This is a genomic window from Rhizobium sp. T1470, from assembly GCF_042140505.1.
GTDB lineage: Bacteria > Pseudomonadota > Alphaproteobacteria > Rhizobiales > Rhizobiaceae > Rhizobium > Rhizobium favelukesii.
Genome location: NZ_CP148093.1, coordinates 403,701 through 519,043 on the forward strand (window position 1 = coordinate 403,701; position 115,343 = coordinate 519,043).

General features: G+C 59.5%; 77 protein-coding genes and 27 pseudogenes (2 of these 104 cut by a window edge). 40 read left to right on the forward strand and 64 right to left on the reverse strand.

Features of this window, described 5'->3' with window-relative positions:
* The 13 genes and pseudogenes from WGT02_RS31775 to WGT02_RS31835 form a co-directional block, all read right to left on the reverse strand.
* Window positions 1-1,045: the 5' portion of an ISNCY family transposase gene (locus WGT02_RS31775; protein ID WP_208246032.1), read on the reverse strand. 290 nt of this gene lie to the left of the window's left edge; 1,045 of the gene's 1,335 nt are visible here — the first part of the coding sequence; its start codon is at window positions 1,043-1,045; its stop codon lies beyond the left edge, outside the window.
* Window positions 1,046-1,382: 337 nt separating this feature from the next.
* The gene (locus WGT02_RS31780) at window positions 1,383-2,717 is read right to left on the reverse strand and encodes an ISNCY family transposase (protein ID WP_208246032.1); all 1,335 of its coding nucleotides are present in this window, start codon (window positions 2,715-2,717) and stop codon (window positions 1,383-1,385) included.
* A 179-nt stretch (window positions 2,718-2,896) separates the two neighbouring features.
* Window positions 2,897-3,946, reverse strand: a pseudogene (gene fni, locus WGT02_RS31785) (type 2 isopentenyl-diphosphate Delta-isomerase).
* Between the two features lie 475 nt (window positions 3,947-4,421).
* Window positions 4,422-5,450: pseudogene (locus WGT02_RS31790) on the reverse strand (IS110 family transposase).
* A gap of 117 nt (window positions 5,451-5,567) precedes the next feature.
* Window positions 5,568-6,425, reverse strand: a pseudogene (locus tag WGT02_RS31795) (hypothetical protein); the annotation flags it as partial.
* Entirely contained in the window at window positions 6,422-7,972 is a 1,551-nt protein-coding gene (locus WGT02_RS31800; protein ID WP_208246034.1) for a hypothetical protein, read from the reverse strand. The pseudogene WGT02_RS31795 and the gene WGT02_RS31800, both read right to left, overlap by 4 nt.
* Window positions 7,973-8,098: 126 nt before the next feature.
* Window positions 8,099-9,053, reverse strand: a pseudogene (locus tag WGT02_RS31805) (polyprenyl synthetase family protein).
* A gap of 154 nt (window positions 9,054-9,207) precedes the next feature.
* Entirely contained in the window at window positions 9,208-10,320 is a 1,113-nt protein-coding gene (locus tag WGT02_RS31810; protein WP_208246036.1) for a cytochrome P450, read from the reverse strand.
* Window positions 10,283-11,069 (reverse strand): annotated as a pseudogene (locus WGT02_RS31815) (SDR family oxidoreductase); the annotation flags it as partial. The pseudogene WGT02_RS31815 and the gene WGT02_RS31810, both read right to left, overlap by 38 nt.
* Entirely contained in the window at window positions 11,056-11,364 is a 309-nt protein-coding gene (locus tag WGT02_RS31820) for a ferredoxin (RefSeq protein ID WP_208246038.1), read from the reverse strand. The pseudogene WGT02_RS31815 and the gene WGT02_RS31820, both read right to left, overlap by 14 nt.
* Window positions 11,310-12,656 (reverse strand): cytochrome P450, encoded by a 1,347-nt coding sequence (locus tag WGT02_RS31825; protein WP_208246040.1) that lies wholly within the window; start codon window positions 12,654-12,656, stop codon window positions 11,310-11,312. Before WGT02_RS31825 ends, WGT02_RS31820 begins: the two co-directional genes overlap by 55 nt.
* Window positions 12,657-12,750: 94 nt before the next feature.
* Window positions 12,751-13,955, reverse strand: a pseudogene (locus tag WGT02_RS31830) (cytochrome P450).
* A 105-nt stretch (window positions 13,956-14,060) separates the two neighbouring features.
* Entirely contained in the window at window positions 14,061-15,176 is a 1,116-nt protein-coding gene (locus tag WGT02_RS31835) for an IS630 family transposase (RefSeq protein ID WP_208245192.1), read from the reverse strand.
* A gap of 28 nt (window positions 15,177-15,204) precedes the next feature.
* Between WGT02_RS31835 and WGT02_RS31840 the strand changes: the two genes are divergently transcribed.
* On the forward strand, window positions 15,205-15,489 hold the full coding sequence (locus tag WGT02_RS31840) for a LexA family transcriptional regulator (RefSeq protein WP_225039569.1): 285 nt from the start codon (window positions 15,205-15,207) through the stop codon (window positions 15,487-15,489).
* A gap of 211 nt (window positions 15,490-15,700) precedes the next feature.
* On the opposite strand, the gene WGT02_RS31845 is transcribed toward WGT02_RS31840, so the two are convergent.
* Entirely contained in the window at window positions 15,701-16,045 is a 345-nt protein-coding gene (locus WGT02_RS31845; RefSeq protein WP_225040247.1) for a hypothetical protein, read from the reverse strand.
* Window positions 16,046-16,673: 628 nt separating this feature from the next.
* Entirely contained in the window at window positions 16,674-16,877 is a 204-nt protein-coding gene (locus WGT02_RS31850; protein ID WP_024318839.1) for a cold-shock protein, read from the reverse strand.
* Window positions 16,878-17,025: 148 nt separating this feature from the next.
* Here WGT02_RS31850 and WGT02_RS31855 point away from each other — a divergent pair.
* From WGT02_RS31855 to WGT02_RS31865, 3 genes and pseudogenes are all read left to right on the forward strand, one after another.
* Window positions 17,026-17,164 (forward strand): annotated as a pseudogene (locus tag WGT02_RS31855) (IS3 family transposase); the annotation flags it as partial.
* Between the two features lie 598 nt (window positions 17,165-17,762).
* Entirely contained in the window at window positions 17,763-17,936 is a 174-nt protein-coding gene (locus WGT02_RS31860) for a hypothetical protein (RefSeq protein ID WP_208246041.1), read from the forward strand.
* Window positions 17,937-18,166: 230 nt separating this feature from the next.
* Window positions 18,167-18,604 (forward strand): annotated as a pseudogene (locus tag WGT02_RS31865) (transposase); the annotation flags it as partial.
* A 447-nt stretch (window positions 18,605-19,051) separates the two neighbouring features.
* On the opposite strand, the gene groL reads toward WGT02_RS31865, so the two are convergent.
* Together groL and WGT02_RS31875 are read right to left on the reverse strand one after the other, a co-directional pair.
* A complete protein-coding gene (gene groL, locus WGT02_RS31870; RefSeq protein WP_208246043.1) occupies window positions 19,052-20,686 on the reverse strand; it encodes a chaperonin GroEL in 1,635 nt (544 codons plus the stop codon).
* 74 nt (window positions 20,687-20,760) lie between these two features.
* The gene (locus WGT02_RS31875; protein WP_208246045.1) at window positions 20,761-21,057 is read right to left on the reverse strand and encodes a co-chaperone GroES; all 297 of its coding nucleotides are present in this window, start codon (window positions 21,055-21,057) and stop codon (window positions 20,761-20,763) included.
* Window positions 21,058-21,847: 790 nt separating this feature from the next.
* Here WGT02_RS31875 and WGT02_RS31880 point away from each other — a divergent pair.
* The 5 genes and pseudogenes from WGT02_RS31880 to WGT02_RS31900 all read left to right on the forward strand — a co-directional run bounded on the left by WGT02_RS31880 (window position 21,848) and on the right by WGT02_RS31900 (window position 28,178).
* Window positions 21,848-22,213, forward strand: coding sequence for a hypothetical protein (locus tag WGT02_RS31880; protein ID WP_208246048.1), 366 nt, complete (start codon window positions 21,848-21,850; stop codon window positions 22,211-22,213).
* Window positions 22,214-22,876: 663 nt separating this feature from the next.
* Window positions 22,877-23,740, forward strand: a complete 864-nt coding sequence (locus WGT02_RS31885) for a site-specific integrase (protein WP_037069958.1) — start codon at window positions 22,877-22,879, stop codon at window positions 23,738-23,740.
* 4 nt (window positions 23,741-23,744) lie between these two features.
* Window positions 23,745-24,929 (forward strand): IS91 family transposase, encoded by a 1,185-nt coding sequence (locus WGT02_RS31890; RefSeq protein ID WP_082321374.1) that lies wholly within the window; start codon window positions 23,745-23,747, stop codon window positions 24,927-24,929.
* Window positions 24,930-25,338: 409 nt separating this feature from the next.
* A pseudogene (locus WGT02_RS31895) lies at window positions 25,339-26,143 on the forward strand (IS630 family transposase); the annotation flags it as partial.
* 277 nt (window positions 26,144-26,420) lie between these two features.
* Entirely contained in the window at window positions 26,421-28,178 is a 1,758-nt protein-coding gene (locus WGT02_RS31900) for a recombinase family protein (protein WP_339151183.1), read from the forward strand.
* 5 nt (window positions 28,179-28,183) lie between these two features.
* Here WGT02_RS31900 and istB (WGT02_RS31905) read toward each other — a convergent pair whose 3' ends face one another.
* Window positions 28,184-29,080 carry an IS21-like element helper ATPase IstB gene (gene istB, locus WGT02_RS31905; RefSeq protein WP_208245168.1) on the reverse strand — a complete coding sequence of 299 codons (897 nt, stop codon included), beginning with the start codon at window positions 29,078-29,080 and terminating at the stop codon, window positions 28,184-28,186.
* Window positions 29,077-30,549 carry an IS21 family transposase gene (istA, locus tag WGT02_RS31910; RefSeq protein WP_208245170.1) on the reverse strand — a complete coding sequence of 491 codons (1,473 nt, stop codon included), beginning with the start codon at window positions 30,547-30,549 and terminating at the stop codon, window positions 29,077-29,079. The genes istB (WGT02_RS31905) and istA (WGT02_RS31910) overlap by 4 nt, the downstream gene beginning before the upstream one ends.
* 192 nt (window positions 30,550-30,741) lie before the next feature.
* On the opposite strand from istA (WGT02_RS31910), the gene WGT02_RS31915 reads away from it, so the two are divergent.
* The gene (locus WGT02_RS31915; RefSeq protein ID WP_339151177.1) at window positions 30,742-31,074 is read left to right on the forward strand and encodes a helix-turn-helix domain-containing protein; all 333 of its coding nucleotides are present in this window, start codon (window positions 30,742-30,744) and stop codon (window positions 31,072-31,074) included.
* Window positions 31,075-31,078: 4 nt separating this feature from the next.
* A pseudogene (locus WGT02_RS31920) lies at window positions 31,079-31,243 on the forward strand (IS630 family transposase); the annotation flags it as partial.
* Window positions 31,244-31,431: 188 nt separating this feature from the next.
* On the opposite strand, the pseudogene WGT02_RS31925 reads toward WGT02_RS31920, so the two are convergent.
* Window positions 31,432-32,609, reverse strand: a pseudogene (locus tag WGT02_RS31925) (IS701 family transposase).
* A gap of 168 nt (window positions 32,610-32,777) precedes the next feature.
* Between WGT02_RS31925 and WGT02_RS31930 the strand changes: the two are divergent.
* The gene (locus tag WGT02_RS31930; protein ID WP_208246050.1) at window positions 32,778-32,948 is read left to right on the forward strand and encodes a S46 family peptidase; all 171 of its coding nucleotides are present in this window, start codon (window positions 32,778-32,780) and stop codon (window positions 32,946-32,948) included.
* Window positions 32,949-33,965: 1,017 nt separating this feature from the next.
* Window positions 33,966-34,628, forward strand: coding sequence for a transcriptional regulator (locus tag WGT02_RS31935; RefSeq protein ID WP_208246413.1), 663 nt, complete (start codon window positions 33,966-33,968; stop codon window positions 34,626-34,628).
* 1,029 nt (window positions 34,629-35,657) lie between these two features.
* Here the strand turns inward: WGT02_RS31935 and WGT02_RS31940 are convergent.
* From WGT02_RS31940 to WGT02_RS31970, 7 genes and pseudogenes are all read right to left on the reverse strand, one after another.
* Window positions 35,658-36,143: a MaoC family dehydratase gene (locus WGT02_RS31940; RefSeq protein WP_208246052.1), complete on the reverse strand. Its 486-nt coding sequence runs from the start codon at window positions 36,141-36,143 to the stop codon at window positions 35,658-35,660.
* Window positions 36,144-36,149: 6 nt separating this feature from the next.
* Window positions 36,150-39,373: pseudogene (locus WGT02_RS31945) on the reverse strand (efflux RND transporter permease subunit).
* Between the two features lie 3 nt (window positions 39,374-39,376).
* Entirely contained in the window at window positions 39,377-40,213 is an 837-nt protein-coding gene (locus WGT02_RS31950) for an efflux RND transporter periplasmic adaptor subunit (protein ID WP_341353303.1), read from the reverse strand.
* A 331-nt stretch (window positions 40,214-40,544) separates the two neighbouring features.
* Window positions 40,545-42,371: a glutamine--fructose-6-phosphate transaminase (isomerizing) gene (gene glmS, locus WGT02_RS31955; RefSeq protein WP_208246054.1), complete on the reverse strand. Its 1,827-nt coding sequence runs from the start codon at window positions 42,369-42,371 to the stop codon at window positions 40,545-40,547.
* A gap of 859 nt (window positions 42,372-43,230) precedes the next feature.
* On the reverse strand, window positions 43,231-45,426 hold the full coding sequence (locus tag WGT02_RS31960) for a peptidase domain-containing ABC transporter (RefSeq protein ID WP_208246056.1): 2,196 nt from the start codon (window positions 45,424-45,426) through the stop codon (window positions 43,231-43,233).
* A 32-nt stretch (window positions 45,427-45,458) separates the two neighbouring features.
* Window positions 45,459-46,565, reverse strand: coding sequence for an HlyD family secretion protein (locus tag WGT02_RS31965; protein WP_374046225.1), 1,107 nt, complete (start codon window positions 46,563-46,565; stop codon window positions 45,459-45,461).
* Between the two features lie 319 nt (window positions 46,566-46,884).
* Complete coding sequence (locus tag WGT02_RS31970; protein WP_208246058.1) at window positions 46,885-47,067, reverse strand: hypothetical protein; 183 nt, start codon at window positions 47,065-47,067, stop codon at window positions 46,885-46,887.
* 915 nt (window positions 47,068-47,982) lie between these two features.
* Between WGT02_RS31970 and WGT02_RS31975 the strand changes: the two are divergent.
* The 9 genes and pseudogenes from WGT02_RS31975 to istB (WGT02_RS32015) all read left to right on the forward strand — a co-directional run.
* Window positions 47,983-48,896 (forward strand): annotated as a pseudogene (locus tag WGT02_RS31975) (reverse transcriptase domain-containing protein); the annotation flags it as partial.
* Between the two features lie 534 nt (window positions 48,897-49,430).
* A complete protein-coding gene (gene ltrA / locus WGT02_RS31980; protein ID WP_208246060.1) occupies window positions 49,431-50,690 on the forward strand; it encodes a group II intron reverse transcriptase/maturase in 1,260 nt (419 codons plus the stop codon).
* A 535-nt stretch (window positions 50,691-51,225) separates the two neighbouring features.
* Window positions 51,226-51,906, forward strand: a complete 681-nt coding sequence (locus WGT02_RS31985) for a reverse transcriptase domain-containing protein (protein WP_375679836.1) — start codon at window positions 51,226-51,228, stop codon at window positions 51,904-51,906.
* Window positions 51,900-52,574 (forward strand): reverse transcriptase domain-containing protein, encoded by a 675-nt coding sequence (locus WGT02_RS31990; RefSeq protein ID WP_263623155.1) that lies wholly within the window; start codon window positions 51,900-51,902, stop codon window positions 52,572-52,574. The genes WGT02_RS31985 and WGT02_RS31990 overlap by 7 nt, the downstream gene beginning before the upstream one ends.
* 116 nt (window positions 52,575-52,690) lie before the next feature.
* On the forward strand, window positions 52,691-53,716 hold the full coding sequence (locus tag WGT02_RS31995) for a Gfo/Idh/MocA family protein (protein ID WP_208246062.1): 1,026 nt from the start codon (window positions 52,691-52,693) through the stop codon (window positions 53,714-53,716).
* 78 nt (window positions 53,717-53,794) lie between these two features.
* A complete protein-coding gene (locus WGT02_RS32000; RefSeq protein WP_208246064.1) occupies window positions 53,795-54,961 on the forward strand; it encodes an ABC transporter ATP-binding protein in 1,167 nt (388 codons plus the stop codon).
* A 179-nt stretch (window positions 54,962-55,140) separates the two neighbouring features.
* The gene (locus WGT02_RS32005) at window positions 55,141-56,166 is read left to right on the forward strand and encodes a HAMP domain-containing protein (protein WP_225040402.1); all 1,026 of its coding nucleotides are present in this window, start codon (window positions 55,141-55,143) and stop codon (window positions 56,164-56,166) included.
* A gap of 128 nt (window positions 56,167-56,294) precedes the next feature.
* Window positions 56,295-57,815 (forward strand): IS21 family transposase, encoded by a 1,521-nt coding sequence (gene istA, locus WGT02_RS32010; protein ID WP_208180357.1) that lies wholly within the window; start codon window positions 56,295-56,297, stop codon window positions 57,813-57,815.
* Window positions 57,805-58,599 (forward strand): IS21-like element helper ATPase IstB, encoded by a 795-nt coding sequence (gene istB, locus WGT02_RS32015; protein WP_208245060.1) that lies wholly within the window; start codon window positions 57,805-57,807, stop codon window positions 58,597-58,599. The genes istA (WGT02_RS32010) and istB (WGT02_RS32015) overlap by 11 nt, the downstream gene beginning before the upstream one ends.
* A gap of 72 nt (window positions 58,600-58,671) precedes the next feature.
* On the opposite strand, the pseudogene WGT02_RS32020 reads toward istB (WGT02_RS32015), so the two are convergent.
* The 4 genes and pseudogenes from WGT02_RS32020 to ltrA (WGT02_RS32035) form a co-directional block, all read right to left on the reverse strand.
* Window positions 58,672-58,908, reverse strand: a pseudogene (locus WGT02_RS32020) (DDE-type integrase/transposase/recombinase); the annotation flags it as partial.
* Window positions 58,909-59,023: 115 nt separating this feature from the next.
* Entirely contained in the window at window positions 59,024-60,373 is a 1,350-nt protein-coding gene (gene ltrA, locus WGT02_RS32025; RefSeq protein ID WP_341353377.1) for a group II intron reverse transcriptase/maturase, read from the reverse strand.
* Between the two features lie 487 nt (window positions 60,374-60,860).
* Window positions 60,861-61,921, reverse strand: a protein-coding gene (locus WGT02_RS32030) for an IS630 family transposase (protein ID WP_208245220.1) whose coding sequence is annotated in 2 segments (ribosomal slippage) — window positions 60,861-61,429 and window positions 61,429-61,921 — 1,062 coding nt in all. Because the reading frame shifts where the segments join, the coding sequence is not laid out codon by codon here.
* Between the two features lie 162 nt (window positions 61,922-62,083).
* A complete protein-coding gene (gene ltrA, locus WGT02_RS32035) occupies window positions 62,084-63,178 on the reverse strand; it encodes a group II intron reverse transcriptase/maturase (RefSeq protein WP_263623046.1) in 1,095 nt (364 codons plus the stop codon).
* A 643-nt stretch (window positions 63,179-63,821) separates the two neighbouring features.
* Between ltrA (WGT02_RS32035) and istA (WGT02_RS32040) the strand changes: the two genes are divergently transcribed.
* Together istA (WGT02_RS32040) and istB (WGT02_RS32045) are read left to right on the forward strand one after the other, a co-directional pair.
* The gene (gene istA / locus WGT02_RS32040) at window positions 63,822-65,294 is read left to right on the forward strand and encodes an IS21 family transposase (protein WP_208245890.1); all 1,473 of its coding nucleotides are present in this window, start codon (window positions 63,822-63,824) and stop codon (window positions 65,292-65,294) included.
* Window positions 65,291-66,187: an IS21-like element helper ATPase IstB gene (istB, locus tag WGT02_RS32045; RefSeq protein ID WP_208245168.1), complete on the forward strand. Its 897-nt coding sequence runs from the start codon at window positions 65,291-65,293 to the stop codon at window positions 66,185-66,187. Before istA (WGT02_RS32040) ends, istB (WGT02_RS32045) begins: the two co-directional genes overlap by 4 nt.
* Before the next feature lie 351 nt (window positions 66,188-66,538).
* Here the strand turns inward: istB (WGT02_RS32045) and WGT02_RS32050 are convergent.
* The 9 genes and pseudogenes from WGT02_RS32050 to WGT02_RS32090 all read right to left on the reverse strand — a co-directional run.
* Window positions 66,539-66,798, reverse strand: a pseudogene (locus WGT02_RS32050) (IS6 family transposase); the annotation flags it as partial.
* A gap of 26 nt (window positions 66,799-66,824) precedes the next feature.
* Window positions 66,825-67,897, reverse strand: a protein-coding gene (locus tag WGT02_RS32055) for an IS630 family transposase (protein WP_208246028.1) whose coding sequence is annotated in 2 segments (ribosomal slippage) — window positions 66,825-67,411 and window positions 67,411-67,897 — 1,074 coding nt in all. Because the reading frame shifts where the segments join, the coding sequence is not laid out codon by codon here.
* 580 nt (window positions 67,898-68,477) lie between these two features.
* The gene (locus WGT02_RS32060; protein WP_208246073.1) at window positions 68,478-70,433 is read right to left on the reverse strand and encodes an alpha/beta hydrolase; all 1,956 of its coding nucleotides are present in this window, start codon (window positions 70,431-70,433) and stop codon (window positions 68,478-68,480) included.
* A gap of 10 nt (window positions 70,434-70,443) precedes the next feature.
* Window positions 70,444-72,153, reverse strand: coding sequence for a chloramphenicol-biosynthetic FADH2-dependent halogenase CmlS (cmlS, locus tag WGT02_RS32065; protein WP_208246075.1), 1,710 nt, complete (start codon window positions 72,151-72,153; stop codon window positions 70,444-70,446).
* Between the two features lies 1 nt (window position 72,154).
* Window positions 72,155-72,802: a hypothetical protein gene (locus tag WGT02_RS32070; protein ID WP_208246077.1), complete on the reverse strand. Its 648-nt coding sequence runs from the start codon at window positions 72,800-72,802 to the stop codon at window positions 72,155-72,157.
* A complete protein-coding gene (locus WGT02_RS32075; protein WP_208246079.1) occupies window positions 72,799-74,148 on the reverse strand; it encodes a class I adenylate-forming enzyme family protein in 1,350 nt (449 codons plus the stop codon). Before WGT02_RS32075 ends, WGT02_RS32070 begins: the two co-directional genes overlap by 4 nt.
* A complete protein-coding gene (locus WGT02_RS32080) occupies window positions 74,148-74,840 on the reverse strand; it encodes an SDR family NAD(P)-dependent oxidoreductase (protein ID WP_029710552.1) in 693 nt (230 codons plus the stop codon). Before WGT02_RS32080 ends, WGT02_RS32075 begins: the two co-directional genes overlap by 1 nt.
* A gap of 2 nt (window positions 74,841-74,842) precedes the next feature.
* Window positions 74,843-75,721, reverse strand: coding sequence for a hypothetical protein (locus WGT02_RS32085; protein WP_208246084.1), 879 nt, complete (start codon window positions 75,719-75,721; stop codon window positions 74,843-74,845).
* A 61-nt stretch (window positions 75,722-75,782) separates the two neighbouring features.
* On the reverse strand, window positions 75,783-76,097 hold the full coding sequence (locus tag WGT02_RS32090) for a hypothetical protein (protein ID WP_208246086.1): 315 nt from the start codon (window positions 76,095-76,097) through the stop codon (window positions 75,783-75,785).
* Between the two features lie 228 nt (window positions 76,098-76,325).
* On the opposite strand from WGT02_RS32090, the pseudogene WGT02_RS32095 reads away from it, so the two are divergent.
* A pseudogene (locus tag WGT02_RS32095) lies at window positions 76,326-76,442 on the forward strand (integrase core domain-containing protein); the annotation flags it as partial.
* A 23-nt stretch (window positions 76,443-76,465) separates the two neighbouring features.
* On the opposite strand, the gene WGT02_RS32100 reads toward WGT02_RS32095, so the two are convergent.
* The 6 genes and pseudogenes from WGT02_RS32100 to WGT02_RS32125 all read right to left on the reverse strand — a co-directional run.
* Complete coding sequence (locus WGT02_RS32100; RefSeq protein WP_208245965.1) at window positions 76,466-78,529, reverse strand: recombinase family protein; 2,064 nt, start codon at window positions 78,527-78,529, stop codon at window positions 76,466-76,468.
* Entirely contained in the window at window positions 78,519-78,713 is a 195-nt protein-coding gene (locus WGT02_RS32105; protein WP_208245966.1) for a hypothetical protein, read from the reverse strand. Before WGT02_RS32105 ends, WGT02_RS32100 begins: the two co-directional genes overlap by 11 nt.
* A gap of 459 nt (window positions 78,714-79,172) precedes the next feature.
* Window positions 79,173-79,340 (reverse strand): hypothetical protein, encoded by a 168-nt coding sequence (locus WGT02_RS32110; RefSeq protein ID WP_375679846.1) that lies wholly within the window; start codon window positions 79,338-79,340, stop codon window positions 79,173-79,175.
* 70 nt (window positions 79,341-79,410) lie between these two features.
* Window positions 79,411-79,596, reverse strand: a pseudogene (locus tag WGT02_RS32115) (integrase); the annotation flags it as partial.
* Between the two features lie 120 nt (window positions 79,597-79,716).
* Window positions 79,717-81,027 carry an HlyD family type I secretion periplasmic adaptor subunit gene (locus tag WGT02_RS32120; protein WP_208245905.1) on the reverse strand — a complete coding sequence of 437 codons (1,311 nt, stop codon included), beginning with the start codon at window positions 81,025-81,027 and terminating at the stop codon, window positions 79,717-79,719.
* Window positions 81,024-82,400, reverse strand: a pseudogene (locus WGT02_RS32125) (type I secretion system permease/ATPase); the annotation flags it as partial. The gene WGT02_RS32120 and the pseudogene WGT02_RS32125, both read right to left, overlap by 4 nt.
* 7 nt (window positions 82,401-82,407) lie before the next feature.
* Between WGT02_RS32125 and WGT02_RS32130 the strand changes: the two are divergent.
* Window positions 82,408-82,791, forward strand: a pseudogene (locus WGT02_RS32130) (DDE-type integrase/transposase/recombinase); the annotation flags it as partial.
* 57 nt (window positions 82,792-82,848) lie between these two features.
* A pseudogene (locus tag WGT02_RS32135) lies at window positions 82,849-83,337 on the forward strand (recombinase family protein); the annotation flags it as partial.
* Here WGT02_RS32135 and WGT02_RS32140 read toward each other — a convergent pair.
* Window positions 83,336-83,974, reverse strand: a pseudogene (locus WGT02_RS32140) (ISNCY family transposase); the annotation flags it as partial. The pseudogenes WGT02_RS32135 and WGT02_RS32140 sit on opposite strands and share 2 nt — an antisense overlap.
* Before the next feature lie 368 nt (window positions 83,975-84,342).
* Here WGT02_RS32140 and WGT02_RS32145 point away from each other — a divergent pair.
* Window positions 84,343-84,849, forward strand: a pseudogene (locus WGT02_RS32145) (hypothetical protein); the annotation flags it as partial.
* Between the two features lie 315 nt (window positions 84,850-85,164).
* Here the strand turns inward: WGT02_RS32145 and WGT02_RS32150 are convergent.
* The 8 genes and pseudogenes from WGT02_RS32150 to WGT02_RS32185 all read right to left on the reverse strand — a co-directional run bounded on the left by WGT02_RS32150 (window position 85,165) and on the right by WGT02_RS32185 (window position 94,867).
* On the reverse strand, window positions 85,165-85,590 hold the full coding sequence (locus WGT02_RS32150; protein WP_208246089.1) for a hypothetical protein: 426 nt from the start codon (window positions 85,588-85,590) through the stop codon (window positions 85,165-85,167).
* Window positions 85,587-86,138, reverse strand: coding sequence for a recombinase family protein (locus WGT02_RS32155; protein ID WP_208245959.1), 552 nt, complete (start codon window positions 86,136-86,138; stop codon window positions 85,587-85,589). Before WGT02_RS32155 ends, WGT02_RS32150 begins: the two co-directional genes overlap by 4 nt.
* A gap of 141 nt (window positions 86,139-86,279) precedes the next feature.
* Window positions 86,280-87,848, reverse strand: a complete 1,569-nt coding sequence (locus tag WGT02_RS32160; protein ID WP_208245957.1) for a hypothetical protein — start codon at window positions 87,846-87,848, stop codon at window positions 86,280-86,282.
* A 15-nt stretch (window positions 87,849-87,863) separates the two neighbouring features.
* Complete coding sequence (locus WGT02_RS32165; protein ID WP_208245955.1) at window positions 87,864-90,773, reverse strand: Tn3 family transposase; 2,910 nt, start codon at window positions 90,771-90,773, stop codon at window positions 87,864-87,866.
* Between the two features lie 54 nt (window positions 90,774-90,827).
* Window positions 90,828-91,706: a glycosyltransferase family 2 protein gene (locus WGT02_RS32170; protein WP_208246092.1), complete on the reverse strand. Its 879-nt coding sequence runs from the start codon at window positions 91,704-91,706 to the stop codon at window positions 90,828-90,830.
* Window positions 91,703-92,902 (reverse strand): annotated as a pseudogene (locus WGT02_RS32175) (glycosyl transferase family 1). The gene WGT02_RS32170 and the pseudogene WGT02_RS32175 overlap by 4 nt, the downstream one beginning before the upstream one ends.
* A 72-nt stretch (window positions 92,903-92,974) precedes the next feature.
* A pseudogene (locus WGT02_RS32180) lies at window positions 92,975-93,752 on the reverse strand (family 16 glycosylhydrolase).
* Window positions 93,749-94,867 (reverse strand): acyltransferase, encoded by a 1,119-nt coding sequence (locus tag WGT02_RS32185; RefSeq protein ID WP_318246592.1) that lies wholly within the window; start codon window positions 94,865-94,867, stop codon window positions 93,749-93,751. Before WGT02_RS32185 ends, WGT02_RS32180 begins: the two are co-directional and overlap by 4 nt.
* On the opposite strand from WGT02_RS32185, the gene WGT02_RS32190 reads away from it, so the two are divergent.
* A complete protein-coding gene (locus WGT02_RS32190) occupies window positions 94,851-95,036 on the forward strand; it encodes a hypothetical protein (RefSeq protein WP_208246473.1) in 186 nt (61 codons plus the stop codon). The two genes, WGT02_RS32185 and WGT02_RS32190, sit on opposite strands and share 17 nt — an antisense overlap.
* A gap of 264 nt (window positions 95,037-95,300) precedes the next feature.
* Here the strand turns inward: WGT02_RS32190 and WGT02_RS32195 are convergent, their stop codons facing one another.
* A complete protein-coding gene (locus WGT02_RS32195; RefSeq protein WP_208246094.1) occupies window positions 95,301-96,782 on the reverse strand; it encodes a lipopolysaccharide biosynthesis protein in 1,482 nt (493 codons plus the stop codon).
* 172 nt (window positions 96,783-96,954) lie between these two features.
* Between WGT02_RS32195 and WGT02_RS32200 the strand changes: the two genes are divergently transcribed.
* Together WGT02_RS32200 and WGT02_RS32205 are read left to right on the forward strand one after the other, a co-directional pair.
* Window positions 96,955-97,914 (forward strand): glycosyltransferase family 2 protein, encoded by a 960-nt coding sequence (locus tag WGT02_RS32200; protein ID WP_024318836.1) that lies wholly within the window; start codon window positions 96,955-96,957, stop codon window positions 97,912-97,914.
* A gap of 101 nt (window positions 97,915-98,015) precedes the next feature.
* Window positions 98,016-98,966 (forward strand): polysaccharide pyruvyl transferase family protein, encoded by a 951-nt coding sequence (locus WGT02_RS32205; protein WP_208246096.1) that lies wholly within the window; start codon window positions 98,016-98,018, stop codon window positions 98,964-98,966.
* A gap of 282 nt (window positions 98,967-99,248) precedes the next feature.
* Here WGT02_RS32205 and WGT02_RS32210 read toward each other — a convergent pair whose 3' ends face one another.
* The 5 genes and pseudogenes from WGT02_RS32210 to WGT02_RS32230 form a co-directional block, all read right to left on the reverse strand.
* Window positions 99,249-99,953, reverse strand: a complete 705-nt coding sequence (locus tag WGT02_RS32210; protein WP_208245969.1) for an IS6 family transposase — start codon at window positions 99,951-99,953, stop codon at window positions 99,249-99,251.
* Window positions 99,954-100,168: 215 nt separating this feature from the next.
* Window positions 100,169-101,560, reverse strand: coding sequence for a family 16 glycosylhydrolase (locus tag WGT02_RS32215; protein ID WP_208246098.1), 1,392 nt, complete (start codon window positions 101,558-101,560; stop codon window positions 100,169-100,171).
* Window positions 101,561-101,775: 215 nt separating this feature from the next.
* Entirely contained in the window at window positions 101,776-102,789 is a 1,014-nt protein-coding gene (locus tag WGT02_RS32220; protein ID WP_208246100.1) for an acyltransferase, read from the reverse strand.
* A gap of 49 nt (window positions 102,790-102,838) precedes the next feature.
* The gene (locus WGT02_RS32225; RefSeq protein ID WP_208246102.1) at window positions 102,839-104,092 is read right to left on the reverse strand and encodes an O-antigen ligase; all 1,254 of its coding nucleotides are present in this window, start codon (window positions 104,090-104,092) and stop codon (window positions 102,839-102,841) included.
* A gap of 447 nt (window positions 104,093-104,539) precedes the next feature.
* A pseudogene (locus WGT02_RS32230) lies at window positions 104,540-104,849 on the reverse strand (helix-turn-helix domain-containing protein); the annotation flags it as partial.
* A 278-nt stretch (window positions 104,850-105,127) separates the two neighbouring features.
* On the opposite strand from WGT02_RS32230, the gene WGT02_RS32235 reads away from it, so the two are divergent.
* From WGT02_RS32235 to WGT02_RS32245, 3 genes are all read left to right on the forward strand, one after another.
* Window positions 105,128-105,991 carry a site-specific integrase gene (locus tag WGT02_RS32235; protein WP_037069958.1) on the forward strand — a complete coding sequence of 288 codons (864 nt, stop codon included), beginning with the start codon at window positions 105,128-105,130 and terminating at the stop codon, window positions 105,989-105,991.
* Between the two features lie 4 nt (window positions 105,992-105,995).
* Window positions 105,996-107,180, forward strand: coding sequence for an IS91 family transposase (locus tag WGT02_RS32240; RefSeq protein ID WP_082321374.1), 1,185 nt, complete (start codon window positions 105,996-105,998; stop codon window positions 107,178-107,180).
* Window positions 107,181-107,577: 397 nt separating this feature from the next.
* On the forward strand, window positions 107,578-108,765 hold the full coding sequence (locus tag WGT02_RS32245; RefSeq protein ID WP_208246104.1) for a transposase: 1,188 nt from the start codon (window positions 107,578-107,580) through the stop codon (window positions 108,763-108,765).
* Here the strand turns inward: WGT02_RS32245 and WGT02_RS32250 are convergent.
* Window positions 108,656-108,961 (reverse strand): AAA domain-containing protein, encoded by a 306-nt coding sequence (locus WGT02_RS32250; protein ID WP_339151186.1) that lies wholly within the window; start codon window positions 108,959-108,961, stop codon window positions 108,656-108,658. The genes WGT02_RS32245 and WGT02_RS32250 overlap by 110 nt on opposite strands.
* 496 nt (window positions 108,962-109,457) lie before the next feature.
* Here WGT02_RS32250 and WGT02_RS32255 point away from each other — a divergent pair, with 496 nt between their 5' ends.
* Together WGT02_RS32255 and WGT02_RS32260 are read left to right on the forward strand one after the other, a co-directional pair.
* Window positions 109,458-109,652, forward strand: a complete 195-nt coding sequence (locus WGT02_RS32255) for a hypothetical protein (protein ID WP_208245966.1) — start codon at window positions 109,458-109,460, stop codon at window positions 109,650-109,652.
* Window positions 109,642-111,705, forward strand: coding sequence for a recombinase family protein (locus WGT02_RS32260; protein WP_208245965.1), 2,064 nt, complete (start codon window positions 109,642-109,644; stop codon window positions 111,703-111,705). Before WGT02_RS32255 ends, WGT02_RS32260 begins: the two co-directional genes overlap by 11 nt.
* Window positions 111,706-111,716: 11 nt before the next feature.
* Here WGT02_RS32260 and WGT02_RS32265 read toward each other — a convergent pair.
* Window positions 111,717-111,845: pseudogene (locus WGT02_RS32265) on the reverse strand (IS3 family transposase); the annotation flags it as partial.
* Between the two features lie 98 nt (window positions 111,846-111,943).
* On the opposite strand from WGT02_RS32265, the gene WGT02_RS32270 reads away from it, so the two are divergent.
* The 4 genes from WGT02_RS32270 to WGT02_RS32285 all read left to right on the forward strand — a co-directional run bounded on the left by WGT02_RS32270 (window position 111,944) and on the right by WGT02_RS32285 (window position 115,151).
* On the forward strand, window positions 111,944-112,153 hold the full coding sequence (locus tag WGT02_RS32270) for a DUF5372 family protein (RefSeq protein ID WP_210363126.1): 210 nt from the start codon (window positions 111,944-111,946) through the stop codon (window positions 112,151-112,153).
* Between the two features lie 182 nt (window positions 112,154-112,335).
* Window positions 112,336-112,785 carry a helix-turn-helix domain-containing protein gene (locus WGT02_RS32275; protein ID WP_225040398.1) on the forward strand — a complete coding sequence of 150 codons (450 nt, stop codon included), beginning with the start codon at window positions 112,336-112,338 and terminating at the stop codon, window positions 112,783-112,785.
* A gap of 22 nt (window positions 112,786-112,807) precedes the next feature.
* Window positions 112,808-113,077, forward strand: coding sequence for a hypothetical protein (locus tag WGT02_RS32280; RefSeq protein ID WP_225040396.1), 270 nt, complete (start codon window positions 112,808-112,810; stop codon window positions 113,075-113,077).
* A complete protein-coding gene (locus WGT02_RS32285) occupies window positions 113,067-115,151 on the forward strand; it encodes a recombinase family protein (protein WP_208245135.1) in 2,085 nt (694 codons plus the stop codon). The genes WGT02_RS32280 and WGT02_RS32285 overlap by 11 nt, the downstream gene beginning before the upstream one ends.
* A gap of 12 nt (window positions 115,152-115,163) precedes the next feature.
* Here the strand turns inward: WGT02_RS32285 and WGT02_RS32290 are convergent.
* Window positions 115,164-115,343 (reverse strand): annotated as a pseudogene (locus WGT02_RS32290) (IS3 family transposase) (its annotated part continues 847 nt past the right edge of the window); the annotation flags it as partial.

Here is a 115,343-nt window from a genome sequence, read left to right on the forward strand (position 1 = left end):
CGTCGGCTGCCGACTGACGCGGCGCCTGGCCATAAAAGGCGATGTGGCGTTCCAGCATCGGCAGCAAGCGCTCGCTGTCGGCCGGGTTGCCGGTTTCGACGACGAGGTCGAGGACCAGTCCGCTTCTGCCGGTCGTCAGATTGAGTTTGTGGCCGTAGTCGACGTCGCGGCTGCCCTTGACGATGATGTCGGCATGCGGCTCGAACAGGCTCACCAGCTTCTCGCCGGCCGGGACCGGCTGCCCGGCCAGGACCCGCCGTTCGGTCTGGGCGAGGATCCGTGCGATCAGTGGCCGGTAGTGGCGGAGCTGGGCCTGCCACAGTTCGCCGGCCGGGCCCGCCGTCTGGGGCAACTGTTCGCTCGCCTGCTGCAGATAACTCAAGGTCGTGCGCGTGATCTTGAGCAGTGCGCGGTAGTGCTTCACCCGTTTGGGACGGCCGCGGGTATATTCGATCGCCCGAGCCCGCTTCTTTGCCGCGCGGCGATGGTCGTGCCATGGAATGGCGCTACCCAGTGCCTCGGCCTGCTGCAACAGTCGCACCATCACCCGCACGGCGTCCCATAACAGGCTGCTGTCGCTCGGCTCATGGATCAGTGCCGCGGTGACGGTGCTGTCCACACGCACGACCTTGCCATTTTCCAGCTTCTCCCGCTTGGCGCTCGCCAGCAGCACCCGGTTGATCTCTTCAAAGGTTTGCGCCCGGATCGCGCTGATCGTCTTGTGCAAGACCGACTTCTTCGGGTTCCATCCCCACGGCAGCCGGGCAAAGGCCCGGAACGAGGCGGAGTCTTCGAGATGGAAGGCCAGTTCCTGATAACTCAGCTGGCGATGCTGCTTGAGCAGCGCGCAGCGCAGCACAGCCTCGGCCGGCAGCCCCTCGCGACCGGTCTCCTTGAGACCATGCCGGCGCAGGTCCCGCGTCACCAGCCCGAGCAGATCGCGATGCTCATCCAGCCATTGCGACATCGCCTTCAATTCACGGCCGATCTCGTGCCCGGCAAAAAGATCGAATATACTGGATTGGACGGTGCGTTCTTGGCGCATTGTCGGCTCCGGCGGTTACGGGTTTGTCTTTAGAATCAGTCGCTTGATCTAAAGTATACCTGAAACCGCCGGGCTTTGCCCGCGGCAATATCGCGATTCATACAATAATTTCAGCGGTTTACCGTTTGTGGATGGGCACTAGTCTAGTGCCCGTCCATAAACGCCTGTTTTTCTGGGGTTTTCAAGGTTGCTTGTCCACTGAAGGATGTTTGTTGGGACGGGTGATGGCACAGAACCCTGCAGGTTATGGCGCGAAGCGCGATCTGGTGGCAATGGGGTCATGAGGTATCGGCCACCGCTCGCCGGGTGTGCTCTGAACGCTGCCGGATGAGGGGTGTCAGGTCGGCCTGAGGCGGGCGAAGAGGGCGAGATTGTAAGCGACCACCGAGGACCAGACATAAGCCTTAAAGTGGTCGAGGCCGCGCCAGGTGCAGCGCCCCAAGCCATAAGCGCGTTTCAGACAAGAGATGCCGGCCTCGATGCCGGCGCGGAAGTTGCGCAGCCTGCGATAGACCCAGCGGCTTGTGACCATGTCTTCGATGCGGAGGCCGGACTTCTTGTGGAAGGCCATGTCGCGGACGCCGCAGGCTTTGGCTCCGCGCAGATTGGCGCGGCTGGCATAGCCGCCGTCGGCTGCCGACTGACGCGGCGCCTGGCCATAAAAGGCGATGTGGCGTTCCAGCATCGGCAGCAAGCGCTCGCTGTCGGCCGGGTTGCCGGTTTCGACGACGAGGTCGAGGACCAGTCCGCTTCTGCCGGTCGTCAGATTGAGTTTGTGGCCGTAGTCGACGTCGCGGCTGCCCTTGACGATGATGTCGGCATGCGGCTCGAACAGGCTCACCAGCTTCTCGCCGGCCGGGACCGGCTGCCCGGCCAGGACCCGCCGTTCGGTCTGGGCGAGGATCCGTGCGATCAGTGGCCGGTAGTGGCGGAGCTGGGCCTGCCACAGTTCGCCGGCCGGGCCCGCCGTCTGGGGCAACTGTTCGCTCGCCTGCTGCAGATAACTCAAGGTCGTGCGCGTGATCTTGAGCAGTGCGCGGTAGTGCTTCACCCGTTTGGGACGGCCGCGGGTATATTCGATCGCCCGAGCCCGCTTCTTTGCCGCGCGGCGATGGTCGTGCCATGGAATGGCGCTACCCAGTGCCTCGGCCTGCTGCAACAGTCGCACCATCACCCGCACGGCGTCCCATAACAGGCTGCTGTCGCTCGGCTCATGGATCAGTGCCGCGGTGACGGTGCTGTCCACACGCACGACCTTGCCATTTTCCAGCTTCTCCCGCTTGGCGCTCGCCAGCAGCACCCGGTTGATCTCTTCAAAGGTTTGCGCCCGGATCGCGCTGATCGTCTTGTGCAAGACCGACTTCTTCGGGTTCCATCCCCACGGCAGCCGGGCAAAGGCCCGGAACGAGGCGGAGTCTTCGAGATGGAAGGCCAGTTCCTGATAACTCAGCTGGCGATGCTGCTTGAGCAGCGCGCAGCGCAGCACAGCCTCGGCCGGCAGCCCCTCGCGACCGGTCTCCTTGAGACCATGCCGGCGCAGGTCCCGCGTCACCAGCCCGAGCAGATCGCGATGCTCATCCAGCCATTGCGACATCGCCTTCAATTCACGGCCGATCTCGTGCCCGGCAAAAAGATCGAATATACTGGATTGGACGGTGCGTTCTTGGCGCATTGTCGGCTCCGGCGGTTACGGGTTTGTCTTTAGAATCAGTCGCTTGATCTAAAGTATACCTGAAACCGCCGGGCTTTGCCCGCGGAGATATCGCGATTCCTACAATAATTTCAGCAGTTTACCGTTTATGGACGGGCACTAGTCTAGGCACCCGCCGCCACGTGCGGGCGACGCCGGCATCAACCGGCGGGCAGATGCGCAGAGGGCAACAAGCGCGCCTGACGCAACGCCGCCAGATCGGCCGAGCCGGTGCAGAAGCAGGCAACGGCCAACTGGCGGATGACGATCTCGAAATGCGCGACAACCGCCTCGGTGGACACCGTCGCCGCGTCCAGCACGCCGGCCGCCTGCCCGGCGATGTCCGCGCCCAGGCGGATGGCCTTGGCCACGTCGATGCCGTCGCGGATCCCGCCCGACGCGATCAGCTTCACCGTTGGCAGCGCCCGACGTACCGCCTGCACGCTGGCCGGGGTCGGAATCCCCCACTCGGCGAACGCCATCGCCACTGCACGATCGGCGGCATTGCGGGCGCGCTCGCCCTCCACCGCGGCCCAATTGGTGCCGCCGGCGCCGGCGACATCGATCACCGCCACGCCTGCCTCGACGAGCGCACAAGCCACCGAGGCGGACAGGCCCGACCCCACTTCCTTGGTCACGATCGGCACGCCCACGCTGCGTGCGGCGCGAGCGATCTGCGCCAAGACGCCGCGCCAGTCGCGGTCGCCCTCCGGCTGTACCGCTTCCTGCAGCGGATTGAGATGGACGATGAGTCCATCGGCCTCCAGTGCATCTACCGCCCGGCGCGCCAGATCCAGGCCGTCGGCCTCGCGCAGTTACGCGGCGCCGATATTGGCCAGCAAGGGAATGTCTGGTGCCACGCGGCGCAGCGCGCGCGTCAACCCCAGGGAGTTGCCGGATTGCAGGCTCACGCGCTGCGAACCGACGCACATGGCGATCCCCAAGGCTTGCGCTGCCTCGCTCAAATGCCGGTTGATGGCCTCGGCGCGTGGCATGCCGCCGGTCATGGAGCTAATCAGCAGCGGCGCGCGCATGGTCTTGCCCAGCAGCGACGCGCACAGGTCGATCTGCGTCAGGTCCAACTCGGGCAATGCGCAGTGTTCGAAACGGATGTACTCCCAGCCTGCGGCGACCGTGGCCGGTGCCGTTCGCCGATCCAGCACGATGTCCAGATGGTCGTCTTTGCGCCGGCTCAGGGCGGTGTCGCTCATGCTCGCCCAGTCCGTCGCATCGGGCGACGGCGTTGCGTCGGATCGGACCGACGGCAGCGCGCGCACGCCGTCGCCTCCCGCGCGCTCAGGCCGGCGCACGCTGGCCTCCCCCCGCAGCGTCGCTGCGGTAGCGGTTGTCTAATCGCATTCCGTTCGTCAAGGTATTTTTGGTATTCGGCGTCTTTGCCGTGTTGCGCGACAGGCAACGCGGCGTAAATGGGCTACTGTTTGGATCGGGGCCTCAGCGGCCATATTTTCTTCAGAGCTGTCCAGCGCCGGGAGCAGGGTTGTCTCCGCGGTCGACAAATGTCGCCGCACAATGGGTCTTCGCAGGGTGGACCTTCCTATGTCTGGTGCGCAGTCTCGAACGAGCTGCAGCCCAACTCAACGGAATGATCCAATCCACGTCCGCAGCAGGGACGCTCAGTGCCTCAAATCGGGTTTGACGCGCTGAGTTAGAAGGCTGGCACTTCGCTTATGCGGTGGCGCCAGCCAATGCGTTGAACACTTCTCCCGTCTTGAGCATGCTGTGCATGATGACCGCAAGCTTACGGGCGATCGCCACCGCAGCGCGCTTGAAGCCCAACCGCTCACGCAGTTTAAGCCCCCAGCTCTTGAGACTGCTCTCGTTCCTGGCACTGGTTCTCGTAAGGATCACAGTCGCCGCTTCATAAAGCAGTCCCCGCAGACGGTTGTCACCTCTTCGCGAGATGTGGCCGTCATAATCGACTTCGCCTGACTGGTAGCGCCGCGTTGTCAGCCCGAGCCAGGCGCCAACCGAGCGCGACGTTCGGAAGTTGTCTGGATCTTCAATCGCGGCGACATAGGAGACGGCGGTGACAGCGCCGATCCCCGGGATCGTCATCAACAGCTTCGTCGCCTGGCTTTTCCGCGCCGCTACGAGCAACTGGCGATCAAGATCGGCCGCGCGCTTGCGTATGTCGCGCCACGCCTCAAGCAGAGGCAATATGATCCATGCCAGGCCGTCATTCCCATCCAAAAACTCTCTTACATTGCTATCAAACACCCGACCTGTTCCTTTGGGGACGATCAGACCGAACGTCTTCATCAGGCCGCGGATCTGGTTGCTGAGCTGGGTTGAGATGCTCAAAAGCTGATTGCGGGCCGTCACCAGCGTGCGCGTCAGCATGCTGTCGAACGCTTTTACCCGGACCGCCTTGTAGAAGCCGGCTTCGGCCAGTTGCGCCAAGCCATCCGCATCATTGGCATCGGTCTTGTTGAGCGTCTCGTTCAAGACCTTTTGCGTGCCGCGCTTCAATGCAGATTGCCGGAACCCCTTCGGCCGTCAGCGCATGATAGACCACGTCGACAGCGGCCCCGTCTCGAATACGACGCGCTTGGCGTTTGGCGCGTGCTTGCGGATCATCTGCGCCAAAAGTTTTGGGTCCGAAGGGCACTTCCCGCGCCATATCCGCTTCCCGTCTTCTCGGATCGAGATGGCGGTATCTTTCAACGAAACGTCGAGCCCTATATATTGGTCCATGGTTGCCTCCATTTGGTGTTTGGGCCCGGTACCAATCGAGAGCCCGTATTTCCATCTTATCGGGGGCAACCACCCTTGCCATCCGTAATTTATAGACTGGCCTGGGACGGTCGCGCCGCGATTACCCCATGTCTGGTAGTACTCAGCGCGGATTGCCGCCATGGCCTCGATCAACGGTCCCCACGGCGCGGGAAAGCGTTCTTCCGCCATCACCCGGTGCAGCATGCGCTTATGGCCGGCCAGCTCGTTGTTGAGGAACTCCAGCACAGGCATAGCCGGATAGCGCTGCAGCAGCAGGATCGCCGCGTTGTCGGCCTCGCCGGCCGACCTGTCCTTGTCGCGTCCATGCAGATCGTTCTGCAGGCGCCCTATCGCGGAGATGAGCCGCAGGACCTGGCGAAATGCCGGACGCGCGCGCAAGGTTGCCATATCCAGCCCCCACAGCAATGACAGGCAGCAGAACACGTTCGCGTAGGCGATCGAATCGATGCCGTTGTGCAGGTACTCGGCGTAGGACCAGCGTTCCGCTCCAGCCGCCTGCGCGTGTCCGGCGCGTAGCGCCGCGCAGTAGCACCGGGTATCGTCGAGAAGCTGAGCATAGTCGCGACGATCATAGGCGAGCGCGGCCAGCGAAGTGCGCAGCGCAGCGCAGCCCTCGAATCCGGGAAGCGCGCACGGCACGCCTTGCCCCAGTGCCTGCTCCACCGCGGCGAGCTGCTCCGGCGCGATGAGGCCAAGGTCGTTGCAATCGTCGAGCCAGAACAGCAGCGCCGGTTCGCGATAGAACGCCACGATCAGCGTTTCGTTCTGCGGATCGCGGCCGGTGCGGGCGCTGGTGTCGCGCAGGCTCGGGTGGATGCGCTGCAGGATGTACTGGCCGCCCCTGACCGCTTCCACGGCATGCTCGTCGGCGAACCCGGTCAGGGAACGCCCCCACTCCAGCACCTGCTGCAGCGCGCGTTCGGTCTGGATCATGGCGCCGCTCCTGCTCCCCCGTCCAGGACGCGCCGCCCCCAACGAAGCGCCAGCCACAACCCGGCAAGTTCGGCCACGCGCACGACCCGGGTGGGGCAATACAGTTCCTTGCCGATCCACAGCGGCGTCTGCGGCAATGCATGCGCCGCATGGCGGGCGAGCATCCACTCCAGCGCACGCGCCACCGCCTGCGCGATGCGCCGGCGACCTGTCGGCTCTTCGCTCCCGTCCATCACGTGCAACGCGAACAGCGCATAGGCGATTTCCTCGAACGTGGACGCGCGACCGGCGCCCCAGCCGCCGTCGTCGCGCTGCGCCTGCAGCAGCGCCGCGAGCGCGCGCTCGTCGCGCCACTGGGGCTTGCCTTGCGCCAGCGCAGCGACCGCATGCGCGGTGGGATACAGCCACGAAACGTGCCATTTTTCGTTGTCCCATAGACCGTGCGAGTTGCGATTGGCCTCGACGTAGGCGCTGGTGCCGGCGGCGGGCTTTCCCAACAGTCGCAACGCATGCAGGGCATGGATGTTGGTCGACACCGAGGCATTGCGCTCGCCCGGGAAGGTGACGAACAACTCGCCGATTTCGAAATGGCGCAACGCATCGACCGCCGGGTCGCGGCCTGAAAGGCGCAGCACGCACAACGCAACGGCGGTGTCGTCCGCATCGGCCGCGAAGTGCAAGGCCGGGCCCAGACCGCGCACGCCCAGGCGGGCGTCGAGCTGCGCGACGATCACGCGCACCGCCTCGGCGAGCGCGGGATGCGCGAACAGCCCGGCCAGATGGAGGGTGTACAGCGACCAGCATGGCTCAAACACATTGATCGGCCAGACGTTGGGAACGACACCTTCGATGCCGCTGCGCGTCGCCCGCGATGCCGCCTGCAGATACGCGTCGGCGCGCCCGACTTGCGGCGTGCTCCCCTGTGTCACGGCGTGCGCACGCCACGCGGCGGTGGCCGCCGGACTGATGCCGATGCTGCCGTCGTCATCCGGGCATGCGGTGGTCGGCGACGTCCCCCAGGCTTCCCAGGAGTGCAGCAACGGATGGCCGCTCAGCAACGTCGCCGCCGCCCCCAGCTTGACTAGGCACGCTTGCCGCAGCGGCAGGAGCGCCGGGTGGCGCGGAAACGCCACGCCGCCCAGCAAGGATGCGGCCTCGCCGCACAACTGCGGCAGGATCAGCTCCACGCCGATCGGCGCGTCTTCCGGCACCGCATGCGCGTAGGGATCGGGCTGGCGCTCGAGGAACAGGGTTGCAGCCTGGACTGCGTCGACAGCGCCGGGAAGAGGATCGGCACGCTGCAATGCCAGCAACGCCGCCCACGTGGGTGCATGGCGGAACAGCGGGAAGTCCGCGCTTCCCCATCCGCCATCGGCTTGTTGCTGCGCGATGAGCCACGCGTATGCGTCCTGCCGCCCGGTGACGTTGCCGTGGAACTGCAGAGCTCGCGCCGTGTCATAGACGGACGGACCGACGCTGCCGCCGTCGCTCATCTCCCTCAGCAGGTGGCGCAATTCGGAAAGGATCTGTTCGGACAGCGCATTCACGCGGGATGCTCCTTCTGCAGGCGGTTGACGAGAACCAGGATCGGGCAGACGCCGCGCACGTCGCCGCGGAGTCGGATACAGTGCAGCATGCACCGCTGCCGGGCGACTCCATGCTGACGGGCGCGCTCATGCGCATGGCGCGTGCATGAACAGATACGGGTTGGCCCGCTGCAGCATCTGCGCCAACGGTTCCGCACGCGGCCCCAGCGGGGCGATGGCCTCCTCGGCGTCGCGCAACAGATCGAGCGCGAACTGGCGCGCTGCCTGCAGGCCCATGATCGACGCGCAGGTCGGCGGTATCCGCTGTCGCGTCGAGAATGTCGTCGACCACCTGCAACGCCAGGCCAAAACAGGCGCTGTAGCGATCGAGCGCACAGTACAGCGCAGCGTGCGCGGCATCCTCCGCGATGGCGCATAGCGCGCCCATGCGAACGGACGCGCGCACTAGCGCACCGGTCTTCATCCGGTGCATAGCCACGATCCTGTCCAGCTCGACGTACTTTCCGACCAGCGACAGATCCATGGCCTGCCCGCCTGCGGCACCCTCGGCGGACACCGCGTGCGCCAGTTCGCGCACGAGCGCGATACGGTTGTCGCCCGGCGCATCCAGGCTCGCCAGAGTCAGGAAGGCGTGCGCCTGCAGCGCATCGCCGACCAGGATCGCAGTGGCTTCGCCGAACTTGACGTGCACGGTCGGAAGGCCGCGGCGAAGCACGTCGTCGTCCATCGCGGGCAGGTCGTCGTGGACCAGGGTACAGGCGTGCATCATCTCGATGGCGGCGCCGACGTCGTCGAGTATGTGCGCCGGCGTGTCGGCCAGTGCGCCGGCAGCCAGACAGAGCAAGGTTCGGGTGCGCTTCCCGCCATTCAAGGTGGCGTAGCGCATCGCCGCCATCAGCTCGGTCTCACCGTCGTCTTCGGCGCAGAGAAGACGCGCCAGCGCCTGTTCGACTCGCTTTGCGCCGTCCTGCATCCAGATCTCCGGCAGCAACCTGCCGGATGCGGCGCGCGCCTGCGCGCCCAATCCGCCGAGCGCGGAAACGCCAGGTCGGTCGTCGTGTAGCTTGGAACCGGTCTGCATGTTGTTCATGTCCTTGTACCTGATAGGAGATGGCCAGGGCGAGCGGCGAGCCGCCGCGGTGTTGCCGGCGTCGCACCGAGCGCGCGCACCGAGTGCAGCAATGCCGCGCGTCGCCGGCGCCGCTGCCTCGCCACACGGGGCATGCGATGCCAGCTCATGAGAATCCGATGCGGACTTTCATGGACGGATGTCCGGTCGGGTAATAGCGCCGGCCTTTTTCGACGTCGCTCAGCAACCGCGGCCGCACCCCGGCCTTGTGCATGGTCAGCGCCAAGGCGATGCAGAACTGCACCATTTCCAGCCACACCAGGTGGTAGCCGATGCAGACGTGTGGGCCGGTACCGAACTGCAACATGTCCACCGGCCGGATCGGCTCCGTGCGTTGCAGCCACCGCGCCAGGCGGAACTGATCAGGCGCCTCGTGCAGCAGCGCCGAGGTCGAGAAATGCAGCAGCGGGATGCACAGATGGGTGCCTGCGGGAATGCGCCGTTGGCCGAGTTGCAATTCCTGCAGCGCGCGACGCGGCAGGAGCGTGACCGCCGGATGCAGGCGCAGCGTCTCGCGGAACAGCGCCTCGGCGACTGGACACTGCGCAAGGTCCGCGTGCCGGGTCGGCACCGCGCCCACGCGTTGCGCCTCTTCGACCAGGGCGTCCCACAGCACAGGCTGCCGCGCCAGCTCGATCACCATCCAGGCCATCGTCGAGGCGGTGGTCTCGTGACCGCCAAGCAGCAGCAAGCGGATATTGGCGACCAGGACGTCATCGGAGAGCGCATCGTCGCTGCGATCGAAGGCGCTCACCATGTCGTTGATCAACCCGGTGCGCGCGGCATGCGCGCGCGCGTCGCGGACGAACTGGCGCAACTGTGCGTCGATCCAGTCGCGGGCGGCGCGGCCGCGCCGCAAGGGCAGTCCGGGCAGGTCGACCAGGGGCGCGACGATCAACTGCAGCAGTTGCCGGTACTTGCGATGCCATCCCGGCAGGTCCTGCGCTGGGATTCCCATGAGGCTGAAGATGAGCTTGAGCATCAGGTCACCGGTTTCGCGCAGGATAGTTACGTCGCCGCGGTCACGCCACGCCTGCACCCGCGCCCAGATGACGGGCGCGAACAGGTCGCCGATGCCGGCCTGGGTCAGCCCCTTGGGCACGAACGCCGCCTTGATCGCATCGCGCGCCTGCCGGTGCGCGCCGCCGTCCTGGGCGACCAGTGTTCCGCCAAGCAATTCGGGCGCGATCTCTTCGATCAGCGCCGAACGTCGGCACATGCGCCAGCATGCCGCCGTCGATGCACACGACCTGGCCGGTGATGAACGCAGCATCGTCGGAGAGCAGGAACGCCACCAGCGCGGCCACGTCCTCGGGGCGGCCGACGCGCGGCAGGAGCTGGTGCCGGCTAAGATGCCGTTGCATGCACTCGTCCAGCTTAGCGAGGAGACGCTCGGTCATGATGAGACCCGGCGCAACCGCGTTGCAGCGGATCTGCGCATGACCGTACTGGGTGGCGAGCGAGGCCGACAGCATGTTCATCGCCGCCTTCGACGCGGCGTAGGACGTCAGCGCGGTGTCACCGCTGAGCCCCTGGCACGACGACATGTTGACGATCGCGCCACTGCCGCGGGCGATCATCCGTGGGATGGCCTGCCGGCAGCAGAGCAGCGTGCCGCGCAGATTGGTCGCCATGGTCTGATCCCAGACCGCCAGGTCCAGGTCGAGGATCGCGCGGGGTCAGGTGCATGGCGCTCGCGTTGTTCACCAGCAGGTCGACCCCACCGAAGTGCCGCTCCGCCGTCTCGAACAGCGCTGCCACCGCCTGCGCATCGGCGATGTCCATGGCCACTGCCAGCGCGTGGCCTGCTTCGGCCGCGATCTGCGCGGTGCAGGCGATGGCCGCCGAGCCATCAATGTCGGCCACCACCACTCTGCCGCCCTCGCGCGCGATGGCGAGGGCGCATGCCTTGCCGATGCCGGCGCCCGCGCCGGTCACCACGGCCACCTTACCTTCAAACCGTCCCATCGTGCCCTCCTGGATTGCTTTGGTCTTTCGCGGCATGCCGCTCTGCCTCCGCCGGAGAAGGCGCAAGGTCGGCGCTGGCGCGCTCGTCGTCGCCAGCGTCGCTTTCGATGACCCGAATGGCGGCGACCGGGCACTGGCTGGCCGCGAGCCGCACGGCGGCGTGCATCGCCTGCGGGACCGTCGACACGCACACTTCGGCCACGCCGTCTGCTTCGCGCTGGCGAAAGGTGCCCGGCAGCGTCAGCACGCACTGCCCGGTGGTTCCGCACAGATCCTCGTCGACCACGACGCGCATCTCAGCCCCCCCTGCACATGCAGCCGCACCGGCAGCGCGCGGAACGTCCTAAGGAATGCGGAGGGCTCCCGGGTCGGCTGCTCGGCCAATGCCAGCGTGGGGAAGCGCGCCTGGATCCGCGGCAGGCTCTCGGCCAACTGCACCCGGGCCAGTTGCGCACCGAGGCAGAAGTGGATGCCATGGCCGAAGCTCAGCAGGATCTTCCCGTCGGTCGACATGCCAGGACTGGTGCCGTAGAACCGCGCGGGATCGAAGCGGTCGGGATCGGCGAAGGCGTCCGGGTCGCGATTGCCGGCCCCGATCAGCACGCGCACGTCCGCGTTCTTCGGGATCACCACGCCGCCCAGTTCGATGTCGCGCTGGGCGATACGCGGAATGGAGCTGAACATGGCGGGCGCGTCGCAGCGCAGGACTTCTTCGACGAATGCCTCCACCCCCACGGTGTCTCCCTGCAGCCAGTGCCGCTGTTCGGGATACGCCAGCATCGCCAGGACCGCATGGTCGATGGTCGCAGCAGTGGTGGCGAAGCCGCCCAGCAGCATGCCCCACAGCATGCTGATCAACTCCGCATCCGACAGGGTGTCGGCATCGTCGTCGTGTGCGCCGACCAGCATCGACACGATGTCGTGGTGGGGATCGGTGCGCTTGCGCTGTATGAGGTCGCTGAAGTAGGCCTGTACCCCGGCGCTAACCGCGTCCGCTGCGGCGAGCTGGGGATCGCTGGCGTGCGGGCTCAAGCCTTCCAGAATGGCGCCGATGCCGGCGGCGAGCCCGAACATGTCGTCCTGGGGCATGCCGAACAGTTCGGCGAAGACCAGCATGGGCAAGGCCAGCGCGAATTCCCGATGCAGGTCCACCGCCTCCCCGCGCTCCAGCGCGGGCGCCATCCCGTCCAGGCGCGCTGCGACGATGCGCGCGATGCTCGGCCGCAGGTTGTCGATCTGGCGCATGGTGAAATCGCGCGAGATCAGCCGGCGCAGACGCGTATGCGTCGGTGGTTCCTTCATCGCTAGCGTGGACGCTAGCAGATTGAGCGACAGGCTGGTCGCCGCACGCGGGAAATAGCGGGACAGTTCGCCCGGCGCCGGTCCCCGAAATGCATCGCCCGTGGCCTTGAGCGCCCAGTGGATGTCGGCGTGGCGGCTCAACAGAAAGAGGCCCGACGCGGCGCGATGCACCGGATCGTGCTCGCGCAACCACCGCATAAACGGATACGGGTCGTGGATGCACGCTGGCGACGCCAGTTCGGCGAAGGCGTCTCGGCATGCTGCCGTGGCTTCTTGCACGTCCATCTTGGTTACCTGTTGGCTGGTTGATCTGACCAGCGCGCGCCACGCGCGCCGGCAAATTGCGGAGAAGATCGCGATTCCCGGCGACTTCCGCGCATCACCAGAGCACCGGGAACCCTTCGAACCCGCCAGTGATGATCTCCTTGCGCAACTTCAGTTCTTCGGGCGCCACGGCCAAGCGCAGCGCGCGAAAGCGCTGGAAGATCGAACCGAAAACCACCTTGAGTTCCAGCCTGGCTAGCGCCACGCCGATGCAGTAGTGCGGCCCGGAGGAGAACGCCAGGTGCGGTTTTTCGTCGCGTCCGATGTCAAAGATTTCCGGGTCGTCGAAATGGCGCGGATCGAACGACGTCGCCGGTAGGCCGATCAGCACCTTGCTCTCCGCGGGAATATGCACGCCCGCGATGGTCACGTCGGTCCGCGGATAGCGCATGATGCCGTCCCAGCCCGCGCCCGGCGGGTACATGCGCAGGATTTCCTCCACCGCCTTGTCCACCAGGGATGGATCGCCGACTAGGCGTTCGCGCTGTTGCGGACAGCGGAACATGGCCAGCAGGCCGAATTCGATCTGCGCGACGGTGCTCTCGTGCCCCGCCACCAGCATGCCCGCCGCCAGGCCGATCGCCTCTTCCTCGGTCGCCTTGCCCTGGTCGACCGCCGCGAGCAGATCCGTCAGCAGGTTGTCGCCCGGATCCTGGCGCTTGTCGCGCATCTTGCTGCGAATGTAGGCGAGCAGTTCTTCCCAGGCCAGGCGCGACGCGTTGCGCGGGCCGCTTTCATGCTGGTGTGTCATCACCTCGTCGGACAGCCCGGCGAAAAAGGCGTGATCCTCGTAGAGCACACCCAGCAGCGCGCTGATGATCATTGCCGGAAGCGGAAAAAGGTGAGGTGGCGCCGCAGGTCGGCAGGCTGGGGCTGAGCCGCCAGCGTCTCGAACAACTGGGCGGCGATCGCCTCGACCTGCTGCGCGAGCAGCTTCACCCTGGGGTTGCTGAAGGCCGGCGCCACGATCGTGCGTAACCGGGCATGCTCGTCCCCTTCGTGCGAGACTAGCCACCCCGGCGAACCGAGAATCACCGAATCCGGGGTAAATGCCGCCGGCGGCATTCCCGCGGGCCGGAACGCGGGGTCGGACAGCGCCGCCTTGGCCTCGTCGTAGCCTGTCACCCACCAGCCTTCGTGCCCGGATGGGAAGCGCACGCGGTGGATCGGACCGTTGGCGCGTAGCGCCAACATCTCGGGCGAGGGCTCGATATGATCGACGCGCCACATCGGCAGCGTCGGCAAGGGTTGTTTGGACATGGTGGCACTTCACTCTCTGAGCGATGGAAGGGCGGAAGGTGACCGGCAGGCGCTGCGGCAGCGAATGACGTAAAACGAAGCTCTACTAGTGCCGCGCCACAGAGATTATGACTCTTTGACGGGGTAAGCTTTGCGGAGCTTTTGGCGGGCTTTTTCGGTTGTGAACATCCATTGGATCTTTGCGCCATTAGCGTTGCGTTGCTGCTCCCAGGCTGCGACTTCGGCGATTATGGTGTCTTTATTGTCGATACGACGGTCGAGGCATTGGCTGCGCAGGACACCGATCTCGATCTCGACCATGTTGAGCCAACTGGCGTGCTTGGGCGTGTGGTGGAACTCCAGTCGCTTCAGCACCCTTCGAGCCTCCGGGGCTGGAAATGCGTCGTAAAGCGCCCCGGCGGAATGGGTGGAGAGGTTGTCCATCACCACGCGGATGATCGGGGCGTCGGGATAATCGACGTCGACCAGTTCGCGCATGCACTGGGCGAAGTCTTGGTTGGTTCGCCGATCGGTGACCTTCACCCTGCGCCAGGGCTGGTGGGCGTCCATGAAGACAAACAGATTGACCGTGCCGTTTCGGCGATACTCGCAGTCGTAGCGTTCAAGCTGGCCAGGCTTGGCCGCAATGGGCTCGCGCACTTCGCCGATGAGTTGGGTCGGGCTCTCGTCGAAGCAGACCACGGGCCTTTGTGGATCAGGCGTCTCTGCGTAGAGGTCGAGAACATCCTCCATGCGCGCGACGTATTCCCCATCGAGCTTTGGGATGCACCACATGTCTTTGCGCCAAGGTTTGAGATGATTCTCAGCCAGCCGGCGACGTACGGTCTCCGAGGACAACTCGTCATGATCGGTGAGTCGGACCATCTCATCGGCCAGAAGCTCCAGGGTCCAGCGGGCTCGCCCGGGCGGCGGCTTTGAGCAGGCGGTCGCCACCAACAGCGCCTCCTCCTTGCTCGATAGCTTGCGCTCAACACCCGGGCGCGGTTCTTCACTGAGCGCGCCTTCCAGATTGGCTTCCACAAACCGGCGCTTGGTCCGGTAAATCGTCGATCCGCTGACGTTCAAGGTTGCCGCGATCACCTCGTCGCTGAAGCCTTCGTCCGCCGCCACCAGGATCTGGGCGCGCTTGATCTTGCGCGACGCATGGCGTCCCCCGCTCAACAAAACGGCCAGTTGATCACGTTCCGATTGGCTAAGCTCTACGTGAAACTTTATATTCATCGACACCTCCTTCAGCGCGGAGACGCAGATGAATCCGAAAATGAGTCCCTCACTTGACCCGCAAGCCGCAACGGCAAGACATGGCCTTACGCAAGTCCAAGGCCAGTACCTGGCCTTCATCTACGCCTACAGCCGCATCTTCAAACAGCCTCCGGCCGAAGCCGACATGCGTCGCCACTTCGCCGTTACGGCTCCGTCTGTTCACCAGATGGTGCTGACCCTCGAGAAGGCAGGATTTATATCCCGCGTGCCAGGCGCAGCACGCAGCATCCAACTTCTCATCCCACCAGAAGACTTGCCCATTCTACGATAACCCAACCCGTCATAATCTCTGTGGCGCGGTACTAGTACTTGTTTTAAGACAATATGAGCAGAATATATACTGTTTATATTATGTAAAAATACGATAAGACATTAATTTTTCTCAAAGAGCTGAAACTATACCAAAATATATGTTATAATATATTCTGGTTCATTTTTCCAACTGGTGGATTTGACATGATACGTGCCGGGAATCGCGGCTGTCACTTAGCAATTAAACGTGAGAATGCGGTTGTTTCAGCCGGATTTGGCAGATGAGAATCCGCGGGGCAGGATTCTCTAATTAACTGCAACTGCGACGACGCCACCGAACGGCATGTATGGTTCATGATCTCATCGGTAGCGCTGCTGAAAGGCACTTTGTTGACACCCGTCATTTGGCCGCGCAGCATTTCGAGCGTCTCCGGTCCGGCCCGCTCGACGACGCCTACTCCGGCCAGCAGAGCCGGTCGCAGATGCAGCGACAGGATCGGAATTGCGGGTGGAGGCAGGTTCCTCCGTTCCATAGCGACGAAACCATCGAGATCTGGAATGATTGCGCCGAGCACCCTGAATCGCCACGGTTCGTACTCACGAGGAAGGGGTCTCGGCACGCATCGCATCAGCAGAAGGCGTGCGATTTCGGCCGGCGAAGTCCAGGTTGTTCAGCGAGCAGCGCCGCGGCGCTCGCGGTCAGGTGGGAGATTTCGTTGTTCATAGCAGCTCGCCCGTGTCCTTGACAAAGGGCACAGGTTTGCTGGAGTCGATGCCGCGAAGCGAGCCCCATCCGCGGTCATCCACGTTCGTTTTTGGCTTTCCTGCGCCATCGCGTCGCACGGCTGCCCTCTTCTTGGTTGCTGCATTGACGCTGCGCGAACGCTCATCTGTTGTCCAACCTGTCAGGGAAACTGGCAAGCGTCAGCGTGACGCGGCGTTTCCGTTGCCGCATGGGCGAGGCGATGAGTTTCATTATGGATCGCCGGCGCCCGATCCGCGTGGATTGCCGAAGGGCCGTGGCCGAGGGGTATTGTGGATCCCTAGCTGCATCTCGACGCGATCAAGGTGAAGACTCGGGATTTCAGGTAAGGAGGTAACGACGGGCCGACGGTTCTAATCCCGCCAAGGCTATTGGAATTTGACTAGCCTGCCTACGCTCGGAAACTGAAAAATCCGCGGCCAATCCTCTCGCTCATGGGGTCAGAGCACGCTTACGTTTTCGGCCTTCGACTTCCCGGTCTTCCGATCTTGGCCCAGCTCGTAGCTGACCTTTTCGCCTTCTCGGAGCGAATCGCCTCGTTGCAGGGCAGACACATGGACGAACACATCCGCTCCGCCATTCTCGGGCGTAATGAAGCCAAATCCCTTGTCTTCATTAAAAAATTTCACGGTACCTGTAGGCATGACTTTCCTCTTTAATTCTGCAGCGAGTTTGGCCCGCCAATCGGACCTATAGCTCCGAGCGTATCCTTGTCCACCAACGGTCTGCTACTTTTCAGCAATATTCCCATTCGTAGGAACTCGGCAACTCATTGCCTGAGAGGTGAACTGCGTATCGACGGTTCGTGAACACCGTTGGGTGCTCGGGGTCGAGCCGATCTGCAAGCTGCTACCGATTGCCCCACCTATTACGACTTAACGACGCTGTCGCCAAGCGGATCGACATGGATCGCCGGTCGGCCCGCGCCCGGCACAGCGGAACAGCTGCAAGCAATGCTGATCGCTGACCTGTCGCGTAGGGCGTCCGAACGCCGGAACCAAAACCAGAACGGCGGTGCTAAGACCACGAGAAGTCCTCGGCCCAAAAACCCGGGGTGGCGGTCGCGAGCTCATTTCGGCCGGTCTCTGCGAAGTGTGGACCGGCTCGACCAACCTCAGCGAGGATCCCTCGTGGTGGCGGCCACCGAATTTGCAAAGCGCTCGTCCAAGAGTTCCCCCGGACGGCGCCACTGATGGATGAGCGCCACAAGCATAAGCTTAAATAGCTATCTAGAGGCGGCATCTACCGGTTGTTCAATGGGCTGGTACAGCCGGCGCTTTCAGCCGCGAACCGAAATCACCACCACGTCCAGATGCCAAAATCCGCTGCACGAAATGTCGGGTTTGTCGACTCCGCGACACGGTGTTGTTCGGCCCGGCCTGCCACTGCCCTGTAAGTGACTGTGCAGAATTCTGAGGCTCTTTCTGCGCAGTTGGCACGACTCTTTGAATCTCTCTCGTTGCGCGCAGCAGGAGCTGCCGATGACCGTTACTGATCTTCTCATTTGAGCGCTAAAAAAGGAGACAACAATGAATACCGACATGTCAGCCTATGGTGCGACTGACTTAACGCCTGAAGAAGCATGTGCAATTTCGGGAGGATGGGGCCTTTTTGGGGCAATAGCTTTCGCAGTTATTGCGCTGGGAGGCCTTGCAGCTGCAACTATTGCAGAGGGGGTAATACGCAGTAAACACCACGGCTAGGTGTGCAAACTAGCTGTGGAACCCTCAACAGGTTGTCCCGATCCAGGCCAAGACGGCTGATAGGTGGGGTCGTGTCCCGTCGAGTGGTGTAGTTCGGCGGTAGCGAAGCCGCTCGGGAGCGCGTTCTAAATCGCGCCGTAGCGAGCGAGAGCGAGCGGCGAAGCGGCGGTCATCGAAGTTCTCCGGTAAAGTCGGATTGCTCACACCAACCTGATTGGAAGGAACCACCGATGACCGATATCATGATGAACCTGCGCACGCTCGTAGAGAAGACCCCGGACGCCGATATTTTGCGTGAGATGATCGGCTTTGCGGCAGAACGACTAATGGAGATGGAGGTGGGTGCCTCCACCGGTGCCGCTTATGGCGAGAAGAACCCGCTGCGCATGGCCCAGCGCAACGGGTATCGCGACCGGGACTGGGAGACGCGGGCCGGCACCGTCGAGCTGCGCATCCCCAAACTCAGGAAGGGCACCTATTACCCGTCGTTCCTGGAGCCACGGCGCATAGCGGAGAAGGCGCTGACAGCCGTCATTCAGGAGGCCTACATCCAGGACATCTCGACCCGCTCGGTCGACGACCTAGTCAAAGCGATGGGCATGAGCGGTGTCTCCAAGAGTCAGGTCAGTCGGCTCTGCGAGGAGATCGACGGCAAAGTGAAGGCTTTCCATGGTGCGCTGCTGCCGACCGGACGCAGCTGCGAGGACCTGGCGTCAGCGCTGGCGCCGCCGACCCAGCGGCTTCGCTTCCTTGTCGCTCTCAAGCCGGTGTGCAATCGCCGCCGCTCGCCGCTCGACCGCATTTCCGGTGGGAGGCTGCTGATCAACGTGGTCACCGATCCGGTCGAGAACATCGTCGGCGCAATAAAGCCCGGCAATACGAACATGGAGGCAGGAGAAGTCGATCACCGCGTCGATCTTGCGAAGCAGGTGATCCTTCGGCACCCGGCTGTCGAGCGTCACCATCTCGAGAGCCGTCTGGGAAGAGACAGTTTTCCTCAACCTGTCCCACTGAATCACATAAACCCCCAGCCAGGCCAGGGGTTTGTCAGCAGTCTGGGGCGGCCCGAAGGCCGCCCTATTATCTGATTGATTGCTGTGGAGGCTTTCGCCTTTTCACATCATTTCCATTCCGCCCATGCCGCTAGGCATGCCGCCGCCGGCGGAGTCCTTCTTCGGCAGTTCAGCGATCATGGCTTCGGTGGTGATCAGCAGCGAAGCAACCGAAGCTGCGTTCTGCAGAGCCGTGCGCACAACCTTGACCGGGTCGACGATGCCCATGGCGATCATGTCGCCATACTCGGACGTCTGGGCGTTGTAGCCATAGTTGTCTTCGTTCTTTTCGAGGATCTTGCCGACAACGATGGAGGCTTCGTCGCCTGCGTTTTCAGCGATCTGGCGCACCAGCGACTGCAGCGCCCTGCGGACGATGTTCACGCCGGCTTCCTGATCCTGGTTTTCACCCTTGGCGGTGATCTTCGTGGACGAACGCAGCAGAGCGACGCCGCCGCCCGGTACAATGCCTTCCTGAACAGCAGCGCGCGTCGCATTGAGCGCGTCGTCGATGCGGTCCTTCTTTTCCTTCACTTCGACTTCCGTGGAGCCGCCGACGCGAATGACGGCAACACCGCCAGCGAGCTTGGCAAGGCGTTCCTGCAGCTTTTCGCGGTCATAGTCCGAAGTGGTTTCTTCGATCTGAGCCTTGATTTGGGCAACGCGGCCTTCGATGTCGGACTTGGCGCCAGCGCCGTCGACGATCGTCGTATTTTCCTTGGAGATCGAAACCTTCTTCGAACGGCCGAGCATGTCGAGCGTTACGGATTCGAGCTTGATGCCGAGGTCTTCGGAGATGACCGTACCACCGGTCAGGATCGCGATGTCTTCGAGCATGGCCTTGCGGCGATCGCCGAAGCCCGGAGCCTTGACGGCAGCTATCTTCAGGCCGCCGCGCAGCTTGTTGACGACGAGCGTAGCAAGCGCTTCGCCTTCGACATCTTCAGCAATGATGAGGAGCGGCTTGCCGGTCTGAACGACAGCTTCGAGAACCGGAAGCATTGCCTGCAGGTTCGACAGCTTCTTTTCGTGCAGCAGGATGAAGGCGTCTTCGAGGTCGGCAATCATCTTTTCCGGGTTGGTGACGAAGTAGGGGCTGAGGTAGCCGCGGTCGAACTGCATGCCTTCGACGACTTCGAGTTCGGTTTCAGCGGTCTTGGCTTCTTCAACGGTGATGACGCCTTCATTGCCGACCTTCTGCATGGCTTCGGCGATATAGGCGCCAATCTCCTTCTCGCCGTTGGCGGAGATCGTCCCGACCTGGGCAATCTCTTCAGACGTGTTGATCTTCTTGGCCTTGGCCTGGAGATCCTTGACGACTTCGCCAACAGCGAGGTCGATACCGCGCTTCAGGTCCATCGGGTTCATGCCAGCTGCGACCGCCTTGCCGCCTTCGCGAACGATCGCCTGGGCGAGAACCGTTGCAGTCGTGGTTCCGTCACCGGCAACGTCGCTAGTCTTCGACGCGACTTCGCGGACCATCTGGGCGCCCATGTTTTCGAACTTGTCTTCCAGTTCGATTTCCTTGGCGACCGAAACGCCGTCCTTGGTGATGCGCGGAGCGCCGAAGGACTTGTCGAGGATGACGTTACGACCCTTCGGGCCGAGCGTTACCTTCACTGCGTCAGCGAGAATGTCGACACCCTTGAGCATCTTTTCGCGCGCGGTGCGGCCGAATTTGAGTTCTTTAGCTGCCATTTTGAAGGCTCCTTGTTTCGAAATTCCGGACAGATCCGGCTTTCAAATGCTGAAGTTAAAAGATTATCGGCCGATCAGCCGATGATGCCCATGATGTCGGCTTCCTTCATGATCAGAAGGTCTTCGCCGTTGATCTTGACTTCAGTGCCGGACCACTTGCCGAACAGGACGCGGTCGCCAGCCTTGACGTCGAGAGCGACGACCTTGCCGGACTCGTCACGAGCGCCGGAACCGACGGCGACGATTTCGCCTTCCTGCGGCTTTTCCTTGGCGGTGTCGGGAATGATGATGCCGCCCTTGGACTTTTCGTCAGACTCGACGCGGCGGACGGCAATGCGGTCATGCAGCGGTCGGAAATTGATGTTTGCCATTTTTGGTCCCTCGATCAAATGTCATTGCGGATCTAAGCGATCCGATGGCTGGCTGTTAGCACTCACGTTAATCGAGTGCTAACACGCTCCGGAGATAAGGATAGCCATCGGGCGGATCAAGGCTTGAAGTCAGGTTTTTTCGCGAGCCGAGAGCGTCATACCCAGGCGCTACGTCGCCAGGTATCTCAATCTCGGTCACTGTCCAATCGACCGACCTTAGCTCGGAAGTTAAGCGCGACGCATATTTGTTTGATGCCCTACAATCAGCGAATGCTGACGTTCGTCCGAGCGTCAGTCATATACTTCAACGGCAGCTTTATCCTCGGAAAGAAGTCCAAAGAGAAGCTGACGCGCCATGTGGGCTACCCACGAGTGCAATACCCTGGACCGCCACACATGAGCATCATGATCGGAGTAGGATTTCGCGCTGACGGGGTTCTGATGATCCATATCTTGGCGACTGGCACACGCATCCGGGCGCCGTCTCCGACGGCCTAAGCTGGAAAGACAGAGCGTGCCTGAAGATCTACCGTTCAAGGCATTTTCAAGCTGTTTCTTGAGCATGGTTGCGAATGTCCATTCCGCTGACCAGAGGCCTGTATCTCGTCCGAGCAGACAGAGGGTTCCATCGGCGGGCGAGCAATGCTTCTCCGGAAAGGTGGATGGTTCTCCGCGTAGTGCCACCTGGGCGAACGAATGGGTAGCTGTCTGGAAACGCCGCCCGCAATGGGCATGGGCGGCCGTCAGAGAGATGCCAATCAAACTCGAGCCGTAGGATTCCGTGCCGCAGTTGCTTTTCATCAATACGAAGGGTGTCTCCGACGAAAGTGATGATGTCACGCAACTCGAAGTCAAATCTACCCATCCAAGTATGCTCCCAATGCGGAACTATGCCCGGTTGCAGATGGCGAAGTTCAATCGTTTCAGCCTACAGGCCGATCCGGCGGCTGTGGCGGATCCTTCGGGCCTGGTGGAACGCCATCCGGGCGTCCTGGCACGCCGGATGGTGGCGGGCAGGAGGCGTGTGGGCGGCTTTGCCATGCAAGTCTGCATCTGTTCGGGAACTGATCGAACCACGATTTGCCCTCGCCTGCAATTGAAGCAACTGCGCGTCAGAAATTATCTCCGCGGCCCTCTGTATTTTATCGCTTCGTAATCGCGTCAGGCCCGTCAACGCTGCCTGCGTACTGTTCTTTGAACAAACATTTATTTTGGCGCTTCCGGGAGGTGAAGGGAGGGATGGGCCAGAACCATCGCTGCGCCGGCCATTTGGGATCGCCCGCAACGATCAGGGCGATCGCAACCTTTAAAAAATCGCAATAAAATATTGAGACTCGCTCCGAATTTTGATCGCCGATCAAAGATCACAGCAGCTTCCGCTCTATCCCTATGGCCGACATTAAGCCGATCTCGAAACACGGAAGATTTGGAGATGCGTTATGAGTTCGGCTTGATCGCTGCAACGCAAGCGAGCGAGGACGAGTGTGTCGGGTCCTCGATAAAATGTCGGAGATCGGACAAAGGGGCGGGTGCTCACCATATTGTATTGACAGAGTTTTTCTCTTTGGCACGATTAGTACTTCGAATGTTCCGCAAACGTCGCGGTACGAACCGATACTAGGGGAGGTAGGGTCGTCCCGATGGTCATCGATCCAGTCGCGCAAAACTGAATTTACCCATTAGAGCGTTTCCGCATTTTTCTGAATCGGGTCAGATTGAACTAAGCCGCTACCGCGGCAATTGCGGCGGGCTTTGAGAAGAGCCTCCTGGCTGAGAGGATGAGGGTGTTGCAAACCCACCCTTCAGACAGGAGGTCCAGATGGCCGAGATAAGCCCTCTTCGCCGCCGGATGATCGAGGACATGACGGTCCGCAATCTGTCTCCGGCCACCCAACGATCCTATATCAATGCCGTCCAGAAGTTCAGCCGCCATTTCGGCCACTCGCCGGATCGGCTTGATCTTGAAGATGTCCGCGCGTTCCAAGTCTACCTTGTCTCAGGTGGAATATCCTGGGCGGCATTGAACCAGATCGTCTGCGCGCTGCGGTTTTTTTATGGGGTCACGCTCGGTCAGAATGAGATCCCGGAGCGCATCCCCTATGCCCGCGCACCGCGGAAGCTACCCATCGTTCTGTCGACGGACGAGGTAGTCCAATTCCTGGAAGCTGTCTCCAGCCTGAAGGCGCGTGTGGCACTAACCTGCGCCTATGGAGCCGGTCTCAGGGTCTCGGAAGTCTGCGGACTAAGCATCGGTGATATCGACAGCTCGCGCATGGTGATTCATATCCGCCATGGCAAGGGCGGCAAAGCCCGCTACGTCATGCTGTCGCCGGAACTGCTCGGCATCCTACGCAGCTATTGGCGCTTGACGAGGCCCAAGACGCTGCTCTTTCCCGGACGCAATCCTGACAAGCCGATCGAGCCGACGGTGTTGCATGCCGCTTGTCGTTCGGCGGTTGCAGCAACGGGACTGGCCAAGCGGGTCACCATCCATACATTGCGGCACAGTTTTGCCACCCACTTGCTGGAGAACGGCACCGATATTCGTATTATCCAAGTACTGCTCGGTCATGCACACCTGTCGAGCACGGCACATTACACGCGGGTTTCCACCGACACGATCCGCTCCACGGCAAGCCCGCTTGACCGATTGCGACTGGAGGTGACGCCGCCGGTATCATAATCGGTTGCGCCCCGCTTTCGAAGTTGCCGACATCTTTCGGCGACACGGTGGCTGCTACAGGCGAGAGAACGCCGGTCATCTTAGTCGTGGCGAACGACGTGTCATGGGCGCGATCGAAGCTTGCCGCACACCCAGGCTCGGCGGCCATGTCGATGCCTGCGATGAGTGTGGCACGACTCGCATCTCCTATAATTCCTGCCGCAATCGTCACTGCCCGAAGTGCCAGGGCATAGCTCGCAGGGGATGGGTCGCGGCCCGCATCTGCGATCTCTTGCCGGTCCAGTACTTCCATGTGGTCTTCACACTACCGCCTGGCATCGCCGAGATAGCCTTCCACAACAAGGCGGTCGTCTACGCACTGCTGATGCGGATCGCAGCCCAGACGCTGCAGACGGTCGCCGCCGACCCTAAACGGCTGGGTGCCGAGATCGGTATCATCGCCGTGCTTCACACCTGGGGCCAGGCGATGACCCACCATCCCCACGTCCACTGCGTCATACCAGGCGGCGGTCTCTCACCGGATAAGTCAAAGTGGATTGCATGCCGGCCGGGCTTTTTCTTGCCCGTCCGAGTTCTATCGCGTGTCTTCCGGCGGCTCTTTCTGACGGCCCTTGCTGACGCCTTCGCTCAGCGTAAACTTCGCTTCTCCAACGCGCTTGCACGCCTTGCCGACCCCACCGCTTTCACCAGCCATCTCGCGCACGCCCGTCGCAGTGAATGGGTCGTCTACGCCAAGCCGCCGTTTGGCGGACCGGACCAAGTGCTCGCCTATCTCGGCAGATACACCCATCGTGTGGCCATCGCCAACAGTCGTATCGTCGGTGCCGATGACGAGCATGTCGACTTCCGGTGGAAGGACTATCGACGCCAAGGACATGATCGCGAGAAGATCATGCGCCTTGACCCGCTCGAGTTTATCCGGCGCTTCCTTCTCCACGTACTACCCGACGGCTTTCACCGTATGCGTCACTTCGGCTTTCTCGCCAATAGCCATCGCCGGCAACGCATCGCCCTCTGTCGGGACCTGCTGGGCCAGCGGTCGACGTCGGCCGAGCAACCGCATTGCCTCAACCCAAATCAAGGCTACCCCTTCACATGCCCCGAATGTGACCGGCCGATGCGTCGGATGAAGGCCAACATCCGACCCGCTCAAGCACGGTCATCTTCATTCCGATGTGACACATCATGACATCAGGCGATCGGCAGACGACCCATATCACCCGCCGACTTGGACGCCGTTCCGGCGGACAATCGTCGCTGCCTGGAACCAGGCCAGATGTTCGATCCGTAGGCGCAAATGCATCCATATCGGCACAACCGGCACAGCGACCCGCGACATTGCGCTTCGACAATCATGTAAAACCTCGCCGTCTGCCACTTGATTGCGCGCCCTCAGGGCCACCGCATCACCGCGCCGGAACCGGACGCAGAACGCAATCCCCATAGTGCCAAACAACCCGCGCCTTCGTTCAATCCGGCTTATGTGAGGTCGGCCGAGTATGACGCCACTGTCCTATCCGACCTCACATAACCCTCCAGATTCCCGAATCGACATTGTTCTGATTAACTGATGCTGGCTGGATGGAGGCCAGCATCATATGACCGCACCATTATCGAATGATCTTCGTGAGCGTGTTGTTGCGGCCGTTTTGAACGGCGAAGGTGTCCGTGCCGTGGCTGCACGTTTCGAGGTTGCCGCTTCTTCGGTGGTGAAGTGGTCGCAGCGCCATCGGGCGACCGGATCGGTTCGTCCGGGCAAGATGGGCGGGCATCGCAAACGCATTCTGGAGCCACATCGCGGCTTCATTGCCGAGCGGCTTGAGCAGAACCCACATCTGACGCTGCATGGTCTGAAGGCCGAACTGGCAGCGCGAGGCATTACCGTCTCCCATAATACGATTTGGGAGTTCATCCGCAGCGAGGGACTGCGCTTCAAAAAAAACGCTGTTCGCCCTTGAACAGGCTCGTGCCGATATCGCCCGCAGAAGAGAGCGGTGGAAGACCTTGCAACATCATCTCGATCCTGAACGGCTGGTCTTCATTGATGAGACCTGGATCAAGACCAACATGACACCCATCAGGGGCTGGGGACCAAAGGGCAAGCGTCTGCGGGCGTTTGCGCCGCACGGCCACTGGCGCACGCTGACATTCCTCGGTGCGTTGAGGAACGACCGGCTGGCAGCACCTTGCGTCTTCGACGGGACGATCAACGGCCAGTGCTTTCGCGCCTATGTCGAGCAGCAGTTGGTCCCTGTTCTCAAGCCAGGCGACATCGTCATCATGGACAATCTCGGCAGCCACAAGTCGGCTGCCATCCGCCAGGCTATTAAAGCCGCCGGCGCACGGCTTTGGTTCCTGCCACCCTACTCGCCCGACCTCAATCCGATCGAAGACGCATATTCAGGGAACCTCTGAAGGAGAGTTTCCGTTGATACCCTATCTTGGCCATAGAGTGTTGATATTGCTGGCCCGATGGATGATTCGTGATGCACCAGAAGCGGACACATATCCGATGGATGGATCTGCCACCAGATCGGCGCCGGAGGCTGGTGGCGCTGATTGCCAGTCTGGTACAGCGACATGTGTCGACGGACCGGGAGGCCAGTCATGAATGCGGAACCGAGTTGTCTCGACTTCGCGTTGACAGAGAATCCAGTCCCGCCACCATGATCGCCAGGCTATCGTTTACGTCAGGCAGTCGACGGTACGACAAGTCGAGCACAATCGGGAGTCAACGCGGCTCCAATATGCGTTGACAGATCGTGCCTGCCGACTTGGGTGGCGACGTGAGCAGATTACGGTGATTGACGACGATCTGGGCCGATCAGGTGCGACAACGCTCAATCGACCCGGCTTTCAGCGCCTGGTTGCCGAGGTCGGGCTTGGCCATATGGGAATGGTCATCGGCATTGAAGTATCCCGTCTCGCGCGCTCGTGCCGCGATTGGCATCAGCTTTTGGAAATGTGCGCGTTGTTCGACACGTTGATTGGCGATGCCGATGGCGTCTACGATCCCAGCACATATAACGACCGTCTGTTGCTCGGCCTGAAGGGCACGATGAGCGAAGCTGAGCTGCATATTCTCAAGAGCCGCATGCACGAAGGCCGCAAGGCCAAGGCGCGCCGTGGCGAACTTATTCTGGGTCTTCCGCGTGGCTATGTTTTGAAGCCGTCCGGGGAGGTTGCCCTGGATCCGGACGAGGAGGTGCAAAGGATTATCCGCCTTGTCTTTGCTGTCTTCGAAAAGCGTCGTTCGATTAGCGGTGTTTTACGTTACCTTGTCGATCATGACATCGCGCTTCCCGACCGTATCCGCAGCGGTCCTGAGAAGGGTGATGTCTGTTGGAGCAGGCCTAACAATACGGCGATCGGCGACATGCTGCGTCACCCCAGTTATGCCGGGGCCTATGTCTACGGGCGCAGTCGCAGCGACGGCCGCCTACGGTTGCCCGGAAAGCCTCACAGTGGCCGGCGCATTATTGGCGATCGGCAAAAGTGGATGGTACTGCACCAAAATGCTCTTCCAGCCTACATTGACTGGAAAACCTACGAGCGAAATCAGGACCAGATGGCGAAAAACCGTGCCCGATATCCAGGCGTCCCAAGAGGTGGTGCGGCGCTGCTCAGCGGACTTGTCTCTTGCGGTGTGTGTGGTCGTAAAATGGTTACGGGCTACAATGACGATGGCCGGGAAGCACGTTACAGCTGCAGCTGGGAGGCGACCACTTATGGAGGTCGTCATTGCCAATCGATCAGTGCTCGTCCCGTGGATGCCCGCGTTAGCGCGCTGGTGCTCGAAGCTATATCGCCATCCGCGATCGAAGTCAGCCTTCAGGTTGCCGAGGATATTGAACTCGAACGACAACAGATACACGATGGATGGAAGCAACGCCTGGAGCGGGCGGACTATGAGATCGCACTCGCCCGCCGGCGATATGAGGCCGTCGACCCTGATAACCGGCTGGTAGCGCGGACCCTGGAAAAGGACTGGGAGGCTGCCCTGGCGAGGGGGCAAACTCTCGCCGATGACCACCAGCGGACATTGTCGCAACAACCCGAGCGGTTAACGGAGGAGGACAAGAAGATTATCCGTTGTCTGGCAGAAGATGTGCCCTCTCTCTGGAAAGCGACGTCCACCACTGCACGAGACCGACAGACTATCGTCCGCATAATGCTAGATCGCGTCGTCATCCAGGTGTTCGGTGAAACTGAACGCGCCGAGATAAAATGCCACTGGGCGGGCGGGATCATAACAACGCACCCCATAATCCGAACCGTGAGGCGATTTGAACAGCTTGAACATCATGACGAGATTTTAGCCCGGATCACGGCGTTGCGTAACCAGGGTGCAACGGCTCAACAGATCGCTGACGATCTTAACGCTCAGGGCTGGTATAGCGCGACGATCAGGATGAGACGCGAGCGACAATCTGGATGAGATTCTTATGTCGCGGTTGGAGCGAAGTTATCATGTTGATTGTCGCTGGCAAGAGTTTCATCGTGTTCTGATTGCCGCTCCGCGACAAGCTGGGAAGAGCTTTTGATTGTCGCGAATGAGGCGGGTCTGCCGCGCTGGCGTTTGGCTTCCATGGCCGAACGCCGCCGGTAGCTTTCGACATTCATCTCGAAGATTGTTGCGTGATGGACAAGTCGGTCCACCGCGGCAAGCGTCATGGCCGGGTCTGGAAAGACGCGGTTCCATTCTCCGAAGGGCTGATTGGCGGTGATCATGATGGAACGCCGCTCATATCTTGCGGAGATGAGTTCGAAGAGCACGCTCGTTTCGGCCTGGTCCTTGGTGACGTAGGCCAGGTCGTCGAGGATGAGAAGATCGAACTTGTCGAGCTTTGCGATGGCGGCTTCGAGCTGAAGCTCCCTCCGCGCGACCTGAAGCTTCTGGACGAGATCGGTCGTGCGGGTGAAGAGCACGCGCCAGCCGTTCTCGATTAGCGCGAGGCCGACGGCTGCGGCGAGATGGCTCTTTCCGCCGCCGGGCGGACCGAACATCAGGATATTGGCGCCTTTGGCGAGCCAGCTATCGCCGGCTGCAATCGCCATGACCTGGGCCTTGGAGACCATGGGAACAGCGTCGAAGGCGAAGCTGTCGAGCGTCTTTCCGGGTGGCAGGTGGGCCTCGGCGAGGTGTCTTTCGATCCTGCGATGGGCGCGTTCGGCCAATTCATGCTCGGCGATGGCCGAGAGGAAACGGGCAGCAGGCCATCCTTCCCGATCGGCCTGCTCGGCAAATTGGTGCCAGAACGTCTTGATCGTCGGCAGCCTCAGTTCGTTGAGCATGATGCCGAGGCGGGCTTCATCGACTGTGTGGATGTTGCTCTTCATGCGACCTCTCCCGCATAGGCCGTGCCGATCAGGGCTTCATAACCATTGAGCGACGCGAGTTGCACATGAACGATCGGCAACTGATCCGGGTCCGGGCTGAAGACCGCTCTCAAAGCCGCCAGATCAGGCAGTTTGTGGGCGTCGAGCGTTTTGGCAAGCTCCTCGGCCAGTTCACGCTCGCAACTGCGATCGTGAGCCAAGGCAAGCAGTTCCACGGTGATCTTGCAAGCCTGCCGCTCGGGCAGTTGCTCGATGAGCGCGTCGAAAGTCCTGCGATATTCCGGCCTGGGGAAGAGCTTGTCGCGATAGACGAGCCCCAAAAGCGCCATCGGCTTTTTGCGCAGGGAATGAATGACGTGATGATAGTTGACGACTTGATCGTGCTTGCCACTCGCGTGGGCGCGGCCTCGGGGTAATGTCAGCAGATGCGTGCCGCCGATGAAGACGTCGAGGCGATCGTCGAACAGACGCACCCGCAGCCGGTGGCCAATCAGACGGGAAGGCACGGTGTAGAAGACCTTGCGCAAGGCGAAGCCGCCGGTGCTCGATACGGTGACGATGACCTCTTCGAAGTCGGTGGTGCGACGATCGGGAAGAGCTTGCAGATGCGTGCGCTCGGCATCGATGCGCTTGCCATGTGCGGCATTGCGGCGGCTGACGATCTCATCGATGAAGGCGCGATAGGATCCGAGGTCGCCAAAGTCCCTGGTTCCGCGCATCAGCAGAGCATCGCGGATCGCATTCTTGAGATGGCCGTGGGAACTTTCGATCGAGCCGTTCTCGTGCGCGACGCCCTTGTTGTTGCGCGTCGGCGTCATGCGATAATGGGCGCACAGTTCGTCGTAGCGATGCGTCAGATCGACCTTGGCGTCGGCATCGAGGTTGCGGAAGGCGGCCGATAAGCTGTCGCTGCGATGATAGAGCGGCGAACCGCCAACCGACCACAGGGCGTTCTGCAGCCCCTCGGCCAGAGCGACGAAGCTCTCTCCACCCAGGATGACATGGGCATGCTCGAAGCCCGACCAGACCAGCCGGAAGTGATAAAGCAGATGATCGAGCGATTGGCCGGCGATCGTCACGCCGAGGCTGCCCATGTCGGTAAAATCCGACAGTCCTAACCGACCGGGTTCGTGCATCTGACGGAAGATCACTTCCTGCTCCTGACCGTGAACAGCCCGCCATGATCGGATACGACGCTCAATCGTACGGCGAACACCTTCTGACAGCTCTGGATGACGCCGCAGCATCTCGTTGTAAACGGCGACCGCTCGGATGCCGGGCGCGGCCTTGAGGAGCGGAACAACCTCGGCGTCGAAGATGTGCTCAAGGGGATCGGGGCGACGCCGGTCGCGCGGCGGCTTGGTCTGCGATGGAAGACGCGCATCCTTCTCGATGCGGTAAGCCGTCGCCCGGCTGATCGACGCCTTGGCGGCAGCGACCTCAATGGGGTTGTTTTGTCGGTACTTCATAAAAAGCCTCGTCTGATGATCGGTTACATGGCGACCCGGCACAAAGGTGATTCTCCATTCTCAGAAAATCACCGACGCTACCGGGCCAACCGCGATCATGAGACGCCGAAAAATTGCGCCGCGGCGGGGGTGTAACTCCAGTCGGGCTACGCCCTCCCTTCGTCACACCCCCGCCGCCGAGTCTCATCCTGATTGACGCTGAGTCTCACCTTGTTTGTCGCCGCTCAGGGCTGGTCACCTGCCAAGAAATCCAGGTTCGATGCGCTGATAGTGCAGAAGCTCCTCGTGCGAAATGGCCTTGGGAAAAAGCGGCCGATCTGGTCGGGTCACATCCCGCGTCGCAATGAGGATGAAGTGACGTTGCAAGAACTTTCCGAAAAGCTCGGCATTCATCGACAGACGGCTTACGGTTGGCTCAGGCGCGGAAAGCTCAAAGGGCGTATCGTTGAAGTAGGAACTCAACGTATCTGGCTTGTCAGCCTATCGCATGCCTCAACAGGAACCCGCACTGGAGAGTCATCATGACAAAGCGATTGAGCAGGCCTTTTCGAAGATCAAACACTGGATGCGGCACGCGCAGCGCCGAACAATTGACGAAACCTGGCGGCACATCGGCAGGCTAGTCGAAACAATCCAGCCCGACGAATGCGCCAACTATCTCGAAAACGCGGGCTATGCTTCTGTCAAAACATGAAATGCTCTAGTACTACAGTTGTGTTTTGTGTCTTGTTTTGTAGTGCGCGCTCATTGCGGAGGCCTGATGTTTTCGTCTCCAGAGTGACCATGCGAGAACGAAGGCTGTCTTGATCGGCGGTCGCAGTAGGAGCCGTGTGATCAGATAGCGGATCTCTGCGACACTTGGTAAGAGCGCAAGTTTGTTGGTCAGGCGGCGATTGGCGGGTTTGGACTCGTTTCGTTCGGTTTACCACCGGCGCTGCGGCGCAGGTCGGAGCCCAACTTGGCGAGGAACGCTGCAGCCGCCATGACGAGCGTCATGTGGCGGTGCCAGGCATGCCAGGAACGGGCCCTCGCAATGGTCGAGGCCGAGATCATCCTTGGCGCGCTGGAAGCACTCCTCGACCGTCCAACGCAGTCCGGCAGCACCCGCCAATTCGCAAAGCTCGGTTCCGAGGGGTGCGAAGACAAAATAATAGGCGCGGATGTTGGGCTCGCGCGGGTTGCGGCGAATCAAGAGCCAACGCTCCCACTGTGGATCCGGGCGAGAGCTAAGAGGGATGCGGGCCCAGTCATAGAGCCGCAAGCCTTTGGCGCCTTCGCCGGCGGCATGGCTCTGCCAAGCCTCCGGCTTCAACTCATCGGTCATGGTTTGAGGGTCGGTCTGCTCGATGCCTTGGTCGCGTACACAGCGTAGACGATGATTGGAACGCACCGCCAAAACATAAGGCTGGCCGCGGCCTTCCAACATCCCGCGTAGCCGCGAATCCGAACCATAAAGCGCATCGGCCAGCACCCAGGCGCAGGGTGAGTGCCGCCGCAATCAGATCACAGGCAATCTCCGGCTTGGTGACAAAATGCTGCTCTTGTGGGATCTGCGCTGAAGCGCGCCGCACCTCATCGTCCACCCAGGTTTTTGGCAGATATAACCGCCGGTCGATCAGGGTTTGGCCGTAGCGGCTTGCATAGGCAAGGAAGACACCCACCTGGCAGTTCTCAATGCGGCCGGCCGTCCCGGAATATTGCCGCGCCACCCCGACCGAATGTTCGCCCTTCTTCAGGAACCCGGTCTCGTCTACCACTAGAACGCCGTCCGCATCCCCGAGGGCCTCTACCGCATAGGCCCGAACGACATCGCGTAAAGCATCGGCATCCCAATGGCTGCGCCCCAACAGCGACTGCATCCGATAAGGCCGCTCCAGCCCTGCCTGCTCGGCCATGAGCCAACCGGTCTTGCGCTCTACTCCCGACAGCACGCCATCAAGAAAGGCGCCACTCGACAATCGCAATTCACGACGACGAAAGATCGGCCCCAGTCGCTCCTTCAATGCATCGAGCTCGCGTTTCCATGCCAAAACCGACCCAGACCAGCTTGCGACGGACATGCATTTCCCTCCAGCTAAACGCCGAGAGTGAATCATGATTTCAAACCAAACGCAACTGTAGTACTAGGTTGGGAGTTTGAGCAGCGTGAACTCGAATATGAAATATTTGGCCCAAGCAACTTCCGTCGCCCTGCTCACTGCCGCCGCTGCGTCGGCGAACGAAGGTATGTGGATGCCGGGCCAGACCGGGCCCCTATCGCGGACCGCACCCGGAGCATTCATGTCGACAGTCGCTTCATCCTCTGGACCATGGACAAGATCGACGGCGCGACCCGGTTGCTCAAGGAAGGGGGAGTGCCGCCAATGTCGCGCTCCGGAGCGGGTAAAAGACCCTGGTAAACGACCAGCTGCGCTTTGGCAATTTGCGGTGCCAGGCGCGACGGCCGCCTACCACATCAGATCAAAACTTCTATGCTGAGAGCGACGGCGCGGTACCCATATCGTTCAAGTTGCTCTCGAGGAGATCCTGACAACTAGGGCCGTCCAGCGCTGAGGACCTATGGGTTTGCCCCACCATGGTGGGCCGACCCGGCGTGGGCCGGGCCGCTGATGTGCCGGTTTGCCGGGATCTGCCAGGATGCACAAGGAAATCACCTTCACTGGGTCGGACGTCTGCCGGCAGCGCACTAAGTCAAGGCACTGCCTAAAGGCGCGAAGGTCGAGATCGAGATCGAAGCCATCAGCACTCTCAGCCAAAGGAGATAGGTTCGCCCGCTGAGGAGAGAGAATGGGCCGTAGCAACGATCAAGCGTTGCTCCGGTTTTCTTGTGGGATACGCCGGCGTTTTGGCGCCGGCGACGTGCTTGTCGTCGTACGCGTCGACCGCCTAGCTTGTGACGTGCGCATTGAAACGCGGGCAAGCACATTACGCCCTGCGGATTCTGGATTTCGGCCACGGCGCTTCTGATTTCCACCACAGGAATAACGACCTTCGATACCATGGATTGGCGCATCACCTTCCTGATCGGGGCGGGCTTCTCGCAAAAGCAGTAGCGGCCCGTCATCCGGGGGATTCATGCGACAGCGGGTAATCCGGGGTTCTGGAGAAAAATCGGCTTTTTCTATCTCGGCGCAGCCCAATCTAGTATCAACAGGTCGCTGGTTCAATTCCCTTCAAGAGCGGCAACCGCAGCTAATTGCCCTTTCTACAATCGATGATCGAGCCGGCAGGCGGTTTGTGCGCCGGAGGTGCGAAAGCGGCCGAATGGAAATTGACGACGCTGACCTTAAGCGGACGAGTATTAGTTAGGCTCGCGTTGCCCGCTGAGTATTCAAGGGACTAGACCGGCGGCGCGGTGGTTGCTATTTGCAGGGCATGTTGCGATGTTGAAGACGTCGCCACCCAAGGCTCTCGAAGTGAAAAAAGTCCAGCGCAGCTTCGCCGTTGAATACAGATCTGGGCGGCGAAAACTGAATTCGAAATCGACCTCGATCTGGGGAGACATGGATCTCAAGTCCGTTGCGCAAGATCTTCAGGACGAGGCAATGCCATTCGTGCCGGGAGCTTCTCAGGTTAGCAGCAGCGAGATGTCCTTCGCTGGAGAAGAACAGGCCGCGGCGTTGTTGACACTGCCGATTGAGCAGGAGACAAATGCATCGGCTTTACAGGAGACCATAATGGCCGACGAAAACAATACGATGACCGATGCTGACACACCGGCCGTAGCGGCGCTTGATGTACCGAAGAAGGAGCGTAAACCTCGCGCCAGGAAAGCAATGCCTGAAACGGCCTCAGCCGCAGTTTCGGCGCAACCAGCAGCGGCTTCGAATGCCGCGGCTGGAAAGCAGAAGAGAGGACGCAAGGCAAAGTCTGACGAAGGTGCAACAAGCGGCAAACGTGCGCCTGTCAAACGTGTTCCGAAGGCCGTGCAGACAGCGGCCGCACCGTCGGTGGCGGCGGTTGATGAGTTTGCGGATCTTCTGCAGCTGGAAGAGGAAAACCAAAGACTGCGCAAGCTGCTGGCCGAGAAGCTCCGTGCTGAAAATGCCTATCTGCGAAAGCGGCTCGACCTCGGTTGATCGGCAGCATTCGGCCAAGCGGTGGCCGCATTCTCATGCTTATCGAACATTTTGGCGGCGGTTATCCTGCCGCCAACGTTTTTGCTCGCGGCCTGAATGCCGAGTAGAATTCGAGGTCGAAGATGGCGTCTCCATGGAAACTTCTGGCTCGGCTGGTGTCACCGCGACGGCAGCAGAGGCAGGAACACGGTCCGACCGATGAAGTGCAGCCGGACATTGGTCATCGCCAAACCGACCGACACGGCCGGCGACATCGGGTTTATAAATTTACGCGACCCCGCGAAACAGCAACCTCTGTTCCTATGCTGCGCCTGATGAATTCTCTCAAACGGTCATTCTTGGGGAAAGGACCGGAATCGATCATCAGAAACGGCATGGTGTTGCGCTCGTGCCGAAAGCACATTGCCGCTCAAGCCGCTGGAATGTCACATTATGTCCGGTTCGCGGCCCCGGCATTCCGATCCGATATCAGCTTGCACTTGGCATATGGCGCACCACCACCGCTGCTTACTGCATTTCTTTCGATCGCCCGGGGACGTCGCGCACTCTCCAGAGCTTGAACACATGTCGCATCCCGTACGTCCACATCGGACTGCCCTCGAGGTGCGGGAAACCGTAACCATGGATGAGCACAAGATCGATGTCCGAGAGACGTCGCATGATCCTCTCCGCTAGCGCAGGGCCTTCGCGCGCCATTGCCGCAGGCACGTGCTCACGGAGGTTTGATTCCGGATGTTCTTTTCGGGCAGAATAAGCATCTGCTTTCGAACAGCCGTAATGGTGTAGCGCTGCGGTTATTTCGCGAGCACGGGATGGGCCGCGCCGCGCCGCAAATCATCTGAACAATAGTGGCTGGCCTTGAGAATCCGACCGATCCCGGCCTCGCGTCACGACTGCCTGTACCGAAGTTCCTTTTTACGATCGCCAAAACGATGTTGATCGTTTCGAGCGAGCTGGCCAACCAGATTCAGACAGCGCAAGAGTGGTAATTGAATTCTTCGCCGGAGGGGTACTAAGCTACGGGCGATGTCAAACGCCTGTGGGCCGGTCCTTGGGATCGAACTGAACAATAGCGATCCAATTGGCAGTGAGTGCCGGCTTATTCTCGTTCTCGATCTCGACCGTCACTTCGTAGGTGGTAACCAGCATGTTGGCGCCGCGAAAGCGGCAATCCGACAGCACGAAGCGACCACGCACACGGCTGCCGGTCTTGACCGGCGACATGAAGCGGACGCGGTCGAAGCCAAAATTGAGGCCCATGGTCTGTTCGCGGATTTTCGGCATACCGCTGAAGTTCATCACCGACACAAGCGAAAGTGTCAGGAATCCATGTGCGATCGTGCCGCCGAACGGGCTTTCGGCCGCTGCGCGCTCCGGGTCCACGTGGATGAATTGATGGTCCTGGGTCGCATCGGCGAAGAGGTTGATCATCGTTTGATCGACGGTGATCCATTTGGATGTGCCGAGTTCCTGGCCAACAAGCCTCGGCCCGTCTGCGAGAGAAATTTCATGCATGCGACCTCACTTACTTTCTGTCTCGAACTGACGTCCCATCCGTGTCGTCGCAGTAAGATCGCTTGCGACACCGCTGATAGGACTTTTATGCTTATCGAAGTCGATGTGCTGAGCCGCGGCATTCGTCTCTGCAGGATGAGCCAGCCAGCGTTTGAGGCGCCGGGCCATGTCGTCGAGGTAAGTTAGTATGACAGGCACAAAGACCAAACTGAGGAGGGTCGAGGATATCAACCCGCCGATGACCGCATGGGCCATCGGGGCCCGCTGCGCGCCGCCTTCGCCCAAGCCCAAGGCGGTCGGGAGCATACCGAAAATCATGGCGAGGGTTGTCATTACGATCGGCCGGAGCCTTACCGCTCCGGCATCAGCAAGGCTCTGACGCAGACTCTTGCCTTCCCGAACGCCCAGATTGGAGTAGTCGACGAGAAGGATCGCGTTCTTGGTCACCAACCCCATCAGCATGATGAAGCCGATCATCGAGAACATGTTGAGCGTCGAGCCCGTAAACAGAAGGCCAAGCAGGACGCCTATCAAGGATAGCGGCAATGTCATAATGATGGCGATTGGCTGGATGAAGGAGCCGAACTGAGAAGCCAGGATGATGTAGATGAAGATTACGGCTAGCACCAGCGACTGGAATGCATAGGCGGTGCCCTCGGCGAGGTTCTCCGCGTCACCGCCGAATGAGATGCGAAACCCCAATGGAATATCCATCTTTGCGATCGCGGCGTTCAGATCGGCCGCAACGTCGCCCAACGCTCTTCCTTCAATACTACTAGATATGCGAACCTCCCGGGACAGATCCTTGCGGGTGATCGCATCAGGCGCGGTGCTCTCGACGACGTCGGCGACCTGATCCAGCAAGACGGTTATCGGCCTACCATTGTCGTCCGTACGGCCGGTCGAGATTGTGAGATTACGGAGCTGTGCGGCATCCCGCCGGGCGGTCGGGGGCAGCCGCACCACTACATCATGGGGCTCTCCGTCGGGAGCGTTCCATACGGATATCGCATCGCCCGCGACGAGAGGCTTGAGCGTATCGCCGATCGTTGCGATCGACACGCCCAGATCGCTGGCCGCCTCACGGCGTACCCGGAGAGCCAGCGTTGGTTGGACATTTTCAATCGAAGATTCGATTTCCATCGCGGCTGGGATAGCCGCGAGCGCTGAGGTGATGTTATCGGAGATACGTCGCAGCTCCTCGTCACCATCCCCGAGGACCGAGAGTTGCAGCGGCTTTAACGATCCCCCCAGTCCGGAAGGCTGTCCCACGGAGATCTCCAGGCCTGCGATCGTGGCAAGCCGCTGACGGATGGGATCGATGGTTTCCGCTGTCGTCAGCCTCCGTTGATCGCCAGGCACAAGTTGCACGGCCACAATAGCCCGGTTGAAGCCGCGCACTGCGCCTGAATTGATAGTGGAATACGTCGAGGAGACATAATCGAAATCCCGCAGCACTCGTTCGACCTGGCCGACCTTCACGGCCATATAATCGAGGGAAGCGCCCTCGTTGGCTTCGAGCGATATGCTCACTTCCCCCTGGTCGGCTGGCGGCAAAAACTCAGTACCGATGCGCGGCACAAGCAGCAGGCTGGCAACGAACATGGCGACGACAACAGCAATCGTCGTTTTCCGATGGTCGAATGACCAGTGAATGACAGAGCGATAGCGGCTCGCGAGACTCTCGAACCATTGATCGAATCGCTCAATCATCCGACCGAAGAAACCTCGCGTGGCACTCTTTTGAGATTGGGGGTCGTACCAAACGCTCGACAGCATCGGATCGAGAGTAAAGGACACAAAGAGCGAAATTACCACGGCCACGGCGACAGTAACGCCGAACTGCAGGAAGAAGCGACCAATCAGCCCGCCCATGAAGGCGACAGGCAGAAACACCGCGACAATGCAAAGTGTAGTCGACAGCACGGCAAGGCCAATCTCGTTGGTGCCATCGAGCGCCGCCCTGACATGATCCTTGCCCATCTGGAGATGGCGGGTGATGTTTTCACGAACGACTATCGCGTCGTCGATGAGAATACCGATTGACAGGGAGAGTGCCATCAGCGTCATGATGTTCAGCGTGAAGCCGAGAGCGTAGATGGTCGCGAATGTGCCGATGACTGAAATCGGGAGCGTGAGGCCGGTGATGACCGTGGATCGCCAGGAGTTCAGAAACACGAACACGATCAGCAGCACAGCCAGAACACCGCCTTCGATCAGCGTTCGCTCAACTTCGAAAACCTGAGAGGCTATGGGGCGGGAATTGTCACGTGTGATGGTGAGCCGGACGTTCTCCTTTGCCAGTTCTGCGTTCAACACAGAGATTTCCCTGCGAAGTGCGGACGCCACCTCTACCGTGTTCGCGCCCTGGACCTTGACGATTTGCAACCCAAGAGATGTCATGCTCTGATAGTTTGCAAGACTGGTCACTTCACCACCTGTGTCGAGAACCGTCGCTACATCCGAGAGGTAGACGGGATAGCCGCCGCTATGAGCGATGATGATGCTGTTGAAGCCTGAAGCATCCGCGATGCGGCCCTCGACCGTCACGATCCGCTGGTTGATACCGGATACGAGCGTTCCCGCCGCGCGATCCTGGTTCTCGCGTCGGATTGCATCCATGACGGTAGAGACACCGATCCCATAAGCCTCTAAACGATCAGGATCCACGACCACGAGAACCTGCCGCTCGCTGCCGCCAACCAGTGAAATCTGGCCGACGCCGGATATGGCGCTCAGGCGATTAGTGATCACGCGATTAGCAAGCGTGGTGATTTCGCGCAGCGTCCGGATCGACGAGGATGCTGCGACAGAGAGAATTGCCTGGCCGTCCGGTTTGAAGCGCGTGACCTGAGGGGTATCGACTCCGTCGGGGAATTTCGCTCCCAGCCGCGCAACCCTGTCGCGTACCTCCTGCGCCGCGACCTGTGAGTCTACATCAAGTTCGAACTCGACCACGACGACCGAACGTCCTTCGTAGGACTCCGAGGTAATGCTGTCGATGCCGCCGATGGTGTTGAGCGCCGATTCAATCGGCCGTGAGATCTCGCTTTCGACTGATACCGGCGACGCTCCGGTGTAGGTGGTCGCGACCACGACGATCGGGAGGTCGGTCTCGGGTAGTGATCGACGCCGAGCCGGCCATATGAAAACAGGCCAAGCACAAGGATAGTCACCATCATCATCGTGGCGAAGACAGGATGGTTGACGCTTATACGCGTAAGAAACATCCGTCAGGTGCCCTCGATGGTCACCCGTGTATCGGCGACCAGATCGGGCAAGGGGGCGCTGACGATAACATCGCCCTCGTTCACCCCCGATACCTGCACAAGATTCCGGTCGCTCCAACTCCTGCCTACCTCGACAGGTTGCCTGCGCAAAACCCCTCGTTCCACCTTGAGAACGAAAGGCCCAACTGCGTCATACCGGATCGAGGCCGCCGGAAGTGCTATGACATCCTTCTGGTCGTCGACTTTGAGGATGCCGGTGGTGAACATCCCGCCTCGCAACAGGCCGTCGTTGTTATCGATGGCGATGAATACCCGCACGGCACGGGATCCGGCGACCGCGGTGGGCGAGATGCGGACGACGGCTCCTGGGAATGTCCGGCCGGGAAAGCCCTCTACTGTCAGCTCTACAGGCTGCTTGGGGCGAACGAGCGGGATGCGGCTTGTGGGAACCCCGGCGTCAACTTCCATCCGGTTGAGCTCGACAATAGTCATCATTTCAGTGTTCAGCGGCACGGTCTGTCCCTGTTCCACCGGACGCGCAGCAATGATGCCATCGAACTCGGCGCGCAATTCCGCATAGGAGAGCGATCGTTCGGCATCTGCGACCTCAGCCTGTTTCACTCTGAGCTGCGCGCGAAGATTGAGCACGTTGGCCCGCGCTGCAAGCCCCGTCGCCTCCGATGCCGCGCCTCGTTCACCCAGCGTGGTGTTTCGCTTAAATACCGACTCAGCGAGTTCGACCTGGGCATTAAGGGCATCCATCTCTGCTTTTCGCGCCGTCACGGCTGATCCGAGAGCTTCCGTATCAAAACGGACGAGGAGGTCGCCGGCTTTGACCACGTCTCCGATCTGCACGGGCAGCTCACTGATTGTGTCGAGGATACCCGAGATGTCAGTGTCGAACGTCGAACGGGCGTGAGAGAGCCGGCTATACGAACTTCGTTTACGATGTCCTGCCGGACGGCGGTGCTGATGTCGACTTGAGCAAGCTCGATCGGGCTGCCATGTTTAATCTGCGCAATCGCCCGACCTGCCGAAGTAAGGATGGCGATTGCCATGGTTACGGCGACCGCGAGTTTCCCGAAATTGCACCGAACAATTTTCGTCCGAGCGTTGATATCTAAATACGAAGGTGTTGGTGTTTTCCGAGCGAGCTATGAAAGCGTCACAATCATTCGACGGTGACCGATTTGGCGAGATTGCGCGGTTGGTCGACATCTGTGCCCATGAAGACCGCCGTATGATAAGCGAGAAGCTGCAGCGGCAAGGAAAAGATCATCGGGGCGATGACCTCGTCCACGTTCGGCAGCACGATCGTGTGCATCGTGTCGAGTTTCGATGCGGCTGCCCCTTTTTCGTCGGTGATCAGGATGATCCGTCCGCCGCGAGCCGCCACCTCCTGCATGTTGGAGACGGTCTTTTCGAAGAACCGATCATTTGGGGCGATGACGATGACCGGCATGTTTTCATCGATCAGCGCGATCGGACCGTGCTTCAATTCACCAGCCGCATAGCCTCCGGCGTGGATATAGGAAATCTCCTTGAGCTTCAGCGCGCCCTCCATCGCTAAGGGAAAACTCGTGCCGCGGCCGAGATAGAGCACGTCACGGCATATCGACAGTTCCCGCGACAGGAGCTCGATCTTCGGCTTGATGCTCTTCAGCACCTGTCTCATGATGCGCGGCATCCCGGTCAAGCTCTTCACCAGCGCCTGCTCCTGATCATCGGTGACTGTGCCGCGCGCCTTGCCTGCGCCGATGGCGAGCGCAGCGAGAACAGCAAGCTGGCAGGTGAAGGCCTTGGTAGAGGCAACGCCGATCTCCGGGCCAGCGAGGATCGGGAAGACGGCATCGGCCTCCCGGGCAATGGTCGACTCGCAGGCGTTGACGACAGCGCCGATCTTCAGGCCCTGTTCCTTGCAATATCGGAGCGATGCGAGCGTGTCGGCGGTCTCGCCCGACTGCGAGATGAAGAGCGCCGCCGACTGCGGAGACAGCGGGATTTCGCGGTAGCGGAACTCGGAAGCGACATCGATCTCGACCGGCAGTCGGGCATAGCGCTCGAACCAGTATTTGCCGATCAGCCCGGCCAAGTAAGCCGTGCCGCAAGCGGAGATCGCCAGGCTTGGCACCTTGGCGAAGTCGATATCGTGGGAAACCGGCAGCACCTGATTATCGATGAAGTTGATATAATGGCTGAGCGTATGGGAGATGACCTCCGGCTGCTCGTATATTTCCTTCTCCATGAAATGGCGATGATCGCCCTTGTCGACCATAAAGGCGGCGGCCGTGGACACCTGGCGCGGCCGCGTGACGAAGTTGCCGTCCATGTCGAAGATATGGACCCCGGTCTTGCCGATCACCGCCCAGTCGCCGTCGATCAGATAGGTGATTTCATTGGTGAAGGGCGCCAGGGCGATGGCATCGGAGCCGAGGAACATCTCGCCGTTGCCATGACCGATCGCCAGCGGCGGGCCGTTGCGGGCCGCCATGATCGTCGATGGATCGTCTTCGAAAAGAATAGCGAGTGCATAGGCGCCCCTCACCCGCTTCAGCATCGCATGCATCGCCTCGCGCCGTCCCAGGCCGTCGCGGCGAAATCTCGCCAGGAGCTGGGCGACGACCTCGGTATCGGTCTCCGTCTGGAATTCGGCACCCGACTCCGAAAGCTCGTCCTTCAACTCGGCAAAATTCTCGATGATGCCGTTGTGAACGACGGCGACGCCATCAGTAAAATGCGGATGGGCATTGCGTTCGGTGGGCGCTCCATGGGTCGCCCAGCGGGTGTGGGCGATCCCGATGGTGGCGCTCAGCGGCTCTTCCTTCAGTCTCGCCTCGAGATTGACGAGCTTGCCCTCGGCGCGCCGGCGATGCAAGGCACCGTCGATGATCGTCGCAACGCCGGCCGAATCGTATCCCCGGTATTCCAGGCGCTTCAACGCATCAACCAGCCGCTCCGAGACCGGCTGCTGCCCGACGATACCCACAATCCCGCACATGTTCTCTCCGACTTCGTCCCGGCACCCAGCCGACGCAGTAATCACGAGGACGGACCCGCCTGCGCGCCTTCATTCAGGATCTTCTAATAGCATCCGGCAAGATCGGTAAAATCGATAGTAGGAATAACAAACATCCACCGCATCGATACATGGGGCGTACGCTGGGATACGTTTGACGGCCTTGATCGAAATCTCCTCATTGCGCTCGATGCTTTGACGACCGAAGCAAGCTCAGGTCATGCGTCTTGACACTAAGGCGTTGCGGCCGGACTGGCCGCGAAAAGTAAAAGCTTGACCAGCTAAGCGGGCATCGGCGGCGCTGAGGGGGATGCGGCATCCGATCAGAGCCGACACGGTGCGCAACGATCCACTGTACGGTCGTCGCACACGCAACGGCCCGCAATGTGTGATTACCAGAGCCGTGTCGGGCAAGCGCCGAGCAGAGATCCCTCGACTGATCTGAGCCCTTCAAACTGGACCAGTTTTGGTTGTCTTCTGTGTTCGGCGTGGTGAGGTCAAGCACCTTCTGATTGTCCGTAGCTATGATGATTGACGTCTTCGCAGTATCGCGCTTCTCTCCGGGAGCGCCCCGCGTGGCCCCTCCCACTATGGACCAGAAGAATGAGGCAGAACAATCTAACCGGCGACATGATCGCAATAGACGACCGTATCAAGACAACCACGCGAACTCGCCCATCCGTCGTCCTGCAAAGGACATCTTTCCACCGGTGGCGGAATCTTCTTGTCTCCTTTTGTTCCTGTCACTTTGGTTGCTAATTACGCACCAACAAGCAAGCTCTCCCGTGTCCAACAGAATTCGGTTCCGTCACTCCACAGAGATGCATGATCACAGCAAGATTCAAACAAAAGGGGAGACGCTCCGGGATTGAAACTCAGAGGTTGCCCCGATTTGCGCCTGCCACAAAGCAGCATAAGCGCCGTCAGCTCTCAGCAGATCCATATGCTTTCCCTCCTCAACGACCCGACCCTTGTCTAAGACTACGATCTTGTCAGCCCTACAAATGGTGCTCAGTCGGTGAGCGATGACGATGATGGTCTGACCAGCCTGACGCAGATCCTCAACCACCCGCAGGATGAAAGCCTCGGCGACCGAGTCGAGAGAGGAGGTCGCTTCGTCGAGGATCAGGATCTCCGGATCCCGGTAGAGAGCCCGAGCCAAGGCAAGGCGCTGCTTCTCGCCGCCGGAGAGGCGTATACCGTTCTCGCCTAAATGGGTCTGGAGACCGCTGGGCCAGCTTTCGATGAGCTCTCGTAGCCCTATTTGATCGCATATTCGTAGGATCTTCACGATGTCCGGATCGAATGCGCCAAGTGCGATGTTCTCGATCACCGAGCCAGAGAACACGTCGACCGATTGCGGCACCGCTGCGATAACTTTGCGCAGGGATACCGTCGAGAGATCCTGGAGAGCATAGGAGCCGATCCGGATGCGGCCACTCTCGAGCGGATACACATTCTGCAGCAGAGCCGCAAGGGTGCTCTTGCCTGAGCCACTTTCCCCCACCACGGCCGTCATCTCGCCCCGCCCGAAAGTGAGGCTAAGATCCTGGAAAAGCTCCCGCTGAGAGCCATGGCGGAACGTGACATTCTCCAGGCGGATATCACCAAGGTGGGACTTTGTGGCATCAATGCCGCCGCCGTTCGTCTCCTGCTCCAGGTCGAAAATGTCGAATAGGCGATCTGCCGCGACGAATGCGTCCTGAACGATCCGGTTGGTCTGGATGAGACTGGCAATCGGCCGGGTGATATAGCCGAGCAAAGCATAGCAGGATAGTAACTCGCCGGGTGTGAGTGTTTGATCGAGGGCAAGCGTCGTCCCAAACCACATCAGCACGATGGTGAATAGCGTCGAGAGGAAAGTTGAGGCACTGTCTCCAAAGATCGAAATTAGCCCGGAGCTATAGACTGAGTGCAGCGTCTTGATGAAGCGGGTCTCGATCTTGAAGCTGGCAAAGCTTTCGATGCCGGAGGTCTTGATTGTGGAGATAGCTCCGAGCGATTCCACCAGTTGCGCCTCCAGGTCACCGGCATTCTCCATAATGGCGCGCTGGTGTTTCCGATTCAGCCGATTCGTCGTCCAATAGACAAAGAGGTACAGTGGGATGGAGACCGCCACGACCGATGCGATCTTCCACGAAAAGACGAACATCAGCCCCAATGAGAACAGAGTCATGTGCACATCGACGAACATGTTGATTGAGGCGTCATTCAGGAAGCTCCTGATCTTCACCGCATCGTTCATACGGGAGACGATTTCGCCCATTCTCATGCTGTCGTAGAACTTCTGAGGCAGGTTTAAGATGTGATTGTAGTAGCCGAGGATCAGGTCGACATCGATCTTCTGTCCCGTTTGCAGGACGAGCCGGTTCCGCAGGAGAGTGATCAGGACCTGCAACACCAGGATCAGCAGCATGGCGACGCTCATGACGTTGAGCAGGTTGCGGTTGCCCGCTGTGATCACATGGTCGACGATCTTCTGGACGTAGATGGCCGTCGAGAGGCCGAGGATCGTCGTCACCAGCGCCCCGACGAGAGCCTGCGCCATCACCGCCCTGTATGGCGCAAGCAGTCGGGCGAAGCGGGCGAGGGGTGAGGTGGTCTCGTCGTGGCGCTTGAAGGTGTCTGCCGGAACCAGGAGCACCAGGACGCCAGTCCATAGCGTGTTGAACTCCTCGTGCGACAGCTTTAGGATTTCGCCATAGGCTGGGTCCATGACAGTGACCCACTTCGCGTCGATCGCCTGGATTACGACAAAATGGTGCAGGACGTCCTTGACTATCACGTGCGCGATGGCGGGCTTCGGGATCTTGTACAGGCTGTCGAAGCCGCCCCTCACCGCCTTGGAGATGAAGCCTAGCTTCTGGGCCGCTTCCATGAGGCCCAGCACGGTGGTGCCGGCGCGGTCGGTCGAGGCATGTTGCCGGATGCGCGACAATGGCAGCTTGTAACCATAGAACGCTGCGACAGAAGCAAGGCTGGCGGCCCCGCAATCCGTGATGTCGCGCTGCTTGAACTTACTGACGTTGCTCGACATGGCGACTTTCTGGGCTGTGTGGGAAATGAGGTTTAGCGGCCCGTCAAGAGCGGGTTTAGCCAATCGTCGACCCCATTGTAGAGGAGTTGCAGGAGAGTTCGGTCGGCCACGCGAAAGCGTGCTCGCACGGTCATGCCTTTCTTCAGGTGACCGATCACCCCGTTCTTGAGCGCGAGATGAGTGCGGGAGAGCGCGCAGCGGACCTTGAAGATCGGCCTATCGTCTAGGAGTGTGAAGTCCTGCGCCACGTCGAGCACGGTTGCTTCGATCAAGCCCCATTGATTGTAGTTGAAGGCATCTACTTGGAGCCGCACCGACTGGCCGGGCCGCACCAAGCCAATGTCATTGGGGGAGACATAGATATCCGCCACCATTTCGCCGCCCGGCGAGACCCAAGCAACAGTTTGCCCCGCCTGGACGTAGCTGCCGGGGCTGAGGCCGGAGAATTGCTCGAGGGCTCCTGACACCGGAGCCCGGATTCGCGTCAGATCCCGTTCATTCTCAAGCTGATGCAAGGTGGCCACTAGTTCCTTAAGGCGCAGGTTAGTGTCGAAGAGCCGCTGGTTCCATTCAGCGGCTTTGCGCCTGGCTAGAATCTCGCCCTGAACCTCAGTGCTCTGGAGAGCGAAAGCCTTTTCGTCTACGGCCTTCGCGGGCGCCGTAGCAACTGAGAGGAGTCGCTTAGCGCGGGCGAATTCCGCCGCGGCATTACTGCGGGCAAACTCGTTCTCCCGCAGCAGGTTGAGAAAATGCGCCCGCTCGGCCGTGGCTGACTCGGTGAGGAGGCGGACCGGGCCGGTGGCGGCGCCGGCCGAGATCAGAGCCTCGAGGTCACTGGCAAGATCGGTCTTAGCGCGAATATCGGCTCTAAGAGCCATAAGCTTTTCCTCAACCACATCATCATCGAGGGTGAGGATTTCCTGCCCTTCGGCGACCCGGCTGTTCTCAAGGGCAAGGATGTGTGAGATCCGCCCGGAGACGGGTGCGACCAAGGGCGTCTTTTCGATGACGGGGCGGATTCTCCCCGCACTTTGGACAGAGACAGGTATGCTCACGAGTGGCAGCGACACGAATGCCGCAAGCACAGAGAGCACAGTCACTTTATAGATGACCAAAGATCGACCTGATCGCCGCGACATGATGCTCTCCGCAGTGCAGCAGGCTGTTTCAGGAGTAAGTTGGATATTGTTCATGCGCCAAGTCACCGCTCAAAAACATGGAAGTATTTCGATATTATCAATTAACCACTGCCAGAACCGAGCCAGTCATCCACCGCAAGTTGCAGATGCTTACTTCGTGATTAATTGATGCCTCATACCTCATCTTCTGCTGCCCTCGGCCGGATTGTTGCGGGTCAGTAGGACCTGCAACGACCGCCGAGCAGCGGAGCAAGCCGGTGCCGAACGAGATCAAGGCTTCGAGGCACCGGCAAAATCGCTCCAAGTGCGAATTTCGGCTCTAATGGTGTTTGCCAATAAATTTAAGTGCGGCGGATATGCCATACACGACAACAATTCCGAAACAGGCTCCCCCTGCTGCGGCAGCAGCAACTGCGAAGAGCGGTACAATTCCTCCACAAGTTTTAGACGCCTCGGCGCGGGTTAATTCAATCACACCACAAGATGACATGTCGGTCGTCATTGTTTTCCACTTTTCCAGATGCCCATAGGGCTGTTGCGACAGTCGCTAAGAAGCAGGAACCGTGCCAACTCCCCAGCTCCCAAAAGAGGAAAGAGCTTCAACTCAAATGGCGTCAATGATAGCTCGAATGACGCCGCGCGGAACATCATAGTGTCGCGGACCCGACAAACCCGACAGGGGTTACACGACATTTCGACGGATGGCGGACACGTTTGGCGCCATCATAGCTGAGGATTTTTGGAGATCGAAAAAAGCTGCAAACCCGTGTCGACCCGCGGAAGTTCATGCTGGGTCATTTCTGCGCCCCCGATCCCAAGTAAGGCACTGGTTTGGCGACGAAAGCATCAAGCCTACGCAATTGCACTAAACGGTTGGTTCTGCTGTCAAAGATCTTACGTGACGCTCATAGATTCGGCTTTAATACCCTCGCAAATGCGCCAATACGGGTACGAAGCTAGTCGGGGGCCCGGTCGCAGCCGTGGAAGCTTATCCGGATGGTATGCGTGACGGAACCGAAGTTAGGAGAAAACGTGTCAAGCCTAGCATTACAGTTGGTGCGCCGGGAGACCGGCAAGGAGTAGATGGTGAAAGTCCATTACGTTAAAGGCGTAGCGAGCCACATCGGTCCCGAGCCGTGCGCAGGCATCCGCGAGGGTGTGGGCGAAGCGTCGGTAGGGGAGCATACAGGCCAGCCATTGAGCCGCGTAAGAGTGTTATCCCGGGTGCCGACGCCGTCAACTGTGCGGAAGGCGACACGGGCGGGTGCGCAATCGCGAGCATCCGTCTGGCCTGGCGTGGTCGCAGACCCTGGCATGTATGGAAGCTCCTTGTACGGGAACCGGGAGATCTCCGGTCGGCCATGACCCCTTGTGGGTACATGGTCCGCAGCGGGAAGGCGAGGAGCCGTCGCCGCTGATGCACGACACGGAGAAGTCTGGGACTTCGGCATAGTAGCTATGAAGCCGACGAACAAAACCGGGTTGCCGGTAGCGGAGTTGGTGGAGCCAAGGCCGGGGACCAAGGGGAACGCGGATCAGCAACGCATGCACCGGACACAGAGCCGGGCGCGCATGTCCCAGTCGCTGGATCGCGTACGGAAAGTCGCAAGGCTAAAGAAAAAGGAACGGTTCACCGCACTTCTCCACCACATCAATGTCGATGCACTTCGAACGGCATTCTACGCGCTCAGTCGCAAAGCTGCCGCTGGCGTGGATGGCATAACATGGCAGGACTATGAGGCAGACCTTGAGCCTCGGCTCAGGGGCCTGCAAGCACGAGTTCACGGGGGAATGTACCAACCGCAACCATCTCGCCGGACGTTCATACCGAAGGCGGATGGAAAGCGGCGGCCGCTGGCGATCGCAGCCCTGGAAGATAAAATCGTCCAAGGTGCAACGGTCATGGTGCTCAACGCGATCTACGAAGGTGACTTCTGCGGTTTCTCATACGGGTTCCGACCCGGACGGGGTCCGCACGATGCGTTGGATGCCTTGTCCGTCGCGATCAGCGAGCGGAGGGTGAACTGGATCATGGATGCCGACATCCAAAACTTCTTTAGGGCGGTCAGCCAGGAATGGCTGGTCCGCTTCTTGAAGCATCGGGTCGGCGACAAGCGCATCATCCGCCTGATCCAGAAATGGCTGAGGGCGGGCATCCTCGAAGACGGAGTCGTGATCATCGATGACAGGGGCACTGGTCAGGGCTCGGTAACCTCACCGCTCCTCGCCAACATCTACCTGCACTACGTCATCGACCTGTGGGCCAAGCGCTGGCGACGTCGTGAAGCATCCGGCGACATGATCGTTGTGCGCTATGCCGATGACTGTGTGCCACGAACGCACCGACAGCAATGGAGGTGCGGAACTGCACGAGAGATGAGGGTAGGTCCCTCGGAGCCGGCCGTCAGGGGCAGGCTCCAAACCACCGCAAGCTGCGACGGTAAAGAGCCGTGGTGGTGAGCGTTGCGGAAAAGGCGGGACTTGATCCCGTCAGGTAAGGCTCAGAGAGACGAGCGAAAGCGAACCGCTGATGAAGTGTCGAAAGCGTATGGATGATGTCGAAACCGGGGGGAAGTCGTTAACCCGGGATCAGTCTGGGGGATGGCCTGATTGCTGCCCAGACGGCATCCGGCATGAAGGCGGCGTGACTCTGGGGCAGGCTCTTGTGTGGAACGTGGGAACCCTGTCGCCCCGATGCGAAGGGAGAAATCCAAGTAGGTGGCCCCTACGAGGGTGAGAGTACCAATGCGGGGCACAGGGACGGAGCAACCCGTAGTAGTGACGAAGGCGCTGTAATGGGGCTGGAGCGAAGGGGTTGCGTTGTTCAGCTCTGGACGGAGGTCAACCGGCAACGGGAGGAACCTCATGGATAGAGCGAAGCCATATGACATTCCGAAACGGGAGGTGTGGGAAGCCTACAAAAGAGTTAGAGCCAACCAAGGTGCGGCTGGCGTGGACGGCCAAACGATTGCGGACTTCGAGGCTGATCTCTCGAACAACCTCTACAAGCTCTGGAATCGGATGTCGTCCGGCAGCTACTTTCCGCCGCCGGTGCGACGGGTCGACATACCGAAGGACGATGGCAAGACGCGGCCGCTGGGAATTCCCACCGTTGCCGATCGCGTCGCCCAAATGGTGGTCAAACGGTTCCTGGAACCTCTTTTGGAGCCTCAGTTCCACAAGGATTCCTACGGATACCGGCCCGGAAAATCGGCGCTCGATGCGGTCGGCATGGCGCGGCAGCGATGCTGGCGCCATGCCTGGGTTCTTGATCTTGATATCAGGGCCTTCTTCGACAGCATCGACACGGATCTGCTCATGCGAGCGGTACGCAAGCACACGGATTGCCCGTGGGTGCTGATGTACATCGAGAGATGGCTGAAAGCACCGGTGCAGATGGCGGACGGGAGCCTCATCGGCCGGGACAGAGGGACGCCGCAGGGTGGGGTGATTAGCCCTGTCCTGGCCAATCTCTTTCTCCACTACGCGTTCGACATGTGGATGCAGCGGAACCATCCGGACATCCCGTTTGAGCGTTATGCCGATGATGCCATTTGCCATTGCCGAACCGAAGAACAGGCAGTGGCGCTGCGCGACGCTCTTGAAAAGCGGTTCGCAGACTGCGGGCTGACGCTTCATCCGGAAAAGACGAAGATCGTCTACTGCAAGGATGATGATCGACGCGGAAACCATTCCAACCACAAGTTCGACTTCCTCGGCTATACCTTCAGGCCGAGGCTGGCGCGCCGAAGGGGCGGAAGGGTGGGCGTCTCGTTTAGCCCAGCGGCCAGTGACAAAGCTCTCAAGATAATCCGCCAGACGGTCCGCGGCTGGTCCCTCCATGAACGGAGTGATAAGGCCTTGGACGATCTGGCGCGGATGTTCAATGTGCACATCCGTGGCTGGATTAACTACTACGGGAGGTTCTACCCGTCGGCGCTCTACCCGACCCTGAGGCATATCGACGTCTCCCTGGCGCGATGGGCCAATCGGAAGTTCAAGTCCATGTGCAGGCACAGAAGACGGGCTGTCCAATGGCTGGAGCGCGTCGCGCGCAGGCAGACTGGGCTGTTTGCTCACTGGAGCCTGCTCTTTGGGCACGGCCGAACAATGGGAGCCGTATGACGCGAGAGTGTCACGTACGGTTCTACGAGAGTTGCGCCTTGCAAGCGCGTTGAATTCAGCCGTCTGAGATGACGGCCACGGCAAAGCCTAGCGAGCAGCCGTGTACTGAGTCTTGCGTGGTGTCCGGTAACGGCCGCTGCGAAGCGTAGACAAGGAGATTGTAGGCCGGAACATACGTGAACGGATAGATAGCCCCGAAATCGAACGTGATCGGAGTAGCCGACCCTGTCTCTCAAAGGGGAAGGCGGAATCGCAGGCCGCGTCTTTGCGAGTGGTCCAAGGTGCTCCCGGGGTTCGTACCGCCAGCATGCAATCGAAGGATTTGACGTGAACAAGGGAGATCCAACCGGTTCAAGCGCAAGCTTGTAGGACCTGCCAAGCCGATGAGGCGAGAAGGGGCTGATGACCGGGTGGAAGTCAGACTGACTGATAGTACTCCGAGGTCGGGAGAGCCGGCCACATGGGGAAGCGGTCAGCGGTAGTTGAAATGTTTTTGGGCAACATGGGCTCCATTCAACGGGAGACACGGCCTTTCATGCAAAGGGAAGATCAGCTGACCATGGAAACGGGACTTGAACATATAGCAGCGAAAGCTCGGTGTGAGCCGAAACTCCGCTTTACGTCGCTTGCCCATCACATCACGCGCGAACGGGTGCAGAGGAATCTGTTGAGGATTCCGCAGCGCTCGGCCGCCGGGGTGGATGGTCAGACGGTGAAGGCGGCGAAGGAGAGCTTTGGAGAATGGATAGAGCCGATGCTCCAATCCATTCACCGCCAGGGATATCGCGCGCCGGCAGTGCGGCGCGTTTACATCCCCAAGCCCGGCAAGACGGAGAAGCGCCCGCTCGGGGTGCCAACTGTTTCGGACCGGGCGCTTCAGCGCAGCACAGCTGCGGTGCTGTCGGCGATCTACGAGCAGGACTTCTTGCCCTGCTCGTTCGGCGGCAGGCCGCATCTTAGCGCTCATCATGCCCTGTCGACCCTCAACGAGGCAATCTGCGGCGGCCGGACGAGCTGGGTGCTGGAGGCGGACTTGAAGGACTATTTTGGGAGTCTGTCGCATGAGTGGCTGCTCCGGTTTGTCGAGCATCGAGTCGGGGATCCGCGCGTGATCAGCTTGATCAGGCGCTGGCTGAAAGCAGGCGTCCTTGAGGACGGGGTGTCCACCCGAGTGATGAAGGAACTCCTCAAGGAGGGTCGATCAGCGTTTTGCTGAGCAACGTTTATCTCCATTATGTGCTCGACCTCTGGTTCGAGCGCGTGGTGAAGGTCCAGCTCAAGGGCGAAGCCCGGCTGGTGCGTTATATCGACGACTTCGTGATCTGTTTCCAACATCAATCGGATGCGCTCCGCGTCGAGGACGCTCTCCGTCATCGTTTGGGGAAGTTTGGCCTCACTCTTGAGCCGAGCAAGACCAAGTTGGTCGAGTTTGGTCGGTTTGCTCAGAGAGATGCGAGCAAACGCGGCAGAAATCGCCCGGAGACGATCTACTTTCTGGGCATGACGCTGTACTGCTCGCGGAACCAAAAGGGTAACTTCAAGGTCGGGATGCGCACGGAGAAGTCTCGGCTTCGACGTAGTCTCTCGTCTCTGCAGGAGCTGATGCGGCAAGTTCGACATTACGTCATCAGGGACCAGGTCAGCGAAATCAACGCTGCTCTTCGTGGCCACTACGCCTATTATGGCATCGCCGGAAACCTTCGGTCGCTGCTCAAGGTGTATCGGGCCACGGAACGGTACTGGTGCCGAATGTTACGCAGCCGCAGCCGAGATGGTGGCCGCCTCACATGGGACACTTTCAACCAGATCAAAGAACGGAACCCGCTGCTGCGACCCAAGCTGCGGCTTCCTTACGGGAAGCTGCAAGCACTCGCGGTGCTGTGAAGCTGCCGAAGAGCGTAGTGCGCGAAATCCGCACGCTACGTTCTGTGGGAACCGGGGGCGGGTGACTGCCTCCGGTGACCCAGTCTGAGCTTTCCCTTTATGAATGGAGTAATGCAATGAGCAAACTGCGAATGGGCGTCATCGGCGCCGGTCTTTGGGGCGGCAATCACGCCCACACCTTTAACGTCTTGCCGGAGACCGAACTGGTCGGCGTCTGCGACCTCGATGAGGGGAGGGCGCTGAAGATGAAGGAAACTTACGGCGCAATGCAGGCTTTCACCGATTATCAGAAGCTGATCACCAGCGATCAGATCGATGCAATCTCGGTGGCGACGCCTGACTTCACCCACACGCCGATCATTCTCGCGGCTCTGAAAGCCGATAAACACGTGTTGAGCGAAAAGCCGCTTGCAACGACAGTGCGTGAAGCCGAGGAAATTGCTGCGGCTGCCGCAAAGTCCAAGGGCAAGCTGATGATTGATTTCCACAACCGTGTGAATCCGATCCTCGCCCAGGTCCGCGACATGATTCAGGACGGTCAGATCGGCCTGGCAAAGCACGGCACCGCGCGTCTTTCGAATACGACATTCGTTCCATTCGAAATGCTGAGCTGGGCTGCAAAGTCTTCGGCACTCTGGTTCTTGGGCAGCCACCTGGTCGATGTGCTGCGTTTTATTCTCGCAGACGAGGTCGTGCGTGTTTATTCCGTCGCACGCTCGGGGACCCTGTCTGCCGGCGGCGTGGATACGAAGGACTTCCATGTGTCGATCCTTGAATTTGCCAAGGGCACGGTCGTGACCATGGAGAACAGCTGGATCCTGTCGCGTGACAATCCTTCGCTCGTCGATTTCAAGATCGAGTTTGTTGGTGAAAAGGGCCAGGTCCAGGCGGACCCCACGCATAGTGGCGGCCTGCGCCGGATCGTCGACGGCGGACTGAAATACAATGACTATATCGGCATAACGCCAACCGGCGCGACGCGTATCGGCGGCTTTGTCTTGGAATCCATTGCTCGCTTTGTCGATAGCGTCGTGCGTGACGCTCCGCTGCTGGCAGATGCACAGGACGGCCTGGCAAACACCAAGATCCTGGCGGCGATCGAGGAATCCGTCGCGACCGGCAAGGCTGTGAACATCGGCTAAAGCCGGAACCAAAAGCGCAGGGCATGTCCGCACAAACAGTGCGGCTTGCCTCGCTTGAAAATACGGGGAGTAGATAAAATGGCGTCCATGACCTTTGACGGGATCGGCAAGACCTTTCCGGACGGAACCGTTGCTGTTGCAAATGTCACTTTTTCGGTCGCGGACGGTGAATTCGTCGTGTTGGTCGGCCCGTCGGGTTGTGGCAAGTCGACATTGTTGCGGATGGCAGCAGGCCTTGAAACGCTAAACAGCGGTCGGCTGCTCATGGATGACGCTGATGTCACCGAGACCGAGCCCCAGGACCGGGATATTGCGATGGTTTTCCAGAACTACGCGCTTTACCCCCATATGACCGTTTACGACAACATGGCTTTCGGTCTTCAGCAGCGCAAAATGCCCAAGGACAAGATCGACAAGCTGGTGCGCGACGCAGCAGAAATGCTCGATCTCACCCGCTATCTTGAGCGCAAGCCCGGGGCATTGTCTGGTGGTCAGCGCCAACGCGTGGCGATGGGTCGAGCGATCGTTCGCCATCCCTTGGCCTTCCTGATGGACGAACCACTTTCCAACCTGGATGCCAAGCTCCGCGTGCAGATGCGCGGTGAACTGAAGCTGCTTAATCAGCGGCTTGGCGTAACGACCCTCTATGTAACCCACGATCAGGTCGAGGCCATGACCATGGGCGATCGTGTGGCTGTGCTGAAGCCGGTGTTCAACGGACAGGAAAGTAATCTCCAGCAGATCGACACCCCGCAGATGCTCTACGACAAGCCTGCCAACCTCTTCGTCGCCGGGTTCATCGGCTCGCCCGCCATGAATTTCATCCGCGTCGAGCTGACGGCGGAAGCCGGCTCGCTCAAAGCTGCGGTCACTGGAACGAAGATATCCTTCTCCATACCAGCCAAGGCGGCATTGTCGGCCTATGCAGGGCGACAAGTCATTGCCGGGATCCGCCCGGAGATGTTCCAGGTTTGTCCGGAGGCTGAGGCATTGTTCAACGAGCAGATACCAGTCGCTGAAGCGCTTGGAGCTGACACCTTCGTCTTTTTCGACATCGCGTCACCGCCGGTCAATATAAACGATGCCGAAGACACGGAAGACTTTCCCAATAAGGGCAAGAACCGGCTTGTGGCGCGTATCCCACCGGCGCTGACACCACGTCCCAATCAGCTGCTGCCACTGACTGTCGATCTGGAGAAGTTGCATTGGTTCGACCCTGTAACGGGGACCGCGATCCGCGACTGACAGAACATGCACGAACTATCGCCAGCTAGGGTTCAACTCGTTCTCCTGCCCTCCCAGGCAACTTGGCTGTCATCGAACACGAGTTCGGCGGCAGCCATTTTTTTAAACTCAAGACATCAAACGATCAGAACCTGAACATCCATGCACCGTGAGTGCCACTGGGCTTAGAGGAGTGGCTTGTGAAACACGTTTCCATTGTCGGTAAGTTCTTTATCATCATGGCTGTCTTTGGCGTCATGGCGCTCGGTCTGGCGTTCTACCAGAGCCGGCAAATGCTGAAGGTTAACGACAGCTATCGAGGGCTTCTCGACAGAGATGCATCTGCAGCACTTCGCTTGACCCAGTCGAACCGAAGTCTCGAAACAGCGCGTGCCAGCATCACCGACATGGTGATGACGCGGTCCAAAGAGGCGAGGGCGCGCGCAGAAGCTGGCCTGAACGACGCGCGAGAAAACTTCGTCAGGTTCATGGATATGGCGATCGCTGTGGTTCCGGAGCAGAGCGAATTGCCAAAGTTGAAGTCGGATGGTTTCTCCGTCCTGACCGATACATGTGGTGGAGCCATCGCAGTTGGCCGCGGCGCGACCAGTGAAGCCGAGCTCGCCATGGTGCAGCAACTCTATCTCACTTTGTGCCAACCCGCCTTTGCTGCCATCTCGCCGCGGTTCACATCCGTGACCGAACAACTCGCCTCCGATGCAGAGCAAAAGCGTGCTGATGTTTCACGCGTGGTCCGTGACACGTCCGTGCTGAGTTTGGGAGCGGCTATTGCGGCACTCCTCGTTATCTCGTGCTTCGGTTTTCTCGCAATTCGCACCTGGTTGGTCAAACCCATCAAGCAGATGGTGGTGACGATGAAGATCATTGCGGACGGCGATCTCACATCGACCATCGAGGGAACGATCCGCCGTGACGAGATCGGATCGATGGCCCGAGCGGTGCAGATCTTCAAGGACAACGAGTTGAGGGCGCGGGATCTAGAAAAGGATGTGGAGGCCAGTCGTGGCGCAAACGAGATTGAACGTGCGCGCATCGCCGAGACCGAGCGTCAGCGGGCACAGGATATGGCTGAGGCCACGGTCAGCCTGGCAGAAGGCCTGAAGCAACTCGCCGGCGGCAACCTCGTGTTCAGGCTCGACGGCAATTTCGCCGGGCTTCGAACCGTTGCGCGCGAACTTCAACGCTGCTGTTGCCCAACTCGCTGAAAGCTTGAGAGCCGTTGTTGGTTTCCACGCAGAACTGAGCCGGTTAGGCGCATAATTTCCATTGAGAATTGAGCCATGTGAACCTTCCCCCCAACGCGGTGAGCGACGGGGGCCACGGAGTGATCCACATGGGACTTTTAAACATCATCCGTCGGATGGCGCTGCGCGAGAAGCAGTCGATCCGCGAGATCAGCCGGCGCACTGGGCTGTCACGCAACACGATCGCGAAGTATTTGAGCGCTGGTACGATCGAGCCGACGTTCACGGTACCGGAACGTCCGAGCAAGCTCGATCCTTTTGCCGACAAACTTGCTGGCTGGCTGAAGACCGAGGCCGGGAGGTCGCGCAAGCAGCGCCGAACGCTGAAGCAGCTTCATGCGGATCTGGTGGTTCTCGGCTTTACCGGCTCCTATGGTCGGGTCGCCGCGTTCGCCCGCGACTGGCGGGCTGAGCAGCTGACAGCGGGCCGCGGCATATTCGTTCCGCTGTCTTTCCGCCCAGGCGAGGCATTCCAGTTCGATTGGAGTGAGGACTATGCCGTGATCGGCGGCGAGCGCACGAAGCTTCAGGTCGCACATATCAAGTTGTCGCACAGTCGGGCCTTTCTGGTCAGGGCCTACCTGCTGCAAACGCACGAGATGCTCTTCGACGCCCACTGGCACGGCTTCCGTGTGTTCGGCGGCGTACCTGGTCGCGGCATCTACGATAACATGAAGACGGCGGTCGATCGTGTCGGTCGCGGCAAAGAGCGGCAGGTCAACATCCGTTTCCTCGCGATGACGAACCACTACGTCTTTGCGCCAGAGTTCTGCAATCCCTCTGCCGGCTGGGAGAAGGGGCAGGTCGAGAAGAACGTCCAGGATGCTCGCCCACGACTGTGGCAACAGATGCCTGACTTCCCGGATTTGGCGGTATTGAATGCTTGGCTGGAACAGCATTGCCAGGACCTGTGGCGGGAGACGGCGCATGGCACCTTGCCCGGCACAATCGCAGATGTTTGGGCTGATGAGCGGGCAGCATTAATGGCACTGCCACCCGCATTTGACGGCTTCGTTGAGCAGAGCAAGCGCGTCTCACCGACATGCCTGATCACCTTCGAGCGCAATCGTTACAGTGTGCCAGCATCGTTTGCGAACCGGCCTGTCAGCCTGCGCATTTATCCCGAGAGACTGGTCGTTGCGGCCGAGGGCAATATCCTATGCGAGCATGAGCGGGTCATTGAGCGGAGCCACGATAAGCCGCCACGAACGATTTACGACTGGCGACATTACCTTGCCGTCATCCAGCGCAAACCCGGTGCCTTGCGCAATGGTGCGCCCTTCCTGGAATTGCCGCTGGCCTTCAGACAGTTGCAAGATCAGATGCTTCGCCGCCCCGGCGGTGATCGTGAGATGGCCGACATCCTCGCTCTGGTGCTTCATCACGACGAACAGGTCGTCGTCAGGGCCGTGGAACTGGCTCTGGATCAAGGCGTGGCGACCAAAACGCATGTGTTGAACCTGCTGCATCGGCTGATTGATGGCAAGACGACCGACGGTCCCGACATCGATACGCCACAGGCACTGACCCTGCTGCGCGAACCCAAGGCCAATGTAGAACGCTACGATGGCTTGCGGGTCCGGATCGTAGGAGGTCGTCATGCGTCATGACCCCGCAAGTGCTGCCGTCGTCATCATGCTGCGTAGCCTGAAGATGTATGGCATGGCCCAGGCCGTCACGGACCTGATCGAGCAAGGTGCTCCCGCCTTCGATGCGGCCGTGCCAATCTTGTCCCAGTTGCTGAAAGCCGAGATGGCCGAGCGTGAGGTCCGCTCGATTGCCTATCACATGAAGGCTGCTCGCTTCCCAGCCTACAAAGACATCTCCGGATACGACTTCGCCGCCAGCGAGATCAACGAGGCCACCGTGCGCCAACTGCACCGATGCGAGTTCATGGATGGGGCGCAGAACGTTGTCCTTATCGGTGGCCCTGGCACTGGAAAAACGCATGTCGCGACCGCTCTTGGAATCCAAGCCATCGAGCATCATCGCCGAAAGGTCCGCTTCTTCTCGACCATCGAACTGGTCAATGCTCTCGAGCAGGAGAAGGCTAAAGGCAAGGCGGGCCAGATCGCGGAGACCTTGGTCCGCCTCGATCTGCTCATCCTGGACGAGTTGGGATACCTGCCGTTCAGCGCCTCAGGCGGAGCACTACTCTTCCACCTGTTAAGCAAGCTCTACGAGCGGACCAGCGTCGTGATTACCACCAACCTCAGCTTCAGCGAGTGGGCAACCGTCTTCGGCGACGCCAAGATGACGACCGCTCTGCTCGATCGTTTGACCCACCGTTGCCATATCCTGGAAACCGGTAACGACAGCTTCCGCTTCAAAGCCAGCTCGGCTGCCGCAGCACAGAAGAAAGGAGAAAAAGCCAATCCCTTGACCAAATCCTGATCAGAAAACCATACTTAGAGGTGGCTCACTTCTTGGTGGAAAAACCGGCTCAGTTCCGCGTGGAAACCAACACTTGTGCGATCGATGTTCGACAGCGGGCATCACGTCCCGTTTTGCCGCTCCGTATGAGCGCAGTTTGTCGGTAACGATGCGCTTCGGCGTCAGGCCTTGCTTCTTCAACAGTCTGACCAGCAATCGCTTGGCAGCTTTGGTATCGCGGCGGGCTTGGACGATCTCGTCGAGGACGTAACCGTCCTGGTCAACGGCACGCCAAAGCCAATGTTTTCGGCCACCGATGGAAATCACGAGTCGAGTGGCCCGGGGGAATTTCACCCCCAGGACTGGGTCACCGGAGGCAGTCACCCGCCCCCGGTTCCCACAGAACGTAGCGTGCGGATTTCCCGCACTACGCTCTTCGGCAGCTTCACAGCACCGCGAGTGCTTGCAGCTTCCCGTAAGGAAGCCGCAGCTTGGGTCGCAGCAGCGGGTTCCGTTCTTTGATCTGGTTGAAAGTGTCCCATGTGAGGCGGCCACCATCTCGGCTGCGGCTGCGTAACATTCGGCACCAGTACCGTTCCGTGGCCCGATACACCTTGAGCAGCGACCGAAGGTTTCCGGCGATGCCATAATAGGCGTAGTGGCCACGAAGAGCAGCGTTGATTTCGCTGACCTGGTCCCTGATGACGTAATGTCGAACTTGCCGCATCAGCTCCTGCAGAGACGAGAGACTACGTCGAAGCCGAGACTTCTCCGTGCGCATCCCGACCTTGAAGTTACCCTTTTGGTTCCGCGAGCAGTACAGCGTCATGCCCAGAAAGTAGATCGTCTCCGGGCGATTTCTGCCGCGTTTGCTCGCATCTCTCTGAGCAAACCGACCAAACTCGACCAACTTGGTCTTGCTCGGCTCAAGAGTGAGGCCAAACTTCCCCAAACGATGACGGAGAGCGTCCTCGACGCGGAGCGCATCCGATTGATGTTGGAAACAGATCACGAAGTCGTCGATATAACGCACCAGCCGGGCTTCGCCCTTGAGCTGGACCTTCACCACGCGCTCGAACCAGAGGTCGAGCACATAATGGAGATAAACGTTGCTCAGCAAAACGCTGATCGACCCTCCTTGAGGAGTTCCTTCATCACTCGGGTGGACAGCCCCGTCCTCAAGGACGCCTGCTTTCAGCCAGCGCCTGATCAAGCTGATCACGCGCGGATCCCCGACTCGATGCTCGACAAACCGGAGCAGCCACTCATGCGACAGACTCCCAAAATAGTCCTTCAAGTCCGCCTCCAGCACCCAGCTCGTCCGGCCGCCGCAGATTGCCTCGTTGAGGGTCGACAGGGCATGATGAGCGCTAAGATGCGGCCTGCCGCCGAACGAGCAGGGCAAGAAGTCCTGCTCGTAGATCGCCGACAGCACCGCAGCTGTGCTGCGCTGAAGCGCCCGGTCCGAAACAGTTGGCACCCCGAGCGGGCGCTTCTCCGTCTTGCCGGGCTTGGGGATGTAAACGCGCCGCACTGCCGGCGCGCGATATCCCTGGCGGTGAATGGATTGGAGCATCGGCTCTATCCATTCTCCAAAGCTCTCCTTCGCCGCCTTCACCGTCTGACCATCCACCCCGGCGGCCGAGCGCTGCGGAATCCTCAACAGATTCCTCTGCACCCGTTCGCGCGTGATGTGATGGGCAAGCGACGTAAAGCGGAGTTTCGGCTCACACCGAGCTTTCGCTGCTATATGTTCAAGTCCCGTTTCCATGGTCAGCTGATCTTCCCTTTGCATGAAAGGCCGTGTCTCCCGTTGAATGGAGCCCATGTTGCCCAAAAACATTTCAACTACCGCTGACCGCTTCCCCATGTGGCCGGCTCTCCCGACCTCGGAGTACTATCAGTCAGTCTGACTTCCACCCGGTCATCAGCCCCTTCTCGCCTCATCGGCTTGGCAGGTCCTACAAGCTTGCGCTTGAACCGGTTGGATCTCCCTTGTTCACGTCAAATCCTTCGATTGCATGCTGGCGGTACGAACCCCGGGAGCACCTTGGACCACTCGCAAAGACGCGGCCTGCGATTCCGCCTTCCCCTTTGAGAGACAGGGTCGGCTACTCCGATCACGTTCGATTTCGGGGCTATCTATCCGTTCACGTATGTTCCGGCCTACAATCTCCTTGTCTACGCTTCGCAGCGGCCGTTACCGGACACCACGCAAGACTCAGTACACGGCTGCTCGCTAGGCTTTGCCGTGGCCGTCATCTCATACCAACGAGCGCTAATCAAAACCGGTGCGCCCAGTCACGCATTCCAATCGACATGATCTTCCACGGCTGAGCGACCAGCTTGTTCCATGCGTCGCAGCAATGGGCGACGATGTCCTCGTAATCTTTGAAGATCCGGTTGGACAACCAGTTGTCACGCAGAAATTGCCACACGTTCTCGACGGGATTTAATTCGGGCGAGCGTGGCGGCAGGAAGAGCAGTGTGATGTTGTCGGGCACATCGAGCTTCGGCGTGACATGCCACCCCGCCTGATCAACGATCAGCACGGCATGAGCGCCGTCATCGACGGCCTGGCTGATTTCGATCAAATGCTGGTTCATGGCGCTGGTGTCGCAGTAGGGAAGAACGAGACCCGCACCTTTGCCCTTCTTGGGGCAGATAGCGCCGAAGATATAGGTCCACATCGTGCGTTGATCGTGTGGTGCCGAAGGCCTTGTTCCCCTGCGTGCCCATCGCCGGGTGATCTTGTTCTTTTGGCCTATCCGAGCTTCGTCGGCCCACCAGAGCTCAATCTCGACGTTCTTCGGGAGCCTGCCTTTGATGGCTGCCAGTGTGGCGGGGAACTTTTTTTAAAACTCTCCAGGTCGCCTTCGTTCTGGGCGTAATGGCGCGGGCGGGCAGACAGCTTTGCAAAGCCGAGCGCCTTCAATTCGCGGCCAATGGTCGTTTCATCGACGGATATCCGATATTCTTGGAACAGCCATTGAGCAAGATCCTTGCGCCGCCAGCGCACAACGCCATGCACCGCCGGTATCGGGCCACTTTCGACGATCTTTGCCAAAGCCTGGCGATGCACGTCGGAAAGCTTTCCTTGATTGCCGGGTGCTTTGCCATTGATGAGCCCCGACGGGCCACGCGCATTGAAGCGAATAACCCAGTCGCGGACAATTTGCAGGGTCACGCCTCCGATCCTGGCCGCATCGCTGCGGGAATGGCCATCATAGATTTCGGCAAGGGCAAGAAGCCGCCGAGCCTGTGCCGCATCCTTCGTGCCTTTGGCCAACGCCCGAAGAGCGAAGCCGTCGAAGTCATCGCGCAGTGGAATTCCTGATGTCATCCGCAAACCTCCGTTTGCGGTATTGATTCAGAACTCAACTGATTTGGAAACCTCAAAAAGAGTCAGAGATCGCTCACGCTGGTATCAGACGGCTGAATTCAACGCGCTTGCAAGGCGCAACTCTCACAGATCCGGACGTGAGCGTCTCCACTCATCCGGCTCCTACCGTCCAGCCGTTGCCCGATACAGCAATCGCCAATGTGCAAACAGCGCTGGCTCCCGACGCCTTACGTCCTGGACCCAGTACCGCGCACGCCGACGATGGCGTCTCAGGCGTCGATATTTCGACATGGCCCAGCGTGCCAGGCGCAGATCGAGGTGCATCAATGCTCGGGAAAGTGCCGATTTGTGGTAACGACCATAGTAGTTCATCCAACCACGAAGGATCGGATTGAACATCTTGGCCAGATCATTGATGCGCTTGTCGATACGGCGGTCAAGCTGCCAGTCCCGCATTGTCTGACGGATGGCTTTCGCGGCTCGGTTGCTGATACCCGGACTGAAATTGACGAAGGTCTTGCCCCATCGGTTCATTGCCAGTCTCGGTCGAAAGGTGTAGCCGAGAAAGTCGAACTTCTGATTGGGGCAATGCCCCCGCCGAACGTTATCCTTGCAATACACGATCTGTGTCTTGTTTGGATGTAACTTCAGTCCGCATTCAGCAAACCGTTGCTCAAGATCCGTTTGCAACTTTTGGGCCTGACGCTCGCTGCTGCAATGACAAACGGCATCATCGGCAAAGCGTTCAAACGGAATCTCAGGACGGTGTTTGGCCATCCACCGATCGAACGCATAGTGCAAAAAGAGGTTCGCCAGCAAGGGTGAGATAACTGACCCCTGCGGAGTTCCCCTCTCCCGAGGTTCCAAAGTGCCGTTCTCCAGTTGCACGGGAGCCGTCAGCCACCGTTCAATGTACAACAACACCCACGTGCAGTCGGTGTGCTTTCGCACCGCCCGTAGCAACAGGTCGTGTGGAATGGTGTCGAAGAAGGCCTGAATGTCGAGATCGAGAACCCAGTCATGGCGCCAGCATCTCTGCCTTGCCATACCCACGGCCTCGAGTGCCGACTTGCCGGGCCTATACCCATAGGAATCGGGATGGAAATGTCTTTCCAGTTCCGGTTCCAGGTATGCCTTCACCACCCCTTGCGCAATCCGGTCTGAGACCGTGGGAATGCCCAACGGCCTTGTACCGCCTTGCCGCTTTTTGATCGCGACCCGTTTGACTGGCGGCGGAAAGTAGCTGCCAGATGACAATCGGTTCCAGAGCTTGAACAGTTGTTCTTCACATCCCGCTCAAGATCCTCGATCGACTGATCATCGACCCCGGCTGCACCCCGGTTCGCCTTTACCCGTTGATAAGCCTCCCAAACAGCCCGTTTAGGAATATCGAACGGCTTTGCTTTACCCAAAGGCTCCTCCCGCATGACGGTTGACCTTTCGATAAAGCTGGACAGTGTTGCGCCTTCGCTCCAACGCCATTACAGCACCTTCTTCACTACTACACGCAACTCCGTCCCTGTGCCCCGCATCGGTACTCGGATCCTCATGGTGCTTCCACTTGGATGTCTCCCTTCGCATCGGGGCGACAGGTTCCCACGTTCCACACAAGAGCCTGAAGCAAGGTCACGCCGCCTTCATGCCGGACGCCATCTGGGCAGTAGACAGGTATCTGCGCGGCGACAAACAAGGTGAGACTCAGCGTCAATCAGGATGAGACTCGGCGGCGGGGGTGTGACGAAGGGAGGGCGTAGCCCGACTGGAGTTACACCCCCGCCGCGGCGCAATTTTTCGGCGTCTCATGATCGCGGTTGGCCCGGTAGCGTCGGTGATTTTCTGAGAATGGAGAATCACCTTTGTGCCGGGTCGCCATGTAACCGATCATCAGACGAGGCTTTTTATGAAGTACCGACAAAACAACCCCATTGAGGTCGCTGCCGCCAAGGCGTCGATCAGCTGGGCGACGGCTTACCGCATCGAGAAGGATGCGCGTCTTCCATCGCAGACCAAGCCGCCGCGCGACCGGCGTCGCCCCGATCCCCTTGAGCACATCTTCGACGCCGAGGTTGTTCCGCTCCTCAAGGCCGCGCCCGGCATCCGAGCGGTCGCCGTTTACAACGAGATGCTGCGGCGTCATCCAGAGCTGTCAGAAGGTGTTCGCCGTACGATTGAGCGTCGTATCCGATCATGGCGGGCTGTTCACGGTCAGGAGCAGGAAGTGATCTTCCGTCAGATGCACGAACCCGGTCGGTTAGGACTGTCGGATTTTACCGACATGGGCAGCCTCGGCGTGACGATCGCCGGCCAATCGCTCGATCATCTGCTTTATCACTTCCGGCTGGTCTGGTCGGGCTTCGAGCATGCCCATGTCATCCTGGGTGGAGAGAGCTTCGTCGCTCTGGCCGAGGGGCTGCAGAACGCCCTGTGGTCGGTTGGCGGTTCGCCGCTCTATCATCGCAGCGACAGCTTATCGGCCGCCTTCCGCAACCTCGATGCCGACGCCAAGGTCGATCTGACGCATCGCTACGACGAACTGTGCGCCCATTATCGCATGACGCCGACGCGCAACAACAAGGGCGTCGCGCACGAGAACGGCTCGATCGAAAGTTCCCACGGCCATCTCAAGAATGCGATCCGCGATGCTCTGCTGATGCGCGGAACCAGGGACTTTGGCGACCTCGGATCCTATCGCGCCTTCATCGATGAGATCGTCAGCCGCCGCAATGCCGCACATGGCAAGCGCATCGATGCCGAGCGCACGCATCTGCAAGCTCTTCCCGATCGTCGCACCACCGACTTCGAAGAGGTCATCGTCACCGTATCGAGCACCGGCGGCTTCGCCTTGCGCAAGGTCTTCTACACCGTGCCTTCCCGTCTGATTGGCCACCGGCTGCGGGTGCGTCTGTTCGACGATCGCCTCGACGTCTTCATCGGCGGCACGCATCTGCTGACATTACCCCGAGGCCGCGCCCATGCGAGTGGCAAGCACGATCAAGTCGTCAACTATCATCACGTCATTCATTCCCTGCGCAAAAAGCCGATGGCGCTTTTGGGGCTCGTCTATCGCGACAAGCTCTTCCCCAGGCCGGAATATCGCAGGACTTTCGACGCGCTCATCGAGCAACTGCCCGAGCGGCAGGCTTGCAAGATCACCGTGGAACTGCTTGCCTTGGCTCACGATCGCAGTTGCGAGCGTGAACTGGCCGAGGAGCTTGCCAAAACGCTCGACGCCCACAAACTGCCTGATCTGGCGGCTTTGAGAGCGGTCTTCAGCCCGGACCCGGATCAGTTGCCGATCGTTCATGTGCAACTCGCGTCGCTCAATGGTTATGAAGCCCTGATCGGCACGGCCTATGCGGGAGAGGTCGCATGAAGAGCAACATCCACACAGTCGATGAAGCCCGCCTCGGCATCATGCTCAACGAACTGAGGCTGCCGACGATCAAGACGTTCTGGCACCAATTTGCCGAGCAGGCCGATCGGGAAGGATGGCCTGCTGCCCGTTTCCTCTCGGCCATCGCCGAGCATGAATTGGCCGAACGCGCCCATCGCAGGATCGAAAGACACCTCGCCGAGGCCCACCTGCCACCCGGAAAGACGCTCGACAGCTTCGCCTTCGACGCTGTTCCCATGGTCTCCAAGGCCCAGGTCATGGCGATTGCAGCCGGCGATAGCTGGCTCGCCAAAGGCGCCAATATCCTGATGTTCGGTCCGCCCGGCGGCGGAAAGAGCCATCTCGCCGCAGCCGTCGGCCTCGCGCTAATCGAGAACGGCTGGCGCGTGCTCTTCACCCGCACGACCGATCTCGTCCAGAAGCTTCAGGTCGCGCGGAGGGAGCTTCAGCTCGAAGCCGCCATCGCAAAGCTCGACAAGTTCGATCTTCTCATCCTCGACGACCTGGCCTACGTCACCAAGGACCAGGCCGAAACGAGCGTGCTCTTCGAACTCATCTCCGCAAGATATGAGCGGCGTTCCATCATGATCACCGCCAATCAGCCCTTCGGAGAATGGAACCGCGTCTTTCCAGACCCGGCCATGACGCTTGCCGCGGTGGACCGACTTGTCCATCACGCAACAATCTTCGAGATGAATGTCGAAAGCTACCGGCGGCGTTCGGCCATGGAAGCCAAACGCCAGCGCGGCAGACCCGCCTCATTCGCGACAATCAAAAGCTCTTCCCAGCTTGTCGCGGAGCGGCAATCAGAACACGATGAAACTCTTGCCAGCGACAATCAACATGATAACTTCGCTCCAACCGCGACATAAGAATCTCATCCAGATTGTCGCTCGCGTCTCATCCTGATCGTCGCGCTATAGGTATCTCCCAGACTTCTCCCGGGTTAACGAAGCCCACCCGGTTTTGACGCCATCTATGCACTTTTCGACACGTCGTCAGCGGTTCGCTCACGCTCGTCTCCTTGCATCTTACCTGACCGGATCAAGTCCGGCCTTTTCCTCAACGCTCACCACCATCGCTCTTTACGACAGCAGCTTGAGGTGGTTTGAAACCCGCTCCTGCAAGCCGGCTTCGAGGGGCCAGCCCTCATCTCCTGTGCAGCATGGCTGCTTGGGAAGTGCCTAAATCATAGCTCCTCCTTCGCGCCTTCGTGGCGCACCCTCGTCCAAATGCCAGATATCCGTTCGCGACTGCTTCCTTCTGCGCAACTGCTTGACGTAAGCCGCCCCGAATTTGCGGCTCCATCGCCGTATCGTTTCGTAAGACACGACAATGCCGCGCTCCAACAGCATTTCCTCGATCAGCCGCAGGCTCAAAGGGAACCGGAAATACAGCCAGACGCACGGGCGATGATCTGCGGTGGAAAGCGGTGGTTCTTGTAACTGAGAGTCGGCGAGTTCATCTCAGCCGAATTATCCATCAACCGTTAATACCAACGAGCGCTAATCAAAACCGGTGCGCCCAATCACGCATTCCAATTGACATGATCTTCCACGGCTGCGCGACCAGCTTGTTCCATGCGTCACAGCAATGGGAAACGATGTCGTCGTAGTCTTTGAATATCCGGTTGGACAACCAGTTCTCCCTCATAAATTGCCACAGGTTCTCGACAGGGTTCAATTCGGGCGACCGCGGCGGCAGGAACAGCAGGGTGACGGTGTCGGGTACTTTGAGTTTCGGCGTGACGTGCCATCCAGCCTGATCAACGATCAGCACGGCATGAGCACCTTCATCGACCGCCTGGCTGATTTCGAGCAGATGCTGGTTCATGGCATGGTTCATGGCATCGGTGTCGCAGTAGGGAAGAACAAGGCCCGCAGCTTTGCCCTTCTTGGGGCAGATGGCGCCGAAGATATAAGTCCACATCGTGCGTTGATCGAGTGGTGCCGAAGGCCTTGTGCCCTTGCGTGCCCATCGTCGGGTGATCTTGTTCTTCTGCCCTATCCGAGCTTCGTCGGCCCACCAGAGCTCGATCTCGATGTTCTTGGGGAGCCTGCTTTTGATGGTTGCCAGTGTGGCGGGGAAGTTTTTTTAAAACTCTCCAGGTCACCCTCGTTCTGGGCGTAATGGCGCGGACGAGCAGACAGCTTTGCAAAGCCGAGCGCCTTCAATTCGCGGCCAATGGTCGTCTCGTCCACAGAGATCCGGTATTCCTGGAAAAGCCATTGAACCAGATCCTTGCGCCGCCAGCGAACGACGCCATGCACTGCTGGTATCGGCCCGCTTTCGACAATCTTCGCCAAAGCCTGGCGATGCACAGCGGAAAGCTTTCCTTGATTGCCAGGCGCTTTGCCGTTGATGAGCCCTGACGGACCGCGGGCATTGAAGCGCATAACCCAATCGCGGACAATCTGCAGGGTCACGCCTCCGATCCTGGCCGCGTCGCTGCGTGAATGACCATCATAGATTTCGGCAAGGGCAAGAAGCCGCCGAGCCTGTGCCGCATCCTTCGTGCTCTTGGCCAATGCCCGCAGGGCAAAACCGTCGAAGTCATCGCGCAGTGGAATTCCCAATGTCATCCGCAAACCTCCGTTTGCGACAGAGATTCAGAATTCAACTGATTTGGAAACCGCAAAACGAGTCAGAAACCGCTCACGTTGGTATAAGCTGCTGATAACGTGACATCGCCCCCGTGGACGGATTGAACACCGGGAAACGGTTCCGAGGCTTCGCGGCAATTGCATCAGGGTCGGAAGCAAGGTCGACAAACCGCTCCGGGTTGCTCAGATGTCTCGTCAGTGCCGGTGTCAGCGTCATCCTGTTTCCTCCTCGAATATTCAACGTCCACTGATGGTGTTTTGCGAACCTGTATGCGCAACAGCAAAACCGGAGCAATGGGTGATCATTGCTCTGGCTCGTGCCTTTGTCGCGGCGCATCTTCGACACCTTCATTGTCGGCGCGGCGAAACGGCGTGCCTCTCCAATCGTAGGTGAACCTGCCGCTGTCCTATATCTGGCGATCGAGCGATGCGCCAAGCATTTTGCGTCAGGGCCGTTGCCTCGACTTCTCCTATGAAGTGCAGGTGAACCGGCAGGAGCGACATCGATGCCTCGTGAATGCTACGAGTACGCCGCCTTGCCAGCGCCCGCGCCCGCGGTTCAAATCGGACGGAAGAAGAGGGCACGGGCCAGGGCCTGCTTGACAGTGAAACCGATTTGGATGCCGCGGTTGAGAATTGCGCGCGTATGGCGCGCCCCAAACAACCTGAGATGGCTGCGCAGTGCCGGGCCAAACACGGCGAGCCAATAGAGCAAGCGCCGATCGATCGATGTCAGAGAACGTCGAATATCGATGACCAAGACATGCACCGTTTCGTCGCTGAAAGGATGCTTCTTGGTGTTTGGGAGGTGGACCGCCCCCACCTTTTCGTAGATCGGCACCAGTTTTTCGATTGCATCGAGCACGAGGTAGCGGCAATTCGTCTCCAGGGCAATCCGGCCCACTTCCTGGAAGATGGCGATCATCACGCCAGCGCTACGGTGATCCGCGTCGATCGCAACGCGGGACACCTCCAGGAAGCGCTCGGCCCACACCCAGTCGGGGAGGGGGCTCGATGCTTCGATTTCACTCAGCCGCCGGTCTCCTCCGTTGAAGACCAGCCGACCGGTACCCACGGGATTGCGCCCAAGCCAGACCAGAAGGCTGAGGGAATTGTCATCCAGTTCATCGGTCCATATCGTATCGTCATCCGCCTCCTGATGACGCCCGAAGAACTGGTTGGCAATTCGCCGCAAGCGAACGACATTGTGCCAGTCGGCTACGGTACTGCAGCGACTGATTCTGAGGAAGCGACCGGCGCCCCGTGCCGACAGCCCGTTCATGCGCAACTGGCGGATGCCGAAGGTATCGCTCTCGCAGACGGCCAGCCAGCCGGCCGCGGCCTTGTCCGGTACTCTCTCCGGGCGAATGACGAGCTGACTGCCGCCGTCCAGTTCAGCCCGATGGACAACGCGGCCCCGGATATTGAAGCGTCCGCCCCAGGGGCGATGAACTTCGAGGCTGATCACGGCGCTGGGCACGAGGAAGCCGTCAGGTTCGATCAAACGCAACACCAACTCGAAGGGCGAAACAGCGGCGAGATCGGCTTCCGCTACCCTCCGAAACAGACAGGGCGCACGCACAACCGTGGATACGGAGTGCTCGAGCCAAGTAGGTTCGGCGCCGTTTTTCAACGGATCGCTCAGGCGAAACAGGATGCGGCCGATCTCTTCGTCTACCGTAAAGTCGGACAAGCGAAGACCGCTGCCGCTGCCGTCGCATGCCAGAGAAAGGCTCAGCGCCTCGGCCTCTCGCAGGCGTCGTAGCAGGCGCCTGTCCTGGGTCGTCACGGCCCAAAGATCGATGCCTGCGGCATGGAGCACGCCGTCATAAGCGGCTCGTCCTAAGCGTAGACGGCAAGTCGGACCATAGGGAAGTTGGATCTGCCGAGGCTTGACCATCATCACCGGGTCAAATTGCAGCTGCATTATTACCTCCATGACATGCTCAAAGACCCCGCTCGCGTCGCTTTCAGGCTCCTTGGGCGCTTTGTTTGTGATGGCGTTCGAAGTGGTCCCACCCCTCCTGCCAAAGCCGAGGCCGGAAGTAAGATTGATGTGCCCCCTGTGGCCGATCTCGATCGCCCTCGTCTGCCAAGCTTCGGCCACGGCGCGGCTATAGGCTGGGGTGCTGTATGGATCATCATCGCTGACGATCATGGTGGCCGGTAATGGGAGGGGCTGGCGCAAGATCGGTGCAAAGCCGGTGGCCTCGACAGGAAACTTCGGGCCGTTGGGATCGGGCACCGCCACGAGAAAGGCCGAGACGACGCTGTCGTCGCGATGCCGCTGCGCCCATGCGACGGCGACCAGGCAGCCCAGGCTGTGGGCGACCAGGAATTTGGGACCCGGGACCGAGACCAGGAGATCGTCAAGGTCTCTCACCCACTGGTCGCATTCGGGACGGTCCCAATCGGCGTGCTCCAACCAGATGCTGTCCGCCAGATGACGGTGCCAGTGCCGTTGCCAATGCTCGTCTTCGGAGTTGCCGATGCCCGCAATGAAGATGGTGCGCATGGCTTGACCCTTAGACCTCGTATTCCACGCCGACCCCATCGAAGCGCAGGCGGTCCTGGATGTGCACCCAATCGCCCTTGGCATTGTACCCCGACAAGAGGCCGGCCTCGAATAGACGGATCACGATCTGCGAACTAGTATCGGCCGCGCCATTCTCACTGAGGCGGCGAATCAGGGTCTTGTAGTCGAACGATTGCTCCTTCAAATCCTCGAAGATTGACTTGAAGCTCTCGTCCGCCGTGTATTTGGTCATATGCCGCCCATCGCCGTTGGACAGCACCTGCTTGGGCTCAAGCTTAAAGCTTTGCGGATTGACCTTGTAATAAGGCTCAAGCACGACGTCGCGGCCGTTCCAGTCGATCTTGCTGATCGAGCTGAGCTGCTTGGTCAGGCGCGAAATCCAGGCCACGCGGGCGGTTATCAGTTCCTCGTCAGAAAAGTCGTCCGAGAGGTGCTGGCGATGGTGGCGGCCGACGGCGACCATGCTCGAAGCGCGATCGCGGAAATCGCCGATCTCCCAATCACCGGTGGAAGCGGTTTCGCTCAACCGGTGAAACCAGTTGCGGCGCTCGAACCGCTCATCCGAGCTTTCAGCGATGCGCCGCCGGTTCCAGAATTCGGAATCCGGTTCGGTGAAGGAGGCGAATGTGTAGAAAGAGGCAAGGAATTCGTGATACTGCTCATAGGTCTCTCCATAGCTTTTGGCGTACCACTCGTGCACGCTGGTGCTGGTGTCCGGATTGCTGCTGAGATAGTCGATCGCGGAAGCGGCGCAGACCGCAGACTGAGTCGCCAGATGCACGCCCTGCGAGAACAGCGGATCGGTGAAGCAGGCCGCGTCACCGCACAGAAAGAAGCGGTCCCGCGAAAACAGAGTCGTGTCATAGGACCAGTCGCGCACGACGCGCACTTCGTCGACCTGATCGGAATCGCGGAGAATCTCCATAGCGCGGCGGCACTTGGCTAAGGTCTGGCGATAGAACTCCGTGGGGCCGAGTTCGCTGAGTTTGGCGGCTTCGCTTTGGTCGACAATGCAGCCGACGCTGTAGAGGTCGCCCTTGAGCGGGATCATCCAGACCCAGCCGCTTTCGAACGTGATCGAGAAGGTCGTGCCGCGCAGATCGCCCTTGAAGCGTTCTGGGCAGCGGAAATAGGACCAGACGGCGAGGTTGCGGTAGAAGGCATCGTAGCGCCGCAGGTTCAATTTGTGCACTAGAGGGCTGCTGGCGCCTGACGCGTCGATGAGATAGTCGCCGGCGACGTATTCGCGCTCGCCATTGCGCTTGATCTTCATGCCCACACCATCGGCTCTAAGATCAACATCGAGAACCGGCGTGCCTTCATTCACTTTGGCGCCCCGATGCCGTGCTTCATTAAGCAGGAGGTGGTCGAAATCTTCGCGCTTGACCTGGATGGCATGGTCGAAGACCCAGTCGACAACGCGCGGCGTTGAGAACGAGAAGGTCCACGGCGCCTGGTCCTGACCCCACAAGAACGTGGCGGAAGGCTTTTTCACAAAGCCCGCATCGTCGATCTGCTGCTGGAGCCCAAGCCGGTTGAGGATCGACATGGTACCCGGAAGGAAGGACTCTCCCACTCGGTAACGCGGGAACACCTCGCGCTCGAACAGTTCCACGTCGTGGCCGAGCTTAAGCAGGCTGAGAGCGGCCACGGATCCGGCCGGTCCCGCGCCCATGATGAGAATCTTACGCCGTGACATGTCAGGCTCCTTCGCTCGGTATGAATTTGGTTCGTTGGGTTGGGACGCACACCATCGCATTGCCGATGGTCTCAAGAATAAGCGAGCCGGCCTGGATGCGGTTGGCGTGGCCGACTTGAACGCCCGGGCCTACGACGCAGCCCAAGCCGAAGAAATTGCGCCGGCCGATGCTGACGCTGTTGCCGCAATGAAAGCCGGGCGAGAAGAAGTTGCCTTCCCCGATCTCTGAATGGTGTCCGATAGACAGGAGATAGTTGAGCACGCAGAAATCGCCGATCCGCGTGTTTACGCCGACATGGCAGTGCGGCCCGATGATCGTCCCCCGCGCGTGCTGGGGAATGCCATCACCCGTGGCGCTGGGATGCACGAAAGTGATGAACCTGTCGCGCTGGATCGGGTCGAGATCATCGAAAAAACCGGCCCGCTGGTCGGGGTCAGAGCTGGCGAGCACCAATGCGGCCTCCCCGTTCCACAGGCTTTCCCAGGGTCCTTCCCGGATCGATGCTTGCGGTGCGGCAATGGCGTCGCCGGCAAGCGGGACATACCCGGCAAGCTCAAGCTTGAACGCGCTGGCCCTGACGCAATCCTCGAGGTAATGGGCAATCTCGAGCGCGAATTTGCCCGCCCCGATCAGCAAAACCGGCTTCATGCGCGGGTCCTCAGCTTCTTGAAACGCTCCGAAGCTTCGACGGCTTCGACCAAACGGATACGGCCAGGCAGCTTGAAGCGCTCCACACGGTCCTTCAAAAAGCCGTGAATCTCGCGGCGCAGTTCCGCCTTGTCGATGCTCCGGGTAGGCTGGATGTCGGCACAGACCATCTGCCCAGTAATGGCATTAGCTGCACCGTAGACGACGCAATCGGCTACCAGAGGATGTTCGAGAAGCAAGGATTCCAGATCCAGCGGCAGCACTTTTTCGCCACCAACATTGATGACCTCCTTGGCCCGCCCGAGAATAGTGAGATAGCCGTCTTCGCCGGCCTCAACGAGATCGCCGGTGCGGAACCAGCCATCGTCCGTGACAGCTTCGGTACTGTTGTTCAAATAGCCGAGGAATTGAGTCTTGGAGCGCAACCACAACTCGCCGTCGACGATGCGATGCTTATAGTCGCTATCGGCGATGCGAAAGCGCGTGCTCTCGGACGAGGCGCTCTGCGTGCGGGCAATGCCCGTCTCCGAGGTTCCGAAAGTCTGCAGCAGTCGGGTCTTGGGGAAGGCGGCCCGGATGCGCAGCAGAAGCTGGGCCGGCATCGGCTCGGTGCCGTAAGTAATCAGGCGCAGGCTCGACAAGTCGAAACGCTCGTGAAACCGCCCCATCAGGATAAGATTGAGGAAGGTGGGATTACCGGGCAGGATCTGAACCTGATGATCACTGATGAGCTGACATACCGTAGCAGGCGTGCGTTTGGCGACGACAACGGCCGTGCCGCCGGAAAACAGCGTGTTGATCAGCGTGTTGATGCCGCCGATATGGTCGAACATCAGAAGAAGCAAGATGCGCAGGCCCCGCCCCGGCCGCGCCGCCTTGCGCCTGATGAGTAGGCTGTCCAGGTTATGCAGGATTGCCTTGGGTTTGCCCGTGCTGCCGCTCGACACGAGAACTAGGCCGGCGGCGTCGGCGGCCCGCAGGCGCGCCTGAAGGGGATGGGAGGGGCCGCCCTCAAGGGCTTCCAACTCCGGATCACCGCCGGAGCGGTAGAGATAGCGCGCGCCGCAATCTTGCCGCATCGTCTCGAGGGCCACTGGTGTCAAGGTGGTAATGGGCGCTGCCACCGCGCGAAGGGAAGCCAGGGCGAAGAGCGCGGCAATAGTTGGCAGCGAATGGTCGCCGTTGAGAACGACCGTGTCGCCCGGCTTCACCCCGGCTTCGCTGAGTTCCGCTACCATTTGCACGATTCGCCTGGCAAGTTCGCGGTAGCTAATCTCAAGCTCGTTCTCAATGATAGCCGGCGCGTCGCCGCGTTGCGCCAGTTGGTTCAGCCACTGCGCGTTCATCAGTGCACCCCGCCAAGGTAGAGGGTCTCGCCCGTAACGAAGCGGGCGGAGTCGGAAAGCAGGAAGTCGACAGGGCCCACGATATCATCCATCGCGCACTCGCGTTTGATCGCCTGGCGTTCGATCAGGGCTTCGATCTTGGCCCTATGGACCGAACGGGTGAGGGCGGTTCGCACGGGCGGCAGGCCCAGCGTGTTGACGCGAATTCGCATGGCCGCAACCTCGCGGCTGAGCGTGCGCGTCATCTGTTCGATCGCCGCCTTGCTGGCGGCATAGGCAAGCTGACCTTCCAGCGAATAGCGAACCGCCACCGATGAAATGTTGACAATCGAGGGCGCCGCACTGCGGCGCATCAGCTTGATGGCCCCGCGGCAGCATGCCATAGTTGCGAATACATTAAGATCGAAGATGCCGCGTGCGACGCTATCGCTTGTCAGCATGAACGGAACCATGGCGGCCGTGCCCGCATTGTTGACCAAGGCGTCGATATGCCCGTAGTCCTTGCGGATGGTCTGAAACATCGCTTTCAAGGAAGAGTTATCGGTCACATCCGCTTGGTAATGGCGATAACCCTCTGGCAGTGAAGCAGGCACGCGCCGGCTACAGCCCAGCACGGTATGGCCGGCCCGCGCCAAATGCTCGGATATCCCGCGTCCTATCCCTGTCCTGGCGCCGGTTACGAGAACGATCATCGTCAATGCAGCCGATAGCCGATGAGCAGGGGCAGGGTATAGAGGGGAGCGATTTCCTCCGCTTGCAATGTCTTGGACTTGAATTGGGAAGGCACTTCTCGCTTTAACAGACGGCTGAAACGCGGCAGATTGGGAATGTCCATGTCGCGCTCGTCGGCGACGAGGCATTGCCAGCGGTGGCGTAGGCACAGGCGCCAGCGCAAAGCGCTGGCAAGTTGCGTGAAAGCCTGCTTGTCGCTTGCATAAAGGACGCGCCCGAAAGGCTCGAACCAACGTCGACGCATCGATTTAATGATCAGATAAAGGGGCGAAGATGGTCGCCCGGATACGAGGACGATCATATGATGGCATTCGACGTCGCGATGGTCGTAGAAGATGCGCGCGTCTTCCTTGGACAGATAGTCCGGAATACGTGCCTTGTCGCGAATGATCGTAAGGCGTGCAAAACCGGTCGGCGCCGGATAAAGCAGGACCAAATTTTTCTCGAGGTCCTGAAACCCGAACTTCTTACCGATTTCGTGGACCGCGGGTGTCGGAGTGTAGTTGAGCAGAGTGACGTTGCGATTGGAAAGGGCTGGCATTAGGAGAAGCAGGCTCTGGTTCCGGTAGGGAGCCTCGACATACCAGCTGTGGATCTCGCAGAACTTGTGCACCTTTCCCTTGATGCGTCGATTGGTGAAAAGCGTTCCCATGAAGCCGACCACACGGCCCTCGGCTTCCATCACGTAGCCCGGACTGGTGTCCTCGCCGCCCCAAACGCCCTCAAACATCCGCCGACGGGCATCGAGTGAAAGACTGCGCGAATTCAAAGAGGACTTGGATAGGAGACGATGGACCGCGAAGGTGTCGATCTTCTTGGCAAGTCTAATCATTACGTCCAAGCGACACCTCCAAGCGGAAATTTGCTGTCAGACCACTGCGCTTTTGCCCTTGCGCCGGAAGTCAGGACGCGGCGACCGGTTCGATTTCCTCTAAGATGAAGTCGACCAGGGATACAATGTTGCGAAACGGGCTGATGCGCCGGGAAACAGCCCTCTCCGATGTAAGGGACAATACGAGGTTGAATTTGTCGTCGAGCTTTTCTTCGACAAGGACCAGAAAATTCACCAGGCCCATAGAGTCAAAAACGCCGCTGTCTCCGTATAATGAGATGTTATCAAGCTCATTTACAGAAATGTTCTCATGCCGCGTATCGTTTATCTCTGAAATTGCGTCGGAAATAATATTATAGATTAGATTTCTAGCAATGATAGGCATTGTATTATCTCTATTTTGGTTTCAAAAACACAGTTAATGCATGGCATTTTTTGTTGCAATACAGTTTAAAGATATATTTAATTGTATATGGCAAAATATATTATCTGTCCGCCGCGGGGCTGAACTGCGGCGGCAAGCTCTTGCGCAACGCTTCGGCCCTCCTCTGACGCGCATTGCCGGTCCTTTGGGGAAAGGGCTCGCCTGAAGGCCCTCATGATGATCTGATGTGACAGCTACATCGAAAGCTTCAACGGCAAGTTCCGCGCCGAGTGCCTGAACGCTCATTGGTTCATGAGCCTTGACGACCCGCGGGCGAAGATGGAGGATTGGCGTAGAGACTACAATCCTGTTTCATAACGCCCATCTTTCTATGTTATTGAAGGGAATAAGTTTTCCTGATTTGGCGGCGATCCTGTGGGGTGTCGAGGGTTCTGCCGGGCGCGATCGAGGATCTGACGTGCTTCCGGTGTTGCGAGTTTTGAACGGCTGAAGATCCATGGGCCATCGGGCAGCGGATGAACCCCCTTGATCTCGCCGGCCTCGGCCGCCAGACGCAGCGTCTTTGGCGTTATCCCGAGCAACTTCGCCGCACCGCCCAGATTGAGCCACGGCTCGACCCCGTCGATCTGGGGACGGAAGACCGGGATCTTGCGATATGACCTCAGCGCAGTGACCCGCTCCCGTGTCCAGCGATTGCCATTGCCGGTCGTCAGTCCATTGCGATTGAGGATACCGGCAATCACGTCGTCATTGGCAATAAGGACGAGCTGTCGCACAGCGTCGACAATGTCGTCAGGCGTCGCGTTTCTTTGCCCTCGGCGCCGCTTCGGCAGACGCAGCTCGGTGTGGACGCCACCCACCCAGTGAATGACGAGGACGATCTCAGAGGTTCCATCATCGAGATCGGCGACCACTTCATTGATGAGCGTGCGCACGATGCGCTTCTTCAGCCTTGCATCGGTTGTCGGCGCCGTCCAGACGGCGCGGAGGTTCCCCGCAAGTGCGGCTACCTGGGATGCGGACATGGGGAGCGGTTGCGGCGTAATTGTCCGATGTTTGGCAATCTTGGCCTCGATCTCGCCGACGCGAGCGAGCGCCTTGTTCCAGCGTGCTTCGAGCTCCGACGTCACCAGCCTATTCTCCGGATCGGCCGCGTCATATTGCCGGAATGCCCGGTCGGCTCCATAGCGCGCTGCCTCGAGGTCGCGCAGCAGGGCATCCTGAACCTGGTCGCGTTGGCTGGCCATATTGCGTTCCGCCTCGATGGCGGCGGCAATGGCTCCTGGTTCGACCACGCCGAGCAGTGCCTCTTCGATCGCGTCATCGACCCGCAGACCGCCGAAAGCAATGCAGCGGGGCTCGCCATTATCGAGTAGACCACGCCAGCAGGAATAGCGCGGAATGTTATGCTTGCTTCCGGTGTACCGGACCGTCAGCTTCCGACCGCACCTCTTGCAACGGAAAAGGCCGGCAAGCAGAGCGTCACCATGTTTTGGCGCTCCGTGATGGCGGCTGGCCGGCATGTTGTCGCTGACCATCTTGCGGATCTCCTCCGCCCGTTCCCAACTGACGTAACCTTCGTGTGCATCCGGGATCAGCGCCAACCATTCATCACGCGTCTTGCGACGAATTCCAGATCGGCCATCGTATCGGGGCACGGAGCGACTCTTACCATAAGCGTACGCTCCGCCGTAGATCGGGTTCGCAATCATCCGGTGGATGGTGGCATAATTTGGCCTGCGCCAGATGACGGCACCATTGGTGTACCTGACTGGCAGGTCCAGCCCCTGCTCGAGGAACCATAGCAGAGCCTGCCGCGCACTGCCGAGTTCGGCAACCTTGTCGAAGACGAGTGCAATGGCTTCCTGGATGCGTCGGTCGGGATCCTTCTCGATCCTGTCACCGGCCTTTACGAAGCCGACCGGAACAGTGACGACGAGTTCACCGCGGCGAGCCTTCTCATAGCGGGCGGAAAGGGAACGCTGACGCAAGAGATCGAGTTCATACTCGTTGAGGCTGCCCTTCAAACCCAAGAGCAGGCGGTCGTTGCCCTGGCGGGGCGCATAAACCGCTTCCTGGTCGACCAGGACGGTATCGACAACACGGCACATCTCGATGAGTTGTTGCCAGTCCCGACTGTTCCTGGCGAAGCGCGACACCTCACGTGCGGCTACGGCGCCGACCTTTCCAAGGCAGACATCCGCCACCATTCGGTCAAATCCAGCACGGGTCACGCCGCCGGCGGCCGAGCGACCAAGGTCGTCATCCACCGTCTCTATATGTGACCATCCAAGCGCTGCCAGCCGGTCGCGCATGGCGTACTGGAGGGCGCTGCTTTCGCGATTGTGCAGAACCTGGTGAGCCGAGGACTGCCGAACATAGAGAATAGCCTTCCGCTCCAGATGGTGCGGCCCGATCTTCTCATGCTTCATGACCGGCCTCCTTCTGCTGAGAGGCGCGCTCGCAATTTGCGTGATCTACAAACAGTCGCACGATGAGAACCGTCAACGCCTGGCGGGTCTCCTCCGGCAACTCCGGCCATCGCGGCATCCCTGCCGTCATCCCCTGCGGGGCCGAAAACAGATCGAACTGGGATGTCATGGACTGGCGAGGCATGGACATCTCTCCGACTCGTTTCGTGAGAGACCAATGCTGCGCCCATTATCGCAGATTGCGATGAGGCATCGGCGGCTTCCAGTAACTTCGCCAAAGTATGCAGGGTCGCGAGATCGACGTGCGGAACCGGCAGGCTGCGCCAAAAACCACTCACGGAGCGGTCGAACATCCATGCTGGGACTTCAAGAAGTCGATCAGAAGAAGAACCAGAAAGGCTGCAGCGGAAAATATGCGTCCCTTTGGACAGCGCCTCATGGACGTGAACGAGCCGCCCGGACCAGGGATGCCACGGATACAAAAGCTCGCGAACCTCGGTCCCGTGGGTGTTCTGTCGTCGTGTTGTATAACGAGTTCCGGCCACACAGCGCGATCGGCAACAAGGTGCCGATTTCGCTGATGAACGGCTGCGCACGAACGACGTGGCTGATTATCCATCATCCACGTATGCTCCGTGCCTTCCTATCCCGTAGCAGGTATGATCATACACGTGGCCGTCGCTACAGCGCAATTGCGAGCTTGAGCACCATCTATGTCCATTTGTCTCAGGTCTGCCGTGGCTACCAATATGCGATTACCTGCATGAATTACGCGAGCGGTTGCGACGACTGTCCCTCCGCTGACCGACACCGGCCGCAAGAAATTTACCTTTGCGGCAGGTGTTCTCGTAGAAAGGTGGTGAGATGCGGAGCCAGCGCGGTCATGTGACGGCTCCTTGATGCAAGGCCTCGCCCGCCGCTGCGATCTGCCTCAACAGGATCGGCGTTGCCTGCAGATACCAGTCGGTGTCACTGACGTGGGCATGGCCGAGGTAGGTGCTGAGCGCGACGATGTGGCGGCCAACGGCATGATGATCGGGCTGGCATTGCTCGAGGGAGCGCACGGCGTCGCTGGCGTTCCACATATCGCGAGAGATCCTGGCTCAGCATGACATAGCCCCGGAAAACCAGCGCCCGCTGGCCCAAAATCGGGGAGCACCTCGGTTCGCAGCGGATGCGAAGAAACGCTACTGTTCTTTAAAAGCGCGAGCGACTTGGTCAGTTATCGGCTTAATGAGGTACGCAAGCGCTGTCCGCTCGCCCGTCTGAATGAAGGCTTCTACGGGCATTCCCGCCACAGGCACGAGGTGTCCGAGACGCGCCCACTCTTGTTCCGGCAGAAGAATACGCAGGGTGTAATAACTCTGGCCGGTTCTTTCGTCTGTAGTTAGGTCGGCTGCTATCTTCGTCACTCGCCCATTCAGCTCCGGTGTTGTGCGTTGACTAAAGGCCGAAAACCGGAGGGTGACATCCTGACCAACGACAACTTGGTCGATATCTTGTGGCGCTAGTTTGAGTTCTGGTGTTAAAGTATCGTCACTTGGAACGATTTGCATAATCTCCTCACCAGGCTTGACGACCGCGCCGCTCGCATGGACGGCGAGCTGATGGACCACACCTTTCTGCGGAGCGCGAATATCAATGTGCTTTAACTCATCTTCTGCAGCAACTAGGCGCTCGGCATATTCGCCCATTTCGTTCTCTGCCTGACGTAGTTGATCCGAAACTTCAGTTCTCTGATCGTCTTCAATCTGAATGATCTGAAGTTCGGTTTCGGCAATCTTGCCATTTATCTCAGCGGCTGATGCGACCAAACTGCCGAGCCCTCCAGTGAGCTCGGCCGCATCTCGTTGCAAAGCGTAGACGCGGGTTGCTGGAATAATGCGTTGATTCAGCAGCGGTTGAAGATTGGCGAGTTCCTCGTTTATGATGGCAACGGCCTTCCGTTTTCCATCTTGTTGGGCGGCGAGCCCTTGTGTCTGCTTCGAGAGTTGGCGTACTCGTTCGGTCAGTTGCGCCTTTCGCCCGAGTTTCGATGAACGACGGTCATTGAATAGTCGCTGTTCGCCATCAATGATCGTGGCCACGCCGACGCTAGCTTGATCCCTGACGAGCGTTTCAGGAAACTCGATGGCTTCTTTTAAATCCCTTTCGGCCGACAGTCGCGCGATTCGCGCTGTAAGCTCCTTAATCCGCTTTGAGACGATCGCTAGATTGGCACGCGTCCGGGCGTCATCCAAATGTATAAGTATCTGGCCGGCTTGGACGCGATCTCCATCTTTGATGAACACCTTGCCGACGGTACCGCCTGTTTGGTGCTGGACGGGTTTGATGTAGCTGTCGACGACGAGCGCCCCCGAAGCGATAACTGCTCCGTGAAGGTGAACGGTTGCTGCAAGCCCGCCTAATACCCCGACGAGAAGGATAATCGCCGCAAGGGCAATTAAAGTGAGGCGCCCGATTGCGCCCTCGGCAAGGGGAGCTTGATCGTGGCTCATTGCGCCGTCTCCTCGCCTGGCACCATCAGTCGAGCAGACGCTACTGGTTCTGACTGCGGTGTCCTTCTCAGCACCTCATCTTTCGGGCCGAATGACTTAGCTCGACCATTCGCCAACACAAGTACCTTGTCGACTGCCGCAAGTGCGCTAGGGCGATGCGCGACAACGACCGCGATGCCGCCTCTTGCGCGAATCCCGAGAATCGCGCGGGACAATGCGGCCTCGCCGTCCGCGTCAAGATTAGAATTGGGTTCATCCAGAACGACCAAAAAAGGATCGCCATAAAGCGCCCTAGCCAAGCCGATGCGCTGTCGCTGGCCCCCTGATAAGGCTGATCCCCGCTCTCCGATTATTGTGTCGAAGCCGTCATGAAATTGCACGACCATGTCATAGACGCCGGCCGCCTTCGCTGCTGCAATGACTTTTTCGGATGAGGCATCCGGATCAAGGCGCGCGATGTTCTGCGCAATTGATCCACCGAACAAGGAGACATCCTGCGACAAGTAGCCGATATGCCCGCCAAGCAACTGGGGATCCCATTGCGATACAGCGGCACCATCCAGGCGCACTGCGCCCGCGATCGGTTGCCACAGCCCGACAAGTCCCCGAGCAAGACAGGATTTGCCTGACGCGCTTGGACCGATTACCCCCAGTGCCTCTCCAGCACGAAGCTCAAATGCGATGCCACGGACGATCGCGTTTTGGCTGCCAGGAGCTGCGAGATGTAAATTCTCCACCTTGAGAACATCAGCAGGCCGGGGAAGCATGATCTCGGGTAGACCGGTCGGCATGATTTGGGACAGTTGGACGAGGCGTGACCAACTGTCCCTGGCTCTAACGAATCCCTTCCACTGGCCAATAGCCAGTTCGACTGGGGCTAAGGCACGGCTCAACAGAATGGAGCTGGCAATCATGACGCCCCCAGTCGCTTCCTGTCGTATGACTAGAGTCGCGCCCACCGCAAGCACGGCAGACTGGAGCATCATGCGCAATACCTTGGATAGGGTTGACAGAGAAATGGTGAAAGAAGTCGAGCGCAAATGATTGTCAAGGAACCGGCAATTTACGTCGCTCCACATCCGACCAAGCTGATGACCGAAGCCCATTGCCAGAACCGCTTCGGAATTTCGCCTCGTCGCCTCTGCGAGAGCGAACCTCTCCGATGCTAGCTGGGCCGCCTCCTTTGCCGGCCGACGCGACTTCTGCTCAGCCATAATTGTCAGCGCAACAAGCATGAGGGCTCCCGCCAGGGCGGTGACGCCGACCCAGACGTGAAACAGGAAGCAGAGCCCGAGATAGAACGGCATCCACGGAATGTCAAACAACGCTACTGGGCCTGGCCCGGATAGGAAACCTCGTACAGTGCCATAGTCTGCCCACTCTCGTCGGTCTCGGGATCATCTTGCCAAGGCCGCAAAGCGATTGATGCGAAAGCTCCTGAGAGGGTAGGGCCACGCGCCGCGGGTGATGATCACCGATAAGCTTCGATCCTACGACGCCGCAAAGCGGGAGATCATGCCCGGTGTCGAGCATCGCTCCCACAAAGGCCTGAACAATCGGGCGGAGAATTCCCACCAACCAGTCCGGCGGCGAGAGCGGATCATGAAGCGCTTCAAGTCACAGCGACATCTACAACGCTTCGTCTCCATCCATGACCCGATTGCCAACCTGTTCCACATCCCGCGCCACGACATCCCTTCCAGCCATCATCGCGAATTGCGCGCAGCGGCGGTGAACCTGTGGGCAAAAATCGCCCGGGCATGACCGACAAAATAGGACGGCGTCATGGTCTCGCCTCTTTGCCGTTAAGTTTACGATGCCTTCGAGAACACCGAGAGCACGAAGCGACAATATGCATTGCGGGACAGGGCGGTGGCGCTGGGTTGGCCGATTGAGCGCGTCCACGTCATCGACAGCGACCTCGGCCTTTCTGGTGCACAGTCGCAGGACCGCGACGGATTTCAGCGCTTGGTGAGCGAGGTCGCGATGGGCCACGCAGGGATCGTGCTGGGACTGGAAGTATCTCGCCTGGCTCGCAACAATGCTGACTGGCATCGCCTTCTTGAGTTGGCCGCCATGTCGCGCACGCTCATCATGGATGAAGATGGCGTCTACGACGCGGCGTCCTTCAACGATCGTATGTTGCTCGGATTGAAGGGCACGATGAGTGAGGCCGAACTGCACATCCTGAAGTCTCGACTGCAAGGTGGCATTCTTAATAAGGCGCGTCGTGGGGAGCTCGAGTTACCGTTGCCGATCGGATTCGTTTACACGCCTGATACGCGCGTGGTGCTCGATCCGGATCGCCAACGCCGTGCTTGTCGCTGTAGAAGGCCAGAGGCTTGCCCCATTGCTGCAGATAAGCCTTTGTCGCATGCAAATAGTCGAACGTGTTCTCTGACCCAGCGAACCGCAGATGCAGCAACTTGCCGGTGGCGTCATCGATATAGACAAGCAGAGCGCATTTGCGGCCGCGATTCTCAAACCACCAGTGATGCGACCCATCGATCTGCACCAGCTCACCAAAGCAATCGCGCCGGCCGCGCGGCTGGAAAACCCGCTTCTTGCGCTCGCGACGCGAAACCCAGATGCCGGCCTCGGTCATCCATTGCCGCAGCGTCTCCTTAGCGACCGAAATATGATGCAGTTCAATCAGCTTCTCGCGCGCCAGCGTCGGACCGAAATCCAGATAGCGCTCGCGGATCAGATCCAGCGCCGCATTGCGAAACTCCTCGCTGTGGCGCCGGTTGCTCGGCTGCGATCGCTTCTTGGAAACGAGGCCGGCTGGACCATCCCGGTCATAGGCCTGCAGCAACCTGTGGACCTGACTTCGACTGAGGTCGAGCTGCTCGGCAGCCTGGACAACGCTCAGGCGTTCATCACGGATCTTCTGGATGACTTCGAGGCGATGCAATTCTTTCTGCGACATGGTGATCATAAAGGACATGACGACTCCGACCGCTCATGGTCTCGACCAGGCTGAAGGTCGTCATCCTTGCTCCCAACGTTGGCATTGACCAGAACCTCGAGAGGCGAGACTGTCGCATCTCTAACTGGCCCAATGTCGCATTACTAAATAGCCCTTACAATTTTTGTCAAAGCTGATTAGAGATGCGGCGTCGCCAGCGAGTTAGAAACGCGACACTGGCACCGACGATCAGCCCCCGATCCGACCGGCTGGGCCGGGTTGAGAGGGAGGAGCGGGGGCGGGTGAGACGCACCCCTTCGGCTTTAGCTTTCTCACTAGCAATTGTTCTTTTACCGCTCGATACTCGCTGGCACTTGCATGGCGCAGTTGGGGATCAAAGCCGCACGATGCTTCCGGAAATCAACTTGCAAGGTGACGTCGACATCGCCGCGCTGTCACCACTTCTTCGCGGCATGCTTCTTTCGGTTGCCTATGCCGACGGTGAGGGTGGCATAGGATTGACGGCGACCGGCGCCATGAACCGCAAATTCGTGCATTGGGCCGCTGTGCACTTCCTCTGGCCAGGATTCACAGCCGAGGACCTCTACAGCATGAACAAAGTACTCAATGAAAGCGACATGCCGCCGCTTTGGGTCGTGCGCGACATGGCCCGTCATCTGAAGCTTCTTCGCCGGAAAAAGGATGTGCTGCTGCCAACCAGACGCGGCCGGGAGTTTTTGGGAAACCCGCAAGCCTTCTTCGATCTGGTCGCCACGGATTATCTCTATTCGTATGTCCACGCCACCGAGCGGGAAGAGGAGGTCCAAGCGCGGTTACGCTGGTGGCGCCTGTTGCTCAATCTTCTCAATATCAAGGCCAGAGAAGGTTGCACGCCAATGGACGTTGTGAAGCTGGAATTTTTTTGTGGCGCATAAGATAGCTTATGGAACTAACAGGCGGTTTTGGAGGTGTTGCTTTTTGCTCTAAAACCGCCGTTTAAGCCGCTGCGGATTTCTGTGCAAACTGCGGTTTGACCTGTTGCTTTCTGGCTTCTGTGTGTGAGCGCGTTCGCCGCGCTATCAAATCGCGAGGCAGCATGCCGGTCAATCTATCGCATCAAACATTGCCGCCAGCCCTTCGTGATATTGTCAGTGTGAATTCGCTCGGTAATACGGCCCTGTCGGCTCGAAGCTGGGATTTTGGCCAAGTTGAAGAACGTTTCATGAACGTCAGGGTTTGGCCTGTGCTTTGAGCAACATGGCAACATTGTCGGCGGTGAACTTGAAGCCGCGGTGATCGGGGATACGCTCGACGGAGATGGGATATTTAGGTCTTCGTGGATCAATGCCGGTGATCCGGAAACGCTCGCCACCAGCGATAAACTCGCGTTCGAAGTCAGCAGCCTCCAGACCGTACTGTTCGGCCAGCAGGGCGAACATCTCCTTATCCAGATTGAGTGGCTTGCCGTCTGGGGCGGGAATACTGATGCGGAATGCTGGTTCGAACGAAAAGCCAGGCTCCTGGCCGCGCCACCCGGCGCTTTCGATAACCAGTCCGTGATCTGCGGCGATCTTACTGCAAGCCTCAAGCATGCGGGCCTGGATTTGCTCGCAGGTGGCGGATGTCAAGCGGGTGATGCGGTTGGCCTTGCTCATTCGGAAGTACCTTTACGCACCTGATAGACCGTGCCGCGCGATATGCCGAGATCGCGGGCGATCTTGCTGGGGCCCTGGCCCTGTTGCAGCCGAAGCAGGATTTCTGCGCGGTCAATCTTCGGTGGGCGGCCTTTGTAGATGCCACGTTTCCTGGCAGCGGCGATACCCTCAACCTGCCGCTCGCGCCGCAGGTTAGTTTCGAATTCCGCGAAGACGCCGAGCATGTCGAAGAACGCCTTCCCGGCAGCTGTGGAGGTATCGACGGGCTGCTCAGTGGCTACCAGATGCGCGCCCTTGGCCTTGAGGCGGTCGACTACCACCTGAAGATCTCGCAACGATCTGGCCAGCCGGTCGATGCGGGTGATGACAAGGGTTTCGCCGGCATGGATGAAGTCAAGAATGGTCATCAGCTGCGGCCGGCCTTCGAGCGAGGCACCACTTTTCTGCTCCTCGCGGATGACCTCGCAGCCGGCGTTCCTGAGCGCCGCGATTTGCGCGGCGAGGTTCTGGTGTGTTGTGGATGTACGGGCATATCCGATACGAGCCATGTCCTATACCATGCAAACTGTTCAATTTGGGTGTGCCATCGTGTCGATTTGTTCATTATCTCACTTTGGACCCAAAATAAACAGGAAACCACGGTCTCGACCTGTTCATTGATAGTGTTCACGACGGTATACTCAAAATATTCACCACAGAGATCCGCCACCTGCGTCCAGTGTGGTCACAACGATATCTTCCACGAGCGGGATGTCCTGTAGAGGATGCTTGTGCATAAGCGCGAAGGCAGCGGCCGCCAGTGCTTTTGACAGCCGCTCCTTCTTAGCCGATTTGAGAATGATCGCGGTTTGCAGAAATCGCCTTGCCCAGATGTCTCGCCGGCCTTCGAGAAAGGCCCAGATCCTTTTTTCAACAGTCCGCACCGACCGAGATCCTTGGATGATGCCGCGTGTTTCTCCTGTGTCTTCAAACCAGCTGTCGGTGAACGGGACGAGCGCATCCAGTGCGGGCTCATTGCGGAGCATCCGATCCAGTTGTGCCGCTGTCGCATTCTGGATTTCCTTTTGCGGATCGACGTGATCCAGCAAAGCCTGCAGATCCCTTTCCTGGGGCCGCAATTGGCTCAAGCTGCAAGCCTCCATGCCGTCAATGAAACCTGGCGCTGGTGGATGGCCGTTTTCTATCCCATCCGCCAGAGCCGCCTCCAGCAGAAGCTCGGCAGTCATTCGATCTATTCGGACGCTGTTTGCTTCCTGGCGGGCATAGGAGATGATGTTGGTTGCTTCGCGCTTTGAGCGGCAGCGAATGACAAAGGCATCTTTGATGCCGTACCCGGTTTTTAGCAGGATCATCGCGACAAATGTCTGGGCTTGCAGTCTTCCGACAATCGTTAGGCCTTGCGCCCCAACACCGTCAGCGGTGGTCGCCATGATGTCGCTGACTATCGGCTCCGTCCTGTTGTTATGGGGATCTGCGGCGAGACCTTGTCGCAGAGCCAGCTTGCCAATGTCATCGATAACTGCCCGGGCGGAGCTCGCTGGCAACCAGCCGCGAATGATCGGCAGATAGGATAAAGTTTCAGGCTCCAGCTTCCCGCGCATGAGCCTTTCTCGTAGGCCGGCGGCCACGGCCTCTCGCGTCAATGATGCGCCGGACACCAGCCAATAGAGCGCACAGCGCTCCAGAAAGGGATTGTCGAGGCTCAACAGATGATGGACAAACGCGGCCTTGGCATCCTCCGGCATTCCTGCCGACATCTCATCCAGGCCACTGAAGAACTCATACGCACCGCCGCCTTCAGCTTCAACGTCCGCCGCTAAAGCGGCAAGCGCGCCATCAAGATCCGGCATCGGGATCTCGTCGGCGGGATTTTCGCCAACCGGGTCGAGCATCAGTATGTCTGGCACGGGCAGACCGGCACGCCGATACAAGCCAGCAATTTTCAAACGGTGAAGTGGCTCGCCAGTACCGGTAGCAATGCGAGCCTTGATCGCCTTCTCCGCATTTTCCAGGAAAACCTTTCCATATGGGCTGTCATTCTCGACGCCCATTCGGGCCTCATCCAGCAGCAATCCGAACAAGGTTGCCGAATCCGGATGACCTTCCATGGACTGCATAACCTCCGCAACGATGGCGTCGCAGGCCATGTCATCGGCCAGGAGATCATGCTTTGCTCTTTCGAAACAAAACTGGAACTGCGCCGACGACAGCCCATGTTGGTAGAGAACATTCAGGCATGTTTCAGCAATTCTAACCATTAGCGCCTCCAAAAATTATGCAGCCCGGCGTTCGAAATCGATCCGCCGTTCGAGGTCGAGATCGAAACGGCCATAAGGGTTGACGTGACTGTAGATCAGCGGCGTGAGACCACGATAGTCTTCCGGCGTCATCCGATCAGCCCATTTCTGCTCCACCAGGACGGTCTGCAGCATGCGGGTGTTCACATAGACCAGTGACGCCTGCAGCAGGTGCAAAGCCAGAGCGGAAATCTCCTGCTCATCGATCCGGTTCGTGGCGATCTCGCCGCCCTTGCCGAAAAACACGAAGCCATTAGCGCTGTTCCAGTTTTCGACGACATTCAGCCCTTCATGGATTTCCTGGCGGAAGGCTTCCTGTCGAAGGTAACGGCATAGAAAGATCGTCTTGACCGCGCGGCCGAGTTCGCTCAGCGCCTTGTAGGTCGGGTGCATCACTTCGGCACGGGCGAAACGACGCAGGACCGCCTCCGGGTCCGCCGTTCTCGTCTGCATGGCGGCGGTGTATTTGACCATCTCGTCATATTGCTGCTCGATTTCGTCCCAGTTGATTGCGCCAGAAAGGATCGGCAAGAGATTCGGCAGCCTTGCGCGCATTCCCGCCTCCGGGATCGCCAGCTTCTGGCGGGCAATGGCTTTCAGGCGCGGGGCGAGCTCAAAGCCGAGCAGCCGACAAAACGCGAAGCCGACCGCGCTCTGACCGTGGCTGTCGACATATTGGTGCTGGATTTCCATATCGGTGCAATGACGCAGCACACCTTCGATCATGGAGGCGACCTCCGAGGAAGAGCACCGCTTGAGCTGGGAATAAACGCAAGTTGCGCGTTTCTCGACATGCCAATAGATCATGACACCACGCCCGCCGTAACGGGCATGCCATTCCGTCATGAGATTGCGATCCCACGCGCCGAACTTCGTGGAATCGGACGCGCATGCCGTGCCGGCGTCTCCCCAAACGGCGGCATTGCGGATGGCCAGGGTCGCGTTTGCAACCCGTGCGCATGCCTCCCTCAGCGCCGGCGCATGGATGAAGCGGCGGTGAACATGCAGCAGCTCGTCGTAGCTGACATCAGGTGTCGCGCCGGCGACCCGCTTGAGCCCGGCATTCGTGCCGAGACCATAAAGGCACAACAGAAGCCGCCGATCCAGCGCCTCGCGCGACAGGGCTACTCTCGACGCCGATGTTTCGAAGGCCTCCAGCAGACCGGTATCGAGTGCGGCTTCTTTCAACACGTCGAGCAATCCTGTCATCGGCCAGCGCTGACCGATCTCGCCCTTGATCGCTTCAAGTCCCTTCGGCTCCGGTAGAGGCTTGAACGGTGTGATCGATATGCGTGTTTCGCCGCGCCACAGCAGCCGGACCTTGTCGTTTCGTGGGATCGTTTCGTTCAGAAGTAGCAATTCATACTCAAGCTCCTGACGGATGCCAGCCGTGAACGCTCGCGCGTCCGGGGTCAGGTTCAGGCCTGTGTAATAGGCGTCACGGCGGATTTCGAAGTCTTTGGGTAGATCGTCATCCGGGTTCCGGTAGCGGTCCGCGCCGACAACCCAGATCTCCTTGGAACGGATGCGGTCACGCAACTGGGTGAGGACGCAAAGCTCGTAGCTGATCCGGTTCACACGGCCATCGTCATCGATGACGGAACTGCGCCACCTGGCAGGAATAACCTCGTCAATCGGCACATCCTCCATCGGCACAAAACGGCAGCCATCATCCACCTTGCTCCTGATCCAATCCAGCGCCACTAGTACCGGACGCCACACGGTGTTGTTCGACCGGAATTCCAGAACCGAAAGCAGGCTGGGCAGCATACGCCGGTAATGATTGGCCCAGGATGAGCGCATCACCTTATATATGCGCCGGTCGAGAGCCCCTTTTGCCTGGCTCTCCTTGACGATCGCCTCCAGCTTGTCCTTGCCGACGATCGGGAAAATGACATCGCAGACGCGCCCTGCGGGCTCGTCGATCGAAGCGCTGGCAATCTCGACCAGCAACCGTTCCTTGCCATAGACCCGCTCGATATCCTTGGCGATATCGCCGACCACCTTGCGTTTCGAACGCGTCCCGATCTTGTGGACCGTCTCGATCAGCAGGTCGACCATGGCGTCCGTGAGTTGCGCTTCCCGCGACAAGAGATAAATCGCATAGAGGCCGATTTGTCTGGCCGGCGCGTGCCGCCGCATCTCCCAGGCCTTTTCGCCGGCGACACGGCGGACAATCTGTTCCACCCATGCCTTGCCGGTCGTCGACAAGATATCCCGTGGCAGATCAAGCTTCTGAATGAAGGCAAGTTTCGCCGTCATGCTGAGGATGTTGTCGAGCGACGCCTGGCCAACATCACCCCTCATCGTGTTGAAGCCGGTCTGGCCGTCTGCCTCGGCAATAGAAGCATCCAGCAATGCGAGCGTGCTTGATGAAAGGCGAGCGCTCACCCCGGTCAACCAGTCATCGAGATAGTGTTGCCGTTGCGAACGCACCAGGCGTTCCAGTTCCTTGTGCGACGGGCCGTATATACTACGGTCCCGGCACCAAAGAAAAACCTGCTCGAGCATGGCGCCAACCGATCGCCCGGTCGGACACAGTTCGCCAGCGATCCACAATGTCAGCTCTTCCCGATCGGGCCGTTTCAGGCGCCGAAAGCCGAGATACTGCAAAATCTCGGCACAATGCCGGCGCGCAGTCCGGCCGGAGAAATCATACTGGTTCACGGCGTCACATTCGACGTCAAGCTGCTCAGCCAGCCAGCAAACGCTGTCGGTCGGGATCGAGGCAGGGTCCTGTACAAAAAAGCCGTGTGCGGCGAAGAACTTAAGCTGAACCGCCAATCCCAGTCGCGCCGGGGCCGGCTTGCCGTTCACAAAATCCATGTCGGAAAAGCTCAGGCTCCAACGCCCGATAAAATCCTCATTCGAAATACTCAAACCCATCAGCCTACTCCATAATTCGGAGCAGACTGTCATTCCCCGCAAATCACTCGTCAATTAGCGAGACAATGTTCCCACAACGTTCTTCAACTTGGCCAAAATCCCAGCTTCGAGCCGACAGGGCCAACTGATGATCGCAAGCAGTGCGCCGGCGGCGATCGGAGCGACCGCCAAAGGCAGCAACTGCCGCAGGCTCGGCATCGAGCGATGCTTCATGAAATTCTTCGCCCGGCCGCGGCCATAACTGAAATATTGCCGGAACAGGGCGCCGGGCGTGCTGCGCGGATAATAGATCATGCTCGTCTTGTCCGTCATCCAGATGCGGTAGCCGGCCTTGTTCAGGCGATAGTCGAACTCGGCATCCTCGTTGTGACTGAACATCTCGTCGTAGCCGCCGATCGCCCGGAAGGCCGAGATGCGAATGAGCGCATGATGACCGTGATCGGCCCAATGACCGACGGAACCCGTGCGATGTTTTGATCCGCCATTACCGAGCTTGGAATTCTGCGCGAAGGCCGTCGCCTTCTGGAATGTGGAGAAACCCACTGTCTGCATCGCGACCACGACGGAATCGGCGCCCGTCGAAAGGGCATCTTCCATCAGTCGCTGGCAGTAATCCGAAGGATATTCACCATGCGCATCGATACGAATCAGATACCCGTAACCGCCGCCAAGCGTTGCGACCGCGAGGTTGATGGCGGCGCTCTGGATTTTCTTCGGGTTGTCGAGCAGCGAGACCTTGCTATTCAGGCTGGCGATCCGCTGGACGATCGCACGCGTGCCGTCCGTGCTGCCGCCGTCCGCAACCACGATGTCGGCATCCAGGTCCTGCAAGGCCCCGTCGAGCTTTGCAATCAGGGCCTCGATGTGCCTCGCCTCGTTGAGGCAGGGTATGACGATAAGGCAGCGGTCATGCTTCAAATCATTGGCGCTCATAGCAATCCACCCTTGTTGCTCTGTGTCTGGTGAAGGTCCTGCAGGAGGGGACCGGTAGGTGCAGCCTGCGTGCGCAGTTCCGACAGCCGCGTGACAAGCGCTCGGGCGTCCCCCCTGTCGAAGGTCCAGTGTCTCGGGTCCGTTGCCGCGACCCGGTCGAATTCCGAGAGGTAGCGCTCGGCCGTCATGGTCGACAGGAGTGTGGCAAGCGTCGCAGCATCGGCATGATCGAGGACGAGGCCGAGGCCTCTGGCGCCAGTGTAGCGCGCCGTTTCCGTTCCGCGCATCGCGATCGGGACCGTGCCGTAGCGGCATCCCTCATAAAGCCGGTTCGGCAGGAGCCAGCTGGAATTCAGGCCCTCCTCGAAGAAATCGATCGCCCAGGAAAACTGCACTTCGTTATAAATATCCGCGAGATCCTCCGAATTTCGATACGGCCCCTGATACGTCATGAAGGGCTCGTTCCTGACGAAGCCGTCGAAGTCTTCAAATTCCGAATAGGCAGGACGTCCCCGAAGAACAACCTCGAACATTCCGTTCATGGCCCGGCTGAAATCGGCCAGCAGATAGAGCGATTTCCGGCAGCGCAAGGCGCCGAACCAGCCGATCTTGAAGGGCTTGCCGGAGAGCGGGGACGAGCGGCGGGCAGGCTTGCGGCGCGATCATCGTCGAGCGCAACGACCTGATTTTCCAGAAGCAGTATCGGGGCTTCGAGGCGCGATAGCGGGCGGAAATAGTTCTCGATGAACGCGGGTGAACTCGTGATGAGGAGGCTTATTTTGCGCCCGAGAGCGTGCTCGGCACCACGCAGAATGCGACCGACGGCATCCTGACGCAGCAGCAGGCGGTGAATGTCGAGGCATTCGTAGACGATTGGCACCTTGCCCCCGAAAACCGCATTGGCCCTGTTGGCAAGGGCCAGCATTTCCAGATTGCGTGCGAGATGACGTCCGGTTTTGCGGCACCTCTGAGCTTTGCACCCTGCGCATTGCGCTCTTCGCCACGGCAGCGATCCGCTGGACAAATCGGCCGTCCCGAGTGACACCAAGTTCTATCGCGCGCGTGTCCTCGGGCGCGGCTGCGCCCCGGCGGAAACCGGCAAGAGTCACATCGGCGCCCCCCGCTTCCAGCACCAGCGTTCTTCGCCGGATTGCCGGGTCCGTCAGATCATGGGCAAGGTACAGAACTTTCAGCATACAAACATTCCGTTCTCCGTGCTCGGCTTGGAGCGATCGTCTTCCTGACTGTGTGGTAGACGCCGCCAGGACTCAGTTCAGCGTGCAGGTGATGGACTCAGGAAACGTGCATTTGTCGCCGGGTGCGGTGAAGGCGATGCGATCGATCTGCATCGTCGCCGGTCCCCTGTAGTCAAATTTTCCCATCCAGCCGCTCAAGGTGTCCGTGCCCCAGAGGCTGAAAAAGATCTTTTGCGCATTGACGGGAATCTTGGCGGCGTCCGTCACATCCTGGACGAGGGTGCCATTGAGATAATACCGCAGGCGACCCTGTTCCCAGACAAAGGCATAGTCGTTGAAACCGGCATTCGCGCCGCCGGCAACATCGACCAGTTTTTCATTGCCACCCTTGGCGGAAATATACTGGTTCACCTGAACCTTGCCGGAATCCTTGCCAAGCACCTCGAAATCGATCTCGTCATGGGGCTTCTTGTCGGTCGGCCCGATATAGGTAAAAAAGGCGGAATTCAGCCCGGAGCCTTCGGCCGTCCTGATCCTTGCCTCATAGGTGCCGAAGCCGAAGCGTTTGCGGGTCTGGATCTCGCCGCAGACATAGCTTCGCTTGCCGGCCTTGCGTTGTTCGAACGTCAATTCCAACACGCCGTTTTCAACGGCAACCTGCTTTTTCGACCAGGTGCAATTCTGGTGCGCGCCATTGTCCCAGCCGTCCGGGACGTACCAGACCTGCGGGTCGATGCGGTCGAAGTTCTCCAAACGATGTTCCGGATTTTGTGGCATCCGCGAATGCAGGCGTCGACAGAGCGGCCGAAAGAAACGTTGCGCTCACAAGGCGCGTAAAGGTCGTGGTCATCGGATAACCTCTTTCTTTGCAGGGTAGGGGCCTTGCCAGTCGTTCTCCGGAAGGCCGAGCGACGGGGACACTGCCGGTGCCGGTGCTTGGGTCGATTTGCCGGCACGGCTGCCCGTCAGCACGGCGTGGAGCCGTGGCGTTAGGACCCGCGTTGCGTTGTGGGTCAGGATCAGAATGGCAAGGGCAAGGATCGGTGCCGAAAAATAAAAGAGCGGATAGAAATCGGCATTTCCCGTGCGGTTCCAGATCATCCAGAAGAGGATCAGCAACGGATAATGAGCGCAGAAAATCCAGAAGCTCAGGCCTTCCAGCTTCGACAGGCGCATACCGAGACGTGAGCGGATCAGCAGCAGGGAGATCGCCCATGAACCGATGATGCCGCAAAGCGCCACGAGGCTGCGCAGGATGTCCACCCAGACGGGGTAATCGGGACCGGTCCAGTAAAGGACGGTTGCCAGCATGACCGCAGCGGCGAGAAACAGGCCCGCAATCCGGCCGGCGAACGGGTCGAGAGTTCGAATGTCAACCTTGTGAAGGCTCACATAAATCCCGCAACTGAAGCCGAACAGGATGGATTTCTTCAGGAAGATGCCGTTTGGAACGGGAAAGACGACATAGATGAAGAAGAGCGCCAGGGTCGCCAGCGGAAATCGGCTGATCATGGCGGCAAGAAGCGGTGCCAGCAGGATGCACAGCAAGAGGTCGCGCAGGAAATAGAGGGGAATGTTGATCGGTGCCGCTTCCAGGGCGGTTGCCAGCGTCGCCAACTCGCGCGGCGTCGCATTGATCGCACCCGGCAGATAGCCGAAGCCGATACCGCTTCGCTGGGCAACCAGCACCAGAATGAGAAAGGCCAGGTTCCAGATCAGGAATGGCAGAAGAACCGTGCGCGCCTTGGAGCGGAGGGTTTTTCCGTAGTCGAAGGCCCCGAGTCCGCGGCGAAACAGCAGATAGCCGGATATGGCACTGAGGCACGGGACCCCGACGCGAAAAAGGCTGTCACCCAGAAAAACGCGGATCCAGTCGATGAAACCGTTGTCACCCGTAAACGGGCTTGTCAGTGGATCGTGGGGAACGTGTACGAAGACGATACCCGAGATGAGCAAGATGCGCATCAGATTGATTCGCGCCGATGTGTTAGCGTCGATAGTCAAAGACGACATCCTCTGTTTGGGCTGCTGTCTCCCCCAAGAGCAGCCGGTTCAACCAGAGCAGATTTTGGCCTGCGATCTCGAAGATAGAGCAGACCGGCCGGAAAAATATGGCGACGCAGCAAAAAAATGAGCGATTTGCTGCAATGCACGCAGACATCCAAGACACGATCAGACGATCGGCGCGGCTGCTTTTCCGTCCCGGGCTCGGCGAAAAGCCCTTAACCACAGGGTCTTGCAGAACATCCAAATGTTCTGATGAAGATCAGGATGCAGCACGCAGTCGTCTCCGATTTTCTTTGGAAACGACTCGACATTGCACGCCAGGGTTTATGAAATTGTGTCGCTCAGCGGCAGTTTGTGCCAGAAGAAGGCGCGTCAGGCCGGTTGCCGCACCTCACTCGGACGAATCCACGGCGCTGTTTTTGCGTCTGTTTTTGATCAGCGTATAAATCTTTCGCAGGAGATCACGCTCTAACAGGATGACCAGCAAGCAGTAGATCATCCCACCGACGGCGGCGCCCACCAGAATCTGCAGGACTTCGTTCGGAATCATCCCGCCCCACGTATCAAGCAGGAAGCGGACGACAAGCGCCATCACCAGCGCCGCCAGCATGGGCCGGCTGCTGATGTAAAGACCTTTCAGGAACGGTGTGCCGTCGGCGCGAAACACCGCCCAGGAATATCCGACGAGCGTGACGGCGTTGACGATGCACAGCCAGATCATCGCGTTGATGAGAGAGCCCGAGGCTGCGCCATAGGCGACGGCAACGCAGGTGGCGATGGCCCGGATGATTGCCGACCAGAACAGCGCGCGACCGTGCCCAACGCCCTTGAGATAGGGAATGAACGTGCTGCAGGGTGTAAGAATGCCCTTGGACAGCGCAAGCAGGCCAAGGACAGGCCAGGCATAGGCCCATTGCTGTCCGAACAGGACACGCATGGCCGGTTCCGCCAATGCCCAGATACCGAACATCATTGGTGCCAGAAGCACGGTCGTCACCTGCGTGCTGAACATCAGGGCCTGCGACCGGCGCTCCTTGTCATGCATCATGCCGCTGAAGGCCGGGAACAGAACCCCCATGACAGCCGATAGAACCACCTGGTTTGGGATGCTCGCAAAACGGTTGGCAGCGGAATAGGCGCCGGCGTCAGCAAGGCCGAGATATCGCGAAATGATGACCATCGGCGACTGGAAGGTGATGAAGTTTGCGACTTCGGAACCCATCATGCCAAGGCTGAAACGGCTCAGGCCCAGAACCCGGCCCGGGTTGAACACGAACCGCGGCAGGTAATGGGATACGGCGTACAGGCCGCACAAGCGCACCAGCGCCGACGCGAACAGTTGCGCCATCAGCGCCCAGACACCCCACCCGAAGATTGCCAGAACGACGGCGACCACAGCTCCCAGCGATTCGGAAATCATCGACCACACGGCGTCCTTGGAAAAATTCATCCGCCGGGCAAGGAGCGAATAGGCGACATCTCCACCGAGCTGAAGGGGTATAAGAAAGCTCATGACTTTCAACAGGTAAGCTGCTTCCGGCGCACCCAGGAGCGCCGCAAAGAAGTCCGCGCCGATGAAGAGGCCCAGTGCCATGAGGCAGGAAATTGCAAGATTTGCCCAGAAGACGGAATGAACCGTTTCCATGTCCTCTTCCCGCTGGATCACCAGTGCGGAGGTCAATCCGGCACCACCAATCATCGCCAGAAATTGCACAACAGTCAGGGCGACGGCGACCGCTCCAAACTCCTCCGGCGTGAGGATACGAGCCAGAATCGGCACGGTGACAAACTTAAGCCCGAATGTGCTTGTCTTGGATAAAACGCTCCAACCGACATTGCTCGTAACGGATTTGACGTTAACTGTAGGGGGCATGGCGTACATCCTGTATGGCAATGGGAGGATCATCGAGAGGGAGGATGTTTGGGCACGAAGTTCAAAAATGACTGAGGCGGCTCACGAGGGAGGTCAAACTCCTCGACATCCGGGCCGCTACCCGAGGGAGGAAACCAGGGACATCTTCTAGAGAAACCGCAGGGGCGAAAAGATGGCAAAGTTTACGGTTATCATTCCTTACTACCAGAAACAGGCAGGAATCCTGCACCGGGCGCTGACGTCGGTCTTCGCGCAGACCTATCAGGATTTCGATATCGTCATCGTCGATGACCAGTCTCCGTTTCCGATCGAAACCGATCTCGACAGACTGTCTCAAGACGAGCGCGCCCGCGTCCGGGTCATCAAGCAGGCCAATGCCGGACCCGGCGGTGCAAGAAACACGGGTCTGGATAACGTCTCCTCTGAGGCGGAGTTTGTCGCCTTTCTGGACTCGGACGACCTTTGGACCAAGGATCATCTCCTCAACGCCCACGAGACGATGACCCGTTTCGAATCGGACTGCTACTGGGCATCGATAACAGGGGGAGATGCCTTCTATTACCATTTCGGCATGGCCGAACTGGAGAAAACCGAGACGGTCATCCGCCTCTCCGAAACGCCACTTTTGCTCGAGGTTCCGGATTTTCCGCAGGTCATGCTGCGCAACTGGAGCTTCCTTCACCTGTCCTGCATGGTGCTCGGCAGACGGCTTTTCGAGACCATACGATTTGAAGCCGAACTGCGGCTGGCGGCCGAAGACGTATTGTTCTTCTGCGATTGCGCCATTGCAGCCAAGCGGATCGTGCTGTGCAACGAACCCGGTGCGGTACGAGGCGAAGGCGTGAACATCTTTCACAGCATCGACAACGATTCTCCTCAATTTCTCTCGCAACAGTTCAATACCTGGGTTGCTCTCGACACTTTGGAAGGACGCTTTTCGCGCAAACCGACGGAAATCGCGTCCATACATTCCTACAAGCACACGGCGCGCCGGCAGGCGCTCTGGAGCCAGGCAAGGCGCATCAAACGGCGAAAGATGCCGCAGTTCGATCTGCTCGCCCGCTGGATTTGGCGCGACCCCAGGCTGTTGCAAAGTGCGTTCCAGCTTGCCGTGGGTAAACTATCCCGCTAGCCTTAGCAGGTGCAGCATTTTTTGCCACACCCATTGAAGCGCGTGATTGCTGAGGCAGATCACCCTTGAGAAACCTTCCGTAACGCACACAGGAGATGGTCATGGACCCATACTACTGGGAATCCGAGCACGGAAATTTTGGCGACGACCTCAACCTCTGGCTTTGGGACTTCCTGATTCCGGGTTTTCGAGACGTACACCCGGAGACCCTGCTCGTCGGTGTCGGTACGGTCCTCAACCGCGCCCTTTTGCCGGAAGGCCGCCACAAGCTGGTGCTCGGGTCCGGCTTCGGCTACGGCTCGTTGCCAGATATGAGCCACAGGGCGGAATGGGACATTCGCTGCGTTCGCGGACCCTTGACCGCTCAGAAAGTGGGTATCGATCCCAGGCTCGGAATCATCGATCCCGCCGTCATGGTCGCCGAAATGCCCGATTTCAGGAACCTGCCGAAGGTCCACAAGAAGAGTTTCGTGCCGCATTGGGAATCGGCAATCGCCGGCATGTGGCCGGCAGTCTGCACGATGGTCGGCCTGAACTACATCGATCCGCGCGGGGAGGCGAAGGACGTCATTCGCCAGATTGCGCAGTCGGAAATGATCGTGGCGGAATCCATGCACGGCGCTATTCTCGCCGATGCCTTCCGTGTGCCGTGGATCTCCGTGACGACCTCGGACAGCATCAACAGTTTCAAATGGAACGACTGGGCGCAGACCGTCGGCGTCACCTATCGAACGCGTCACGTACCGGTCTCCAGCCGGGCCGAAGCGATCATCAAGGGTGCGCGATTCTGGGGCGTCGATTTCGATACGAACAGACCTGCCCTCGAGGATCCGAACAAGCGGAAGATTGACGGCAATGTCGCTTTGGCGGTGCAGGAACCGAGGCAGACTTCGCTGCGCGCCGCGGCAAAGCAGTTTCTGGCTGCCCCGTCGGCATTATCCCTGTGGCAGGCGATGCGGGCGTCCCCGCAACTGAGCGCGGATCAGGTCCTCGCCGACCGCAAGGATCAGTTCCTGCATGTGATCGAGAGCGTACGCCGCGATTATCTGTGACCGTCCGGCTCTTCAGCCACCATCACGCTGTTCGAGCGTTGCCTGGTGGCTGAAGCAGGTAGCGCAAGGCGCCGTCGCCTCCCAGCCCGATCAGGGCGTCGGCATTCCGGGTCCGAAAGCGTTCGGTTTTATCGCCCCATATCCCGCTGACAATCGCCGGGATCGCCGTCGGTCTTCCGGCCGCATGTGCGATGGCCGCTCCTGGGCCTGATTGCCGTTTGACGTCGAGGGGAGTTGTCACATTATCGAGCGGAGAACGAACGACCGCGCGGCTGCCTAAGATCAGGCAATGGCACCCGTCACTATTTTCCAATGCGCCATGGCGCGGACACGATGAATGTGAGTGGCGAGAGCAGAGCGGCTGCGATGCTGTGCGACGAAGAGATTTCGGATGGCGGAGAAGGTCGTTATGAAACGTTGCAGACCTCCAGCTGATCGGAAACCCTGCATCTGGTGCTCCCGTTTTCGCAGTGGCAGATGAGAATTCTCCGCTCGATTGTTGAGACCCTTATGAGACCGGTGTTCGACCGTTGGCATGAGGTCACGTTTGGCCGCACTATAGGAGCGGAGTTTGTCGGTGATGATCCGCTTGGGTGGCATGCCTTGCTTCTTCAGCAGCCTGCGCAGCAATCGCCTTGCAGCCCTGGTGTCGCGCCGGCTTTGAACGATTTCATCGAGAACGTAGCCGTCTTGATCGACGGCACGCCAAAGCCAGTGCTTTCGGCCGGCGATGGAAACCACAACCTCATCGAGGTGCCAGACGTCCTGGCGCGAAGGCTGCCTGCGACGGAGTTGCTTTGCGTAAGCCGGCCCGAATTTCCGTCCCCATCGCCGGATCGTTTCATACGAGACGATGATCCCGCGCTCCAGCAGTAGCTCCTCGACCAGCCGCAGGCTCAAAGGAAATCTGAAATACAGCCAGACCGCATGGGCGATGATCTGTTGCGGGAATCGGTGACGCTTGTAGCTGATGGATGACTTCTTCATCCCACCAGTTCTATGCCCTACCCACTGATACCAACATGCATTGATCAAAACCGATGCGCCCACTCGCGCAGTCCAATGGACATTATCTTCCAGGGTTGCGATTTCGGCGCAGCGGAAAAATACTGGAAGAGCTACGAGAAATATTATATCGAAAAGACGTGAAGGCACTGTTCGACGGTTTCCCCACTTCAGCGTCGTTTCCACCGGAAACGGCGCTAAGCCAGGTCGTCGAGCGTATAGGCGCGAATATAATCGATCTTCATGTGGGAGCCGTCGTCCAGATCCGCGCCGGGAGCACCGGCCGATCCGCCGACCGCAAGGTTGACGATCATATACATCGGATCATGCATGTCGGACGGGGTATCGGCCCGTGCAACGGCGACGTCGTCGATATACCAGACGATTTCATCCTCTTGCCAAAGGACGCCGTAGGTGTGGAATCCCGTCGTTTCCGCCACGCTGACAGCGGTCGAGACAGAGGTTTGCGTGCCGGTTTCGTTCGAATGCACGGTAACATGCACCGTATTCTGGTCCTGACCGCGCATCTCTACGACATCCAGTTCTGGCGGCCAGGAACCGCCCTCCGGAAGCAGCCAGAAAGCCGGCCAGACCCCTTTATCGTCCGGCATGTCGGCGCGGATTTCAAAATAACCATAGGTTTGTGCAAAGGATGAATGTGTCGTCAGCATGCCCGATGTGTAGGCGTGGCCCTCGACGTGGCCACTGACCGACGCAGGCGTCTTCTGGGCCGTGATCGTCAACACACCGTTGCTGACCGAAAACGGATTGGCGGCCGAGGTCGGCGCATAGGCCGGATTGACGTACCATTGCAGCTCGCCGTTTCCCGGCAATGTCGCGCCCTTCTCCGGCGCCCACCAGTATTTTCCCTCCCATAGCCCTTTCGTGCCGGTGCGAAGCTGCAAGCTGTTGAAGTCATCGTTGAATGTGCGGACGAGAGCGGAGCGGTCCAACTGCAGCTCGAACTGGCTGGCATGAAGGTCGGCGACGGTCCTGTCAGCGAAGACGAGGCTCTCCCCTCCGCCGAGATCCAGTTTGAGATTGCCGCCCTGCTGCGTCGCCCGATCGAGGATCTGGTCGAAGGATGTGAACGCATAGCCCTTGAGCCGGATGCTGTCGTCGGCGCCGAGATCGACCACGAGATCGTTGCCGTTGCCCTTGGAGAAGATGAACGTATCGGCGCCAGCGCCTCCGAACAGAACGTCATTGCCGCCATATCCGTCCAGGGTCTGTCGGCCAGTCGCACCCTTGATGATATTGTCGGTGGAATTGCCGAAGGCATATCGCAAATCTCCGGTCACCGTCAGGTTTTCGATATTCGTGGGCAGCGTATAGCTCATCCATGTGCTGACGGTGTCGATGCCCTGTCCGGCGCTCTCATAAGCGCGATTGATCGCCGAATAGAGATAGTAGATATCGTCGCCGGCCCCACCCTTCATCGTCACGTTGACGGCACTGTCTCCCCACATGGAATCATTGGCGGTGCTCCCGGTCAAAACCGGCCCGGAGCCCGTCGCAGAAAAATGTCGCGTCGATGTGTCACTATAAAACAGGGGTCGCCCAAGGGCGTTCAGCACGGTTTTGCGCATCGGGAGCCTCCGTCGCGTGCCGGGCCGCAAAAGCCCGGCGACACCGGTTTATCGGAACCAAACGGTACCATCGTGACTATAGGGGAACCATCGCGCGGCGCCGTTTTCAGGCATCAATCGACCGGTTTGCCGGTAATCCGCGCATGGTCGTTAATGGCACACTAACCCGTCCCGTTTTGGGCATGGTCCAGTAATGGCAGCCAGGAACGCCGGGATCATACTCCCTTCGCGGGTGCCGGGCCGGGGCGCGGAGCCACGCCTGGAAGCCGGAGAAGCCGAACCAGGGGCTGCTCAATCAACACATAGGCGATGGAACCCGCAACGATCCCTGCGGCAACGGCGCCCACAAAGGCGACGCCGGACGCCAGGCCGAGGATTGCAGCGGCTTTTGCTACGACCGAAATTGCAAATGTGTGCCAAAGATAGATCGAATAGGATGCATTGCCCAGGAAGGCAGGCACCCGCAGGGGGCGCACACGTCCTGCCGCTTCGAGCGACAAAGTGCCGGCTACAAGCGCCGCCGCAAGCGGTCCGCAATTGTATTCGCTGAAGGGTAGCCGGAAGATCTGCAGCACGAAGAATCCGGCCGTCGCGAAAAGGACGAGCGCCAAACCGATGCCAGGTCCGGGAATGCGGCCCTTGAGCCAGAACTCCCCGATTACCAACCCGACGACGAACTCCAGCATGATGGGCCGCGTATAGGTCAGAACCAACGGATTGTCGGACCCGGTTGCCGCACCCGATATGACCAGCATCACAAAGACCAGCGTCACTGCCAACAGCCGGACATTGCGCCGGAGAAAAAGTGACCCCGCGAAGACGAGATAGAAGAACATCTCGTAATTCAGGGTCCAGCCCTGCACCAGGACGGGCCAGAGTTCACCATTGCTCGGCGAACGGGCGGGAATGAAAAAAAGCGATGCAAGGATATGCTGCGACGTCAGCACGAGATTGGGGAACAGGCCGACAGCAGCCCCGGCAATCATCAAAGCCGTTGCCAGCCAATAGACCGGAACGATCCGTACGATCCGTTCAGCCAGGAACCGGCCCGGAGACTGCGGCCGGCGGTCGCTGATCACCCACATGATGAAGCCGCTGATAACGAAGAAGATGTCGACGCCGGCGGCGCCGATGGCGAAATGATGCCCCGTCTTCTCGGCCGCATGAAAGAAGACGACGGCGAGCGCCGCGCAGGCTCGCAGATACTGGATCCCGTAGATGATCTTCATTGAGCCTCGCTGTGCATGAACGTTATCTTCCATTGCCCTCGCGATCCCGTCAGCCGGCACTTGCCCGCAAATAGGATCCGGCAAACGCGGGTCTCGCCACAGCCAACGTCAACCGGCCAGCGGAAAAATAAAGCAGGAAGGATCCGACGTGATAAGGATTGAGAATGTCGACCTCGACGAAAGCCCGCATGAAAAGAAGAACGGCAACGCCGAAGAGAACCGAGGCTTCGACGGCGTGATCCTGCGACAGAAATCGCTTCAGGTGTCCAAACACCGTGATCAACAGAACCGAGCAGAGCAAGACCAGGCCGATACCGCCAGTTTCGACCGCGGTTTCGATGAACGTGTTGTGAAAATGAAACCCGTTGCGCGAACCGATGAAGAACTCGGTCCAGAGACGCTCGGCCTCCGAGAACCCCTGGACCCAGTAGGCCTGGTAACCGACTCCGATGATCGGCGCATCTCCCGCCGCGGCAATCCCCTGCTGCCACAGATAGGTACGCCCGGTCAGGGTTGAATCCTTGCCGAAGATACCCAGAACACTGTCGACGGCGCCTCCATAGACAGCGCCGACAGCGGCGAATATCGCAAGCACGACGGTGGCGAAGAAAACCAATTTGCGGTTTTGCGGCGACAGTTTCGACAGCACCCTCAATCCCAGGCAGATGCCGAGGACGGCAAGCGTCGTCAGGGCTGATGTCGCCGACTGCGCGGCATACAGGCAATAGCAGGCGATCAATCCCACACCTGCGGCCGGTCCGAGCCAGGCGGCGCGCTCGTGCGTCATGAAAAAGGCGGCGAAGGAAAAATAGACGCCGAGCGAAGCATAGAATCCGAGCTGGTTCTTCGAGGCGAAGGCGCCGACGAAACTGAACGTGCCGTCAAGTGGATCGAAATGATAGACCCCGAACAGGAGAGAAAAGACGAGAACCAGACCAACGCCAGCCAGCATGCCCCGGATCAGGGTATGGATGGTGACGAGGCGCATCGCAATCAGGGCACAGACTATATGCGAGAGATACTGCAGCCCCGCCCGTGCCGTCACCCCCGGTGCTGCCGACCAGAAGAATGACAGGCAGGCAAAAATCCCGAACGCGAAAATCCATCCGAACCTTCTGTAATCTCCCAGAACGCGGCGATAATCGATCAGGACCAGGGGAAGCCAGAGGGCATAGTAGAGAAGGATGGAGACCTGACCAAAACGGGACGAATAGGCAAAGACGAAGAGGGACAAGGCGAGCGCCCCTGTGGCGTAGACGCCATTTCGATCAGGGCTGATGAAGCTGGTTTTGGCTATTTTCACGATCGATCCTTGAAGCCGCCCGAGGCGGGCGGCGGGAGACGCGAAGACGGTGGCAAGATGCTCGGCCGTTGTCGCAAGGCTCCGAAAGATTTGGCTATTTTTCAAGCCGTTCAGTTGCTCGCGCGTCGCTGCACTCGCGGTTCAGAATACATTCCTCCGGCGATATGGATGCACAGGTATCATAGAGAACGTTCTTGTGCGCCGCAACAAAGTTCGGAAAACCGGTTGGAAGCCATTTTGAAAACACGGTCATCCATGCTGACACGCATTTGATGACGGCCGTTTTTGACACAAAAAAGACCGAGGTCATCTAATCTCGCTGGGCAATCCGGGTTTCATAGCGCCGAATGGCATCTTGCGAGAGAATTGCAATTTGGTGACGAACGCGACCCGCGTTCTGCCAAGGGGTGACCTGTCCGGCAAGTAATCCGACGTCGACGTCCATTTCTATAGTATCCCCCACGCCCGAAACCTCCCCCTGCCCGTCATCTCGCGCAGGCCGAGTTTCGAAACGATTCGTCCCGCCGCCTGCGGCGTCACATCCAACGTTTTCGCCACCATGCCGGTGGACACGAGCGGACGAGGTCCGCCGCCCCTTGAGCTTTCAGTCCATGAGGGTGCGCGACAGCGCCAGCCGGTCATGTTCCTTGAGGCCGATCTCGGCGGCCGCGATCAAGCCCTGGGCGATGGCGAGCGGCCGAGTTTCGCGATCACGATGCCGGCGGCGATCGACCGGAACCGATTTCAGTCCGATGGACGAGTTCGCCGTCGAGCCGCGCGAGCGCGATCCTCGCCTCGGAAACGGGGTAGAGCAGGCTCAGGATTGGCAAATTGGCGAGTTCATAAGGCATTGAAATAATGGTAAATTGTTTCTTAAAGGAACTCTATATTGAATTTTAAAGCGGCGTTCGAATAACCTGACTCGCGTGGATTGAACTAAGCCGCTACCGCGGCAATTGCGGCGGGCTTTGAGAAGAGCCTCCTGGCTGAGAGGATGAGGGTGTTGCAAACCCACCCTTCAGACAGGAGGTCCAGATGGCCGAGATAAGCCCTCTTCGCCGCCGGATGATCGAGGACATGACGGTCCGCAATCTGTCTCCGGCCACCCAACGATCCTATATCAATGCCGTCCAGAAGTTCAGCCGCCATTTCGGCCACTCGCCGGATCGGCTTGATCTTGAAGATGTCCGCGCGTTCCAAGTCTACCTTGTCTCAGGTGGAATATCCTGGGCGGCATTGAACCAGATCGTCTGCGCGCTGCGGTTTTTTTATGGGGTCACGCTCGGTCAGAATGAGATCCCGGAGCGCATCCCCTATGCCCGCGCACCGCGGAAGCTACCCATCGTTCTGTCGACGGACGAGGTAGTCCAATTCCTGGAAGCTGTCTCCAGCCTGAAGGCGCGTGTGGCACTAACCTGCGCCTATGGAGCCGGTCTCAGGGTCTCGGAAGTCTGCGGACTAAGCATCGGTGATATCGACAGCTCGCGCATGGTGATTCATATCCGCCATGGCAAGGGCGGCAAAGCCCGCTACGTCATGCTGTCGCCGGAACTGCTCGGCATCCTACGCAGCTATTGGCGCTTGACGAGGCCCAAGACGCTGCTCTTTCCCGGACGCAATCCTGACAAGCCGATCGAGCCGACGGTGTTGCATGCCGCTTGTCGTTCGGCGGTTGCAGCAACGGGACTGGCCAAGCGGGTCACCATCCATACATTGCGGCACAGTTTTGCCACCCACTTGCTGGAGAACGGCACCGATATTCGTATTATCCAAGTACTGCTCGGTCATGCACACCTGTCGAGCACGGCACATTACACGCGGGTTTCCACCGACACGATCCGCTCCACGGCAAGCCCGCTTGACCGATTGCGACTGGAGGTGACGCCGCCGGTATCATAATCGGTTGCGCCCCGCTTTCGAAGTTGCCGACATCTTTCGGCGACACGGTGGCTGCTACAGGCGAGAGAACGCCGGTCATCTTAGTCGTGGCGAACGACGTGTCATGGGCGCGATCGAAGCTTGCCGCACACCCAGGCTCGGCGGCCATGTCGATGCCTGCGATGAGTGTGGCACGACTCGCATCTCCTATAATTCCTGCCGCAATCGTCACTGCCCGAAGTGCCAGGGCATAGCTCGCAGGGGATGGGTCGCGGCCCGCATCTGCGATCTCTTGCCGGTCCAGTACTTCCATGTGGTCTTCACACTACCGCCTGGCATCGCCGAGATAGCCTTCCACAACAAGGCGGTCGTCTACGCACTGCTGATGCGGATCGCAGCCCAGACGCTGCAGACGGTCGCCGCCGACCCTAAACGGCTGGGTGCCGAGATCGGTATCATCGCCGTGCTTCACACCTGGGGCCAGGCGATGACCCACCATCCCCACGTCCACTGCGTCATACCAGGCGGCGGTCTCTCACCGGATAAGTCAAAGTGGATTGCATGCCGGCCGGGCTTTTTCTTGCCCGTCCGAGTTCTATCGCGTGTCTTCCGGCGGCTCTTTCTGACGGCCCTTGCTGACGCCTTCGCTCAGCGTAAACTTCGCTTCTCCAACGCGCTTGCACGCCTTGCCGACCCCACCGCTTTCACCAGCCATCTCGCGCACGCCCGTCGCAGTGAATGGGTCGTCTACGCCAAGCCGCCGTTTGGCGGACCGGACCAAGTGCTCGCCTATCTCGGCAGATACACCCATCGTGTGGCCATCGCCAACAGTCGTATCGTCGGTGCCGATGACGAGCATGTCGACTTCCGGTGGAAGGACTATCGACGCCAAGGACATGATCGCGAGAAGATCATGCGCCTTGACCCGCTCGAGTTTATCCGGCGCTTCCTTCTCCACGTACTACCCGACGGCTTTCACCGTATGCGTCACTTCGGCTTTCTCGCCAATAGCCATCGCCGGCAACGCATCGCCCTCTGTCGGGACCTGCTGGGCCAGCGGTCGACGTCGGCCGAGCAACCGCATTGCCTCAACCCAAATCAAGGCTACCCCTTCACATGCCCCGAATGTGACCGGCCGATGCGTCGGATGAAGGCCAACATCCGACCCGCTCAAGCACGGTCATCTTCATTCCGATGTGACACATCATGACATCAGGCGATCGGCAGACGACCCATATCACCCGCCGACTTGGACGCCGTTCCGGCGGACAATCGTCGCTGCCTGGAACCAGGCCAGATGTTCGATCCGTAGGCGCAAATGCATCCATATCGGCACAACCGGCACAGCGACCCGCGACATTGCGCTTCGACAATCATGTAAAACCTCGCCGTCTGCCACTTGATTGCGCGCCCTCAGGGCCACCGCATCACCGCGCCGGAACCGGACGCAGAACGCAATCCCCATAGTGCCAAACAACCCGCGCCTTCGTTCAATCCGGCTTATGTGAGGTCGGCCGAGTATGACGCCACTGTCCTATCCGACCTCACATAACCCTCCAGATTCCGTTTTCTGACGATCTGTGATTTCCTTTAGATGGAGGTGAATCATGGGCAGGTTTCATTCTTTGGATATTCGCGAGCGCGTTGTGTCGATGGTGGACGGCGGCCAGTCGCGGCGGGCAGCGGCGCGGCACTTCTGTGTCAGCGAGAGCGCTGCGATCAAACTTCTGCGGCGTCGCGCGCTGACCGGCACGGTTGTGCCGTTGCGGCAAGGCCGGCCACGGGGCAGCGGCAAGCTTTCGGCCTATCTACCTTTCCTGATCGCTGAGGTAGAGCACAGGCCCGACATCACCATGTGGAACTGGCTGATAAGCTTGATCGGGCGCATGGCGTCCGGGTTCCGCCTTCGTCGCTGTCGCGTGTTCTCGTGGCCCAAGGGTTCACATATAAAAAATGCCCTGATGGCATCGGAACGCGCACGCGCGACGGTGCGACTGGACCGTGACGTCTGGATTGCCAAGCGTCAGCCAAGGATGCGATTGGAACCGCATCGTCTTGTCTTCATTGACGAAACTTCCGTAAACACGAAGATGGTCCGGTTGCGCGGCCGCTGCCCGCGCGGCGAACGTTGGCGCATGGATGGGCCGTTCGGACATTGGGGAACGCAGACCTTCATTGCCGCATTGCGCTGTTATGGCCTGACAGCGCCATGGATCATCCATCACGCCATGAACCGTGTCTCCTTCGACACCTACGTTCAGACCCAACTTGCGCCGACACTTGAACCCGGTGACGTTGTCATCCTCGACAATCTCGCGGTTCACAAAAAGGGCCAAGGCGGCACAGGCCTTGAAAGGCAGAGGCTCCTGGTTCTTGTTCCTGCCGTCCTACAGCCCCGATCTCAATCCCCCATCGAGATGGCCTTTTCCAAGATCAAGGCGCACCTGCGCGCCGCAGCAGCAAGAACATTCGATGCCCTATCCAATGCTCTCGGCTCAATCTGCAATCTCTTCAACAAAACCGAATGCTGGAATTATCTCAATGCAAGGATAGGCGTCCGATTAAGCGCACGAGGCTTTAGGCTCACTGGACTGGTAATAGTAACCGTGTATCGACGCCATCACTTGAGATGTACTTATATCGCGACAACCGCCATTTTCAGCCCTGCGGCTATCTCCGGAACCGTCAGGTCAAGGCTCCCTGCAATACCTGCAGGCTGGTACCGGCTTGAGACCACGCCGTTTTTGAACCTACCACATAGAGGTTTTGTTTCGCGCGCGAGACCGCAACATTGATGATGTTCGGTGAGCTCGCCGCCCATTGGCGCGCCCTGTGCTGAGCCGAATTGGGCGCTCCGAGCAACAGGATGACGGTATCAGCTTCCCGGCCCTGAAACGTATGGATAGTGCCCACACGATCTTGAGGCCATTGATCCGGGTCGACACCGAGTGATCGAAGCAAGTTGACCTCGCGGCCGAGCTTCCGTCGCATTTCCTGCTCGATCACCTTAAACGGCGTGATCACAACGATGCCAGGTGTGGAGTGCCCCCCATTTCACCGGACAAGACGGCTAGTTTGGTTTAGCCCTGATGAACTGCCGAGGGGAAGCCATCTTGAGCGCGGAATGGGGATGGATTTCGTTGTACAACACGACGACAGAACACCCACGGGACCGAGGTTCGCGAGCTTTTGTATCCGTGGCATCCCTGGTCCGGGCGGCTCGTTCACGTCCATGAGGCGCTGTCCAAAGGGACGCATATTTTCCGCTGCAGCCTTTCTGGTTCTTCTTCTGATCGACTTCTTGAAGTCCCAGCATGGATGTTCGACCGCTCCGTGAGTGGTTTTTGGCGCAGCCTGCCGGTTCCGCACGTCGATCTCGCGACCCTGCATACTTTGGCGAAGTTACTGGAAGCCGCCGATGCCTCATCGCAATCTGCGATAATGGGCGCAGCATTGGTCTCTCACGAAACGAGTCGGAGAGATGTCCATGCCTCGCCAGTCCATGACATCCCAGTTCGATCTGTTTTCGGCCCCGCAGGGGATGACGGCAGGGATGCCGCGATGGCCGGAGTTGCCGGAGGAGACCCGCCAGGCGTTGACGGTTCTCATCGTGCGACTGTTTGTAGATCACGCAAATTGCGAGCGCGCCTCTCAGCAGAAGGAGGCCGGTCATGAAGCATGAGAAGATCGGGCCGCACCATCTGGAGCGGAAGGCTATTCTCTATGTTCGGCAGTCCTCGGCTCACCAGGTTCTGCACAATCGCGAAAGCAGCGCCCTCCAGTACGCCATGCGCGACCGGCTGGCAGCGCTTGGATGGTCACATATAGAGACGGTGGATGACGACCTTGGTCGCTCGGCCGCCGGCGGCGTGACCCGTGCTGGATTTGACCGAATGGTGGCGGATGTCTGCCTTGGAAAGGTCGGCGCCGTAGCCGCACGTGAGGTGTCGCGCTTCGCCAGGAACAGTCGGGACTGGCAACAACTCATCGAGATGTGCCGTGTTGTCGATACCGTCCTGGTCGACCAGGAAGCGGTTTATGCGCCCCGCCAGGGCAACGACCGCCTGCTCTTGGGTTTGAAGGGCAGCCTCAACGAGTATGAACTCGATCTCTTGCGTCAGCGTTCCCTTTCCGCCCGCTATGAGAAGGCTCGCCGCGGTGAACTCGTCGTCACTGTTCCGGTCGGCTTCGTAAAGGCCGGTGACAGGATCGAGAAGGATCCCGACCGACGCATCCAGGAAGCCATTGCACTCGTCTTCGACAAGGTTGCCGAACTCGGCAGTGCGCGGCAGGCTCTGCTATGGTTCCTCGAGCAGGGGCTGGACCTGCCAGTCAGGTACACCAATGGTGCCGTCATCTGGCGCAGGCCAAATTATGCCACCATCCACCGGATGATTGCGAACCCGATCTACGGCGGAGCGTACGCTTATGGTAAGAGTCGCTCCGTGCCCCGATACGATGGCCGATCTGGAATTCGTCGCAAGACGCGTGATGAATGGTTGGCGCTGATCCCGGATGCACACGAAGGTTACGTCAGTTGGGAACGGGCGGAGGAGATCCGCAAGATGGTCAGCGACAACATGCCGGCCAGCCGCCATCACGGAGCGCCAAAACATGGTGACGCTCTGCTTGCCGGCCTTTTCCGTTGCAAGAGGTGCGGTCGGAAGCTGACGGTCCGGTACACCGGAAGCAAGCATAACATTCCGCGCTATTCCTGCTGGCGTGGTCTACTCGATAATGGCGAGCCCCGCTGCATTGCTTTCGGCGGTCTGCGGGTCGATGACGCGATCGAAGAGGCACTGCTCGGCGTGGTCGAACCAGGAGCCATTGCCGCCGCCATCGAGGCGGAACGCAATATGGCCAGCCAACGCGACCAGGTTCAGGATGCCCTGCTGCGCGACCTCGAGGCAGCGCGCTATGGAGCCGACCGGGCATTCCGGCAATATGACGCGGCCGATCCGGAGAATAGGCTGGTGACGTCGGAGCTCGAAGCACGCTGGAACAAGGCGCTCGCTCGCGTCGGCGAGATCGAGGCCAAGATTGCCAAACATCGGACAATTACGCCGCAACCGCTCCCCATGTCCGCATCCCAGGTAGCCGCACTTGCGGGGAACCTCCGCGCCGTCTGGACGGCGCCGACAACCGATGCAAGGCTGAAGAAGCGCATCGTGCGCACGCTCATCAATGAAGTGGTCGCCGATCTCGATGATGGAACCTCTGAGATCGTCCTCGTCATTCACTGGGTGGGTGGCGTCCACACCGAGCTGCGTCTGCCGAAGCGGCGCCGAGGGCAAAGAAACGCGACGCCTGACGACATTGTCGACGCTGTGCGACAGCTCGTCCTTATTGCCAATGACGACGTGATTGCCGGTATCCTCAATCGCAATGGACTGACGACCGGCAATGGCAATCGCTGGACACGGGAGCGGGTCACTGCGCTGAGGTCATATCGCAAGATCCCGGTCTTCCGTCCCCAGATCGACGGGGTCGAGCCGTGGCTCAATCTGGGCGGTGCGGCGAAGTTGCTCGGGATAACGCCAAAGACGCTGCGTCTGGCGGCCGAGGCCGGCGAGATCAAGGGGGTTCATCCGCTGCCCGATGGCCCATGGATCTTCAGCCGTTCAAAACTCGCAACACCGGAAGCACGTCAGATCCTCGATCGCGCCCGGCAGAACCCTCGACACCCCACAGGATCGCCGCCAAATCAGGAAAACTTATTCCCTTCAATAACATAGAAAGATGGGCGTTATGAAACAGGATTGTAGTCCTCGATCCACCCGTCGATAAGCCGGAGCGCCGTTTCGGCGTCCGGTAGTGCCGAGATGCGGATGTAATCCCGCTTCAGGGTTTTAACGAACGCCTCCGACATACCATTCTTTCAAGTCCAGGACTGCAGGTCGTGCAACTAGCCAAGCGCGCATAGAGTTCGAGATAACGCACCCCTATCATCCATGGCGTGGCCAACGTTTCGTTCTGGCGACGCGCAAGCAGAACTGGGGCGAAGACCGCGTCATGTTCTATGACGCACGAGGACGGCTGCGTTCGCTGCCGGCCTCGTGGACCGACGCCGATGAGATCGACGCATTCCGCCAGATAGCCGCAGGTCGGTCCTTCTCGCGTCCGGACGATCTGTCGGCGCTGGCTTCATTGATTGCTCACATCAAGGACCGCCATAGAGAGTGAAGATGCGTCAAGTAAATTATGCGCAAATGTCAAGGTAATTATGCCGCTCATGTGATGTTTGCGGGCGGCTTCCTTATGAGAATCGTCATGATAATGCTACAATTTTGGCTAAAAGTTCGATATAATTCAATTGACACTCAAGCCGGTAGCGGCATATTTTACATTACACACAGGAGGCATCCATGGCCAAAGAAAGCAAGCCCGATCGCCTGCGCCAGATGGGCGCTCTCAACCCCAGACCCGACGGCGTCCGCGCCCCCTGGTTCCGGGAAGCAGGTTTCTTCGATCCGCTCGATCTCGTGCAAGTGAAGTATGAGATGCTTCGTCACGCCCGCGAAGACGACACCAACAAAGTCGATGCCGCCGCGCTTTTCGGACTGTCTCGGCAGACCTACTATCAAGCGGAGGCCGCGTTCGAGCGCGATGGCATTGCCGGCCTCTTGCCGCGCACCCGCGGGCCCAAGTCAGCCCACAAGCTTACTGGCGAGGTCATGCGTCTCGTCGAGGAGCATCTCGAAGCGAACGGTGAACTACAGGCCCGTTCGCTGGCGGACCTGGTGCATACGAGACTGGGCATCAGCGTCCATCCTCGTAGTATCGAACGTGCGGTGGCGCGTAAAAAAAAACGATGACGAGCGGACGCACGCAATCGCCATGCCGGCGAACGGCAAGGATGTTTACGAAGCGCTCCGCGCCGATGTTGTTTGCGGCACGGCTTGCGCCAGGCGCGTGGGCGCCATCGTCTTTCACGGACTGTGGCGCGGCCTGGCAGTGCTGATCGCGCCACATCAATCCATGATAGCGCGACAGCCGTCGGCGCCTCGGCTCAAGACAACTTCACTGGTCGCGCACGATCGCCAGCTCGTGCACATGCTCGCCAATATGGTGCTGGCAGCAGAGACAGGAGGAAGCCATGTCTACTGATAATGCCTTGAAGATTAGTGCCGATCACCTGCGGCGCGATGCATTTCTCTACGTCCGCCAGTCCTCCCTTCGTCAGGTGTTCGAGAACACCGAGAGCACGAAGCGGCAATATGCACTGCGAGATCGCGCGGTGGCGCTGGGTTGGCCGATTGAGCGCGTCCACGTCATCGACAACGACCTCGGCCTTTCCGGTGCACAGTCGCAGGACCGCGACGGATTTCAGCGCTTGGTGAACGAGGTCGCGATGGGGCACGCAGGCATCGTGCTGGGACTGGAAGTATCTCGCTTGGCTCGCAACAATGCTGACTGGCATCGCCTTCTGGAGTTGGCTGCGATGTCGCGCACGCTCATCATGGATGAAGATGGCGTCTACGACGCGTCGTCGTTCAACGATCGTATGCTGCTCGGCCTCAAGGGCACGATGAGTGAGGCCGAACTGCACATCCTGAAGTCTCGACTGCAAGGCGGCATTCTTAATAAGGAGCGTCGTGGCGAGCTCGAATTACCGTTGCCGATCGGACTGGTTTACACGCCTGATATGCGCGTGGTGCTCGATCCGGATCGCCAGATTCAGGACACGGTGCGCATGTTGTTCGATACCTTCCGGGAGGCGGGCTCAGCTTGTGCGGTCGTGCGCCGTCTGCGCAGCGAGAAGATCCTGTTTCCTCGGCGCATCCGGCGCGGTATCGGCAAGGGTGATGTCCTTTGGAGCGAGATCGATCACTCCCGACTGCTTCAGATCTTGCACAATCCACGATACGCTGGCGCTTTCGCATACGGACGTACACGCACTGCCTACAATGCCAAGCTCAAGTCCGTACAACAGAAGATGCCGAGGTCCGACTGGCAGGTGCTCATCCTTCAGGCCCATGAAGGCTATATCTCCTGGGATGAGTTCGAGCGCAATCAAACAAGCCTCCAACAAAATGCAGTCGGTTTTTCTCCGGGCCTGCGGGGTCGTATGCCTCGCCAGGGCAACGGCTTGTTGCAAGGACGAGTTTTGTGCGGTCGCTGCGGCGCCCGCATGCGGGTCCATTATGAACAGTTCGAGGGCAAACTCCGTCCCTATTACGTCTGCAACGAGGCCGTCGTTCGTCACGCTGGAAAGACCTGCCAATGGGCAAGAGGACCAGCGATCGATGAAGCGGTCAGCGCGCTGCTGCTCGAAGCAATGGCACCAACGGCGATAGAGGTCGCGCTGGCGGTGCAGGAGGAGATCTCACAACGTGTCGAGCAAGCCGCCTCGCTGCGCGACAAGCAGTTACAGCGCGCCCGGTATGAGGCTGAACTCGCACGCCGTCGCTATCTAAAGGTCGATCCCGACAACCGCTTGGTTGCCGACGCACTCGAAGCGGACTGGAATGGCAAGCTACGCGACCTCGATGCGCTTCAGCGCGAACATGAGCGTCAGCACGAGAAAGACCAGTCATTGCTGGACGGCCCTACGCAGGAACGGATCCGGGCGCTGGCCGCAGATTTTCCTAGCGTCTGGAGCAACGAACGCACGAGCGCCGTCGAGCGTAAACGCATGCTTGGTCTCCTCATCGAAGACGTGACGCTATTGGTTGACCAGCAGATCAATATACATATCCGCTGGCGCGGAGGTCGCACACAAAGCTTGGCAGTAGCTCGCCCCCGGCCCATGGCCGTGATCCGCAAGACCCCGGAAACGGTCGTAGCGCTGATCAACGAACTGCTGGAGACCGACAACGACCAGCAGATTGCCAGTCGTCTCAACGCACTCGGGCATCGTAACTGGCGCGATGAGCCATTTACGTTGAAGAAAGTCATGCTCGTTCGTCGAGCCTACGGATTGAAGACTCGGTTCGAACGGTTGCGTGAGAGCGGCATGCTCACCGGCGAGGAAGTGGCTCGTCAACTTGGCGTCAGCGCCACAACCATCCATCAACTCGGTCGCGATGGCGTTCTCAAGCGCCACCGTTATGCGACCAACCATCGTTACCTGTATGAGCCTCCGGGAAACGTCAGACTCGCAAAAGGCGTCGGCGGTCGCTATGGTAGCCGCCAGCCCCGGCTAATTGACGCTCAACCAATCCAACAAGGTGCATCGTGATGTCTGCTCCTTCGACTGCGGACTGGCGACCGGCGTGAAGCAGGGCGTCAGATTGAGTGCCTGAGCAAACAACCTCGTATCTCTCGCGGTGTAAGCCGAACCATTGTCCGACAGATGCTCGATGGCGTGCGGGGCTCGGGTTGCATGGAAGCGTTTCTCGACCGCCTCCAGCATCATATCGCGCACGTCCGA

Coding starts and splice junctions, on each gene's coding strand:
- WGT02_RS31885 (WP_037069958.1), top strand. CDS start 22,877: ATGGCCGAGATAAGCCCTCTTCGCCGCCGGATGATCGAGGACATGACG.
- WGT02_RS32150 (WP_208246089.1), bottom strand. CDS start 85,590: ATGAGCAAGGCCAACCGCATCACCCGCTTGACATCCGCCACCTGCGAG.
- WGT02_RS32220 (WP_208246100.1), bottom strand. CDS start 102,789: ATGAAGATCATCTACGGGATCCAGTATCTGCGAGCCTGCGCGGCGCTC.
- WGT02_RS32070 (WP_208246077.1), bottom strand. CDS start 72,802: ATGAAGCCGGTTTTGCTGATCGGGGCGGGCAAATTCGCGCTCGAGATT.
- ltrA (WP_341353377.1), bottom strand. CDS start 60,373: ATGCAAAGGGAAGATCAGCTGACCATGGAAACGGGACTTGAACATATA.
- WGT02_RS32245 (WP_208246104.1), top strand. CDS start 107,578: ATGGGCAGGTTTCATTCTTTGGATATTCGCGAGCGCGTTGTGTCGATG.
- WGT02_RS31840 (WP_225039569.1), top strand. CDS start 15,205: ATGAATCCGAAAATGAGTCCCTCACTTGACCCGCAAGCCGCAACGGCA.
- WGT02_RS32215 (WP_208246098.1), bottom strand. CDS start 101,560: ATGCGCAAAACCGTGCTGAACGCCCTTGGGCGACCCCTGTTTTATAGT.
- WGT02_RS31970 (WP_208246058.1), bottom strand. CDS start 47,067: ATGACGACCGACATGTCATCTTGTGGTGTGATTGAATTAACCCGCGCC.
- WGT02_RS32120 (WP_208245905.1), bottom strand. CDS start 81,027: ATGAGCCACGATCAAGCTCCCCTTGCCGAGGGCGCAATCGGGCGCCTC.
- WGT02_RS32000 (WP_208246064.1), top strand. CDS start 53,795: ATGGCGTCCATGACCTTTGACGGGATCGGCAAGACCTTTCCGGACGGA.
- WGT02_RS32280 (WP_225040396.1), top strand. CDS start 112,808: ATGCCGGCGAACGGCAAGGATGTTTACGAAGCGCTCCGCGCCGATGTT.
- WGT02_RS32250 (WP_339151186.1), bottom strand. CDS start 108,961: ATGCGACGGAAGCTCGGCCGCGAGGTCAACTTGCTTCGATCACTCGGT.
- WGT02_RS32100 (WP_208245965.1), bottom strand. CDS start 78,529: ATGAAGCATGAGAAGATCGGGCCGCACCATCTGGAGCGGAAGGCTATT.
- WGT02_RS31960 (WP_208246056.1), bottom strand. CDS start 45,426: ATGTCGAGCAACGTCAGTAAGTTCAAGCAGCGCGACATCACGGATTGC.
- WGT02_RS32190 (WP_208246473.1), top strand. CDS start 94,851: ATGAGCAAGATGCGCATCAGATTGATTCGCGCCGATGTGTTAGCGTCG.
- cmlS (WP_208246075.1), bottom strand. CDS start 72,153: ATGTCACGGCGTAAGATTCTCATCATGGGCGCGGGACCGGCCGGATCC.
- WGT02_RS32165 (WP_208245955.1), bottom strand. CDS start 90,773: ATGGGTTTGAGTATTTCGAATGAGGATTTTATCGGGCGTTGGAGCCTG.
- WGT02_RS31780 (WP_208246032.1), bottom strand. CDS start 2,717: ATGCGCCAAGAACGCACCGTCCAATCCAGTATATTCGATCTTTTTGCC.
- istA (WP_208180357.1), top strand. CDS start 56,295: ATGGGACTTTTAAACATCATCCGTCGGATGGCGCTGCGCGAGAAGCAG.
- WGT02_RS32275 (WP_225040398.1), top strand. CDS start 112,336: ATGGCCAAAGAAAGCAAGCCCGATCGCCTGCGCCAGATGGGCGCTCTC.
- glmS (WP_208246054.1), bottom strand. CDS start 42,371: ATGTGCGGGATTGTGGGTATCGTCGGGCAGCAGCCGGTCTCGGAGCGG.
- WGT02_RS31810 (WP_208246036.1), bottom strand. CDS start 10,320: ATGTGCCGACGTTCGGCGCTGATCGAAGAGATCGCGCCCGAATTGCTT.
- WGT02_RS32195 (WP_208246094.1), bottom strand. CDS start 96,782: ATGCCCCCTACAGTTAACGTCAAATCCGTTACGAGCAATGTCGGTTGG.
- WGT02_RS32235 (WP_037069958.1), top strand. CDS start 105,128: ATGGCCGAGATAAGCCCTCTTCGCCGCCGGATGATCGAGGACATGACG.
- WGT02_RS32080 (WP_029710552.1), bottom strand. CDS start 74,840: ATGATCGTTCTCGTAACCGGCGCCAGGACAGGGATAGGACGCGGGATA.
- WGT02_RS31860 (WP_208246041.1), top strand. CDS start 17,763: ATGAATACCGACATGTCAGCCTATGGTGCGACTGACTTAACGCCTGAA.
- WGT02_RS32170 (WP_208246092.1), bottom strand. CDS start 91,706: ATGAGCGCCAATGATTTGAAGCATGACCGCTGCCTTATCGTCATACCC.
- istB (WP_208245168.1), top strand. CDS start 65,291: ATGAAGAGCAACATCCACACAGTCGATGAAGCCCGCCTCGGCATCATG.
- istB (WP_208245168.1), bottom strand. CDS start 29,080: ATGAAGAGCAACATCCACACAGTCGATGAAGCCCGCCTCGGCATCATG.
- istA (WP_208245890.1), top strand. CDS start 63,822: ATGAAGTACCGACAAAACAACCCCATTGAGGTCGCTGCCGCCAAGGCG.
- WGT02_RS32075 (WP_208246079.1), bottom strand. CDS start 74,148: ATGAACGCGCAGTGGCTGAACCAACTGGCGCAACGCGGCGACGCGCCG.
- WGT02_RS31995 (WP_208246062.1), top strand. CDS start 52,691: ATGAGCAAACTGCGAATGGGCGTCATCGGCGCCGGTCTTTGGGGCGGC.
- WGT02_RS32210 (WP_208245969.1), bottom strand. CDS start 99,953: ATGAAGAAGTCATCCATCAGCTACAAGCGTCACCGATTCCCGCAACAG.
- groL (WP_208246043.1), bottom strand. CDS start 20,686: ATGGCAGCTAAAGAACTCAAATTCGGCCGCACCGCGCGCGAAAAGATG.
- WGT02_RS31985 (WP_375679836.1), top strand. CDS start 51,226: ATGCAAAGGGAAGATCAGCTGACCATGGAAACGGGACTTGAACATATA.
- WGT02_RS31875 (WP_208246045.1), bottom strand. CDS start 21,057: ATGGCAAACATCAATTTCCGACCGCTGCATGACCGCATTGCCGTCCGC.
- WGT02_RS32090 (WP_208246086.1), bottom strand. CDS start 76,097: ATGCCTATCATTGCTAGAAATCTAATCTATAATATTATTTCCGACGCA.
- ltrA (WP_208246060.1), top strand. CDS start 49,431: ATGGATAGAGCGAAGCCATATGACATTCCGAAACGGGAGGTGTGGGAA.
- WGT02_RS32105 (WP_208245966.1), bottom strand. CDS start 78,713: ATGCCTCGCCAGTCCATGACATCCCAGTTCGATCTGTTTTCGGCCCCG.
- WGT02_RS32260 (WP_208245965.1), top strand. CDS start 109,642: ATGAAGCATGAGAAGATCGGGCCGCACCATCTGGAGCGGAAGGCTATT.
- WGT02_RS32185 (WP_318246592.1), bottom strand. CDS start 94,867: ATGCGCATCTTGCTCATCTCGGGTATCGTCTTCGTACACGTTCCCCAC.
- WGT02_RS32205 (WP_208246096.1), top strand. CDS start 98,016: ATGGACCCATACTACTGGGAATCCGAGCACGGAAATTTTGGCGACGAC.
- WGT02_RS31820 (WP_208246038.1), bottom strand. CDS start 11,364: ATGCGCGTCGTGGTCGACGAGGATCTGTGCGGAACCACCGGGCAGTGC.
- WGT02_RS32200 (WP_024318836.1), top strand. CDS start 96,955: ATGGCAAAGTTTACGGTTATCATTCCTTACTACCAGAAACAGGCAGGA.
- WGT02_RS31940 (WP_208246052.1), bottom strand. CDS start 36,143: ATGCATGAAATTTCTCTCGCAGACGGGCCGAGGCTTGTTGGCCAGGAA.
- WGT02_RS32060 (WP_208246073.1), bottom strand. CDS start 70,433: ATGCGCACCATCTTCATTGCGGGCATCGGCAACTCCGAAGACGAGCAT.
- WGT02_RS32160 (WP_208245957.1), bottom strand. CDS start 87,848: ATGGTTAGAATTGCTGAAACATGCCTGAATGTTCTCTACCAACATGGG.
- WGT02_RS31965 (WP_374046225.1), bottom strand. CDS start 46,565: ATGTCGCGGCGATCAGGTCGATCTTTGGTCATCTATAAAGTGACTGTG.
- WGT02_RS31850 (WP_024318839.1), bottom strand. CDS start 16,877: ATGCCTACAGGTACCGTGAAATTTTTTAATGAAGACAAGGGATTTGGC.
- WGT02_RS31835 (WP_208245192.1), bottom strand. CDS start 15,176: ATGAATATAAAGTTTCACGTAGAGCTTAGCCAATCGGAACGTGATCAA.
- WGT02_RS32155 (WP_208245959.1), bottom strand. CDS start 86,138: ATGGCTCGTATCGGATATGCCCGTACATCCACAACACACCAGAACCTC.
- istA (WP_208245170.1), bottom strand. CDS start 30,549: ATGAAGTACCGACAAAACAACCCCATTGAGGTCGCTGCCGCCAAGGCG.
- WGT02_RS31825 (WP_208246040.1), bottom strand. CDS start 12,656: ATGGACGTGCAAGAAGCCACGGCAGCATGCCGAGACGCCTTCGCCGAA.
- WGT02_RS32285 (WP_208245135.1), top strand. CDS start 113,067: ATGTCTACTGATAATGCCTTGAAGATTAGTGCCGATCACCTGCGGCGC.
- istB (WP_208245060.1), top strand. CDS start 57,805: ATGCGTCATGACCCCGCAAGTGCTGCCGTCGTCATCATGCTGCGTAGC.
- WGT02_RS32255 (WP_208245966.1), top strand. CDS start 109,458: ATGCCTCGCCAGTCCATGACATCCCAGTTCGATCTGTTTTCGGCCCCG.